The organism is Pantoea sp. SGAir0180 (genome assembly GCF_043546245.1).
Window position 1 is genome coordinate 2,586,972 of sequence record NZ_CP028071.1, and the last position, 108,129, is coordinate 2,695,100.

The window sequence follows — 108,129 nt, forward strand, 5'->3', positions numbered from 1 at the left end:
GCAGGAAAGCAGCCGTTCGTGAGGTTAAAGTGAGCAACACCGCAAGCAGGGTTCTCGCCGCAGCAAAAAACAGATTAACGCAGGCATAAAAAAACCCGCCAGAAGGCGGGTTTTTAGAATTCTGACTGTTAACTTACAGACTGATAACGTTAGCAGCAGATGGGCCTTTTGCGCCGTCAGTGATTTCAAACTCTACACGCTGACCTTCAGCCAGAGTTTTGAAGCCATTGCTCTGGATCGCAGAGAAGTGTACGAATACATCTTTGCTGCCATCTTCAGGAGTAATGAAACCGAATCCTTTAGATTCATTAAACCACTTAACGTTACCTTTAATCTTAGACATCTATATTACCTTTACATGAAAAATGGACACTAAACTGTGTCGTCATCTAGTACAGCAATTGCTGAAGGTTTTGTCCAGCCTGATTTGATGAAAAAGTGATAAATATCCATTTTATTTACCCTTCGGTGACTTATTCACTGGCGCGGACAGTTAAAACTGCCAGCGCACCCAGGCAAAATACACGTTCCCGTTGTTATAAGTCCCTGGAATGTAAGTCATTTGAAAGTTCACTGGGCCGTAACCTACTGATGCCAGAGGTAATATAGCCGGGATGGGATAATATCCCCAGTTATCCCTTGCCGTTACCCCAACCGTATAGCCCAGTCCATAATGAAATGCCTGATTAGTGAGCGGGCGCCAGGTCGCTTCCCAGCCATAGCCTGTAAAGGGTTCCCAATGATTAAAGGAGTCTTTGAACGCCATCGCATAAAGGCCATGCCAGTTCCCTTTCTCGTCGTAACGGGAAACGCCACCGCCCGCTCCCCAGGGACGTTCGTTGTAGCGATCAATATGCTCTCTGTCATAGGTCCAACGGTTGTGCCAGGTGATGGCAGGCACATAAAGATCGATGCTCTGCGGTTGTTCCCAGGTTTGCTGAACATTATCGCTAAAGGTGTTCCAGCCGGATTTGATTTGCTGGGTAAATGTGGCGGCCTGGAGGGAAAAAGAGACAAACAGGGCCAAAAAGGGGCCTGAAAAAAGAGATTTATTCACGTCAATGCTACCTGTATCGTTTCGATTAAATTCAGTATTCCACACTGAAACTCAGTAACGGAAAAACGCCTCAATCCCGGATACGTGTCCCTCTCCGGGTATTTTCAGCATGTAATTATCATTCATGTTATGGAAAAGTGGGGAAATTTTAACGTAAAAAATCTGAACACATCCCAAACGGCAAGGGCAAATAGCCGCTTACCTGCCCTTCAGCTAGCGAAACAGCAACTTACAGACAACCGGGCTTACTGAGAAACCCGCTAAAATATGGTCTGCCCCTGTTACACTCCTCTATGAAACCGGGCGCTGATCCTGCTTGTGCGGGCTACGAGGGCTTTGATGAGAAGAACAGCGATTGCGGCCACAACGTACCTGGGGATGGCACAGCCGGTCGGGATGACGCAGAGATGCAGGCTGAAATACGAAGGGGAGAGAAACAACACACAGGAAAATTTTAGGCATCGGGCACCCGTCTGGATGCCCGAAAAAACACGATCAGAAGATGAGCTTAAACACGCCTGTCAGCGTCAGCAGTCCGACGATAAAAATGATGGCGATGATCCACAAAATTATTTTCATTTCATATCCCTTACCTAATAAAACAATCCCCTGACAGTATAGGCGAGATTTTGCCGTTTGCTTTTTGCCAGCCGTGATCGCATACCGGAAGGCAATAATCGGTTTTAGCGGTTTCTTTCTGTGAGAAGTATCGCATCGCGTGGCTTTAGTGCGGCCTGCCGTTTCGTTTTGCAGATTATTCCTGGCTAAAATTTATGCCGACAGGAAAGCCCGAGAATGTTGACAGTTTAAATGCAGAGCAGGGAGAGACCTTATGAGCAGTATTAATACCAGTATGGGCCGCTACAGCCTTAAGGCAAAGTACAGCGGCGACAAAATCAAAGGTTTTTTCGCCATCAATGATGAAGGCGGCACGCAACTGACCCGACAAGAGTTTGCGGAGCATTACCTTGATGATGTGGTCAACAATGTGATTTATCCGGTTACAGGCGGTAACCGTGAGATTGCCCGCGCACTGCGAGAAGAGATGGTGAAAGCGGGTTTTGAAGATGCAGATTAACCTTTTGGGCCGCCCGTTCTGTGCGGCCCTTTTGTTTTCTACGCTCTGATTTCTATACCACGTAAGAGAGCAACAAACAGCCCACCAGCCCACACACCGAAATAATGGTTTCCAGCGCAGACCAGGAGCGAAGCGTCTCGCCTATCGTCAGGTTAAAATACTCTTTAAATAACCAGAACCCCGGATCGTTAACGTGTGAAAAAATCACACTGCCCGAGCCCACCGCAATGACCATCAGTTCAGGGCTGGCACCGCTGGTCACAATCAGTGGTGCTACAATGCCGCCTGCCGTAATGGCCGCAACGGTAGCGGATCCGAGTGCAATACGTAACACAGCAGCGATTGACCATGCCATGAAGAGAGGCGACAGATTAGTTGCATGCATCATACCGGCGATGTATTTATCCACGCCGCTGTCCACCAGGACCTGTTTAAAGGCACCGCCGCCGCCAATGATGAGCAGCATCATGGCGATAATCTTGATGGAGTCGCTCAGGGTATCCATGACCTGTTCCATACTGCGACCACGATTCAGACCGAAAGTGAAGATAGCAATCAGCACAGCAATCAGTGTCGCCATGATGGGATCGCCAAAGAACTCAGCATAAGGGAGCAAGGCATGCCCTTTAGGCAGAACCATTTCGGCCACCGCGCGCAGCGCCATCAGTATTACAGGCACAAGCGATGTCCAGACGCTGACCCCAAAGCCCGGCATTTCCGCTTCCGTGAAAGTTTTGGGGTTGTACAGGCCTTCCGGAATCGGTTTATCAATGCCTTTCAGGAAACGGGCATAAACCGGCCCCGCAAGAATCACCGTTGGAATGCCCAGTAAGGTGCCAAACAGCAGCGTTTTCCCCATATCTGCGTTGAACAGCGTCGCAATGGCGGTCGGGCCCGGATGGGGAGGCAGAAAACCGTGGGTTACGGACAGTGCCGCGGCCATCGGCACGCCCACAAACAGCAGCGGGACACGTGCTGATGCGGCGACGCTAAACACCAGCGGCAGCATTAAGACAAAACCGACCTCATAAAACAGCGCAAACCCCACGATGAAGCCGGTCAGCACGAGCGCCCACTGAATATGCCGCGTGCCAAACTTCGCAATCAACGTGGTGGCAATACGCTGCGCACCGCCGCAGTCGGCCAGCAGTTTACCGAGCATCGCGCCAAAACCCATAATCAGCGCCAGACCGCCCAGCGTGCCGCCCACGCCATTTTTAATTGAAATAATCACTTTGTTGACCGGCATGCCCTGCATCACGCCCACCGCCAGCGCAACCAGAATCAACGCGATAAAACCATTAAGTTTAAAGCGAATCATCAGCAGTAACAGTAATGCCACGCCAATCGCCACATAGAGTAATGGCATAATTTTTCTCCACCTGATGCCCTGAATGATGTCAGTGCCGCTTGGTTATCGTGGTCCCGGAGGACGCTTAAAATCAGGGAAATGTCGTGACATTTATGTTTTGACACACCCTGTTACCGATAACATGTTAAGGGTAACATCCCGACTCGCGCATCACCCCGCCAGGGATGAATTTACGTTTTGCGAAGGTGATCAACTTTTTAACCGACCGCTATCAGAAAGTTTCTTGAGGCCTGACGTTGGGTTTTCGTTACACTCAAAGCTTAGCGAAGAGACAAAAGGATGCGCGGGTGAGTGACAATCTGAGTGAGCTGTACAGCAATCAACATACCCTTTTTGGCCGGGGAAGCCTCAGCAAGCTGATTCCTCTGCTGGCTGCCCAACCCCAGGCCACTCTGCTCTTTTGCGGCCGGTCATTTTTGCAGGGGGAAGCTTATGCACGTATCAAAACCACCCTGAACGATCATATTGTGGGTTATGAAATTGTCAGCCATGAGGCTTCCCCGGCGGATATTGATGGCTGGGTCACCCGCTGGCGAGGGCATGTTGATCGGGTCGTCGCGATAGGCGGCGGAAGCGTACTGGATGCGGCTAAAGCCTTTAGCGCCATGATTCAGCATCCACTCTCCACGGCCCGTTATCTGGAAAAAGTCGGCGATACGGCGGTCAACCCGGTTACCCTTCCCCTCATCGCCGTTCCGACCACGGCGGGCACCGGCAGCGAAGTTACCCAAAACGCGGTGGTGACCGACCAGCAGGATATCCAGATCAAAGCGTCGCTGCGTCATCCGGTATTTGTGCCGCAGGTCGCCATCCTGGATCCCGACTTACTCAAAGGCGCCCCCGATACTGTGCTGGCGACCTGCGGGATCGATGCCTTCACACATCTGTTTGAAGCCTACCTGTCTGGCAAGGGCAACCACTTTACCCGTCAGATGGCCTTGAGTGGGCTGCGTCAGTTTATCCAGGCCTGGCCGGCCTTGAACCAGTTGGATGAAACAGGCGATCGGGCGCGTGAGGCGATGATGATGGCTTCCTGGCTGGGCGGTGTCAGCCTGAGCACTGCCGGTCTGGGCGTGATTCACGGTATTGCGGGCGAGTTGGGGGCGATAAAGCCTTTCCATCATGGCGAAGTCTGCGGCAGGCTGTTATTCACGTTTCTGGACCATCTGGCCGTGAGCCAGCATCCTGAACAACGTCAGTTGATGGCCGACATGCATCAGCAGCTGTTTGGCACGCACACGGACTCTCCGGCACGTGACCTGAAAGCCTGGCTGCAACGTACCGCGATTACCGCATTCTGGCTGGATGGCCCGACGCTGAGCGAAGCGGACGTGGCCTGGATTCTGGCCCGCGCGAACAGTAAAAACAGTCTGATCAGCTACAGTAAAGATGAGATGCACGACATGCTTGTTCGTGCCTGGACCGTCACCGCGTAGCCCACGGGCGGGCGTTTTGCCCGCCCGCATCAGGCCACTACCTCTGCTGCGCTGCCGCTGTATTGAACGGCGCTTCCCCTGCCAGCATCTGTTCAATCACCTGCAGGACACCTTCCTCATTGTTTCCGGGAGCCAAAAAACGCGCCGTTTGCTTTACCCGTTGCGGCGCATTGCGCATGGCGAAGCTGTACCCGGACTGCTGCAGCATTTCCAGATCGTTACCGCCATCACCAAAGGCCAGCACCTGATCGTGGGAAATGTCCCAGCGCTGTGCCAGCAGGTTCAGGCCATTGGCTTTATGCTGACCGGGCACGATTAAATCTACCGAGCCGTGACCGCTGGATGTGGCTGCTGCCGATCCTGCGTGCAGGCGACCAATATCCGCCATTAAAGGCTCAACGTAATCGTCTGACAGATTCAGCGCAAATTTCAGTATCCGATCGTCAGCCACCTCATCAAGCGTACGTATTGGCTTAAGCCGGTGACAGTAGTGACGCATCTTCACCAGCCACGTTTCATCCATTCCCTCAAAATAATAGGCGCTGTTTCGTCCACAAAGCAGATAACGCAGGTCGGGATAGTGTCCGTTTTTCAACGTATCGAGCACGGCATCAATGTCGCTGCGTGAGAACGCGCCACAGAACCGCTCTTCATCCCTGTCGATAATCAATGCGCCATTTTCAGCGACGAAGGCGATCTCGCTGGCAATCTCAGGAAAAAACGACCGCAGTTGGTGGTATTGATTGCCACTGGCGACCACAAACCTGATGTTTCGCTGGCTGAGCTGGTGGTAACAGGCAAGAAAACGGGCGCGGTTGTACTGCTTTTTGTCATCCAGAAAGGTGCCGTCCATATCAACGGCAACCATTTTTACCGTGGTCATCAGAACTCCTTAGCAGGGAAACGTTCAGGATTCACTGTCAGAATAGCCTGATAATGCAGCGCATGTGGCATAAAAAAGGGATGGCATCTGCCATCCCTGTATGGTGATCAATGAAACGCGTTGTTGAGGATGAGTGAGGTGATAATGCCGGTGGCCGCTGCAATCAGCACATAGTTACCATCGATATCCGCCCAGTGCTGCCCTTCCGGTGGCTCTCTCAACCCGCGCTCACGCCAGTCATCGATCCGGTATCTGTCGCCGCAATATTCCCGTGGAACGGGTCGACCGCGCCGGAATTCATGCCCTTCCCACGCAAACCGATCGTGGTCGTAGTCACGACGCGCATCAGGCGGTGGCGGTCCACCCGGTCCCGGCGGTCCTTCGCGTCGCAGGCCCGGCGGGCCGAAACCATCAGGACCGCGTCCCGGATGATGCCATGGGCCACCAGGACCACCGGGGCCATCCGCCAGTCCCGGCAGGCTGTACAGGGTGCTGTATGCTAAAAGGACACTCACTAAAACTGATTTTATTTTTTTCATGGTACTGCCTCCAGTGTAACGGCGACGACGCGCCGTTATGACTACTATCGGCATGAGGCGTCACAATAAGTATCGCCAAAACTCTTAAAAGTCAGCAGATGAAAGCGCCGTGTCTCAGGACGCGCTGAACGACGCCGCAGGTGGAAGAACAACAGGGTGACAGCAGAGACTCACGCGTAATCAGGCGAGCAGGGTCAGCCCGACCATGATGTTAAACGGCACGAAAGCGCGTCAGCCAGAGGCGCGCGGTCATCGGCAACGTAACGGAATCCTTTCCGATAAGCGGATCAGCCTCAACCGCAGCGCGTTATGCAGGCTGACTCAACACATAATTCAGCCTGCACGCGGCGGTCAACAGGTTCGCGCCTCAGGGAAAGGTATCAGGGATAACTCAGCATGACGGGCGCATCCGGTAATTTAGTAAACTGGCGGATAATGTTGTGGTAATCCGCGGTAGGATCCAGGTCACTAAACTGCTTTGGATAAAGATCTTTTGCCAGAATTTCCATACCAATAATGTTGTAGGGATGGTTATAAAAGTGGTGATAAATCCCGTAGGTCTTTCCCTGTTTCACCGGCTCAATCTGCGCCAGCCCTGTGCGTTTTAGTAATGTGGTAAAAGTGGTGGCGACATCCTGTTTATTCGCCCCGTAGCCCAGCGGCAACACGTTGCTGTTGGACCGTTTCGAGCCGGTCATAATGTAAACGTCCGGCTTCATGGCGATGATCTTCTCCAGCGACACAAAACCGGCATTACCGGGCAGCAGTGACGAGCCAATATTTTTACCGCCGACCGCCTCAACCAGCCCGCCCCAGCCGCTGTGAGCGTGGGTAAAACAGCAGCTGTCGCTGTTACCGGCGATAGGTTCAATAAAGACGGTAGGCTTGTTTTTGACCTGATCGATTTTCGTTTGCAGCGCATGCCAGCGCTGTTGATAAAAATCTGTATAGGCTTTCGCCTCCGCTTCACGGTTCAGCACGCTGCCCAGCAACGTTATCCCTGGCACCGTGTTTTGCTTAGGATGCAGTTCGTCATCGACAAACACGACCGGGATATTCAGGCTTTTCAACGTGGTCAGTACGCCAGATTGCATCAGCGCCGGTTTGGCACGCAGTTGCGCAATCATCAGATCCGGCTTCTGCGCCAGCACGCTTTCAAGGTTTACCTGTCCCTGATCGTTGAATCCCATATCCACAATACTGGCAGCCTGCGGCCAGGTTTTCTCCAGCAGCGCCCACGTTTGCGTGTCCTGCTTTTTGGGCAGATTGTTCCAGGCCACGACGCGTTTGAACGGATTATCACGATCCAGCAACGCCAGCGCCATAATGTCGCGCCCGTCCTGCAAAATGATGTGCCGGGGCTCTTTCTGCAGCGTGATACGCTGGCCATCCATGTCGGTGACGGTGACAGGATACGTCGTTGCCGAACAGACGGTTGAGGCCAACAATGTTGCTGCAAAAATACCGAATTTCATGTTTAGTAACCCTGTTAAGGAATAAGAATTATTCTCGTTAACTTTAACATGCAAATTCGTAAAAAATTTAAAACTTTTTTTAGCGAATACGTCTGAAGCCGTGAACGGAGGATCGCTGTCCGGCAGAAACACAGGGCGGCGTTGCCAGCCGCCCGCCAGTCACGCCTGCAAAAGCGAATAGAAAATAGCGGAAATGGCAATCAGCCCACTGGCCACCACAAAGACATTACTGAGCTTGCCGCTGTATTGGCGCATGGCAGGAACACGATGAATAGCGTACATCGGCATTAAAAACAGAATGACCGCAATCACCGGGCCGCCCAGGGTTTCAATCATGCTCAGAATATTAGGATCGAGCGTCGCCACCAACCAGGTCGTCAGCAGCATAAAGCCTGCCGTCAGGCGATTCAGCCGCTGAGGCGCAATCGTCTTGCCCCGGCTGCGCAGGGCTTTGTTAACGATGCCGTTAAACCCTTCGCGTGCCCCTAAGTAGTGCCCGAGAAAGGATTTAGCGATTGCAACCATGGCGATTACCGGCCCCGTCCAGGCGATCAGCGGCGCATTAAAATGGTTCGCCAGATAGGACAATATCGTAATGTTCTGAGCTTTCGCTGACCGCAGGTCATCAGGGGACAAGCTCAGCACACAGCTGAACACAAAGAACATAACGGTCAGCACCATTAACAGGTGCGCGCAGGCCAGAATCCGTGAGCATTTTTGCTCAGCCTGGGCGCCGTATTCCTGACGTTTGGCCACCGCAAATGATGAGATAATCGGCGAGTGATTAAAAGAAAAGACCATCACCGGCAGGGCCAGCCACAACGTGCTCCACAGGTTGCCGCCGCCGCTGTGCAACGTTTGCAGTGCGGCGCTGTGCCAGTGAGGAATCAGGCAGACGGCCATCAACATCAGCACCGCGACGAAGGGATAAACCAGCACGCTCATCGCCTTGACAATCATGGTCTGGCCGAAGCGCACCACCGTCATCATGCCGACAATTAACAGCAGCGCCAGTAAGGCGCGCGGGGGCGCAGTCAACCCAAGTTGATTGACCATCAGGCTTTCGACCGTATTCGTCATCGCCACGCTGTACATCAGCAAAATGGGGTAGATAGCAAAGAAATAGAGCAGCGTGATCAACCTGCCTGCGCCAGCCCCAAAATGCTCCTCCACCACATCCGTGATGTCGCCCGCCGGATGACTGCCTGACAGCACGAAACGCGTTAAGGCGCGATGGGCAAAAAATGTCAGCGGAAAAGCCAGCAGCGCCATAATTATCAGCGGCAACAGACCGCCCATCCCCGCATTGATGGGCAGAAACAGGACGCCTGCGCCGATTGCGGTGCCGTACAGCCCCAGCATCCAGACGGTATCCGTTTTACGCCAGCCCGTTTCTTCTGTAATGCGGGCAGATTCCAGGGGGCGGGTGTGCGAGGTTTTCATTAGCTTTTCCAGAGTATGCATCAGCCGCAAAGGCGGCCAGTTGCGGATAAAAGTGTGGCCGTTCTCAGAGGGAACAGGTAAACGCGGGCGACAGGAATGCCTCAGGCTGCCGCTGCGTAATCGATTGCGCGTGCGTTTTTTTACACTATCTGACGACCTGAGTTCAAGTAATGCGTCATATCGTGCAGATTCCGGGCGGGTTATGCGCATCATCCCCTACAGGAAAGGCTTTACAGGCCGTGGTTGTTTCATGGTTTCACCCCACCGCTCTGCTTACCCGTTTTTCCCTCACTACACTTCAAGCACCCTTACAAATTTTGGCGACGACTGTTGTCGGGCGGGTATCGCCGACCGCGCCGTTGCTGTCCTTCACCGGTTTACAGGAGTCAACTACATGAAAGCCTTAACCTGGCATGGTCCGCATAAAGTCAGCGTTGATAATGTTGCCGATCCCGGTCTGGAAGCGGCCGATGATATTATTCTTCGCGTTACCGCCACGGCTATTTGTGGCTCAGATCTGCACCTGTACCGGGGAAAAATTCCGGGTACGGATCATGGCGACATTTTTGGCCACGAGTTCATGGGCGAAGTGGTGGAAGCAGGTCGCGCAGTGACCGCCGTGGCAAAAGGTGATCGGGTGGTGATTCCGTTTGTGATTGCCTGCGGCGACTGCTTTTTTTGTCATCTGCATCAGTACGCCGCGTGCGAAAACACCAACAGCGGAAGAGGCGCGATCTTAAACCGCAAAAAAATTACGCCACCTGCGGCCCTGTTTGGCTACAGCAAACTGTACGGCGGTATCCCCGGCGGTCAGGCGGAATATGTCCGAGTTCCCAAAGCGAATACCGGTCCGTTTAAAGTGCCTGCAACGCTCCCGGACGAGAAAGTGCTGTTTCTGTCTGATATCCTGCCGACCGCCTGGCAGGCGGTCAAAAATGCTGAAATCAAGCCGGGTTCAAGCGTCGCGATCTTTGGTGCTGGCCCCGTCGGCTTACTCAGCGCCGCCTGCGCCCGCCTGGAGGGCGCAGAACAGATCTATATGATCGATTATAATGACTACCGGCTGGACTTTACCCGGGAACGTTATGGTGTGATCCCGATTAATTTCGATAAAACTGACGATCCCGCCGCCTGGATCATTGAACACAGTGCGGGCCATCGCGGCGTGGATGCGGTCATTGACGCCGTTGGTTTTGAAGCCAAGGGCAGCCTGACAGAAACGGTATTAACTAACCTGAAACTGGAAGGCAGCAGCGGGAAAGCGTTACGTCAGTGTATTGCGGCCGTTCGCCGGGGCGGAATTGTCAGCGTGCCCGGTGTGTACGCCGGCTTTATTCACGGCTTCCTGTTCGGCGATGCGTTTGACAAGGGCCTGACCTTCAAAATGGGCCAGACGCATGTTCATGCTTATCTGCCCGACCTGCTCAGCCTCATCGAAAAAGGGCATTTAACCCCGGAAGAGATTGTGACGCACCATATGCCGCTGGAGGATGCGGCACGGGGCTATGCCATCTTTGAAAAACGGGAAGAAGCGTGCCGAAAAGTGATTCTGGTGCCGGGCATGACGCCAACCCAGGCGACGCTGTAGCAAACACGGGCGGGGTTTTCCGCCCGTTACAGGTTAACGGTGCCTCGCCTGGGCGTAGGCCGCATCTAAATCCAGCCGCTGCCAGAATGCCTGATCCGCGCCCGGCCCACCCAGTGGGTAACCGGCGGGTAACGCGCTTTTCACCATCAGCGCACGGCGCTGCTTCGCCGACAGTTGAGGCAAGGCAGTTTCCAGCAACACCTCTGCGCCGTCGGGAACCGTTAACCTGGCCTTATTGCCTGCCACCTTCGGCAGGTTATAGCTCATGGTGAAACGGTAAAACGGCTTCATGCTGCCAGTGCCATAGGGATCATCCTGTCCTGCGGGTTTTGCGCACACCGCTAATGTGGTACCACACTCTTTTTCCAGCGCACTGCGTAGTTGCTGGCGAGCCTCTGCGAATAATGTCCGGTAAGCAGCATCATTCAGATAATGTGCGACGTTATATTGGGCCACCATGCGCGATCCCATCACGTCCAGCGGATAATGTACGCCCAGAACCAGACGCGAATACCCGTAACGCGCGCCCCGTTGCAGCAACGCATCAAAACGTTCCGGGATCATCTCAGCCAGCAATAACGCATCGGTGTAGCCGGTATTGGTATGTCCGCTGGGAAAAGACCCCCCATCGGCCGTATAAGGCTGGTTATCTTTGATCACCGTGTCATCCGGCACCAGATGAATCGTATTGCCTTTGTGCAGGAAAGGACGTGGATAGTCGAAGTGTTTTTTTGCCGCGCTGGTGCTGACTTCACTGGCTTTTATCAGCGCGGCAGCTTTACTCAGCTCGCCTTTTTCATAGGCCGCAAGAAAAGCTTTACCTAAGCGCGGTCCCAGGGCATCGGCAAGGAAATACAGATAGCTAATCCCTTCGGCGTCCGCCAGCGCCTGACGGCGTTCGCCCTGCGTGGCATTAAGATTAATTGATGTCACTGTGGCCCGGTTAGCGTTCATCACGTTATCCGGCAGCGTACTGAATCCCGATAACAGCGCAATGCCCGCCTGTTGCAGGGGTTGGGTCTGGAAATTGTAGCCACTGGCTTTCAGCCAGCGATAGTCGGCGAGTTTGTCACTTTGTTTCGCCTGTTTTAGCTGGTCACGGCTGAGCGTAGGTGCACCGTTCTGGATGGCCGTGCGCTCTGCCGCCAGCGCCTGCAGTTCAAGCGCATTGAATACCGGACTGGATGAGCCCTGAGACGTTTTGTTCGCCAGCGCACTGGCTTCAGACAACGGGATTGCCTGCGCCTGTTGCGTCATGAACAGCGCCGCCGCAATCAGGGTAATGTGCATTTTCATTATTATTCCTTTTTTCTCTGACCTTGCCGGTTGTCACGCTAGCATTGCTGTATGACAGTTTTATTTCGCAAGCCTGGGCCGCGCGTCAGTCGTCAGTGGCAGGCTTATCTGAGAAATCTGTCGCGCTGCGCCAGCAAAACCGCCCGAACCCGCTACGCTAAGGTAGGCATCGTTCGCGGCCGCGGCCGGGGTCGCGACATGGCCTGTCTCTCGTCGGTTGTCTGCGACTGAAGAATGCGCTGGCGAATGCAGCGTGAGGAGAAAATAAAAACAGAATTGATCGTTGATTCCCGATGCCACATTCATACACTTTCGGGTGGCCAATGCCCGCATCGGCATACGTGCTTATCAAGGGATGTTTACATGAGGTTATCCTATGCGCTTTAAAGGACTTACTATCGGGTTTTTCCTGCTGATACTGGCCATCGCGACGGTGGCTTTTTTCGAGGTATTAGCGCCCTACTTCTCGCCGATTCTCTGGGCTGCCGTGCTGGCCGTGATCTTCCATCCGCTGAAAACGTATTTGCGAGGCAAGCTGGGCGATCGTAACGGGCTTGCCGCCCTGCTGACGCTGTTATGCATCTGTCTGATCGTCTTTACGCCTTTAGCGATTATTGCGTCATCGCTGGTGGTCGAAGTGAATACGGTTTACCACAAGCTGCAAACCAACTCGGCCCAGTTCCCGGTCGTTTTCGCCGATCTGCTGCAACATCTGCCAGGCTGGGCCAAACATTACCTTGCAGAAAACAACCTGGACAATGCTACGCAGATTCAGCAAAAGCTGTCGGCCTTTGCCCTCAAAGGCGGCCAGTACCTGGCCGGTAGCGCCTTTATCATCGGTAAGGGGACATTCAGCTTCACCGTCGGCTTCGGCATCATGCTCTATCTGCTGTTCTTCCTGTTGAAAGATGGATCGTACCTGGTCCATCTGATTCTGGAAGCGCTGCCGCTGTCTACCTATGTAAAACACCATCTGTTTAAGAAGTTTGCCGCCGTGTCGCGCGCGACGGTAAAAGGCACGGTCGTGGTCGGTGTGGTACAGGGGATTTTAGGTGGGCTCGCCTTCTGGATTACCGATATTGATGGCAGCCTGCTCTGGGGGGCCTTGATGGGTTTCCTGTCGCTTATTCCTGCCGTCGGCTCCGCTATTATCTGGGTGCCCGCTGCGATTTTCTTCTTCGCAACCGGGGCGTTGTGGAAAGGGCTGTTTCTTGTGGGCTTCTTTGTGGTCATCGTCGGGCTGGTGGATAACATCCTGCGCCCACTGCTGGTCGGCAAAGACACCAAAATGCCTGATTACCTGATCCTGATCGCCACCCTGGGCGGAATGGAAATCTATGGCATCAACGGTTTCGTCATCGGCCCGGTGATTGCTGCCCTGTTCATTGCCTGCTGGAATTTACTGTCCGGACGCGATAACCGCGAAAACATCGAAGAAATCGATGAAGAGTTTATCGAAGAGGGGAAAAAACAGTCTGATACGGCGCAGCAGGATGCCGCAGAAGCAGCAAAGGCCGAAGCCTTACAGGCTAAGACCGTTCCGGCCGACCCCGAACAGAAATAGTGAATAAAAAAACCCACCAGCGGTGGGTTTTTTCTACACAAAAGCGGCTTAGTTGGTCGCTTTGTTTTTCAGGTCTTCGGCACCCTGCTTGGTTTTATCCCAGCCTTTCTCGGTGCCTTCTTTAGTTTTGTGCCAGCCTTTCTGCGCACCTTCAGAGATTTTGCTTGAGGTGGCGTTGCTCTTACCTTCCGCTGCATGCTCAGACTTCAGCTTCAGCTCCTGGCCTTTGTGCTGCGTCTGATGCAGTTTTTCTTTAGCGGTATCTGCGCCTTTATGCGCTTCAGCGACAGTTTCATCCGTTGTGGTAGCAGCGAAAACTGGCGAGGCCAGTAAAACAGCAGACAGTGCAATAATTGCTTTCTTCATCGTAATTCCCTCTTGTGTGAAATTTGTCGTCTTGCGTAATTATTCTGGCACAGGAGACCAAAGAACGATTTAAGAATAGACCTGAAATGAAATATAGCGAACCTGACTGGTTAAAAGGACACCAGAGGTATAATCGTTGCCTATAACAAATCGAGTTGCTGAGGCGACGGGTCCGGTGCCGCAGGTTTGCGCACGCGACGTGGAGGAGGGGGTTGCTGCATAGCCTGGTGAATCCAGTCCATGATCACGGCTACCACATAAGCCTGCTGGTTATCAGTCAGCGTCTGATGTTGCGCAATACCGTGCCACTTTGCCAGGCATCCGCGACAGCAGGTCGCCGTCGCATGCTGAGCAATAAAGACCGGATGACCGCGCATCGGCGTTTGCTTGCCGTCATTCACCGGATGGGCGGCGGACAGACGCTGGTGGATAAACCCGGCGGCGTGCTGTTGCACCCCAGCCTGCCCTTTCGCAAGACAGTAATCGTATTCTTTACGACCCAGACGAAAACGCTGGCGAAAAGGCGAGCGCGACAGGCGCGCAAACAGGTCCTCAAACATTGTTCTTCTCTGTCTCAACGATCACGACAACTTTCTTCCTGCCAGATAACGTACGCCCTGCGCGCCAAACGTCTCGCGGTGCGGTTGCCCGGCCTGCAAATGAAAAATGTCGCCTACCTGGTAGGTACGGACACCGTCTTCGGTAAATAGGGTGATATCCCCTTCAAGAATCAGCGCCATCGCCTCAAAAGGATGATCGTGCTGGTCCAGTTCACTGTGGGCTTCACGTTCGACAATGACCGGTTCTGCAAAGCCTTTCTCAGCCAGCAGCGTTCTGAATTGATGTTCTGTCATCGGCATCCTCGTCTGTCATTGGGTTTACTGGCAGTGTAGTCACTCGCGTGCTTTTTTGCCGTTGCGTAAAGTAGCGCAAGCAAGGTTGTAACAGAGAATCCCGCATGTGTACTTTCTGCTAATCGTCTCGTTAACACGTCATCTCTTAAACGGATTAAGCATGCCGCACAGGGTAAAGACTGCGCTGTTATTGATCAATCAACGTTCACGCAAGGGCCGCATTGATGCCGCCCGCGCCACAGAACTGCTGCAGCAGGCGGGCATTAATCTAATCCTGCCCGCCCCGGGCGATCAACGTAGTTACCCCGATCTTATTTCTGCTTACGCCGGCCAAATCGATTGGGTGATTGTGGGCGGCGGCGACGGCACGCTCAATGCGGCAGCGCCGGGACTGATGCGCACCGGGCTGCCGCTGGGGATTCTTCCGCTGGGCACCGCCAATGATTTTGCGCGAACACTGGGGATTCCCACCCAGATGGAACAGGCGGTGAGTGTCATTTGCCAGGGCCATATGCGCTCTGTGGATCTCGGTGAGGTCAATGGCCACCTGTTTCTCAACGTCTCCAGTATTGGTTTCTCGGCTGAGCTGGCTCGTAATCTTACGGCACAGGCGAAAAAGCGCTGGGGCGTGCTGGGTTATGCCTTTGCCGCGTTGCGCATTCTGCGGCAAAGTCGACCTTTCCGCGCCACGCTGATTCATGGCGGCAAGGCAACCGCCATTAAAACCGTGCAGGTGTCGGTTGGCAATGGGCGCTTTTATGGTGGCGGAATGACCGTACAGCAAAGCGCCGCGCCTGACGATGGCTTGCTGGACGTCTACAGCCTCGAAATCAAACGCAGCTGGCAACTGCTGTTGCTGTTTCCTTCGCTGCGACGCGGCACTCATGGCCGCTGGCGCAATGTCCGCACGTTCAGCACGACCGCCCTGACACTGCAAACGCGTCGGCCACACTTTATTAATGCAGATGGTGAGATCATCGGGCAAACGCCAGCCCATTTCCGCCTGCTTAATGATGCGTTGAGGGTGCTGGCTCCCGCCCCCTCCGGCAGGGAAAATCCTTAAAAGCTTACAGGTAGTGCGGGGCGCTTGCGCATAGCGCTCAGCGCCAGGATGACCAGCCCCAGCCCAATCAGCACCAGGAAGTAGTAATTGAGTAAATGCCAGAGCCCGATGCCGGCGATCCCGCCCGCCAGGAAAGAGAGGATCGTGTAGGTATGCAGCCGCAGACGCTCAACATACAGCGGCGCGTCTTTTGGCGACGCCTTACGTCGAAGCACATCAAACAGCATCGCCAGCTCGATTCCAATGTCGGTGGAGGTCCCGGAGACATGTGTCGTTCTGACGCGCGCATTGGAGATGCGGGTCACCACCGCATTTTGCAGGCCCATCAAAAAACTCAGGCTCAGAATCAACAGCGCGCCGGACGACGCCAGCGTGTAATGGGCTTCGGTTATGCCCAGCGCCACCAGCGCCGCACCTTCCAGCAGAATATTCACAGCGTAGATTGTGCGAATCTGCCGTCGGCGTCCGGCATTAATAATCAGCGTCGATACCATCGCGCCAAAAATAAACATGCAGACAATCAGCAGGAAAAAGATGCCCTGATGCACATTGGCTTTGGCCAGATAATCCGACAGTGAGGATACGTTGCCTGTCATATTGGCCGAGAAGAAACCGACTATCTCAAAGGCAGCCGTGTTTAACGCGCCGGCGACAGCGGCAAGCGTGCAGGCAAGACGGCTGTCCGCAATATGCGTCCGTTCGGTTTCCGTGCTGATCAACATAATGTTCACTCAGGTACGATGCGATTGGCTCTATCATTCGCTGAGTTCGTTAAGGAAACAAGCGCTAATTCAGCGACGTAGACCTCCGTCTGCCTGACTGTTTTTAACGAGAGGGTAGAAGCTATTACTGTGTCATTCGGCGCGAAGCCGGATGGCCTTTTCGGCTGGCGTGGCCGGTCTCCCTCTGTTCTGCTACTTACCGCCATAGAGAGACTGTTTCGACAACAATGCCGCACCTTATCAGGCTGTGTTCGCGTCTGTTGTGTTGGCCTCTGCTGACCCGCTTCACCCTGTTCATAGCAACAGCATCAGGGCACATCGTCAGGAGGGTATATTTTATCTCGTCAGATCCGAACGCCGCGATAAAACCCCTCGCTAAAACAGTAAGCGCCTCACTTTTCAGCCTGTTGCACCCTACTCTGTGGCAGATCAAGGTACCACGTGGCGCAACGCTTCATGCTTTGCGCTCCCTCCACCGACTCATTTATTAAGAGTATGAACCCGATTTCTAAAGCAGTACTGACGTTAACAGCGACAGGATGGCTGGCTGGCAATGTGCTCGCTCAGCCGTTACGCGCACCGCTGCTGGGAAATTTTCAGGCCAGCGCACACCAGCGCTGTGGACAGGACATCACACTGCAACTGCTGAAAACGACCGATAACATCATGCTTATGGGCCTGAAAAACCGGGAAAGTGGCGAAACCGATCTGTTCATGTCCAGCAGCCCGTTTACTGCAGACAATAGCTATTCCCGCTTCGTGCCCGTGAAATTCGATTAGTTGTCGAAGCACTTTATCGAAACGCATAACGATGTGCTGGAGGTGATCTAGGGCGCAGCAAAAGACGATAAGAATGTGCTGCGCTATACACTGGCGTTAGGCAGTTACACCTATTCCTGCGGTGCCATTGAGTCCTGGCCGAATGATACGGCAAACCAGTTGTACGGTGAGCCGGATAGCAGCGATGCTGGCACTGCGGCAGAGAAAAAAGCGCTCAGGGAATAGCGCAACCCTCGACCTGTTTAACGGCACGCAGTCTGAGGCGCCCGCGTAAATTGACCATGAATAATGGCAAAGCGTTGTACTACCGTGGCCTGCTCAGCGATAGAGACATTTTTTATCGTCATCTCAAGCGGAAACGTCTCGCTGTACCCGTCCAGCGTAATTTTTCCGTTGCCTGTCCTGACGTTGTCGAAGGTGATATCCCGGTAATCGGGGATCATCGTGCCGCTGGCGTGCGGATCATAATGCGTATCAATGACCACGGGATTGTCCACATCCTGCATACAAATGTTTTGGTAGCGAACCGCCCGCACCTGCCCACCGCGCGAGCGGTCGCTTTTGATGCGCAGGCCATTGGTCGTGCCGGTTAACGTCAGCCCGTCCACCAGCACATCGCTGACGCCTCGGTTTATTTCACTGCCAATCGACATACCATGACCAGAGCCAAACTGGTTATTCACGATGGAAATATGCGAGGCCGGTGCGTTTCCGGCTTTAATCGCCACATTGTCATCACCGGTACTGATCCGACTGTTGATTAACGTAACATCGCTGGACCCCATGGGATCCACACCGTCGGTGTTTCGTGCCGTCGCGGGCGTGTCGATGGTGATGCCCCATAGCGTAATGCCCTCACTGTCACTGACAGCCACGTGAAAGTTTGGCGCATTCTTCAGGGTGATCTGATACAGCGTGATATCCCGGGCGTGATCAACCTGGATCAGCCGCGGCGCATTTTGCTTTGCGTCATCACTCTTGGCGCTGGTCGCCAGTTGCCACCAGGTTTGCGTCTTACCGGTGACAGAGGCTCCGCCCTGCCCGTCGATCATGCCCTGCCCGTATATCCCGCTACCACGGACATGACTGAGAGTAATAAACGCCCTGCAACCGTTGCCCTGCGAATCCAGCGTCCCACAGCTTCCGCGCCCGTTATCATACAATCGTGGATCCGGAAGTGCGCGCAACACCGCTCCCTTATCAATGCCCAGACTGACACCCGAAGGCAAAGACAGTGGCCCGCTATAAAATACCTTCGCACGGGTTGAGGGTACTAACAGCACCATTTTGCCGGACGGGCAGCTATCCAGCGCCTGTTGAATAGTCTGACTGACAGTGTATTGATCCATGGCCGGGATACGCTGGCAGACCGGCGGATAAACCGGTGGTGTTACCGTTCGTCGATCGCCCATTTGTGCCTGAGCGGTAAAACTGATCGCCAGGCCAACAATCATGGCTAACAGAACAAAGGGAGAGCGATACATCGTCACAATCAGGTCAGTCATAGTGAAAGGGGCGACAGAGGGACAGGCCTTCACAATACGCAAGTCCTTCCTGGCAGGTAAAGCAGAAAAATGAGCCCGTCGCCGGAAGTGGTCAAAATGTTAAATTGATGCGCAGGGGTCAGCGAAATAAAAGCGGGATGGCTTCGTTTTCCCCTTTGAAATGCCGCCGTCCACAGCCTGGATAAAGCGGATTTTGACCTTTATTCGCCCAAGGGATGGGTTTGACAGCACCAGGGCCAGTGCTACGCTTCTTGTCATATAACCGACTGATTTTTGGCAGCCTTCGCGAGGCCGGGCGGCCATTAAACGCTGAGGTATTGATGCATGATGCTCAGAAAACCCCGTATTAAGGAAAATATAAAAAACCTTAATTTTGAATATCAGTTTAGTCGTGCAGGGTTTATTTTACTGACAAGTGTTGTTGTGGCGGCAGTGCTGGGATTATTTTCCAACGGCCTGTTTAGCGAGCAGCACCTGCAGAATAAAACGCACACCTTACGTCTCAATTACGATCGGTTTGGCCGCCTGACCAGCGAAAACGAAATCAAAGTCTCCATCAAAGAGCTCAACGCACCGGACTATATTCTCAGCTTTGGAAAAACGTTTCTGGACGAATTTCAGATTGGCAGCATTAAACCTCAGCCTGACCGGATGTACAGCGAAAAGGGTTATGTCTACCTGGTCTATAACCACGCCGACAAACAGCCGACCTTCTCAGTCTGGCTGGCCCTTACCCCCAGGAAGCCGGGCGCTTTTAGTAATACCCTGCAGGTAAACAATGAACCCGAAATCCATTTCAGCCAGTTTATTTATCCGTAGGTAACCTTTATGGAAATGGTCCTCAGAGCCGCTGCGATATACCTGATCCTCCTCCTTGTGTTCAAAATTGCCGGGCGAAGAGCCCTGCTTCAGATGACCAGTTTTGATCTGATCCTGCTTCTCATCATCAGTGAGGCAACCCAACAGGCGCTGCTGGGAAGCGATTTCTCCGTCACCGGCGCAATGATCACCATTATCACACTGATAGTGATGGATATGCTGTTTGGTTACATCAAGCGGAAACATAAAGGGTTTGAACAACTGATTGATGGCAGCCCGGCCGTCCTGGTTGAAAACGGCCAGCCTTTTCCCGATAAGATGAAAAAAGTGAACGTCAGCGAGGATGATATTTTGCTGGTCGCGCGACAAAATCATGGGCTGTGCGAACTCGATGAAATTCGCTATGCCATTCTGGAAAGTAACGGGCAGATTTCGATTATTCCTGCTGAGAAATGAAACCCGTTTAATCCGCACCTGGCCATGGCGGCATTTCATCATGTGAGAAACGACACAACGACCGAAAAGTCAGATACGGATCACGCATAGCCTGTATAAAATGCGTCAGAAGAGGATTCAGTGACGGCAGGAGGAGATGGGCGGTCTTGGAAAGCTATGACGATATCTATCGGCGCCTCAAAAATGAGGGCTATGAAGCCTGGACAGGAAGCGGCTTTTCGCGAGCCCGTCAGCGGCTCAGCGAGGTGCTTTATGAGCTTGAAGAAGCAGCATGGCTTCCTGACAAAGGGACTGTTCTTGAACTCGGATGTGGCAATGCTGCCATGGCATCACATTATTTTGCCCGACAATCATTCGTCGTTTACGGGGTCGATATCTCAGACGTGGCGATTTGCTGGGCTCGGGAACGCTTCAGGGAAGCAGGTCTGGTCGGTCATTTTAACCAAGGCAACGTATGCGACCTTTCTCTCTATAACGATGCTCAGTTCGATGTCATCGTTGACGGCAGCTGCTTTCATTGTCTGGTGGGAACACAACGTACACATTGCCTTAAAGCCGTGCGCCGTGTACTGGCCTGTGACGGCGCGTTAATTATCAGCAGCATGTGTGGTTCGCCTAAACAAATAAGCGAATCTCTGCGTTATGACCCTGGACAGCACCTGTTACTGAAAGATGGCATTCCCTGGCGCACGCTGAAACCGCTGGACGACCTGACCGCAGAAATCACAGCAGCCGGTTTTAACATCCGTTATTTTTCAGTTAATCAGAATTCGTGGTGGGATCATGCAACGCTTGTGTGCCACAAGGCTTCCAGTTAGTGCAGCCCGTCATCGTATTGGTGCGGATTGCCCTTACCCGAATACTTACCGCTTTTTGCCCGACGCGGTTGGCAGTTCAATGCCAACAAAACGCCTGACCGTCGGCATCAAGATTCCTGTAAAGATGGCGTAAAAAAAGAGGCATACAAAGCATGCCTCATAGTGTAGTAACAGGTTAATCAGACCGTAAATAAGCCGGGCTGAGAAACAAACATGCTGAGATTAGTTGGCTGCGCGCTCTTTTTTAATCTTATCTGCGTACTCAATAACTTCTTCGCCGGTCTTACCGGCCAGTGCGCCTTTGATCTTTTTATCAATCAGCGCGCGTCCACCTTCATCACCGCTGCCCGCCTGCATCAGCTCTTTCATGCTGACCTGGCTGAAGGCGACAACCTGAATAGCATCGTTAAACGCGGCGCGTTTATCCTCTGCAAGTGACTCCCGAACTTTTTGAAGCGATGTCTGAAAAGCCTCTTCGGAAGAACCATCAATTTTAGGCTCTCCACATCCCGTGAGGGCGAATGCTAACAAAACGACTGCAATTGCTTTTTTCATATGGGTTTTATCCTAAAAAAATTCTTATCAATCGTAAGTTTTTATGCGTTTTTTTAAAAGAACTTTCCACTGCTTCTCACCGGGTTGAACATAAAAAAAACAAATTACCTGTCCTTAGACAGTTGCCAGCCATCAGGAGCCGGCATGCATGACGGAAATGGGACGGTAAAAATTATGTAACCTGATTAAAGCAAAAGCCTTCTGAGTATTAAAAGCCGCTCAAAACAGGCCATCGCCAATTTTTCAGATGTTTAATGTGTCTTAGTGTGGGGAAGAATGTTATTCCCCTATTTTTACTGCGTGACCACAATGTTTTGCTCACGTTAAAACAAATAAAATTTATCCGCGCGCGCATGGATATCTTTTTGTCAGGTCATAAGAAATCCTGACCATATTGAGCCAGGGTAAGTATACCCTTCCTTTCACCCTCTTCTTTTTCAACACCTTCAACAAGAACTGCTGAGATATTTCAGATGTGTGTAAAATAAGCAAACAAAATTACTTAGGTTGCTTTGTTTCATTACGGTCACGTTTTATGCCACTCACACTCAACGCTATTTTATTCATTTCTGGCATGAGTACTGACGTAACATCATCTAACCACACATGCCAGCCGATTTACCTGAGTATTAAAATATTTTTTCAAAAAAAATTTTCCAGGAGCACAGTAAAGTGGTTCACCCTGGTCCTGAATTTCCAGAACGATACGACGCTGATGACTAATCTTTAAAAGTCCCCTTACTTTTATAACGTTACTTAACACTTTAACAGGCAAGTTAAGCCAGTAGCATCCTGCACTGATTAACAGGTATTCGACTTGCCAAATAAATAAAGAAAAAGATTTTTAGCCGATGATCTGCAAAACCATTTCATTGTGGTATTGCATTTGATATTTGATAAAACCTTATGCACCACAGAATAATACGTGGTTGCAACCTGATACGCTTAATAGCACTAAACATGATTATTCCTGTGCCGCCCCTGCGTGAACTTTAACAGTAATACTTTACCCGCATAAATTTTCTGGTGATGTGAAACGACGCATTTATGCGTGCCGTAATGCCGAATCATAGCATTTTTTTGAAGAGCAGAGACTTTATCGCTCATTAAAAGTACAGTGTTCAAAATGCGAAAAACCCAGCAGCAGTAATCTGCGCTGAGCTTTCGCTATCTGTTACCGATGGATATCAGGGTAAAAAGCGCTAGCGCCCCAAATCCCGTAGCTTCTCACCCGCCATCAAATTCTTCTCAATCCGTTCCAGCGTGACATTCTTGGTTTCCGGCACCAGATAAACCGTCACCACAATAAATACCAGATTAAACCCGGTATACAGCCAGAACGTGCCCGCCGCGCCAATACTGCCCAGCAGTGAGAGAAAGGTGGCACCGATAATCATGTTTGCCACCCAGTTAGTGGTCGTCGAACAGGTGATACCAAAGTCGCGGCATTTAAGCGGCTGAATCTCAGAGCACAGGATCCAGACGACAGGCGCTGCGCTCATCGCATATCCACCGATACACAACATGGTCATGCCCACAGAAACCCAGGATAACCCATGGCTGATCTCTCCCTGTCCCGCTTTCATCAGGCAATAGCCCAGCACCAGCGTAGCAAACGCCATGACTGAGAAACCAATTTTCAGAATCGGTTTTCTGCCCGCTTTATCTACGGTAAAAACAGCAATAAAAGTGGCAAACATAAAGGTCAGGCCAACAATGACCGTGGCGATCATCTGCTCCTGTGTGCTTTTAAAACCCGCCATTTTAAAAATCTGCGGCGCGTAATACATAATGATGTTCATCCCGGTAAACTGCTGCATGCCCTGTAATAACATGCCCAGAAAGACCGCACGCCTGACGTTCCTGTTACTTTTAAACAGCGAAAAACCCCCCTGCTTCATGCGCAGACTTTCCCGAATCTCGTTCAGTTCCTGACGGGCTTTTTCAGACGTATCGCGCAGCATCCGCAAGACATCTTCTGCTTCAACATGCATGCCTTTTGCTGCCAGCCAGCGCGGGCTGTTCGGCAAGAAAATAACCATGACAAACAGTACGACGGCGGGGATAGCCAGGACGCCCAGCATGGCTCGCCAGTTACCGCTGTAGCTAAAAGCCGTATCCGATACAAAAGCCAGTACAATGCCCAATGTAATCATCAGTTGATACAGACTGATCATTTTGCCACGGACGTTTTCGGTTGCCATTTCAGACAGATAAAGCGGTGCGGTATAGGAGGCTACGCCCACAGCAAGGCCCAGCAGGAGGCGAAAGATCAAGAGCATTTCAACGCTGGTTGCACCGGCTGAACCCAGCGATCCAATAGCAAACAGCACTGCGCCCGCCATTAGACTGTATTTGCGGCCAAGACGATGTGATACCCAGCCATTACATACTGCCCCTATTGCGGCACCCAGCATCATGATGCTCACCACCCATTCCTGCTCATGGCTGCTCAGATTAAAGTGATGGGTGAGAAACGGCAGTGCCCCTGAAATCACGCCAATATCCAGTCCAAACAGCAGTCCTGCTAACGCAGCGGAAACAGAGATAAACAGGTTCATACGGCGAACTTTTTGCTTATGTTCGCTTTGAAGATTGAAAGTATTTACATGAGACATCATTAAGCTCCGCTCACACAACATGTAGTGTCCATGCAGCATATAAAGCAGAGACAGCGGGCGATGAGGGCAAATAAGGTCTGGATATGGACGATTTTACTGATCTCACTCTAAGTGTGATGGAGATCTCATCGACAGAGTGAGCGTCTGTTTTTCGTTTTATGACGTAATATTGCTACACGTCTTTTCTGGCGATAATGTGTAAAACAATCCTTTGATGGGCCGCTTAATGCGGCGGATTGTTCAGGTCCGGCAGACACTCTGCAATACTTCACCACTGACGCAGTATATGAATTAAAGCGCTGTCAACATCGCTAAAAATCTGTCCTGGCCGCAACCGGCCTGACGATATGATGTATCGCCCAGACACCCTTCATAACAGAATCCCCCTTTATAATGAAAGCCAGCCACGACTCGCCCGCTTGAATCTCGTTCCAGGCTTATTTCGTTGTCGAGGGTTTATTCGCCGCACTACGGCAATACAATACTGCTCAGCAAAATGCATAACGTTTATCAGGATATGACAGGACGAAGGAAATGGTGTGCGCCGTTTTGGTTCAACCTGTTTTAATGACTGTCCTGTTTGAGCTCTGAGCATAACCTGATCTACTGAATGATCGTTTAAACCGTTTCCAGAACAGGCTGCCGTGAATACGTGCTTCAGTTGCGGAGAAAAGTGAACACAGGAAATTAGTCATGACCGGCATCATTTTATTATTACTGCTCATTCTCATCTTGCTTCTGATTCAGGAAGTGCTTGATGAGCGTTATTCACCTCATTATGAAAGTGAGAATTACGATTAAACCTTCGTATTTCTGTCATGGCTTTCAACCTGAACGCTTATAATCGTTCATGACCACCCGACCTGTTTACATCGTTATCGTTTCTGGATTAGCCCAGTTATAAACCGCAAAGACCAGCCGGATATCGCCAGCTACGCTCCCATACCTACGGTGCATATTGTCAATAAAATACGATTTAAGCGAGTCGGGCAAGCTGGCAGCGCGATAGCGAAGCAACGTCGTATGCCAGAATTCAGGCGGGGTCGTTTTTCCACCGTGCCTTTCGAGCAGTAAATCCCGCCACGTCGCTGATGACATCAACGCATTCCAGAACGCAGCTCTTTGCGCGACTGCGCTGCCGTCAGGAAAACCTGCCAGCAACAGCTGATCGGGAAGCGCGAGCAAACGCAATCCCTCCACCCTGAGTGATGAATCCGTTACGCACTGGCGGAAGGTGCCAGTCACTTCGCTTATCATCGGGATTTGCTGGCGCTCGTGATAACGGGCTGGCGTAAGCGGCAGGAAGGTGACATGAAAGTTTTTTGCCTGCATAACCTCTGCAAGTGGGTCATCGCGGGTTAAACGGCGGATGTCGTCAAGAAGAGCAAGGATGTCGGGATTCAGATCAGGCAAAATTCCACAGCTCAGCGCTTTAAGCCCGTCAGGGTAAAAGAATTTTTCAGCATGGTGATGCGCTTGCCTGTTTTCCTGTTGCCACAGCCGCAGGGTTTCACTGTTTCGGTCTGCATAGAGAGTGTCAAAATAAGCCGCCTTTTTCACCTTCTCTCCTGAATGTCCCTGAACGAGGTGTCCACAGCATAGCCAGACGAGCGGGGAAATACAGCACTTTCTACAGCGGATATATTCCGGCCCACTTCACGCAGGTGGGCCGGCAGACTTAATCTGGCTGTTTATCGCCGGATTCAGGCGCGTGGGTTACATCATCTTCCGCGCCGTCGGTGCCGCCTTGTGACGGACTTTTTTTCCCCGGTTGATAATCCGGATGATCACCCTCTACTGGTCTTTCTGTCATACAGGCCTCTCTGGTTAGCAAACCGAACACTAAGTCTGGCTCACAAAAAGCGGGTAAGCACAGCGGCTTCCCCTCGTGGGATGGCGCTGCACGTATCCGCTTTCACAAAAGCATTGATATCACGCACTTTTTTTTCGCTACATTGACTTAGCGAAAATACCGACCAGACTTATCAGGCGAGCTGTTTTTTAAGTGTGTTAATCACGAGGGAAAGAGATGAAAAGCATTTTGAGCGGTCTGTTAATTGTTTCCAGTCTTTTAATGATGTCGGGTTGTCAGCAGGACAGCAGCGCCGTCGGCAACGATGGTCGCCCGCATGCGCCAAGCGGTCAGTCAGTGCCTGGCGGTCCACTGGGCAAAGGGCCGGTTGGTCAGCCGCAGGCATAAAAAATCCGGCCATGTGCCGGTTTTTTTTATGTCTGCGCAGAAGCCCACCTGTGGCTTGAACTTTATGCACGTAACCATCATCCGCGACATTACTCCTGCGTAGTATTTAACGGCAATGGTCATATTGCTGCGTGCTGTAACAATTGCACAATGTGGGTTCACACCGCGTTTAAAGGTATCGTCACACCGGATACGGGATATAATCCCCGTCATATCTGTGGCACACGATAACGAAAGCATTTTCAGGCAATATAAGACCTGGCGCGAACACGGTATCTCAATACATGATTATTTCAGTAACGCGCAACGGACTGACAACCCCCATGGCAGTCCGCTTTAACGTCAACCTCTCCTGCCCTACTGAATGGACGACGACAGCCGGAAAACCGGTCTGTATTCCGTCATATCCTCAAACACGCAAAACGCCGGTGCATTCAGTTCAATGATCGGAGAAACCCGCATAAGCTTTTCCAGATAAACCGCTCTTAACCTCTGAAGGAGGCGGCACTCCTCGGCGACCGGCGGGTTAATCAGATATGACACACTGATATGAAACTCGTAAACATCATGATTATGTCGTCTGCAGCGCAGGACATGACTGAGACGATCTCTCAGCCCGCGAATTTTTGTTTCTTCCGCCTGATTCATTGGTGCCAACGAGATCGAGACGCCGCGCTTTAATACAACAGCCCCAATCCGCATTTTTACGGGAAATTCAGTTACGCTAAAGTCGGTCAGCTTTTGGGCAAATAACCGATCGCACGCCGACATGGGCGCATCGAGGCTCAGGTCTGCGGGCCAGGCCGGCAAATAACGCGCCCTGTCATTCGCACCATTAAAGACGGTCATGTGGTAGCTCGCCGACGGCAGAAAGGTATAACACCGTGCCAGTCCTTCCGCCTTCATGGCCTCCACCATCTCAGAGATCACGCTAACGATTTCGCTTCCCTGATCCAACTGGCAAATGAGCGTGTTACCTCTGAAAGGCAAATATGCACCATCAGCCGCAAATTTTTCACCGATAGCATTCTCTTTCCAGCCGTCGTACTCAAGCACTTCTGACATAGCTTCTGCCCTAATCAATGGATAAATGCCTGCGTTTGAGGCGCGCGTGCTTCGCACAACAAAAGACAGCGCCGCACAACATGATCGTCCACGCCTGAAAAGTGTGGCCTCACGGGCTTATGACAATAATGCCGAAACATGACCGTTTTTATTGCGCTGCCCGAAGCAGGCAACGAACGCCGTCGTGCAAGGTGGCTGCATATCAGCAGCGGAAAGGGGCGCGCAAAGACTGTTAAAATTTTATGTCTCTTTACCCTGCTGCGCCGGACAGACGTTGTATTCCTGTGCTGGCTACCCACGTCGCACGCGCGTGCGATGAAGTTTCATTCTGCAACAAATTTCACGCCATTTACCGCTTATGCCCGGAAGGCTTTTGCCGAAAACATCATGGGCCATATAAAATCTTAACTGGGGTGAAAAATGAAAGTATCGACGCGATTATCTGCTGGATTTGCTTTTTTAATGTTGTTTTTCGTCATTAGCTCTGGGGTTGCACTGAATCATCTGCTTGAAGCCCGAAAAAATATCAACGAAATCGTCAACACTAATCTGAAAAAAGTCACGCTGGCGAATGATGCGGGAACGGCCCTGCGAAATATGCTGGTCGAAGTCAGGAATATGGCCCTGTTTTCTGATCCCAAAGCCATCGAGAATGAATGGGGCCGTTTCGAGGGCCAGAAGGCCGTTTATACACAAAAGCGCGCTGAACTGGCCTCGCTGATTGAAATCAACAAAAACCCCGAAGAGCTCGGCCTGCTTAAAAAAGTGCAGGAAAATGAAAACGCCGCGCTTACCACCCTGGCGACAGCGGCCACAATGGGCAGACAGCGGCAACTGACCGGACTGGCGGACTATCTGACCAATGTTGTCCGCCCGCCCCAGCAAATCCTTATTGGCAGCCTTAATGAACTGACCGAGATGCAGCGGGCCTTTGCAGAGCAAACGGCAGAGAAGAGCAATGACTCTGTCAGCCGCATCATTAAGATCTTTATTTTTCTGGTTCTGGCGTCCCTGATTTCTGGCGCCGTGATCTGTGTGTTAATGAGCAGGAAACTGATGGCGCAGTTGGGTGGAGAGCCGGCTCAGGCCCAGCAGCTGGCCGCCGCGATTGCGGCGGGTGATCTGACTACGTCCGTTACGTTACGCCGCCACGACAGGAGCAGTCTGCTCGCTTCTCTGGATACCATGCAGGCAAATCTGCGCGGCCTGGTGTCGCAGATTAAACATGCCTCCACTACTGTTGCTCAGGCCGCCGATGAAATTTCCCAGGGCAATACCGAACTGTCCTCACGCACCGAGCAGCAGGCCGCCGCGCTGCAGGAAACTGCCGCCAGCATGGAGCAACTCACAGCCACGGTGAAAAGCAACAGCGCTGGTGCGCAGCAGACGGCTGAATCCGCGCGCGAAACCGCCCGACTTGCCCGTTCCGGCGAAACGGATATGAATCGCATGTCGGATACCATGAACGCGATTGCCATCAGCGCGACCAAAGTGCGGGACATCACCGCGGTAATCGAAAGCATCGCTTTTCAGACCAATATTCTGGCGCTCAACGCGGCAGTGGAAGCGGCACGCGCCGGAGAAGGCGGACGCGGTTTTGCCGTGGTGGCGGGCGAAGTCCGAACGCTGGCGCAGCGCAGCGCTACCGCAGCCCGCGATATCAAAACGTTAATTGAACAGGCCGTAAGCCAGGTTGAAAGCGGTGTTGCAGTGGCGTCAGGCACGGGCGAAAGCATCATGAAGATTGTCGGCATGGTCGGAGAGCTTGCCAGCGCAATGGACAACCTGTCGCTGGCCTCTTCAGAACAAATGCAGGGTATTTCTCAGGTCAGCGTGGCGGTCAGCCAGATGGACAGCGTGACGCAGAATAACGCAGCACTGGTAGAAGAGTCTTCTTCCGCGTCACAGTCCCTGTCAGTTCAGGCCCATGCGCTTCGGGGCATGGTGGAAACCTTCCGGGTCTGATTATCATGACGCGGCGAGACGGTTACTCAACGTTTTTCGCCTGAGGGCAGCAATCCGCCCTCTTTATCGTATCACCACCAGCCCGGATGCCGGGCTTTTTTCATTTGTATAAAAATCGCACTGACCAACAGTGAATATCGGACATGCTGTTATGGTTTTCAGTATGTGCGGGACCGGGCTGCCACCTTCGCTATCTTCATGTCGCTTACATTCGCCGGGGTCGATGAGCGACCCCGGACATTTTCGTCGTGCTGAGAACATCAGACACAAAGACTACGTTACTTAACCAGATACAGGTCTTTGGTATAGTAGAAACGCAGATGCGACGGCGCGTAGCCGCCTACTTTTGGACTGACCATCTGATTCAGAGCGCCGTAAAAGACCGGAATGACTGGCGTATCATTAGCAATAATATCGCTGGCTTTTTGATAATCCCGGGTCACGGCATCCAGGCTGGTATCCATGCCTGCGGCTTTTACAGCGGCATCAAAGGCCGGGCTGGCATAACCCGCCGTATTTTGACTGTCGCCGGTACGATAGGTGTTAAGGAAGGTGGACGGTTCGCTGTAATCGGCGACCCAGGTATAGCGCACCAGATCAAACTGCCCCTGATGCATATTATCCACCATGGTTTTCCACTCCTGGTTTTGCAGGGTGACCCGGGCGCCCAGCACTTTCCCCCACATCGACGCGGCAGCGATCGCGATACGTTGATTATCCTGATTGGTGTTGTAGAGCAGAGTAAAAGTTAAAGGATGGCTGGCGGAATAACCGGCTTCACTGAGCAGCGATTGGGCTTTTTTCACCCGTTGTTCCTGCGTCCAGCCCGCCCATGCTGGTGCCTTGAGCGTCACCTCCCCCATAGATAAGGGCAGCATAGCCCAGGCCGGTTGCTGGCCCATACCGATGACTTTATCAGCGATAATGGTTTTATCCAGCGCCAGGTTGAGCGCCTGCCGCACACGCACATCCGTAAAGGGCGGCTTGCGGTTATTAATTTGAAAATAGAACACGCTGTATATCGGTGTGCTGCGCACCTCTTTTGGCCGCTCTTTTTTCATACGAGGAAAGTCAACGGCAGGGATGTTATCCGTGATGGTAATGCCGCCCGCAAGATAGCGATTAAGCTCTGCGGATACATCGTTGATCGGTAAAAAAGTGACCTTGTTAATTACCGTATGTGCGTTATCCCAATAGCGATCGTTACGGACGAGCGTAATTTTTTCATTTACCACCCACTGGTCCAGCTTAAACGCTCCGCTGCTGACCATATTGCCGGGCCGTGTCCAGGTTTCTCCAAACTTTTTGACATTATTTTCGCTAATCGGGAACAGGGAAGGATGAGCGACAAACTGCAAAAAATACGATACCGGCTGATCGAGCGTGACCTGAACAGTATGGTCGTCCAGTGCCTTAACCCCCAAACTGTCAGTCGGGCTTTTTCCGCCCGTTACCGCATCCGCATTGAGGATGTGGGCATAGCTGGCAAAAGAGGCATAAGGCGAAGCCGTTTTGGGATCGGTGAGACGACGCCAGCTAAATACAACGTCCTGTGCGGTCAGCGGCGATCCATCGGACCAGGTCAGATCCGGGCGAAGGTGAAAGGTCCAGACTTTGTTATCCGCCGTTTCCCATGAGGCTGCCAGCCCGGGCACCACCTTACCGTCGGGCGTGGTCTGCACCAGCCCCTCAAACAGATCGTTAAGAATTGAAAAAGCATCATTCGTTTCCGCTTTTTCGACGTCCAGTGTGGCAGGTTCAGCACCATTACCGCGCACAATTTCCTGTAAGGGAGCCAGCGTTACTCCCGTTGGCACATTTGCCCCTATGGCGGGAAAGGAGGATAGCAGCCCTGAAAAAATTACCGACCCACACAAATGGGCAACATATGAACGGCTTACTGGCATTCGTCTGACTCCTGTTGGATAAATTATTATGCGACTTTGCGCCAGCACTGCTGCAATTTATGGGCCAGAGGCGAGACGCTGTACTGCGCCAGTCTGCCAAAGGTCAGGTGGTAAAAAGCGTTATCACTGCACAGTTTTGATGCAAAACGACAAACGGGCTGTGCCGTTTGCCCCGTTGCGATTAACAGAACTTTTACACTATGCCAGCAACCCTTTTTCACCCGCTTCACACCTCGACACAGCCAAATTGATAGAGTAATGGGATATCAATCTGGAGCCTGTATGAAAAAAGTCATCCTTTTAGTGATTGCGTTAGCCAGCGTCTCGGCGCTGTCGGGCTGTGTCTGGCCGTTCTGGGGACCGGGCGGTGGCGGCCCAGGGCATATGGGACCGGGCGGCGGACCCGGTGGTGGTCCGGGCGGTGGCCCGCACGGCTAAAGAACCCAGGACGGTCTCTTCATGAAGCCGTCCTGCTTCCCTAATCAAAATCATTCTGGCATTCACACCTGTGTTGCCAGATGCGCGCGACAACTGCGAAATACTGCACTGGAACTTAAATTGACAACTCAGCGTATGACACGATCCGCTGGCAGACGAGGTGCGCCGGCCGATAACACGCTGGGCTTACTGATCATCCTGACCGATCGCCTTGGCCGTACGCGGCGCGGACATTTTAATACGCGCGCTAATCTGCTATGACGGGATCCGCCCGGCAACCTCATTCACCTTACCCTGCCAGGAGAACAGCAGCTCACGTGGCTGCATCACAGCTCCCGCCACGTCAACACCATTCGCTTTAATCAGTAACTGATCAGTGAATTTACCCGTTATCGCCTGCCTCGGGAAATCTGCCACAGTCAGGAAGTGCGTGAGAATGTACGGCATGACGACCGCCCGGGCAGACGCACCTTACATCACGGTGAGCCTGAATTGGGTTGTTTTTTTGCTACTCAGAGAAATCCATCTGTATTTCTGTGAAGAGTAATAAAGCATGATAATATTGATTTTTTATTTCAAAGAAAATCTCCTGAAAATTGAAATTATATATTCTACAGATGAAAGGTGTGATTAAAAAACAAAGCCAGCCACCAGGCTGGGTTTGCTATTTTTAAAAGTATAAATAAAATGCCTGACTTTTTTAGCAGGTAAGCTGAAGCCTGCAGAGTAATCGTTTACTTCATCATACAATCCGTTACTGATATCCATTTCAATTAAAGTTATCAATTAAAAAAAGATAAAAACAGCACTAATTAAAATAAACCCCCTCACTAATAAAACAACCGCATTACAAAATAAAAGTTAATATCACACCCGGGTCAAAAAACACGTGCTGAAATCAGTAAAATAGATGATTAACAATAAATCATTAAGCTGTTAAGAATGAAATCAACTCCCTCTCAATGCCATTTTCTATGTCTTTTTTTACAGTATATACTTATTTTCCCACCAGACTTATGATTGTAAGGTGCCATGTGGACACGGTGGAGGTCGATATGAGAAATTTCGGTTTCGTCGTAATAGGTCTGGTTGGTTTTGCTGCATTCAGCGTTGCTTTTTGTGCCCTTTGCCTGACGACATCCGGTGTCATCCATTAGCTGCGCGGGAAATCCACGATATGGCCATTCGTGGCCATTTTGGTCAATATCATAACGCCCTCTACCGGCTCTGCCTTATCTCTTCGTTGCAGAGTCACATCGCTAAGCGGTATCTGAACGTGCAATGACCTGAAAATTTTAACGGAAGGCCTGCGATGTTCAGGTCAGCGATCTTTGCCCTGCGTCTGACTTCTGCTAACTTTGTTATGAAAACGTTAACTTCAGACAAGGCAAGCTATGAATCAGTATGACAACCTCTGGAATGCTATCGAAACGCGCGTTAAGCAGAACAATGATGCCTCAACGCTGGATATGAGCCATTCCGATAATCTGATGGTTAACCAGGTGAAACAACGCACCGCGCAGATATTTATTCTTGAAATCATTTTGGATAAACATCGTAAACAATTTGGCACGCGTTATTTCCCGTTATCCGGCGAAGAAGCGCTTTATCATTTGATCTTTACGCGCACGAACTGGTTACCGGCACAAATCAGAACCCTTTCACTTTCTGATGCACTTTTTGTTATCGCAGAACTGTTTCGCGATGGCAATCTACAGGAGGGCGTCAGAAACTTTCTGGGCACGCAGGGACTGCGAAATGTCTCTTATCCCCTTGATGAGTTTTCAGACAGAGACTGGGCACCTAAGGAAAACGAGGTACATCTGTCCCTTCCCTGAGACAAACGTAACAGGATGCCGTAGGTGATATCACTGTGCCTGTGAGACTATCCCAGGCACCGTTGGCGCTAAAGAAAAAATGTCCTGGCCATCAAGCCGATAAAGTTGGTAACTTTCTTCTTTATCTGCTGGTCTTTCCCCCTGCCAGACAAGCGTGCCATCCACAAATTCCTGCGGATGCTTTTTATCGTGCTGTACCAGAAGCCAGTGACAGCGAAAGGCACCTCTGTGCTTTCCTTCCCTTAGCGTGACTAAGCCGTCGTAATACTCCAGTAACGCACGCTGTGGCTCGCCAAGGTGCCGACTGGCTACGCACTCATCTTTAGGCAGCCAGGCTCGCATCGGGATAAAGACGTCTGAATAACGCTTCGTATAATCCAGATAAGGCATGCCGAGTGTCATGGCCAACACCCAGCACAGGGTTATACAACTGGTGAAAATATATAAGGGGCTTTGTCGCGCTGCCCGATGGAAAAACACGATGCCACTCATCATCAGGGTAACCAGCAGTGCCACGCTAAACATAAGCGGATGGAACTCAGGCATAAATCCAGGTGCGCCTGGCGCCACCCACTTATTCCATAACGGGACAGGCCAACCGGTTATCAGTATGATCCCCGCGCCCCACATCACTGCAGGAAGCAGACAAAACAGGCCCAGAGACCAGGGCCGCAATTTTTCAGCCCACTCCGCTTTTCGTTGACACGCCCCCGCCGCTAATATTGCCAGTGGCAGCAACAACGGCATGGCATAGAGTTCGCGTGCATCTGCGGCGGCAGACAATGTAGCAAACCCCGCCACAAAAAACGTCAACAGGACTTTGACTGCCGGACTAATGCCGTTTGCCCCGCAGCGCCATAACCACCATACCGCCATAGGAAGCGCTGGAAATGCATACCACGGAAGCAATTTAAGATAAAAGAACGGCTTCGCTTTCGGACCCAGTCTGGCGGTACCGTCAAATCGGCCAAAGTTATTCACCATAAGCCAGGTTGAAAACAGTTTTTCTGAACGCATCCAGAGCGCGTAAAGCCAGGGCGCGACCAGCGGGCAAAAAACCAAAAAAGCAATGGCACAAAAGATGACGTAGCGCCTGTTGCGAAATTCAGTATTGAGCAACGGTAACCCCATTGCCGTTACTCCCAGAATCCCGGGACCCAGTAGCCCCTTTGAGAGAAACATAACGGCAGCACCCACGCCCAGTACAATGCCGCCAGCAACATGGCGTCGAATCCCCAACACGAAACCATAAATGCCGATGGCGCCTCCCGCCAGTAAGGCCGTATCGGTAATCATCTGGTGCGCCCGAATGGGAAAGCCGACGCAGGCAAAGAGAATAAGAACAGCCCAGCGTCCGGCGCCTTTACCCAGTAACTCTCTGGCAGATAGTGCAATAGCGTAACAGGCGATCAGGATGAAGAAGCCTGTAGTCAGACGCGCTGCATCCGGCTCGCCTAATAACGGACTGAACAGCCGAAGGAAAAACGACGCCGCCACAAAATAGAGCGGCGGCTTTTCCATAAAAGGCTCACCTGCCAGCGTAGGCACTACCCAGTCACCGGTCTGCGCGATGTGGCGAATTAACCCAAAGGTATAAGCTTCGTCAGGCTTCCACGGTTCATGTCCTACCAATCCTGGTAATAACCAGCAGCTAAAAACAATAAAGCATAAAAATAAGGGAATTTGCTGCGAGACAGGAAAGATGGTCAGAATACGCTGCGTGCGAGTCTCGCTGCTGTTTGTGGATGTCAGAGGTATAAATGCATCCGGGGCAGCGGCCCGTGTTGCAGGAAAAATAACCTGAAAATGTTTTGTGTTCACGCGTTACTCGCTTGTCTTACCGACTTTTAGAGTAAAAATACGGTGTATAAGCTCTATGTCTGTTCGCAAAAATCTTTACAGAAACGACCCAATAAAGATGCAAAATGTGCTTCTTAAGCAAAATGCTGAATCCCTTTATCCGCTCAGCACTTTTTGAAGTTTATAAGCGCTTATTAGTGCGAGGATTTGAACATCCGGAGCTCCGGGCTTACAAAAAATTCACTGTTAATAAGATAAAGAAGCGGAAGTAAACGAGAAATAAACATTCTGCGCTTTGAGTTTAAACGCTTAGCCCAGACTGACATTGAGGATAAGAACTGATGAGGAGCCACCACCAAATCTAAAAAGATGAATGTAAAGAACGGAATAATGACTTATGGGTCCGGTTCAATTACGGGATCTGATCATGATTGACGTGTTAAACGCATCACTAAAGCAGAAGCATCTGGCATAGTGTTCCCGTTTAAATGAAAGCTCGAAGTGCAAGAAATGTTCCTGTCAATAAGTCAGCTGAGGCACCATTAAATCACCTATTATTCGGACCTAAAGACGAACGTCTCTAAGTGCCCTGTGCAGCAATACGATCACAGGATCTAACGCCTTTCTGAAAAGGTGCAGATATGAGCCAGAGCGAGGCAAGTCGCCCATTGACTAAGAAGCATTATGAGATGCTTAAACGAAAAAAGCCCTGTAACGAGCAGGGCTGATAACCATTCAAAAAAATTTATCTATTTCTTATAAAAAGTGTATGATGAGCGCGGAGTATTCCCTGGTGTTGGCTGTGTTAGCCACCCTCACATCAACCCTTGAGGTTTCCGAGGCCACTAGTGGTGTGGGGGTTTCTTTTTTAAATCATAAATTATGTTGAACCTTAACCCCCTTCATAACAACTAGACTTTAGATCAAAAAAAACTATACTAAAGGATAGCAAAGGGAGCATTATCACTTTGTAATCAGATACATAAGCGAGAACCCTCTCAAGCTAACTTCGGATTGCGCTTGAGTTTTTTGTTCATCACCTTTAATTAACCACACAAACACCTGAGCAGCATTATGCTCTGCAAGCACGTCGTTTCCAAACGCCTTCAGACTGATTCCCTGCCCCCGGAAAGAATAAAACCATCAGAAAAATTGATACTAACCAAGTATGCTGCGCTGCAAGCTGAGCCGATCTGCCTTTCCACGTACAGCACCTGGTGCCAGTTCACCCCTTCTCCTGGTTTCACTGAATTCTCTTCCGCCGGACCCACGTATGTTTTACATCGTCGTATAATTGTCATCATCCTGTGATAGGTTCTCTGAGGGGTTATACACGCTCTTCTTAAACACACTGGAGTTGTTACATGAAAACGACAAAAGCCCACTCTTTAGAACAGGCTAATGAATTACTGTCCAAAGGACTGGCTAAGAATGTTGAGTTGTGTTTTGAATTGACCACGGATGAGTTTTTCAGATTCACCGATCACTGGTGTGATAAAGGGGCAAAAATTCTAAAAAAAGAACACTTTGTCGTTAAACTGAAGCCTTCCGCTTCGGTCTCCGACCCAGAGTAATTCTGTTCTTTGCCTGCTGACTGCGGTCTTAACGATCGAGACGCTAACCGCGTTTTTATACACGCAACGACAGTCAGTAGGTGTTTTTTCACGTCTTGCTTTTTGAATAACGCTGGAAATCCCTCCAGTAAAACCGGGTATAGTGCTGCCTGACCCGTCAAAATCCTTATACATCTCAGTTCAGCGTGCCGGTACAGCCCGTAAGCAGTAGCAGAACGACACAAAGCACCACGTTTATCACTCGCGGAGACATTCTGATTGAAGCGAGTAAATTACGGTCTTTTGATACATGCTTATTGTGACCCGTTTTAGCGAAACGCTGAGACAGCATTAAAATGTCGAATGGCAGTAACAGCATTGCGGGGGTCAGCTTTGGCCGGTTCTCACTCTTTAATGGCTGCATTATGTTTTTCTCCGTCATCGACTTTAACTGCGAGGTGGCTTACTGACATCTGTCACAACCCCGATAACCCTATATCCGCTAGCGAGTTCTGAATGGGTATACCTTGTAGCAATAAGAAAAAAATCGTGGACCAGCGCAATAGTGTTTCCAGTGCTAAATACGGCAACAAGCTTAATCAATTTCACTATGAACGTTACGTGATTAATTCCAAGGGTACTGCATGTCAGCTTATAAAGCATAATTAATGCATGTCTTTTTCTTAGCGCAGCGCTTAAAAAGCTGAAAAAAGACTAACATTATCGTTAAGTATGGTGTGGTAAGTGTAAAACGCTTATTAGACAGCACCATTTTGCTTTGCATCAGGCGCTAAAAATGCTCTTCCAGGGTGCTGTGGATAGCAATCAGCTGTCATTCCTTGCCAACGAAGCCATTTTTCAGCAGTATTGGTAGTTCAACACCGCACTAGTGAGTATGAACTTAAAAATATGACAAAATGATGGCGAAGACAGTATGTCTGTAGCAAATCGCATCAAATGCAACAGCCAGCCTTTTTCAATGCGCAACCTTCAAACCGTCATTAATTATTAAAAATAACATTCAAATCAATTATTTATCGATAGATAAATTAACATACAAAAATCAGATGTGAAGTTAAACCTTCGTAAATAAAAAGCCTGCGCTTTTAAAATTCTCTCTGGGTATAGACTCCCATTATATAGTGAAGGAAGATTTAAAAGTCACTGCGATGAGCATCCATTATCTGATAGAAAAGACGAACAGCCCAGTAAAGCGTATTGTCATGGACAGGAACTAATTCTCTGTCGGGCAAATTCACGAAGTACACTGCATAACTTTATCATGTACCGTTTATCGATAACCCATTTCCGTTACTTCTGGAGTCAGGGGCTCTCGGCCTTAGCTTCTTGCTGTACATTATTAAACGAAGAATCAAGACCGTCCTTCTTTATCCAGGCATTAAAAGTATGCGTGACGATATAGAGACATGCTGCTACCATGGAAACAGAATGAGTGCAATCAACGACCTGTTTTTCCGCTTAAATTTCAAACATTTTAGGATAACACTTACCATTCATGGACATATATCTTAACTCAAATTAAATAATACTAAGATGTCTGTAAAAACCTATGGCGATTCAATAAATTCTCAGTTATATCTTGAGAAAAAAAAATCCATTCCAGCCTCTTTCTGTAATTTTCTTTGAATATTTACACTTACGAGGCTATCAGACATATCTTCGATACGATTTTTACATTAACGTGAGTTGAAAAAAACAGCGCCCTATATAAGTTATAGAAAAAAAAGAGCGCTTGATTTTAATAAAAATTTACCGAAAAATTAATTCTGCCACTTTTCAATAATCACATTAACAGAGCCAGAATCACCCGCACGTTGCCAGTCTTCTAAATACAAGTCAAACCCGCCGCCCTGGGGAAAAGCATGGATAAGAGATGAAGATTGAAGCCCATCATTGTTTAAACCATAATAGCTTACAGAGGCGGTTTTATCTGCAGTTGTTGTACGATCGTAAGTTCTTAATGCGGCAGATTTTGAGTTTGTATTTCCTGCTTGTCCAGTGGCATAATCAATCCCTACCGAAGCCGAATCAATACGGAAACGATAGACTCCAGAAGCCACATTAGTTTCGTAATAAAGATTCCCACCGGGAACCGTATTATTATATCCATCTAAAGAAACAGTTTTATAGGGTTGCCAATCTGCCATAGCTGAAAAAGATGCTATTACAGAAGCAGTTAAGATAGAGGCTTTCAACGTTTTCATCATAGTTTAATTTCCTTAAGTGAGTCAACCAGCCTCTTATATATATCGGTATCTGACTCAGTTTTTAAGGGTATAAACTTTACTGATGAAATACACAACAAAACACCATTTGGGGCCTAAAATTTTAGCCTGAAGCTTTTATGCGTCATCAAACCGTCAACTCAGAATAATAAAATTCAATTATTTTACGAAATATGATGTAGACTCATTAAAATTTTATATCAGCAACTTTAAAGTGAGAATAAATTGGCTATATAACCAATTTTCGATGCTGAAAATATGCTCCAGCATCTGACATTGATCTTTTTTATATAAACCAGAATGCTGAATAAATAATTTGCAAGGAGTAATAGGTGTCCTAAATCACTTGATACAAAGGGCAAAATGAGAGCCATTACCACTCAATTTTTATCACCTCGATTCCAGACGTTCCTTACCCGCTATCTGTTTCGATAGGCCTTTTTTCTTGATAGACTCAGGTTACTTTAAGACCTGTTAACCATGGTTAAAGAAAGGTATTGTTATGAACAATTACGGGAACAGGAAAAGAAAATCAAATTACTTTTCTACGTATGGCAAGCCTTTAGACCAATCATTTAGTTAATTTTGCTCCATGCATGTCAAAGTTATATACCAAAGATGCGCTTGTCCGTCTGAATTTTCAGTAAGAAGTTCGGACCATAACCGCTTGCAGTCTCCAGCTTTTGGCTCCGTTTAGAGATATATCAAGATATATACCTCCACCATCGGAAAGTTTGTATGACTTTTCCCTGGGCTTCGCAGAGTCGATTTGGCGGGCTGTTAGCTTCATTTGGGGGCATCATTTCCATTGAACCTGTCGATGCCCCCTATCGTGCCCCCATATTGGATAAGAACGCAATAGGTGACCCTGGACCGAAATGGACCAGTTAAAAGATTTATGTTCTGATTTTTAAGGGAAAAGTAGACTTTAAGGGATGTAAACAGAAGAGAAAGTGGCGCGCCCTACAGGATTCGAACCTGTGACCTACGGCTTAGAAGTTCCTAGAATCCCTATTTAACACAGTTACTTACCGCATTATGCCGCGCTCACACGTCCCATGATGCGAAAAGACAGCAAAGGTTTAAAAAGGCCTTAAACCCTTGCTTGTCTCAAATCTGTCCCACTCAAACCGGCATCCAGTCAGCCTCATACACCGACAGGATTTCATGCGTCACCACGCCGAGCATAACCACACCTTCAAGTGACTCACCGTCAATCGTCTCTCCCTCTTCGGTGACAATTCCCGTTCTGAAGTACTTCCCAATCATCGGATAGCCATCAACCTGCCAGGCGACTTTGTTACCCGGAACCGGAGTGATGGAACTGTCTACCAGCGCGAACCCTCTCGGCGTTTCAATGCGGATGGTCGACGATGGCCGGTGAATCATCAGCCTGTTCAAATCTATGCGGCTCTCAACGAAGTCTGCCGCCGGTGAAGGAAAACCCATATCAGTACTCCCCGTAGTGGTAGAAACGCTGCCAGAGCTTGTTCTCGCCCTCTTCCGGCGACTGATCGCGAAACGTCATCACGTTCTGCGCTATCCACTCGTTGGCCTGCTTATGGCTCATCTCCCAGTTTCGCTTTGCAAGCTCCGCAACGAAGTCAGACGTGGATACCGTTACGCCGGACTTAGCGCTGCGCCGCATAGCCTCATGAAAAGAAACCTTGATGTCGCCGTTACGTGGCATAGCGATAGCTCCGATAAATACTGTATGCATAAACAGTATTATCGATCGGTGATATCGATCAAGTGAATTTACAGAAATCATCTCACCATATATTGATAACTTCGGGGATAGTTAAGCAGTGGAAATATTACCTATATTTTTATGATCAATTTATCTTAATTACGCACTATGCCTTTGCTATAGTGAATCCATTAGTAGCACCTGATTACACTGGAGATTTACATGGAAAAAGAGCTCAGGACAGCCGTTCTGCTCTACGGTTTTTTACGCACCGCAGATATAACCCATAAATCACTGATTGATAACGTTGTGAAACCAAATAATGCAGATGTTTTTTATTTTGGTCCGGACTCAACAGACAGCCCTACGAGCATTCACAAAGGCATATTGGATGGAACCGGCTTTCTGAAAATTAACCCTAAAAATGACGCACTCGAAACATCGGGCGGGATTGAGGAAAAGTTAAAATCCTATTACGGTAATTTACTGAAGCGTTATCAGCTTCATACAAAAACGTTTAACGACTTCAATGCCGAATCTTCATTTATTGACCGTAATCAGTGGCTTTTCAGCCTTAATCCAGCCCGTTTTTTCAGTATGTTCTATAACATGCAGAAGGTCGTAGAGCTGATGCAGGGTTACGAAAATGAAATGGGCTTCAGGTATGACCGCGTCGTGATAACCAGGCCAGATCTGACATTTTACGCCGCTATGGACTTGAGGAAAATCAGGGATGGGATGGTTTACATACCATCAGGAGAAGGATTCTGCCCTCATACCGGCAACAGAAATTATGGACTTTCTCAGGCACAAGCTTACCGGAACGTACAAAAAGGCACGATGGTGCCTACTGGCGTGGGCTTTAACGATCAGGTACTGGTGTTCGCGCGGGAAAGTGCGAGCCACATGGCTGATATTTATACCAGCCTTAAAGGGTATGTTACTGACAAGGTACCATTAACGCCAGAGACTTTGCTTTACTACCACCTGTGCAGGATTAATAGCCTGAAGGTTAAATACATCGATGACTGGCCCTATGAAATAGTCAGAACCGGAGATGCACCGATTGTGAACGTGATTGATTTGATGATTCTTGACGTCATTGATCGCTATCACCCTTTCGTGAAAGAAAGAGTAAAAAAGCATCCTGTTAAATATTTCTTCAAATTTGGCAGAATGAAATACCGGGCGATCAAGAGAAGGTATTTTAATTAACCGCCTTCCATGGCGATATTTTTAATTGCCTACTGGCGTTTCAAAACCACAGTCAGAGCAGTACCATACCTGAAAGGGTATTCCATCTACTGTCTCTGTCTTTTGTTCCATTACTGCCCCACAGATGGGGCAGTATTTTGGGAGAGGTGAAGATGACTGCCGCGATGAATCATTATTATCAACCATATCAAACCCCATACTTCGTTTTAAGCGCAGCCACAGCGGCGACGAAAGCAGACTTAAGACTTGTGTACTGAGTCTGTAGAGCTGCCTGTTTCGACGCCTGAGTGGCACCATCTGTCAGTGCGGCAGTGTTGTAAGCAGTGGCTAGTGACGCCACTCCATCCTGATAACTGACACTCAATGCAGAGAGTTCATTCTGATATAACTGAGAGTTGGTTTGCGTTCCTGATATCAACCTGAAGGAAGAATCCTGATAAAACTTACCGTCGCCCTGATTATAGTAATCGCCTAGGCTGTATTTAACATCATCTCCAATATTTAGCTCAACATAACCGCTTATTGAACTTCCATTGGGCTGCGTGAAACCGAAAACCGTAACAAGCCTGCCTTGTTCAGACAGTATAACGCCTATCACCCGCATTTTTATTCCTTATTATTATCAGAATGAATAACCTGTTGTGTATATGGAAGACCCTGAAATAGTTGAAGAAGATGTGATTGAGTAATATATCCTTTGAGTTTCTGCGATAATCAAATTACTGAATGAAATAAGGAGACCTGAGTTGTTTGCACCTGCTCCGTGGCTTCCGATTGAAACAGAGCGACTGGACACACTGAAGCTGTTATTTGACGCCACAGTTGTACCATTGATTATTCCATACCCTTCCATTTTCTTGGCGTTTTTGGGGATAAATCCTGAAATATCCAGCGCTGTAAGGGTCGGGACCTGAGTGGTAGACGAAAAAAACTGCAGGTCTGCTGTAGCAATGTCCCGCCCCATCTGATCGCCAACAGCCAGAACGCCAGAATATGTTCGCCACACACTGACAAGTGCGCTGGCGGTATATCCTGCAGGCATGTTTGCGCCACTATAGACATTTGTCGCTGCTGCTGACGTAGCATTAACTGCCAGCAACGCTGTAGCTTGCGTCGTGGGATTGTAAATCAAATATATTCCCACAAACCCAGGTGTAGGCACTGTGCCCGTGTCCATTCCACCGGCACCCGTAGTGCCAACGTTAATTGTGGCACTTACCCCGGAAACTCGGTACTGCTGACCGCCCTGAGATGTAGCCACAATGACTTCATCTGCAGTAAGAGTTGCAGTGGCAGATGCAGTGGTTATTGCCATGCGCAGATTGCGGGCGTCACCGGTTATGCCGGTGACAGCAGAATGAACAAAGCCGGTTGAGGCGGCCTGCGTGTTGCTAATGTTAGCTGCCGCTGTAGGCACGGTTGGGACGCCACCAGTAGACTCCATCAGCATCCATGATGACGCACTTGATGACCACATAACACGGCAAAGGCTGCCCGCCCCGATCTCTCCGGATGTCAGCGTCGCGCCAAACTGGTTCAGCACAGGAAATGCACCGAGACCGCTTAGATTGATTGTCGCCGCACCGGTATTTGCGTTTGTGGCGCGGAAGATTAATTCCATTCCATACGTTAACGTTGAAATACCGGGGTTCACACTGAGAACGTATGTGTTTGCTGTGCCACTGTCGGTTGCGATACGAAGGGTGTTTTTCTGAATGCCATCAACGATACCGGTCGAAGGTATAAATGGAGCATTAGCGTAAATCGAAATATTGGAGGCTGTTACAGTGGTTGCGCCCTGCGCTACAGTGACCACATACAGACCTGTAAATCCTGTATCTGGCGTTGGTGTGACCTGCGTTCCTGTGGTGGCAGCCACGCCCGCTTTTAAAGACAGTATACATACACCTGATCGCACGGTGTTCTGCGCTGTGCCGGAGTTATTTGGCCCACTCCACGCTACGGACGGGTTGCTGGCGTTGTAGTAAGGAAGAACTGTCGCCCCACTGTCAGTATCGTTATACGTTGCCTGGATAAGGTAGTTGATGCTGTAACCTGATGTGCCGGGAGCTGTGAGCGTAAACGCCGTCGAGTCCATCACAATACCCTGCTTCAGGACAGAGTGAGTCGTATCGGCAGCAAGAGACGAGTATGCGGTACCATCAACGTTCTGCAGGCTGTAAATCTCACCTGCGGATACATTGACTATCATGGATGCGGGGCTGGAGGGCGTGCAGGACAGCCCTCTGACGTATGTGGACGACCCCATGATAGCTGACGCCAGCTTTGCCAGGCCTATCATGGTGTATTTGTTTGTATTGAGCAGGTCTGTTTCAAGCGGGATTGCACCCGCATACACAATTTGGCGATCCATGGATGTTCTCGATAAAAACCCTGCATTCAGGGTTTGTTGATGAAAGGGGTTATTACTGCGCTGTATATGGAAGAATTCTCACCCAGATGACGGTGCCTTCCATTTTTACTGAAGCTATGGCCGCGTATATCTGGTCGTCTGTCAGGCTTGCCAGATTGGCTGCTGGAACGTACTCACCTCTGGATGCAATGCTGTAACCCGACGGGGTGCTTCTGTATCCAGCCACGTATGGAACACCCACCCCGACAGGCCTGTAGGCTGTAACAAATGCCTGATAGGGCATAAGCATTGATCCATATCCGCCCGCTACGCCATATCCTATAGTCGGCCCACCATATGCCCCGGTGTCCTGTGGCCTGGTTGGCTCAAATATGACCGGAGTGGCACCCGTCAGATCTTCAAGAACCTGAATGATGGCCTTCCTTGTCCCCCTCTCCCTGAAAAGATTTACCTTAATCAGATTAAGAAAATCACTGTCAGACTGCCCCGCCCCGCGCTTAATTCTGTCACCAAAAAAATCGTAGGCAACAAGGTCCAACCACCCGCCGGTTGCTGTTAATATCCGGCTTTGCAAGGCTGCATAGAGATAGAGTGAGTAAACCCAGGAAAGGCCTTGCGCCATTCCACTTACTAATGCGTCGAGAACTGGGTTTGAGTCGTTGAACCACCTAGCAGGCAAAAGCGTCTTTAATCGCCTGATAAAATCAGGCTGATCACCTGTAGCCATGATTCCCCCTTAACTAACAACCACTGTGCCAGCGCGAATAACCTGTTTTACGGTTGCAGCAAGGTCAGAGGATGATCCGTTGATGGTTATGTTTGTCACGTTAGTGACATATGTGCTTGCGTCATAGGCGACAGCAGAAAGTTTTGTCAGAGGCAAAGACTGCCCCAGCGTCAGCGTAGCTATGTAATTAGTAATCGCTGTATTCACCAAGGCAACAATATCGCTGTGCGTAACCGATGGGTCGGTTGTGATTGTCATTGCGATATTCGCAGTGACAACCGTGGGGCCAAAAACGTTAAAGGTAATCGTTGCACCACGCACAGCATCAATCGCCGTGTAGACTGAAGACAAAAATGCGCTGGGTGGTGCACCACTACCATCATCAACAACCGCGTAAAAATATCCGTACTGCGTTGTGCCGGCATAGTTCTGGTTTTCCACTACCTTGTATGAAACGCCCTGCTGAACACTAGCGATCGCGTATTCAATTGCCGACAACGTGGCTTTGGAAAGTGAGGCAATCCACAGACGGAAACGGGCGCGGGCTGCGTCGTCAGACTCAGCATCTGCACCGTTGGCGAAAGCGTTGGCATTGTTTACCGTATCGATTCCGGGGATGGATCCGACTACAGTGGTCACAGTACCCGCCGACGCGTTACCTGCCGCACCAGCCGTAACGGCCTGTACCGGAACAATCACCGACGCCACTCCAGCAGACACAACATAACCACCCTGGGTGGCGCTATAATTCGCGTTTCCGGTATCAAGAATGACGTTATATGTCTGCGTTCCGTCATTTGTTGCGACTTGAGAGCCAATAGAAATCAAGGCGGCATTGGTGGCCGTAAATCTTGCAAAGGTGACGGGCCCCATTGCATAGGTTGCCGGTTCTCGGGTAAAGCCAAAATCCGCAAACCATGTGTCCAGATCGCTGCCTGAACACGTAGCCGCCCGCGTGATAACCAGAAGATTCACTATAAGCTGCTGCAGCCAGAGAATGACGCCGCTGTTTGACTCCACAATCGCCCTTAGCAGGCTGCCAATCGTCAGGTCAACCAGAAGTGCAGATTTAGCCTGGATAGCCGTCACCTGGTCAGTGACCAGAGTTGTAAATGACTTGATATTGAGATTCACGGCTACCTCGTAATGTCGAAATTGAGAAACTCTGCCGTTCCGCTGACGGCGTCCGTGTATTTGACGTAGACATCCACGCCGTTATCAATCAGGTTCAGGGCTACTGTTGGTTCTGGTGATCGGGCTACGCAGTCCTCAAGCTTCATCTGCCCCAGGATAAGCGCCTTCCACTCGTTGATGTTGACGTTTTCGCCTACTTTTTTACCCAGGCCAGCACCGTACTCGGGGTGAAAGACCAGTTCGCCTGGGTTGGTTATCAGGCGGCGTAAAATCTTTTGCTTGCGGCGCTCTGTGCCTGTCACAGACAAAAGGTCACCGCTCGGCGATACGGAAAGGTCCGTGCCGACATAGTGAAAAAGGTCGTACATGCTATCGCCTTATGGGAGTTGCTGATTTGGCAGGTTAGTGTTGCTGCCCTGACCGTTTTCGTGGTGGGTGTGACCGTTGTATGTGGTTCGGATAGCCTGAACGTTACCGTGCGCACCATTCAGATCGCTGATATTTCCGATCACGATCAGGTTTTGGTCAATCAGGACGTCGCCGTCAGTAAAATGATGCTGTGGTGCGGTGTAAGTCAGTTTTAGGCTTGATGAGACAAGAACTTCCCCGGTGTTGAGAAATTTGAGCAACGAGCCGGACTGGTGAACTATCCAGAATTCACCCGATGGTGGGCCCGGGCAGCGGTCAACATTGTTGTAAAACTGATTACCGGCCATCTGAACGCCAATCTGACCTGAGTCGAAGTCAATCTGTACTTCGGCATCAATCATCGGCCCAGCCGCCAGCCCCCATCCATTGCCAGCCCACGGAGTTCCGAGCGGTATCCATCCGGTTTCTTCACCGGTTGGCTGCAGCGCTACCTTAATTGCATATTCGACCGGGTCGTAAGCGGTGATTACGCCCTGCCGGGTGCCAGAGAAGCCACCTGCAGCCATCTGGGAGCGCATGGCTATCTGATTCAACATGTGCATCATTGCGTGCTGATCTCCAGTGCAGGTGAATGGTTTTTGCCTGATATACGCATGCTGTAGCCTTCATCCCAGCTTATGCGCCGGGTGATGGAGTCACACCAGTAAAGCTGATCGAACATCGACTGAGTGCCTTCAATGCGAACAAGCGTGCGCGGCACCAGAACGTTGTCACCAAATGTCGAACAACTGAACTTGAGCTCATGCAGGACGATATCGCGGTAAACCTTTTCTGCCATGGCCTGAGCCTGTTCCGGTGACAAGCCATTGCGGATGATGCGGTAAACCTGCGTTTTCGGCGTGGACGCGCCGGGATTGGTACGCTTGGCCGTCTTAGGGTAGTAAGCGATGAACTGCTTATTCTTCCTTTTGGCGCTCCAGCTCATCACCTCAACCGTGACGCCTTTGGAAATGGTCAGGGCGCGGGAGAATCGCAGGTCTTCTGACACATTGGCCTGCGGATAACGCGTGACCGTGCCAGGCGGCATATAGCGGATGACGTAATTATCTGCTTTGCCCTGGTCGGCTTCAGGGTGAAAATAAAGCGTGTCAGCCTCAATCCACACATTGAACCCTTCCAAAGCGGCCAGTGTCGTCAGCAGGTCCCATTCCGTCTGTTCGCCGGTCAGGTGGGCGGAGTCAATCTGGTAAAACTCACCAAATCGCTGAGTGGTTGCTGTCACTTCTGCTTTCAGCCCCTGCCGCTGGGCGAGAATGGTTGCGATCTGGCTTGAGGTATAGTTTTTGAAGCTTTCGCCGGCTGTTTTGGCATCAATAAACAGGGCAGTAAAGTCCCTGCCGTTGCAGGTAATGATGAAGCGCGCCGGGTCAAAGTCCCATGTGTCGATATTACCGCGGATGAGCATCTTCGAATCCACGCCGGCCGCCGTGGTGATGTCAGCCCACAGTTCAACGGTAATCGTGGTCTGCGTGCCCCACCATGCCAGTTGCATTGACTGAGGGAGCGCCGAAACTGCCAGTTCCAGGTCAAAGGTGCTGGCCCCGCGAAACCCGTTACTGGTGACCTCGAAGGATTTGAAGTCGACCAGCGTTTTATTCAGGTAGCAGCGTCCAGAGACGTACCTTGAGCCCGGCGTTAAAATCGGGTTGTTTACGTCCATACTAACTCACTGAGGTGGAGGGCGTTGTCGGTACCACAATGGTGTTAATGCCGGTCAGTTGCGGGTCCGTCAGGTTGTTGACGGTTGCCAGGCTCTCCCAGTACCGCGCATCGCCGTAATTGTCAGCAGCCACCTGATAAAGATTTCCGCCTGACAAAGTGACACTTTTGACGCCATTTGCCGTCTGACCCGTGCGTACGTTTTTGTTAACGCGCTCAAGTACGGAGCCGAGGTTATAGAGTGCTGGCAACCTTGTCATGCCATCAGCCTGGGTAAGAAGGTTGTTTACCGTCGTCGATATCGGGTTGCCGGGTATAATGCCGCCCAGCGTGGTGATTTCGCCCAGCGAGTTTTCGAGGGATGAAATCGACGTCTGAACAATCTGCTGCGCCGCGATGATGGGCCTGACGACCGCCTGCACCTGGTCTACCGTTGCCGTGGCGTAGTCCTTAACCGTACTGACTGCAGTCTGTACCGTGCTGACCGCTGACGTCACAGCATCAACTTCGATGACGCTGGAAAGGTTGAGTGCCTGCCCGATATCGCTGTCGATAAGCGCGTTCAATGCACCGGTTAGCGAATCGGTCTGTAACGGACTGTCGTTACGCTGCACCACCGCCAGCGTGATGCTGTATGGCCTGCGATACTCAAACTCATATACCGGGTTAAACTCGGTGACCACCACGTCAAACGAATAGCCTGACAGCGTCATGGTCAGCGTTTCACCTGCGTCCCTCATCTGCTCCAGCATGGAAACGCGGGATGATGTGGTGTCACCTGTGAAAATGCCTGACCAGGTGATCGGGTCGTACTCAACGCCCAGGACGTCAACCAGACGGCGACCGCCAATCATCTGGTGCGTGACCGTCTTTTGCCGACCGGGGATGATTATTCGTTCAGGAAGCTCGAAATCCAGAAACTCAAAATCGCCGAGGATCAGCCGCGTGGCAGACAGGTTAAATCCTGACGCCACATTTCTGACCGTGGAAGAGAGCGATGTGAGTGAATCAAATAACGCCATAACTCTCTCCGTTAACGAAATGCACCGCTCGCCATGCCTGGGTGTAGCAGGCCCATCGTCGCATCAATACCGGTCGGGCTGGTTGGTGCCCGGCTGGCCTGCTTGGTCTGGTGATTGGTGACGGTTTCGGCGATCTGCTTGCCGTCGAGGTAGGTTTTTGAGGTGACCATTACCGGTCTTTGCTGACTTGGGATTTCCGGATAGACACCGGTTTTCCTGTAAGTTGCATCGGCGGCGTGGTTACGGTCAAAGTCCGCCTGGGTTGGTGTCCACGGCTTCATTTCGACGCCGGTGTTGTCTTTGGAGTTTTGCGCTCCAAGCCTTGCCCGCTCGGCGTCTTCCTGCGACTGGCTTACAGTGCTTGTTGGATACAATGCTGCGAAGGTAGTTGCGGCAATGATACCCGGCAACCCTGCTAATGCAGAACCAAGAAGCCTGATGCTGCCCGCCTGACTCCCTGTCAAAATGGTGACCGGTGATATCAAAGCACTGAATGCATGCTTCAACAGCCACGCCCCGCCTTTCATTGCCGCCAGCGCCGTTACAACTTCGAGCAACGACATAGCGGAACTGGTGAATTTAGGGTGTGCATTGCTGAATTCAGTCAGCTTTTGCAGGAAAGTGGTCAGGCTCGACAAACCCTTGGTGAAGGTGTCAAGCAGGCCGCCATCCTGAGCAAGCGCAAGCTGGAAATCCTTCCATTTAGCGTCGAAGTCAACGCGCTTGCCTTTATACGTCCCAGCGGTCTGCCTGCTGGCATCGTCTATGCCCATCTGCTTTTCAAAAGCCTTGGCAGCCAGCTCAATAACATGCATTTGCTTCTCAATCAGGTTGAACATCTTGCCGCCCTGACGACCGAAAATGACGTTATTTTGTAGCTGAATCTGCTCTTCAGACATTCCCTTGGCAGCGTATTTAGGCCTGATCACCTTCTCATAGAACTCAACCGGGTCACTTGCGAGAAGCTTGAGGTCTGTCAACTGGGAGCCTGGCCCGCCAACAATGGACTTAATGCCGCCCATGCTGTTGTGGATGATCTTGGACCTGTCCCAAACACCCATATCCTCAAGCTGCTTAACAACCTGATTAGGCAGCTTGATAGTGCCAGTCAGCCGGTTGTACGCCGTCATTAAGGCGTCACCCGCAGCGCCCCCTTTCATCTCACCAATGATAGGCTCAAGCTTGGCATAGAGAGCGGAGTCGTTGAGGTTATAGGCTGACGTACCAGCGCGCGCCATAAACTGACGCAACTGGCTGAAATCGATGTTACCACCGGATGACTGCACCGCCTTATAGGCATTGTTCATGATGGAGTTGAATTTGGCCGGACTGTTGAGGCCGCCAGCCTGCTCCACGAAGCGAAGCATGTCCATTTCTTTGGCATGCGTCATATGGTTTGCTGCAGGGTCCATAGACGCCATCGCAAACTGCATTTTTGCCATCATTGGCGCTGCAAGACGCGCACCTTTTAGCTGATCTTCGGTAGTAAGTTCGCCCGACTCACGGAACACGCCCTGAGCCTCAACAAAGAAGCGCAGCATGTCGTTTTTCGAAGCGCCCATTACTTTGGTAGCCTGAGCAAACTTATCAGCCTCTTTTACCGCGGCGTCACCCATGCCATAGGCTGAGAATCGCGCAAGTAATGTCTGATATTCGGCCCCAGCTTCAACTGCACTCTGCATGAAGTGGAAGCCGCCGTAAGCGATGGCAAGATTCTCCATGCCGTGCTCACGGGCCCCACTGCCAGCGGGGCCTCCACTTCCGGGACCTCCGCCACCAACCCCGCCAGGACCCCAGCCGCCGGGTGGCACGCCATTTTTCCAGCCTTTCCAGCTACCAGCGCTTCCACCGGGCCCAGTAAGCAATAATGCTCCACCTGGAGGAGGAAGCATTCTGCCACCACCGCTCGCTGCGGGAAGTAAGTTTGTTGCACTGGTTCTGGATGCAATACTTGATGTGGCGGCTATGCCTACAAGTCCGCCAATCATTGCGTTTGAGGCAGGTGCAGTACTGGCGATTTGTTGGGCTGCCTTGGCGGCACGCTCCATTGAATCTGCGTATGTTTTAGCGCCAAGCGCCTGAGATGTTGCCGGGCTGTTCAGGCTGCGATTGAGCTTATCAAGAGCCCTTGAAGCTGCTTCGGAGCTTTTGGTGATTGCCTGGATGCTTTTGTTGATGGCATCAAACTTGCCGCCTAGCTCTTTTGCATCCTTACCAACCTTCGCAAGGTTCTTGCTCAGTTGATCGTTGAGGGTCAGCAGGACGGCAACGCGGTAAGCCTGAGAGTCCATATACGTATCCTGTGGGAAATAAAAAACCCGGCGCAGTGGCCGGGTCTTGTTTGATTCGCATTATTTAGCTATTTACCGAGGAATCCGGTGAATATATGCCATACCTCGCCAGAACGTGGCTCAATGACGGAGGCAAAAACTTTCCCCTTTTCCGGATAGCCCGGAATGAGGTAGTCGTCGTATTTAACAAAGGTCAGAGGCCGGATTGAGTAACTCAGGCAGGAAAAATGCCTTGTGGCATCAATCATATCCACATTTCCGCCCTGCTCGTTGGTGATTGCGACGTCGCGGGTTGCTATAGCCCCATCAAGTGATCGACAAAGCATTCCGCCATCTTTGAGGGTAAGCTTCTCACCTTTGTGAAATGCTGCACTGCAAGTGAAAGAGAGCGCCATCATGGCGACGGCAATAAATGAACATCCTGTCTTTTTCATCTCAAGCACCAGTTGGGTTACGTTAGCTGAATATTACCACTCGCCCGGCGCATTTAGTAGAAAAAACAGGCAGCAAAAACTATTTCATCCTCGCAGAAATGACCTTGACGATCAGCTCTGGTGCACTGTCCATCACCTCACCTGCAGCAGGCCCAAGAAATGGCCTTGGGGGGATATGTTCAGTGCCATTCTCCTGATAAAGCGCTATATCCAACGGGCTGCCGATTATTGCCCCGTTACCATCTGATCGCATGGTGATTGAATCGCGCAGTTCGCCACTTCTCAGTAGCGGATTGTTGGCCGGGAAGCCTTTGGACACGCGCTGGTCCATAGTTGATTGCGCAAGGGGAGCCCAGGCATCGAAACCGTGACTGGATGGCTGATATTCACCAATCTTTTCCTTTGCCCGATCACGTATAGCCTCACCAAGCGCATGCGCGATACCGTTCTGTCCATTGCCGATTGATGTGGCGAGCGAGGAAAAGGCCGATGCCAGGTTATCAAGTGATACGTCTTTCATTTCCTCTCCTCATACTCGCCGGTGATCCAGTTGTACTTCTGCCCGCTGTCCAGTTCGCTGAGAGTGACCTGCATTGCAAGCTTTTCATGCTGCATCAGGTCATCAAAGCCTTTGAACAGAACCGAAAAGGGAACGCCGTTTTTCATCAGATAACATCTGTTGCGAAAATCAGCGTTCCCTGTCAGTTTTTTGCAGCCTGCTCCACGTCACTGTCAGTTTCGCCAAAACCGGCATCCTGTACCGCTTTGATCATGTACTCGCGGATTGCAGCCATCCCCTCTTTCCCGAGGTGCTTCAGACGACCATCAATCTGCGCCTGATTGGTTGGCACCGAATAATCCACATCATCAATCGACTCAACCATGGCAGCCGGGAAAGCATAGCCGCTCATGTAAGTGTGGTTTGCGGCATTGGCAGCGCCTACAGCAATGAAAATGCGTGATTCTTCCAGCGGGTCCAGTTCGCGCAAAACAATGCGACGGCCTTTGGAGTCTTTCAGGATAGTTGCTGCTTCTTCCTGTGCCGCAACATTCGCTGCGGCACCCTCTTTTACTGTGACATTAGCCATGTATTAAGCTACCTGTAGGCGGCGTTTAGCCGTGAATGCGAAGGACTGGCGAACGGTCTGATCACCCTGTTTCTTTCCGGGGTCAGTGAAGTTGAACTGTACGCCGGTATAGCGCCAGACAGTGACGGCACCGCTGCTTTCGGTGATGGTTTCAGTGATGGTGCCGGCGGCACGGTTGATGCCAGCGAAATAGTCCGATTCCCACTGAGCCCACCACGAATCAAGCGTTGCATCCTGCCGCTCGGCCTCAATGGTGCCATCCCAGTTCTTGGGGATCATGAGCGTGTCGGTTTCGCCGGTAATTTTGGTCACATCGACCTGGTTTACTTTCGGCTTTGCATCAAAAGAGATGACCACCGGAATGGTTACGACGCCATAAGCCGTGTTGATATCAACCTGCACGTCGCGACCGACTGTGTACCCGTTAAGAGGCATAGTTCTTGCTCCAATAAAAAGCCCTCACATGGAGGGCTGTTGAACTGTTAAATGGTCGCGCTGCTGGAGACGGACACGTTGACGCTTGCGCCGCCTTCCAGGTTGATCAGGAAGTAGCGAACGGTTGCCAGATACTTAACCTGCACGTCTGCAACCATATAGCCCAGCGCTACGCGTGAGCTTGGGTTATTTGTCGCATCGAGCTTAACGCTGAATGCCGGACCGCCATTCGGATCACCAATCATGCCCTCGTCTGCGAGGTTCTGCAGGAAGGACTCGATGGTAGCCTTGGTGCTCCGGCGCAGGTCGGTAGTCTGACCCTCTCCCACAACGTAACCAAACGATGCCGCCAGCGTCGCAGACAGGTAGTTTGTCATGCGGGTATAGGTGTCGTCGTTCTGCGTGGTTGATGACGCAGCATTGCGACCAGAACGCAGGCCGAAGTAATTTCCGCCGGGGCATGGGTTGGTGATGACGTCCAGGCGAGCGGTGCTGAGCGCGCCGATTTCGCTGATGCTGTAAGGCTGATTTGCCAGTTGACGTTGAGTGGCAACGATATTCGTGATCGCTTTATTCAGGGCGTTCACATTTGGCGACTGAGAAGCATATTTAGCCGCCACAAACGTTGCAGGGGCGCACATGCGGGCACTCAGGCCATTCAGTGTGTCGTTCCAGTAAGGCCAGTCGCCGACCAGAACTTTGACCTGCCAGCTGTCGACACCTGATGTGTTAAGCGTGGTAGCCAGTGTCGCGTAAGTTACGCCAGCGGCAGCCTGCACAACGCCAAACGTGCCTTCTGACATGCAGAATGTGTTGATTGTCGGCCACTGAGTGCTGTCGGTTAAATCAACCAGGTTCAGCATCTGGATGCCAGCGCCGCGCAGTGCATACATGCCGGTACGGGTAGTGCTGGTGCCGTCCGCTCCAACCAGAACAGAGTCTGTGATGGTTGTTGCGCCATCGGTACCGCCGGTCAGTTGCCACACGGTTGTGGTATCAGGAACTGCGGTTGAAGTACCAACGGTCGCCACAACAAACTGACTCGCACCACGCACGGCGGTAATGCCGTTGTTGACCGCGCTGACCAGGCTGGCCCACAGAGCCGCACCTGAACCGGTGATGTTGTCGAACACTTCCGGCGTCTGGCCGGGGAAGTAAACGGTCAACTTGTAACTGTTTACCGCCGTGCCGATCGAAATCTTCGCGGTGATGCCGTTACCTTTGGTGCCGGAATACTTAGCTGTCAGCGTCATGCCGGTTACTGGTGTCCCGGCGGTGTCTTTCAGGGCAATTGCTGCCGCAAGGTCGGTTCCGTCGGTAACGCGGACGCATTTCAGGTTGGTTGCGCCAATCTGCAGCGAGATAGCGATGGCAGTGCACAGGTCATATTTGCGAACCTGCTGAGAGCCGAAGTAAAGCGCCTGATCGGTATCAGAGCCAATGGGCACCGGGGAGTTGACCGGGCCCCATGAAGCAATACCAACCAGGCCCAGGCCATCACTTGCCACGCCGTTGATGTAGCGTGTTTTTGGTGCCTGAATGCCTACATACAAATCGGCAGCAGACAGCGCGGTAGTGTTAAGGCTACCGGTTTGATAAACGGGCATATCATTTCCCCAAATAAAAACCCGCCTCAGTGAGCGGGTCATTTGTTGACAGAGAGTGTTATCAGTCTGCTTTTGCTGCCTTGAAGACATAGCAGGCCATTTCGCCAGCTAAAATCTCCTTGATTTTGGCTGAGTCATTAATCCGATCACCAATCTGGTAATCCATGAAAGCGTGACGCACGACGAGGTCGTAACCCAGCTTATCGGGTGCGGGTGAAATCTCAGCGGGTGCGCCTGATTTCTCGTTATCTGCCATGTTGTTACTCCGGGAAAGTTTGAGTTGTATGCGTGTCGCTCACGTTCATCGTAGGAGCAACAACCTGAATTGCCTGCGCGGTCTGAAGCGAGCTGAAATCGACGCAGAAAATCATGTCGTGACGGTAAACAAGGTAAGACTGAGCGCTGTCACTGATGAGAGAGCGTTTGTACCTCAGTACCGTAGGCGAGCCGTCGGGCATGCTGAGTGATGTCAGCGCCGAAAGGCCGTTATCGACAGCAAGAGCGGCTGCAGCGCGCACATCAGGCGAGCCGGCCCACACCGTAATCTGGAAATCCTTTTCCTGGCGGCGAAGTATCCGCCCGACGGTGTCATTCGCACCAATCCTTACCTCAAACGCAGCGGTAGATGGCATTGTGATAACCGGCCCAGCATTCGACGCACCCGCAATCAGCACCGTCAAGGCAGTGGTGATCGTCGTCAGCGTGTCAGTTGGCTGCACCGCATAGGTGTAATGCTGGTCATTGCTGTGAATGTTGATATTGGTCGGAGTGGTTACTGTGCCGCCGAAGGTGATTTGCTGGCCCGATACAGTAGCGGTGATGCCAGAAGCACCTTTCGAGATGGTGCGCCATGGCCTTCCCAGCGATTCGGTGAGCTTCCTCTCAGTTGACAACGGATAAACGCTTATGTGACAGCCGCCAGCGCTTAAATCATCTTCCAGGCGCTTTGGCTGAGGCCATCCGGCGTAAATGTACGTCGTCACACCAGATACTGAAGGCTGCAATGTGCCGTTGGGGTAAATCACACCCGCGATAAGCGATACCAGCGTGTTCTGAATGCCGTAAACGTCTGCCATATCACGGCCTCACCTGTTGTGCAGTTAATCGCCAGCCTAAGTCCGTCAGTTCGGCTGAGGTCAGCTTATACCGGCCACCGAGGTCATCGGTGATGATATCTGCCGTGCGCAACGTCACCCCATTTACGTAAGGTAGCAGGACGTTAAACCACGGGTTTTTAGCATCAGCAGGCAATCCGACTTCGTTTTTCTCGCCCTTACTGCCCTGAAGCATTGAGCAAGGCCAGTTGGTCATGATCGGCACCTCACTCGCTGCAGTATCGCCACCGTAGCCGATAGCGCCGGGTCCTGTCCCCATGGATGGGCGAAGTATTGATATGGTTCGATTACAGCTCACCAGGAGAATTGGTAATGTTGTCTGCATCGCGGCAACAAAGAATGTGCCATCCTCTGGCGAAACCAGATAATCTCCTGGCAGAAATGCCCGACCGTCAAAAACGCCAAGCCATGTGGCCTGCCCGTATTTATTGGGCGCGCTGTAGGAGAAATTCGTGGTGAAAGAGGCTGGCAGAGTTTGCAGCGCTGCTGTTGCCAGAGGGTTAAAGGCACTCGTTGCACGAAATTGCTGGGCGTTGTAACCAATGCGTTTCGCCGCTTTTCCGTAGCCGATGTAAACCTTTTCTCTGAGTTTTGAAGCATCCATTTCAGCACCTGACGATTTGCGTTATGCCGTTGCCAATGCCTGGTCCGGGTGCGGCCCCAAGAAATGCACACAAACGGCGACGCCATGAATCGAACAGTTTTTCCCTGTCACGGACTTCATTGGCATTTCTTACCCAGACTGCCGCCTGCGCGGTATCCAGATTGTCAGCAGCGCCGTAAATGCCCGATTCAAGACTGGCAAGAGGCGTAAGGTAGGTATTAATCAGCACTGCCTCCTCACTGGCGCTCAGCGTTGTCAGGCGCTGGTAGAGTGACATGGTAACCATCCCGAATTGCACATACACCAGGTCCTGATTAACGTTCGCAGCCATCGTGGTGCCAAGGTTTTGATATCCCATGTACCGCCGCGTATCGGTCATCTGGGCGTCAGTGAGTGCCATATCAGCCCCTTACTTTTCCGCTTCGTCAGCTTTTTTTGTTTTCTTGGGCGCATCTTCACCAAACAGAGTATGTTCCTCGGTGAGATCGCTTTTGTTGATCACGACATAACCATGGGGGTTATCATCAGTAACTGCTGAGACAACTTTTACAGTTTCAACTATCATGTGAATTCCTCGTTTGAGGGAGGGGGTTGGTTCCCCCTCCCGGCACTGATTAACCCAGCAGCATGGCGATGTGGTTTGACTTGATGGCCTGACAGCCCCACGCCAGGCGGACGTGATAGACCAACTGCATGTACTGGCGGTAGACCGCAATATCAAACACGATGCCTGACACTGGATCTGTCACCTGCATGACGTCTTCAGCCATATCCATCGCTTTACCATCAGGGCCGATAGGCATCTGAGGCGAGCGGGTGATTAGCTGCACAGCGCTTGAACTGAACGACAGGTTTGGTGTTGCTGTTGCGCCAACAGTCACGGCGGTAGCCGATGCTGCGATAGCGTTTCGCAAACCCGGCGCAGCGATGGTCACGACACCCGGAGCAGTAATACCACCGGTCACCACATATTTGTTGGCATCGCCAGCAAACGTGATGGTGTTGCCAGGCAAAATAGTGCCTGTACCGGCAGTGAGGTTGATTTGAGTCGCCCCAGCCGCATAACCGGCAGTATCGGTGGTATAGCCAGAGCCGGTACCCTGGGCGACTGACTGGACAGCGTTTGAGTTGCGGATCATCTGCCCCTCAAGCTGACCAATAATGCCGTGACGCAGCAAATCAGACGTACCCGCCTCGTTTACTTTAAACAGAACATTCTGCTTACCGCGCAGGTTGGCAATCGCTCCCGAGCCCAGCACCAGATTCAGATCGGTCTGGGGTGCGCCGTTGTCATCGAGGATTTTACGAACCTGAGCAATGTCCGACAGGTCGCCTGCCACGCCAAACGGCGCAGTTCCCGGAGTACCATAAGCGCGTGAAGCGTTCTGATAAACCGTGCTGAACAGGTCCGCTTCAATCTGATTTGACAGGGTGCGAAATGCCTGAGTGAACTGATTAAGCAGTAACGCGCCATACATACCGGCATTATTCAGCCCACGCTGCTCCTCACCGTTCCAGCGAATCGGATAGTGCTTCGATTTGCTGATGGTCATCGTCACATTGCCGATGTTCTGATCACCTGTGTTAGGCGCAGTAACAGCCGGGGTGTTATCGCCCAGTGTCGCCTGCGGCGCAATCGGGATCATGATGGTTTCGTTCAGCGCAGCGCGTGCCGCACTTGAGTTGCGCGTTACAGCCGGAATGAAGCCGATTTGCTCACGTGAAACAACGTCAAGCGCTTCATAAATGGTCGGGATTAACCCGGTTAAGGTGTTTGCCATGAGGCACGATCTCCAGAAAAGTGAAATGAGTGAATGCTGTGCGTAGAGCCATCCAGCTCATTCGCGGTGCCCCATCCGGGGTATTTCCATAGAAGCCCACCGAAGTGGGCGATGTCTTTTACTGCGGGGGATCAGTCAACAATGCTGACTTCACCTTTTCCTGCTGCCTGAGCCAGTGACTGTTGTTCGGGCTGCGGCAATGCGTCGAACTGGGCGCGGGTAACTGTTCGTTTCCCACCAACACTCTGGCTGCCATGCGCTCCGCTGCCGGATGCACCGGAGCCTTTAAGGATGTGTTCTTTGTGCGAATAACCGTCCACGATGATTTCCAGCGCCTCATCAAAACCAGCAAGCTCACCCGGAGATGAACGGCTGTAAATTTTGTTGCCTGACTGGTCTTTGGCAACAATGCGACCATCTTCAAGAGAGAAGGCGCTGCCAAATTTGGCCTGGACCAGATCGGCAGGAATCGCAAACTTGTCGCCAATAAGCTTTGAACGGCTGAATGCCCCGCCAATTTTTTCGTTGTGCAGTTCAAGCTCAAGCCGTTCGGCTTTTTCTACGTATGGCTGGTAACGCTGCTCCAGCGCTTTTGTCGCCTCAGCCTTAACGCGCTCAATCTCACCGGCATCAACCAGTTTTTTGTCATCCAGGTTCTTGACGAGAGAAAGCGCCCTGACAGCTTCTTTGGCGTCGGTAATCCCTTCAAACTGCTTCAGCGACGCTTCGGCTGTTTCATAGCGCTCACGATTGCCTTTGGCTTCTGCATTCAGGCGACCGATAGTTGCCACGGTTCCTGCGGCGTCAAACGGCACTTCTTTGCCATCGTCGTGCACGTAAACCGGCTTGCCATCGGATACAACTACGTGACCATGTTCGTCGAGTTTGAGTTTCATGTTTGATTTCTGCCTTACTTGTGAGCCATCCGGCCCGTTACGCCGCTCTGCATCCGCAGGTTACGGCCATAAAAAAGGCCCATGCGGGTGCATGAGCCTGTGTTTTCCAGCGTGACTGTTAGCCGGTGAGTTTTGTCTGCGTTTCGCCCGGACGTGGAGGTTGTGCCGCGATGCGGGCCTGTTCGTCTGCCCAGTTCAATTCGACATCAATCAGTCCACGGCGCTGCATCTCGTTAAACAGCGTTTCGTTCGACAGAGCATTACTGACGTTCATACTGAGCAGCAGATCAGCAGAAGCCTCGGCAAGATTCGATGCGCCAAAATCACGGAAGATAGTGATTGACCCGCCGTCTGTTTCCTTGATCCACTCAGCGGCATACTGCAGCGCAAGGTTTGTGGCGTCCGTCAGGTCACCCACAATGCGCTGCAACGCGCAGGTTCCGGCTTCACTGTCGGCGACCGTCTGCGCCACCGTCTGGCGTCCAGGCTTGATAACCAGCAATTCAGCGCCAATCTGACGCATCAGGTCTTCAAGGTCGCGCAGGTCAGTACGTCCGGCTTCGATGGCTTTGCCTGTGTGCTCAACGTATTTCAGATCAGCATTATCTTCGTCGGATGTGATAGCTGAGGCTGCCCCCACGGTAATGGGGCCGTCACCCAGTTTGCGCCCGAACAGGATTGGCACTCGGGCAACGTGCAGAATCGTCTGCTGATCGCTTTTCGACTGCCAGTGCTCAACATTGAGAAATGCGAGCTGTGCCAGCGGCGGCCGCGCCTGCATAAAACCCGTTTTATCACCGTAAACCGGAACAAACGTGATTTTATTGAGGCTCGTTGTGCCTTCATCATACAGTTGCCATTCTTCCGCTACGTTGCTGCCAGACTGTTTGCGGTAGGTACGCCAGCGACCTGGGTTAAGTACCCTGACCTGCTCTATCTGCTTTTCCACAAATTCATTAGCCGGATCACGCTCGCTGACCACCTCAACAAAGCGAAGCATGGTAAATGTTTCACGACCATCGACTCTTTCAGAGTCCCAGTCGAGCAGGCTGTTGGCCGCTATCTTCACAAAATAAGGACGCAGACCGCGCTGCCGTTCCTCAGCCTGTGTTAACTGACCTTCAGTAGGTGGATGCTCCACCAGCATGCCGCAGATACCGTAAGAAAGCGTCTCTTCGCAGATGTCAGCTAAGAATGAATGCAGGTTGGTTCCCTGCAAATCGATATCAGGAAACATAGCCTGAATACGTTGCGGTACCTTTTTCTCGTCCCATGACACCGGACGGGAGAATGGTTTACCGCTTAACACCTCAACCGTGCGGGAGAATGCAGGCACCAGCGTGGCCGTAGCCAGGCGATTGCTATAAAACTTTTCATCTTCATTCGGCCACTGAGGCAGGTAGGTTTTACCTGCATTTCGCATGGCTGACGTACCGCCCAGCAGCGCGGTAATCATCGACCATTCAGCAGTAATGGCCTCGACTTTAGCGGACCGTTTGCGAACGTCATTACTCATTTTGGTTTCCGGTTAGGCTGAGAAAGGTCTGACAGTTACGCCCTTCGGCTGGAACAGTTCAGTAATGGCCCAGACCAGAGCATCAAGGCGGTCAGGCGATTTTTTGGCAGTGGCCGGCACGTACTCCATCAACTGGTTTTCCAGCGTGTAGAGGTTTCCGCGATGTGCCACGCGGCCCTGCTCATAGAGCGCTGAAATCGGTTCGGCACGGGCATATTTCCCTTTGCTGGCATGCACGCGGATAATGCGGCCGGTAAAGCCAGCATTGCGCAGGGTATCTTCCGCCATGTCGCCACCCTGGTTTGTTTCGATGACGATCGCCTCGGCCCGGTGTTCTGTGTAGGCCCATATGGCTTTTTTGGCCCAACCGTTTGGCGAGAATTTCGCCGAATAATCGGCATCCACAGAAAACAGCCGGTCATTACCCCTGCCGTAGGAACTAGCAACGACAATGCCCGTTTCGTCGCTGTCCTCGTTATTAACCGCCTGGGGGTCCACTGCAACAACAGTGCGAGTAGCTTCAATCGCAATTTGCAGCGCATGTGCGCTGGCGATCATCGCCTCATTCCACAGCGCGCCTTCGGCGTTAAACCGGCGCGGCTTCTGCATGTATTGTGCTTCAGCCGTGCGTCTATGTGAAAACAGCGCAACGCGATGCGATTCGTTATGCTTGAAGGGCCAGAGCCAGCCATCAGACAGGCCATGTTCAATCGGTATGGCATGCGTGTTTTCGGGATAAAGCGCGCTGTAGGCCTGGCTGTTATCGATAATTACGGGCAGATTCAGGTGGTGCCACATTTCACCGCTGCCGCCCCGCAGCAGATATCCGCTTAAGTCCTGATAATGGATGCGCTGCATAATCACGATCATCGGCGTTGTTTCAATCGCCAGTCGTGACTTAATGGTTTCGTTAAAACGGTTGTTAACGCCGTCACGGACAGTTTCGCTGTAGGCGTCGTCAGGTTTGACCGGGTCATCAATAATCAGCGCGCCCTGCCAGCCTGGCTCCATATGCCCGGCACGGAAGCCAGTGACCTGACCAGCAGCAGATGAAGCGTAGACACCCCCGCCGTACTCGTTCCACCACATTGCCTTACTGTCTGCATCGTCACGCAACTCCATCGGCCACATGCTCTGATAAGCCTTCGACTTAATCATGCCGCGCGCAGTAGAGGAGTTGAGAAGCGCAAGGTTGTGCGAGTAGGAAAGATGCATGAAGCGGGCACGGCTATTCAGTGCCAGCCCACGCCCCATCATGTTTATGGTAGCCAGTTCTGTTTTGGTATAGCCAGGAGGAACATTGATAATCAGCCGGTTAATGTCGCCAGCAATAACGCGATCAAGCGTTCTCTGAATAGCTTTATGATGGGGCGCGACAATCATCTTGCCGCCAGTGCGTTGCTTGAAGAAATAACGGGCGTAATACAGACCATCTTCTTCACACTCTAACCGGCGCGCATAATTCTTCTGCTCAGCAGTCGTCATCCTCCAGCATCTCCCGCCGCGCAGCTTTATATTCGTCTTTGGTCAGCGTAGCCGACTCAATTGGTCCGCCATCTTTACCTGTGTGCTCAACTTTTTGCTTATTAGTGTAAGCATCACCGCACTCCTTGGCAGCCTGCTCAATAAGAGTGGCCGCAAGAGCCATATTCTTTATGCTCTCCGCCTTAGTCATCATCCGGTCAAGTGTGCGCAGCCGGTATGCCTTGTTTGCGATTGGAATATCGGAAATCTCTGTCTGGAATCGCGCGCGGGTGCTATCAAACAAGTTGATCCACTTCTGGCTCAACTTTGCAGCCATGGCATTACCGGGGCTGTACTGAGAAACCTGTTGGCGTGAAACCTGGACGTTAAACTCAGCCTTTACAAGCTCAATGACTTTTGAGGGAGGTTCAAAGCAGGCCAAAGACTGAACGATGAAGGCTTTAACCTCTGTCGATAATGCTGCCACAGGCTACCTCCATGACAATCTGAATAAATGCTTATGCCAGTTTAATCATGCATGTTCCGCACGATCTGGCGATGTTAATCTTCGACACTTCAGCGGGCTTGCTGGCAGCATCAACTAATTCCTGTACCTCAACGCTCGGGCCATAGCGACGAACCACCCCGGTAAACTCTTCCACGTCGTGTCCACGCATGCACAGCTTGGGCAATCCCGAATCACGGTAGAATTTAGGTGCTCCAAACTCATCTGTCGCCTGGGCGATGTGATAAAGCTCATGCTCAACCAGCGCGCAGAACTCCAGATCGCTACAATTCATGCAGAAATCAGCAGCCAGGGTAATGATGAAATCAGGCTTGCGGCCAAACCATTCATACAGTTGTTGTTCCATGCGGGCTTTTTGCCAGCCGCCCGCACGCATCATCACTTCTTCGGCCTGCCCAAGCACGGTGCGCCCTTTTTTAGTAAAGGCAGTAGCGGCCCACAAAAATGCTATATCAGCCTCAGCAAGATGTGCATGATCGGAATTATGCAACCGGCCATCACTGCTGATGATTTGCTCCTGCACCCAATACAAGATCTCATCAGCAGGAATGAGAGAGATGTAAGGCTTAAATTCCTCTACCAGTTCCTGTGGTGGCATAGGTCGGTCGCTCATATCAGTTCCTGACAAAAGTCACTTTGGTAGTAATAAGGCGGCGAATCAGCCTGGCAGCTTCGCGCACAAACAGACCATCGTTCTGGACTGGCAGGCATACGGGCATAATTTTTTTTAATCTAAACCATTACTTACCCACCATTTATTTTCTTAAAGAAATTAGCCTTAAGTTTGATTAAAGCTAATTCCTGCGTCTGATACCAAGATTAAAAAAGCACCCTATATAATCCACTGAAGATATAGAGTGCTTACTTTCAAAAATATTCTATTTGAAAATTAATTCTGCCATTTTTCAATTATGACGTTCACAGAGCCAGAATCATCCGCACGCTGCCAGTCTTCTAAGAACAAGTCAAACCCGCCTCCTTGTGGAAAAGCATGAATTTGAGATGAAGCCTGAAGTCCGTCATTATTCAAACCATAATAACTCACAGCAGCGGTTTTATCTGTAGTGGTTGTACGATCATAGGTCATTAATGCAGCGGATTTAGATTTCGTATTTCCCGCCTGGCCAGTGGCAAAGTCAACTCCAGCTGAGGCCGGGTCAACACGGAAGCGATAAACGCCTGAAGCCACACTGGTTTCACTGTAAACACTACCTCCGGGAACTGTATTATTATAACCATCCAATACAACGGTTTTATAAGGCTGCCAGTCAGCCATAGCTGAAAAAGATGCGATCACAGAAACAGCTAAGATTGAGGCTTTAACAATTTTCATCATGATTTATTTTCCTTAAGAGAGTTAACCAGCACATTATTTATATCTTTATCCATCCTAGTCGTTAAGTTTATTAATTTTACTGATTGAAGGCACAACAAAGTCACCTTAGAAAAATTTTGAAATTTGAATATTAAAATTTTTACCGCGTTCTTAGCCGAGTGATATCACCATCAGGCGCACTCGGAAATGCGCCTTGTGATGCTCACAGATACTTTTTAGCCAGTGCGATCAGCTCATCTTTTGCCGCGTCGCCCAGCTTTTCAACACCATCGACAACGAAGTTCATTGCGGCTTCGAAATCCTGAACACCAGATTTTACTTCTGTTGCAGGGGTGATCACTTCAGCAGTGGCCGGTGCTGCTGAAACTGACTGTACGACAGTTGCGTCATTCAATGGCTCAGACATTTGGTTGTTCTCTTCTTTAGGATGGATAAACAGGCTTATTAGCCATGTGATGAATTTGCTCATTTCTGCCGCTCCAGTTCGATTTTACGGATGGCGGCCTTATCTCGATTGCAGTTGGCAAGAGAGTTGAGGAGTCGCTCGTTCAATTCCAGACTGTCGCCCCATGTAAATGGGTCAGGGATAAGTGGTATTTCGCAGTCAGCCAGGAGGCTTACCGGGATCTGTACTGGCGGCACCTGAACGTACTTTGTTTCTGTTTGCGCGCAACTGGTCAGTTGCATTAACAGGAACAGGCTGAGCGGCACACGGATCACCTTTAATCGCCTGGCGGATGATAACCACCCTTTCCTCGCTGTCTGAGTTACTGGATTGATTGTCATCATGGGTTGCCTGGGCGATATCATTGAACAGTGCTGTGGCTTTCAGGACGTTGGTAGTGATTGCCTCGGCTGATGTCTTTTCCTGCTTAAGTTGCTCATTTTGCTGTGTGAGTAGCGCTTTAGACGATGACTGCAGCCTGACTGTAAAGCCGAGGGCTATAACCAGCAGAAACAGCACAGCTATCGCTACAGCATCCCACTTGATTCTGCTGAGCATCATTTCTCACTCCAGTTGCAGATTTCGCGCTCCACTTCACGGCGATTGGCCAGCCCCTGAATCCTTACGCGGTCCACGTAAACCCAGCTTCGAAGTCCATCACAGGCTTGCTGATATCGACCGGCATTAAGGTTACGCAGTACCGATGAGTGCTCGAATGCATTAACACCGACGTTATAGCTAAAACTGATAAGTGCGGCTTTCTGATATGCATTCAATTGGACCTTTACAGAGCGCTCCACAGACCGGGCGTATGGCTGGAGATGCTTTTGAAGAAGAGCGTCGCACTCTTTCTGTGTGTAAGTTTTACCCTGAATTACATCCGGGCCTGTGATGCCGTTGCATACGGTCCACACGCCACCTACGTCACGGTATGGGGTGTAGGAATTGCCTTCAAGATTTGGGATCAAAACAGCAGCGATGGCTAATGCCCCGCCACTCGCCGCAGTGACAAGGCTTTTACGTAAAGCGGGTGAAATCGCCATGTTTAGTCCTTAGCAGCATCAAGCACCTTGTTGATTCCCTGAATAACCTCTGGCGATTTCTGAACAGCAGGGGTGTCTTTTGAACCCTTCAGGTAATCGATAACAGCCTGGGCACGAATACGATCCAGCTCAAGCCGCTCTCGTTCGCTTTGCATGCTCTCTTCGATCTCTTTACGTTTAAGCTTTTCAGTGCGGCGCTTATCCAGATAACCAAAAAAAGCGATGACCAGACCCGCTATCGCCGTAATCATGTAAACCCGGTCAAGGGTAATGGTGCCAGCGAGAGCCGATAGCACAGTCATCCAGCTACCTCCGCTGATTGCAGTGTCTGCGTGTTGGTTCATGCGTATCATATCCACCCCCGAAGCGGGGACTTGTCCAATTAGGAATTGTCTACTTTCTGTACTGGACACGTCCGGTTAGTCTTTTACTGTCGAGATAAAAGATCCGCTATGCCATTGGGTAGCCAATGTGAGAATCCGCCACTGTGCGGATTTTTTTATGCCTGAAAAAGAACGCCCGATACCACAAAGGGAAATCCATAGTTTGCAGTGATTGGTATGGGCGAAAACGAAAAAGGCACCGCCTAAGCAGTTACCTATAAGTTTTTCTGAAGTTTTGCCGATAAAGACGTTTCTACAACAAGGAGGATTTATGGCTAGCAATCATCATGTATATCGAGTTCAGAACTCAAAAGTTGCATCATTCAAAGTAGAGGCAGTACGTAAGCATCCGAAATTATCTATCCATGAGATTTCTACCGGATCTTGGGATGATATAAACACTTATATCAATAAATCAGTACACGTGTTTATTGCTGTTTCCGATCAAGCCACATTGGATCACTTCAATGCTGATATAAAATTGAACATATCGCTGAATTCCAATTACATAGAACTTAGCGAAAGAGAGTTTTACATTTAGCAACCCAACAAAAACGCCCTCGCAGTTGGTGAGACCGCAGGGCGTTTTGACTATCACAAATTTGGAACTGATTTCTGCCTGGAAACAACCAGACGGAACTTCAACTGTTAGAAAGCATATCCCCAGTTTCGGGAAAAGTAAATAGCCCACGATAAAATAATGAGCCATTTATGATTGCACAACATAAACCCGCAAAAGTGCGTTAGGATTTCTTGCGCGATTCTGTGACAAAGGTGACGATCTGTGAAGATAAACTCTCACGAACTCTGGAAGTTGTCTGGTCTCTAATTTTTGAAATAGCTTCTTTTTGTTGTGCACTTAAACCAGACCATTGCGCTTTATCAGGGCCTATAGAGTCATGGTATTCAGAGAGTTCTGCGCTACATTTATCAAAAGATTCATTAGAGATGTTACCAGCCGATTTGGTGGTTTTAATTTGACTGCCTGCATATTGGGTTACGCAGTCGCTTAGATTTTTTGCAGCACTCTGTGTATCAGAATGCGCCGCGGAGCACACCAGCAATCCCATCACAGCTAAAGCTAATCTCATTTCCATATCCCCATTGGTATCAATGGTCAAATCGTAGCATGGGCTAGGTGAAAGGTGGTGCAAAGAAAAAGCCACCCGAAGGTGGCTTCATTTCACTTCGTCTCATAAACCTTTGTAGTTTTCCAAGTACTAATCTCAAAAAGTAGCGCACCATCTCCATCATCATTCCATACAGCAGATTTTAGGCCCCAAAATCTCTGATGATAGGTTACCCCATTTGTTTGCTTGTCGCTTCTATCCGTTCCTGTACCAGTATGCAAGACTAAAAGATCTCCCTTTTTTAAGTCGGCTGGATGGAACCAATGTGTATGTCTTACTTTATTAGATATGCCACCAGATTGCATGAAAGTGGTGTCAGCAATCATATAATATTTAGCATTGCAATCACTTAAAACATCAATAATTACATACTCTTCTTCCGCTTTTCCATGTCCGTGGATACTTCTTATTTTCAGGTTCATAACATGTCTCCCAGAGAAAGCCTCGGAATCAAACTACCGTGATTTTAAATTGTTGGGAAGATGTCAAAGAAGAAAATACATAAGCACTGATCATCTATCAGGATAGGCGAGCAGGAAAAGCCAGGTTAGGATGATTCCTAAAGAGCTTGTTATTCATGCGCTTCATCATCTCATCCAATGCCATTGAGATAACATGTAATATGGCATGGAGCGGCCACAACGCTAATTTATGGACCCACAATGAAATTAAGCTTTAACGCCATCTACGCACTAGATAAAAACTCAGGGAAGAAAACCCCGCTAGATTTCTTAAGGCTTTTATCTGAGCAAGTCATCGATGCCAAAAATCATTCTCAGCAGATAGAAGACTATTACGTTTTTGCTCACCACATTTTTGCAGAGTCCTTCCTCATTACAAAGACATTCGACTCAGATCTCGTAAAAAGGATAAATCGGAAAACCTTTTCTGTAGATGAGATTCGAAGCTCATTGAGCTCAGATGAATCGCTCGGGTTTCCTTCATTTCTTTATATCAGCGGAAATGTTATTGGGTTCGCAAAGACGCTTTATGGACCGAGCGTCAGAGAGCTAACAGCATATATAAACGCCCGCTGTAAAATTCCGGATGGGCATAAGTTATCTATTGAGCCACTCATGCGCGACATCACAAAAGATGATGCGATGAACATGCAGTTCATCGGTAGAACTACTATTAGAGTCGAGTCAGCTTCAAGGTTACTTGGTCCCGTGCTTCGGACACTTGGTGCGCAATCTATTGACGAAGAGCTTCTTGAAGGCATTGAAATCACTATCAAGCCTAAAAGAATGCGTAACATAAAAGGCTTTGCCAAGGAAATCATTGATAATATTGACGAACAACATGAAAGCATTTTGCTTAAAGGTAAGGAAGAGGCCGCCGACTTGCTAACGGAATTTTACTTGTCTAACAAAGGTCAGATAAGCGCTAACCTTTATCGTTCCACTAACGAAGATTTAGCGTTAGAAATGGCAACTTGCTACATCAGGATGAAGCCGATTATTGTAGAATGTTTTGCAAACATGTTCGGAGACGAATTAACAATCTAAACGCTTAAGGAGAGGGGCTAGAATGCGTATAAAAATCACCCCTGCGATCATACTTTTTTCCATACCTTATGCGTTCGTAGTGGCGGCTTACTATATCATTCGCCAGCTTGCCGAAGGCCTCTCCTTTTCTGAGCATAGGGACGCCTTGGGGGCAGCTATGGCATCGTACTCAGGTACTACGATAGCCATACTTATAGCAGCTCTAACTTTCATGATGGGCCTTGGCGGGCGCAACATGTACAAACTGAAAGCATATGGCTATATGTCTTCGGTTGTAATTTTGTACGCATTGACATTTGTTGAGTTAGGTATGGTTTTCTTTGTTGGCATTTTCTTGATGGCCACAAGTAAAACTCCTATACCGTTGCTACCCAGTATCTGTATTGGCATGTCTGCCGCATCTCTCATGCACATTAGCTTGCTATTAATACAAATATTCAACTTTTCAAAGGCTAAGTAATTTCGCTCTGGTCTGGGTTTATTTAATCTTCGGCCAGTTTCCTAGCCTTACTCGCCAAGTAGCCATACACTGTCGGACTCTTCCCTGGTGAAGCCCTTTTGCTCCGAAAACTTAGCCGCCAGCAGACACTGGCGGTTTCTCTTTAAGTGCTTAGTGATAATCCACTGGCGCTTTCAGCCAGGTTAGTGGCAATTTTAAATTCTTTTCGTAAACATCTTCCCCGCCATGCTTCTCAATGTGTTGTGTATGCCTGATGAGGATTTCACGCGCATCTGTGAAAACACCATTAAACTCATGACCAAAGTCATGCGCCTTTCCAGCGTATTGAGATTTAATCTGACGAAGAGGATCTCGGAGTTCGCGTGAGAAGGTTCGCATACGCTCTCCTACAAACCACATCCAGGTTAACTTACATAATTCTTCGTCGGTGAACTGCTTAACGATGGGAGAGTGCTGAATTTCGCGATCCAGAATGTCGAGCACCCAGCGACGGAACTCTTTAGCCACAGTAGTGCGAGCAAACATCGCTATAAGATGTGCTCCACGCAAGCTGAACACGCGAACTTTCTTGCGGTAATTTCCTGAGGTCACTGATTCAATGACCTGAGTCATGCCGCTGGTAAACTCATCTGAGTTTTGGTTGAAAAGGTTCGTGATCGACTTTGAGCTTTTGTACTGCAGCGCGTTGGCAATGTCTGTCGAGGTCAGCCAGATTCCGCTCAAGTTAGCCACAGGAACGATAGCGTTGCCCTGGAAGTTGAATTCTGATTTAGCTACAATGGTCATGTTGGTTTCCCGCTAGGTTGCTGACATCAGAGGCCCGGTTAGTGTTAGCGCACTTCCGGGCTTCCTCTTTTATTTCAAATCTTGATCTCACCTTTCCTCTCCATCTCGTCTAGTAACTGCAAGCGATATAGCACCTCGCTATGCAGGGTTCTGAAAGCCCTACTAGCATTTTGAGCGATTCTTTCTTTCATATCCTGAGGGATTCTCAACTGCATTGGGTTAACAGCTGTAACTTCTTTCTTGTTCATGACATACTCCATACCATAGCGTTGAACATCATAATACTTCATTGAAATGAGCTTTCAAGAAGTTTGTGAGTAAATTTGAGTGTTATTATGAAGTCATATGAAATTAAAGGTGATTTTTGGAAAAGAATTTCATCTGCCAGGGCTATAAATTCATTAACCCAGAGAGAGCTTGCAGAGTTGGCTGGCGTATCTCAGCGTCAAATAGCAGCATATGAAAGCGGAGGAACATGGCCTCGCGAGGCAGTTCTATTGCGGTTAGCTGCTGCCTTAGGTACGTCACCTGAGTGGCTGGCAAGTGGTGAAGGTGACGGAAGAATAAAAGCTAGAGTTTCACCTGCTGATGTAACAAGAAAGATACCAATACTACGGAAAGATGAAATTTTCGAATGGTTAACTTCTGTTGGAAATGAAAAGTTCGCGCCGCGCACTTACCCCATTAGTTTCGAAGTTAGTAATTTAGCATTTGCGTTGGTCAATGACGATGAAGGCATGGCGTCATCAGATGATTTCGGTTACGGATTCCCCAAAGGGTGCATAGTAGTATTTGAACCTATGATCGAAGTAGAAGATCAGGACTTCGTTCTAGCTATGATGGACACCGGGGCTGTTAGTTTCAGGCAGTTTTTTTCAGGCTTTCGAACATCAAAACTTCATCCGCTAGATAATAGGTATCTTGATGAAGAAATAAGCAACAAAGAAATTGAAAGCAAGGAAATTACGCTGATACCTGCAGTGTCTATGGAAAATAGACTGCCAGCAATGAGTCGGATTGAGGTCGCTAATGTAAACCTTCAAGTCTTGCAGAAAGCTGATTACCCATCACCCAACTCGATGCTTGAGGGGAAAGATAAAAAAAATTGAGCATATGATACCTTTTTGTATCATGAACCAATAAAAAGCCCACATTAGTGGGCCCTGCAAGTTAAGCAGTAACCTTATTCAATGCAGCATTAGCCCATGACTCTTCAATTTCAAGCTTGACGATCAGGCTGTCATAAAACGGTTTAACGCTTTTCTTCCACGTATCAAGGCTGACAGATTCGGTAAAATCACAGATTGCATTATGGGCGTCTATAGAAGGTATTCTCTCGAACCCTCGCCCACTGCACCGTTTGCAGTCACCAATAACCGGCACGCCTTGGCGTTTGCTTTCGGCTTCCATCATGGCCTTACCCCTCCCTTTACAATCCCGGCAGGCTGATGACACCACGCATTTCCCTTTGCACTCAGGACAGAGAACGCGCTCAACATCACGTACCTGATAAGCCGTATTTTCAGGCAGAGACTCAGTAAGGCGCTTAATCTCCGTTACCGCGCCCGGCCTTTGCGTGCCAAAGCGTGATTTCATGGTGAATACTTCTGCATCGATGAAGCCTGTGGCATTGCAGCATTTGCACGGCTTCTTGCTTGAAGCGCTCTGGCAGTAATCGAGAAATGCAAAAGTTGCGAGCGTTTGCATTACCTGCCGCTTAATATCCTTGTCGAGCTTGCGTAAGGCGGCCACCTTATCGCAGTTTTGAAGAGCGTAATCAGTTAACAGGGACACGGCGCGTGCGGCGTCGTTCTCACTTATCCCAACCTTTCCCATAAAAGCGCTGTAACCCATCTGAGCCCGTGACATAGCCATACCCATGCTGGCGATATAGTCAGTGCCGGTAAGTGTGTCTGGTGATGTCTGAGGTGCCATTCCGCTGAAGTTCTGCGTTTTCGCGTAATGATATTTCACGGTTGATTCAAGGCTCATCGCTTTTTCCTTCTCGGTTGTGCATCCCAACTCTGGATGTGTGCTGGCTGGATGACTGGGTAAGTTGGCCGGAAATGGGAAAGTAGCCGTCGCCATTTGGCTTTTAGGTATTCGGTCATGCTGCTTCTCTCTGCTTAACCAATGCACGTGTCAAAGCCCTGTATCGCGCTCTAATCGCGTCCAGTTCATCACGGGTGTATCGGTGAGGGTTGTTATCTGATTCAAGCACCTCAACGCGCTGAATGCCGATTTTTGCTATGAGGTTGATTCGGTAGGGTCCGATGTTGCCGGAGTGGTGGGTGTTACAGGATGCGCACTGTGAGTGAACATTGTCCTCACTGAAGCGTAACTGCGAAGCCGCTGCAGTCGTCCGAAAATGCCCTGCGTGGTAGCTGACCGCCGTTGTGCTCCCGCAACTGATACAGACATCACCATCTCTCGCCCGGATGTAATCGTTAAACGCCCGCTGGGTCATTGCTATCCAGTGGCTTAACGGCTTCACATCGGCTTTGCGTTTATTCCATGCGGCGCGCTCAGCTTTCTCGCGCTGTAACTTACGGCGTTCTGATTGCTGTGTGGCTAACTGGATGGCGCATTTAGGTGAGCAGGTGGTATGAAGACTGTTGCAGGGGATAAACTTTTCAGGACAGATTTTGCATTTTCTCGGCTTCGGCTTTTTTAAGCCTTTAGCCATATGTCAGCTCCTTTTGTTGCTCGTCTTGATGACTGAAATCGCATCCGTCAATTGGCATTAGCCTCCTGCTAAATGAACCGCACAATTTGTAAGTACCTCCGTCAGAATAGATTCCGCTTTCACAATATATCTCCCATGCCGGACCTGATTCTTCTGTAAAGTCACTATTCCTTTCACCAAGAAAGCGAATAAGCCTTACTACCTTCCCAACATTCTTTCCCCAGGGACAAGATATGATAATCGCCAGTCCGCCCGCTTTTAACTCAGCCATTGTCTTCTCCTGATAAAAGGTAATTGGGGTCAAGCATCAGCGTTACCTCGCAGGCGGTGCAGCAATAAACCTGTGAGTCTGCCAGGGCAGTGCCGCAGAACGCGCAGGCAGTAGCAGATTGCTCGCCAGCGCCAGTAGGCTGACTTGATTGGGTTGTGTCGCTCATGGTTCTCCCATTCGATATCGCACTCGCAGGATTCGCAGTTAGCGCCGTAGTGATACTTATCCTCTGAGGTGAGGATGGTGTGGCATCGGCAGCAGCGGTCATTCATAGTTAATCGTCCATTTCTCGGCTTTTGAGTGCTTGATTAACCCCTTCTTACGCAGGGCTTGTAAGCGGCGGTCGATAATGCGGAAGGCCTCACTTTTTATTTCCTGCTCAAGTAATTTGGATTGGTTATGAACATCTCCTGAGTCGATTTTTGCGAAAGTATTGTTTCCCGAGGCGACACTTTCCTGAATAAGCATGTCCAGATAGGTGTAATCAGCCTTTGATGTCATAACCTGCTCCACATTGGGTTTTTATACTGCCTGGTTGGTATTGGCCTTTCCCGATAGGTTGGCAACAACGCAGTGACAATCCACAGGCGCGGGTCGAATGCGAGCGTCTTGGTTGCCTGGATGTTTCGGAGTTTGTATCGGGAGAGGAGTTCGTCAGCGGTGTCCGCGTCGCATGCGTCATGCACGAAGGGTGTGATTTTCAATGTCTCCACCTTTGCTTCTTATGCCGCGATTACCCTGTGCCACCATCAGGACGCCGTTGATGACTATGTGCTTTTTGGCTTCGAAGTCTCTGGCATATTCGCGGACGGTATGCCTGCTTATGCCAAGTATTTCGCCAACCTTTGTCTGATTGCCCCTGGTGGTAACCAGTAGCTCAGGAATGGTTTTTATATGTGCGTTCATGCTGAGCGCTCCTGATACAAAAACAGCCAGCGCTTGAGTTCATGCAAAGCATCAGCCGCTATTTGACCACCGTTATGCTGGGTCAGGCTTACTGCCATAATCCCAATTCCGGTAAAGTGAGTGCCGCGGTCTTTTCGCAGGGTGAAATGGATAACACCACGGTCAAAGGATGGCTCTCTACCCTCTATGCTCAACAAATTCGGTTTACCCTCGTCGTATTCACTGCAAATCTTGAAAAATTGTGTCTGAGTAATCTCTCTACCCTTTAGTGGTGTCATACTGCACTCCCGTAATCAGTGGTTACTATCCCCGGCGCGCCAGTGGTGTACATTGGATTGCGATCGGGATGCTCTGGCCTGACCTCCATAAGCCCGTCGAAACGCTGGTAAACGCAATGCGCCTTTCGGTAGATATGGGAAAGCCATACAGCTTCTTCGATTGCTGCTGATATGTCGGTGAATGGTGTCATTTGCTCTTTCCAAACCTCTGAGCCCATTCGATTTCCAGCCGGGCCTCGTCGCTGAACTTCACGTTTTGCTCAGTGCCAAACCAGTAAATCGCCTCAATAACTTCCACCATCTCGCTTACCCGCATCTTGCTTGTGCGTGAGCCGAACATGACGACGCCGCCGCCGATACCGGGTGCAGTGCGCTGATGTTCGTTTTTTGATTTCGCTACGAGGGCTGTGATGAGGTCTTTCCAGTCTTCCGGTGTGTATTTTTGCCCGTACCAGGTAACCTGCGCGGAGAGGTCATGCAAAAGCGGCCACATACGGCGATTCTGATCTGAGCTTCGCTTGCGTTCCTGGATGACGATTTCGATTGGCTTATCGGGATTGGCTGGTAGTTGCTGAATGGCGCTGATGCAGTTCTGTCGGATGTCGTTGTTACGAAGCAGGTAGCGTTGTGTCTCCATTGCTGTATCTCTCTTCGATAGCTTTCTGGAGCCACGACAAAGCCTCATCAGCGATGCGCTCTTGGCCCGGTGAAAGTTTGGTGTCTTTGAGTGTGTCGATTACTTCGAAGGCCTTGCGGAGTGGGTCGCGGCGGAGCGGGATGACGTTGTTCATAATTACCTCACCACATCAAATCATCGTGAGCCGGCCCCGCATCTTCGAGGCTTAGCAATACGTAGCCGGGCAGGTAAGTGGAAACGTCTGCCACATGTGAAATCACCCTTATGGCGAATCGACCAGTGAAGTTATTTCCGTCCCATTCGCAGAGATTTAAAGTATCTCCTTGCTTATAGTCACGGTCATTTTTGCGGAGTTCAGCCCGTTTGATGCCAGATTCAACCGGTTCGTAATGCTCGGGTAAAATTTTAAGCCCATGCTCTGTCATACTTCCCCCTGCTTGCTTTTCAATGCTGCCTGCCAAATAGCCCATGTAATGTTTAACCTGTCACCATCCGTATATTCATAGCCTCCATAAGTGCGAAGGTTACAGAGAACGGTAGTTGGAGTTCCCATCAGATTTGAATAGCTAACTTCAAACCTCTGCCGCTCCATCTCATCGTTGCTTGCTTCACTGGCGGTTAGTTGGCGCATGAGTCCTCCAAAATAACTTTGGCGAAATTATCCAGCCATGCTTTTGCTGGATGCCTGAATAGCTCCCAATCATTTTTAGCGCTTACATATTCGCTGATTGCTGGGTGTTTGGTGCATAAAAGACCCGCCCCATAACCGTTGCAAAACTCTTTGTAAATGACGTCCAGGGCTTCTTCAGTGTCCAATGGCAATGCCACGAAAAGGTGGTCATCTCGCATGTAATGAGCTTTCATCCTAAAACCCTCCCCCTCTCTTTGGTTTAACCGGCTGCTGGCGTGAGTTCATCATACGGACGCCCCCCGTTGGTATTTACGTGGCGCAGGACTTTCCTGATGATGTTTAGGCCTGCAAATTTTCTCTGCTTCTTGCTGATCGGTTGGCTTGAAATGTCCGTTTCTGAACTCCTGGAATACCGTTCCCAGTTGTCCGAATCGGTTTTTAGTGACGATGATTTCTGCATACTTAGCCGCAGGTGATTCCTCATCGTAAACAGCTTCTCGGTAAAGCATGATGATGCTGTCTGCGTCCTGCTCAATACTTCCTGAATCGCGCAGGTCTGCGTTTGTCGGTCTGCGTTGTCCCTTAGGGCGCTTCTCAACGTCTCGGGAAAGCTGGCTGAGTGACATGACGGGGGTTTTTAAATCCTTTGCCATGCGCTTGAGACTTCCTGAGATGTGAGCAATGGCAAGGTCGTTGCGATCTGCCTTGGGCTTGTCAATCAGACCGAGATAATCAACCAGAATGAGAGACAGTGACGGGTAGGTGCGCTTATGGCGTTCTGCAATGGCGCGGATTTGTTCGACGGTCATTTTGCTGGCATCGACAATCCACACATCAAGCTCCATCAGCGTGCCGAGGCCCATAGTTACTTTGGCCCAGCACTCATCGTCCATTTTTGAAGGGTTTCGCAGTGCTGATACAGGCAGGTTTCCGGCACCGGCAATCTGACGCTCGACGATCTGATTGCTGTCCATTTCCATGCTGAAAATCATCACGCCACGCTTCTTATCGCTTCCAGGGCATGGTTGTTTTGCCACTCCCTCAGCCACGGTAAGCGCGAACTCCGTTTTTCCCATTCCGGGTCGGGCGGCCACAATAACCAGGTCGACGTTGTTAATTCCTCCGGTAATCTGGTCCAGTTCTGGAATTCCTGTCTTGAGCGTATCGGAGTCATCACCCTGCCTAAGTCGCTTCTCCAGAAGGTCGTTATAGCCATCCAGAACATCGCGAATGTGCATCGGCCTGACCTGATCGCTTGGTCGATCAATCTCACTAAGCGATGCCATGAATTCGCTGATGTGGTTCATGGCAATCTCATGATTACCCGAAGTGTTGATTGCGTCCTGACCCTTGGATAGCAGCTCGCTGAACCGGCGCACCATTGAGTATTCACTGACGACGCGAGCATACCCTTTCAGGTTTGCGGCGCTGGGCGTCTGGCGCATGGTCTGCATGATATGACCGAAATTGCCTTCACCCATTGCTTCGGCAACCATCAGACCGTCAATCAGTCCACGTTGCTTAGCTTGGCGCTTAATCTCGCGGAAGGTTTCACGGTAAAGGGTTGTGCTGAATGCTGATTCATCCAGGGTGGCGATCACATCCCCTGCATCCGGCGTATAACCGCCAATCAGAAGACCACCAATCACGCTGGCTTCAATGTCTGTGTTTGTCATAGCGTTCCCTCGCGAACTTTGGTGAGCGTTTTGCGTTGAAGCAAGAAGTCGAATGTCGCGACCCATTCACGGTCGTTATCACCGAAGTGGAACGGACGTGCCTGCTGCATGAAGGCGCTGACGTAAGCACGGAAGCCATCTTCGTTTGGCGTAGCCAGGGAGGTGACGATGGTTTTGAGTTTGCGCTTACGCTCTTCGCTGAGTTCGACTGCATGAGGAAGTCGTTCACCAGCAAGTTCGTTGTAGCTCTGCATGCAGGCTTCGTAGTTGATGTGAACTGGTTTTCGCTTTGCAGGTTTAACACGGTCGGCGCTTACACCCGTAGGGGGTAAGGGGGTGTTTTCTTTTTTCTTTTGAATAGTTTCTTTTGTGTGACTCTGTTTTGGTGACAACCCTGTCACCGTTTTGGTGACACTTTTTGTCACCAATGCAGTGACATTATCACCAGAGTAGTGACACCCTGTCACACACCACTCCGAGACTTCTTTGTTTGGGCCAATCTTGTTACCCTCTCGGATGATGACTTTCATCTCGATAAGCTCATTCTTGGCCTTGTTAACTTTCTGGCGGGGAAGTCTTGTCAGCTCTGCAAGCTGGCTGTCGGCAATGCGGTCCATCTTCTTGCCAAAGCCATATGTTTTACGGCAGATGGCATGTGCTACCTTGCTCTGATTCTTGGTTAAATCAGCACCGATAAGCTCGTCATACAGCGCATTGGCAAGACGGGTAAAACCATCTTCCAGTTGAGCCACGCGACGCTCCATACCCTCAGTAGAAGGGCGATAATCTGATAGGTTACGTACAACATTCATTTGCCCTTCTCCTTCTCCTTGTGCTCTTCCAGTATCTCTCTCAGCTTCTCAGCCAGAATCGGGTTACATGAGCGCAAATATCGGGATCGGGTAATGTTTTTGTGTAAATCCGCCTGGTACACAACGTGTTTCTTTGGCATAATTACTCCTGTGAATTGATCCAGTCATTTCGCATCAGGCCTCGAAGAATTCGCCGTTCTTGGGGCCTTTTTCTTTGGTCAGTATCATCGCCACCTGCCGGGCTAAATGAGCCATCTCGTCATCAACGATTCCCCATTCAAGCACTGCAAGTAACATTGCGAACTTCGGCAGCCAGTCGCGTTTCCAGCGGCTTATCTGTGCCTTATCCACACCAACTGCGGCGGCTGTTTTCTCGGTGCCGAGCAAGGCGATCTTGTTAAGCAACGCGCTTTGAATTTTCAGCGCCTCGTTGCGTTTCTTTGCGTTTTCCATTTCGTAATATTCCTTGGTATTAAGTAGTTACGTGAAATTGCGGTGAGCAAGTCACTTGGGTTTTGCCCCACTGTCAGGCGGGAGCGGTTTCAGAGTTTTAAAGAGCGGTGTTGCTTAAGCTGCTGTGGGTGGGAATAAGTCATCAATTCCCACTGACGCACCGTGTTTGTTGAATACGGCCAACAGTTCACGACACTGAGTTACGTTTAGGCTGCGACGGCCATTTTCATAATGACCAATTGCACCTTTGGTTAAACCAAGCTCGAGAGCTAACTCTCCCTGCGTCAGGCCCAGCTGCTTACGGATGTTGCGTAAGTTATTCATAGGGTCCTCCTTTAAAATCGAAGTATACATTTTGTATCTGAAAGGCGCAAGAAAATATACGTATTGTGTCTCGATAAAAAGACTACGAATTGTATGATCAGGGAATGAATATGAAATGGTACGACCTTGCCAAATCCCGAATGAAGGATTTGGGCATTAACCAGGAAAAGCTAGCGGAACACCTTGGCATAACTAAAGGTGCAGTTAGCCATTGGCTCAATGCAAGAAGAGAGCCGGGAATCGAGGACATCGCAAAGATACTTAGATATCTTGGTATGAAGGAGTTTCTGGTTAACGAAGATGGAACGATTTCTCCTTCACACGGTTCAATGCCTAATGTGAGTTTCAAGGAGCACTACACACCAGGGAGGAAGTATCCGGTGATAAGTAAGGTTCAGGCGGGAGCCTGGGCAGAGGCAACGGAGCCTTATGCATTGAAGGATGTCGATCTTTGGCTGGAGTCTGACGCGCATACTCAGGGTGCATCATTCTGGTTAGAAGTTGAAGGTGATTCAATGACATCTCCAATGGGCTTGAGCATACCAGAAGGCACCTATGTTCTCTTCGACACTGGACGCGAAGCAGCTAATGGAAACTTGGTTATTGCTAAGCTAGTAGATGACAATGAAGCCACGTTTAAGAAGCTGATCATTGATGGTTCTCAGAAGTACCTTAAGGGTCTGAATCCACAATGGCCACTCATCCCTATTGATGGCAACTGTAGAATAATTGGTGTGGCTATTGAGACAAAGTTACGGTTGCTTTAAGGCTCAGTGGACGGAAGAGGCGTTTGGGTAAAGAGTAAACCTTCCAAGATCCAAATTTGTCACCAATTTGGTGACTATGTCCGATAATACATTTAGGATGGACAGTATGTTGGACTTGGGGTTATTATAACCACTGTTCATTTATACAGGTCACTCTTATTGCTTTTGCTTTCGGAGATGACGCTTTACGTCCAAATTTTACATCATAAGGAGGCTCAGATGGCATATCCAACCGTTGCTGTTGCTAACGCCTTCATTAGCAGGGCACAGAACGGAATGATTCCTGACCTGTCCCCAATGAAGTTACAAAAACTGATGTTCTATGCTCAATCATGGCATCTTAAAATTTATGATGAACCGCTCTTCGACGACTTCTTTGCCAAGTGGCAATATGGTCCGGTCATCCCCTCTCTTTATCATGAGATGAAAAGCTATGGGGCTAACTCCATCAACCACCTTATAAGTACTATTGATGGTAATGGATGGAACCCAGAAAATTTAAACATACAGTTCGTGACACCCATGGTTCCTGCAACGGATTTTAGGACTAACCAGCTCATTGATAAGATAATAAGCGTGTATGGTAGCCTGAGAGCTACACAGCTCTCTGCCTTGACTCACATGGATGGAACCGCATGGTCGCAAACTAGCGACACAAGCGCTGTCATTGATAATGATACCCTTAAGCGTTGCATTAAATAATGTCGCAATCCATTGATGACATATCTTTAAACGTTTCTGAAGGTGCTATACCTGAGGACAAGTCTGATGTGGATGCCGCCAGGGCAGGAACTCAAAGCAGACACCCATCCTTAATCAAGGAAGACGTTGAGGACCGGAAAGCTGACCGTGCATTGCGGGACAAGTATGGTGATAAAGCCTACAAGGTAGCGAGAAAGTCACTTTACGGATGGTGCTGGCTGTTGGGTATTTACGCCTGTGTGAAGTTTAGGTTTGACAAAGAACTGTTTTCTGAGAATGTTTTAATAGCTATAACTTCAGCTGTAACTCTTAATGTTTTTGCTGCCTTTCTCGGCGTTATAAGAGGTCTTTTCCCCTCGAATAAACCCTCGAAAGAGAAGGATTAACCCGGCCGCCGCGCCGGGTTTTTTATGCATGTCACTTTCCCGTCCTCACTAACATAGCAGCATCCCGGTAAACACCCTTCCCTATCGTGTTAGTCTCCAGATTCCTGTAGTGCTCCAGCCTTTCGATAATCTCAGCATCACTCACTGATTTACCTTCCGCTCTGATTTCTATCACCACACGGCCTATGGCGTAGACGACCATGTGTAGGCGTTCTTCGTCGATGTTCATTTTCTTATCCGGAAATAACCCCAACCAACACCAATCTATCACTTCAAAACCAACCTCATAAAAAATAAATCACATTATTTTTCATGACATTACGTATACTCACTGAAATTAGTATACATATTGTATTGCACATGGTGAATACGTTTTGTATATTTAACCCATCAGCACGAAGCACAGCAACAAACGACAGGATGTCGGCGCTCTTTAACATTGATGGGAATGTTCCTCTCTTACAGGAGGAAACCAAAGTGCAGTTGGCTTTGGGGTGTGTAGCTCAGCAGGTAGAGCGGATTCGTAGGCCCAGCCATGGAATCGCGTCGCCGGTTCAATCCCGGCCACACCACCCAAGCCAATTACCGGAGGTACTTATGACAGTAGTCATCACTTATCTGGCAAAGGATAACGCCAAGGCGCGCTACAGAGCACGCAGAGCAGCTAAGCGTGAGCAAATGGAATCAGACGCACGCCTGGCACGCAAAATCGCCGTAGCGAGCACCGGATGCAGCCTGACAGTATCCCGCGCAATCAACTCCCCTTCTATGCGTAGTAAGCATGAGAGTGGGTCAGCTTGTTTGCCAGAGGTTGCGAAATACGCAGCAGGGTATCGGAAATCTAAAGACATTGTGACAGCGAGGTGAGAGATGGCATCAGGATATATGCCAGCATGTTTGCGAAACCTGCCTAAGCAGCGCAAGAAGCCACGCAACCAAGCCATCAAAGAAGGCAAGGTTGAAATCATTAATGAGGCCATATTGATGGTGCGTGACGAGCTTCGCAAAACAAAGTTGGGAGGTTTACCCATTCAGTGGGAACGCGGTTACCTTGCTGCGCTGTCTAAGCTCGAATATTTACGAGACGAGATTAAGTGAACTATCCGGAATTTCCGGATAGTTGGACAGGCTGCCTAACCCGCAGCTTTTTTTACTGGAGCACTCCCATGATATCCACTGAGAACTTTTGGCTAGGCTGGGCAGTCTTTGCGGTTATGGGAGTGTGTGTTTATGCGTTTGTTTAGGGGGTTGTATGAGTGAGTTTAAAGGCACGCCGGGACCGTGGTATCGCGGCGGCGTAGAAAACGGAAAAGTTAGCATAAATGCTGGCAATTATTTTGTGGCTCTTGTTGATGAGTCATTGGCACAGTTAGCAAACGCACGCCTAATCGCCGCAGCACCTGAGCTTCTTGAGGCGCTTCAGGCAGTCCTGTTCGATGTCATGGCAAATCGCGCCGCTATTAACGATGACCGCATTGAAGAGATTCGCGCTGCCATTGCTAAAGCATTGGGCCAGTAACCACTACAGGAGAGAGAGGATGCCTGAATTATCAGTTCAGCAGTGCGCGGCGATTCTGGAATGCATCAGGGAAGACCTGATGATATTCGATGAGTGCTGTGAGGAGTGCTCAGTAGATTTCGAGGAAACACTGGCAACCCTTAAAGCGCTTGCTGGCGAAGAGTGACACCGTAAAGCTGTCTGCTTAGACGGCTTTGAGGTGCTACGCACCAACGCCTTTAGAGGGGCTCAGACAGTAAGAAAGAAGTACCAACCAGGGGCCGCAATGGCCCCTTTCTTTTTCCCTGTTAAATCATCAATTCAACGGAGTTACCCATATGCAATACGCATTAGTGGGAGCCTTCCCTGTGGGTGGCTCCTGTAATAACACATCTCAACTTTCACGCTTAACCGAACAGCTTCGCCGCATTGGACGCTGGTTCGTTGACACCTTAAATCAACCAGGCAGGCCATAACCATGAAAACCAACTTCTTCAGACGCGCTCAGGAGCTTTCCAGGGAGGCTCAGCTATACGGCGACAAGGTTAAGTGGGCTATGGCAATGCAGCTGTTGCGGAGGGCTTTCAAATGAGATTCAACATCAAAGCAAAGCGTGAGATTCAGGAGATTGCAGACAACCTTCCTGATGATGAGCTGGAGCGCATCGGTAAGGAAGTCGATGACAACATGGAACGTCACAAGATTAACCCACTGATTGCTCCCGCCTGCCAGTTCATGACGCGATTTTACGACTACCCCGCCATTGAGATGTTTGATGACGACGACGATCAGCACATTGAGGCTGAGGCGTTCCTGCGCGACATGATGGTGAAGGTGGCCCGGCGTGAGCGGGCTATTGCAATCTGGACCAGTAAACACAGTTTTGATGAGGTGGCGTAATGCAGCCCGGCGTTTATTACGACATCAGCAACGAGGAATATCACGCCGGACCGGGAATCAGCAAATCACAGCTGGATGATATCGCTGTCAGCCCGGCAATATTCCAGTGGCGCAAATCAGCACCTGTTGATGATGAGAAAACCGCGGCACTGGATTTAGGCACGGCCCTGCATTGCCTCCTGCTTGAACCTGATGAATTCAGCAAGCGATTCATGATTGGCCCCGAAGTTAACCGGCGCACCAACGCAGGGAAGCAAAAAGAGCAGGACTTTCTGGAAATGTGTGAACAGCAAGGCATCACACCCATCACGCACGACGACAACCGTAAATTGCGGTTAATGCGTGACAGCGCCTTTGCTCATCCTGTGGCCCGGTGGATGCTTGAAACTGAAGGAAAAGCAGAGGCAAGCATTTACTGGAATGACCGTGACACACAGGTTTTATCCCGCTGTCGTCCTGACAAATTGATCACCGAGTTTAACTGGTGCGTGGACGTAAAAAGCACAGCCGACATCGGCAAGTTTCAAAAGGACTTCTACTCATACCGCTATCACGTTCAGGACGCTTTTTATTCAGATGGATATGAAGCTCAGTTCTGCGAGGTTCCTACCTTCGCGTTTCTGGTAGTCAGCTCATCCATCGACTGCGGACGCTATCCAGTTCAGGTCTTTATTATGGATCAGCAGGCTAAAGATGCTGGCCGTGCCGAATACAAGCGCAACCTAACCACTTATGCAGAATGCCAGGCAAGGAATGAATGGCCGGGCATCGCAACTCTTTCACTCCCGTACTGGGCTAAGGAAATCCGAAATGTCTAACCAGCCACCAATCGCCAGCGCTGACCTGCAGAAGGCCAATACAGGCAAGCAGGTAGCCAATAAAACGCCAGAGCAGACGCTGGTTGGCTTCATGAATCAGCCTGCAATGAAAAGCCAGCTTGCCGCGGCGCTGCCCCGCCACATGACTGCAGATCGCATGATTCGCATTGTCACCACTGAGATTCGCAAAACACCGGCACTGGCAACATGTGACCAGAGCAGCTTTATCGGGGCGGTCGTACAGTGCTCTCAGCTTGGCCTGGAGCCTGGCAGCGCGCTTGGTCATGCGTATCTTCTGCCGTTCGGCAATGGACGTTCAAAATCAGGTCAGTCTAACGTTCAACTGATTATTGGCTATCGCGGCATGATTGACCTCGCCCGCCGGTCCGGTCAAATCGTCAGCCTATCCGCCCGCGTAGTTCGCGCTGATGATGAGTTTAGCTTTGAGTACGGACTTGATGAAAACCTGATTCACCGCCCGGGCGAAAATGAAGACGCCCCTATTACCCATGTTTATGCCGTGGCACGACTCAAAGACGGCGGAACTCAGTTTGAGGTCATGACCGTTAAGCAGGTTGAAAAGGTCAAGGCACAAAGCAAAGCGTCATCAAACGGACCCTGGGTTACGCACTGGGAAGAGATGGCGAAGAAAACCGTCATCCGCCGAATGTTCAAATACCTGCCAGTGAGCATCGAAATGCAGAAGGCCGTCATCCTTGATGAGAAGGCTGAGAGCGACGTCGATCAGGACAACGCCTCAGTGCTCAGTGCTGAATACAGCGTACTGGATGGCTCCAGTGAGGAGTGATGATGCAGAACCCTTACAGTCCAATGAAAGTCGGGAGCGTTACGCTCCCTTTTTTCTGGCAGCGCAAAGCATGGTTGCTACCTGATAACACGCTGACAACCAATCCCATTAAGGCTCAATTAGCAGCCGAGCGGCAGGATAGAAAGCTAAAGCTCCTGGTGGCGGCGCTTAGCTTAACAGTCGCCTAACCGGACACACTCCCATGCAAACACTTCACCGCAGGCAATGCCGCATACCGGCATATCGCCTCAACAGCTTCATGTTCATCGTATTAGCCGATGAGCAGTTAGCCATGGTTACCAACGTCAGGCACCTTGCCAATAAGGTGCTTTGTTACATCAACGATAAGCCAGAGTCATTCGATAACGATGAGCTGGTCGTGGTGTCTGTAGCGGATTCAGGAGAACAAAAATGTCAGTAGCAAAACTTAAAGAGCAGGATGATCTGGTAGCTGATGTTAAGGCAATCCTGACCCTTCTTAAAGAAAGAGAATGGGCTGAGCATTGCACTAAAAGTAGGCCCGGGCGCGAACTTGAATCCCTAATTACAGACATGCACAACGAGATAGCCGAGTTGCAGCAGAAGCTGGATGCGATTTCTGCAAAAGCAATTGAGCTATGCAGTGAAGCGGCTCATGTCTATCAGAAATATAACATCACTCAGATGCCTGACAGAGATTTAGTCGACCATCAGACAATTCAGGAGCTTTCGGATTTAATCCGCTCCGGCACCCAAGGCACTGCGGATAAGGCGGGTTGATATGCGAAAAATGGCAATGTGGTCTGCGATGAGCATATTGGCAGCCGCGAAATTACAGAACCAGTTGGTTTTCGGTATCGCCGGTAATTCATATCCGGTTAATAACAAGCGCGGTTATGCCGCTCAGCAAAAACGTGCAGCGCAGAAGCGGAGGCGCAAATGAGCAATAAACAAGTTCGTGTTGAGGTATGCCATAACATTAACGGCAGCCTGTCGCTGTGCATTTGTGACAATAGCGGCGGATACAGAATATCAGGCGCAAAAATAGGCGGGTGCGAAACGCTGAAGGTTTTCACTGTTGATGCAGATGAATTGATTGAGGCGATACAAAATCACTCTTTCGAGGTCACCAACCATGACAACTAATTCCCCCAATCCAGTTGATGGTGATGTGCAGGCGCTTATTGAGTGGCTAAAGCCGCAGATTTCCGAATTGGAAAATATCTGCGATGAGCTTCCTTTTGGCCTAGATGAAGATGACGAAATGCAGCTTAAGGTTATGCGCTTTGCTCTTGAGCGCCTTAACGCCACCGCACAGCCTGTAAGCGATTGGCAGAAAGAAGCTGAGCGAATGGCGGAACTGCACGGAATGAGCTTTGTTGTATTCCGCAATGGTGACGAACCAAAATGCGCTGATCCGACAAAAGTGCGCATTGAGTTCACTGATAAAGGTTTGGGCTACCCAGCAGCGCCGGGAGGTCAGGATGATTAGTGATGAGGATTTGCGGCTCATTGCTGAAGATGATCATGTTTACTGTGGCGATGCATCAGCAATGGCAAAAGAGCTCTTGGCTTATCGGCAGGCGTTTAGTGAGCCACATGCGTATGAGGTGAAAGGTATACTTTGCCACACGCTTGAAGAGGCAGAAATATACGTCGGCGACCCCGAACCCCTCTTCGCAAAACCAACCATTCCCTCCTGACTCATCCGCGATATACTCCATTCAGGAGGGCATCGCATGTCACACAACATAGCAGCAAGAAGCAAAGAAGAACGCGATAAGGTTAACGTGGATTTAGCCGCGTCTGGCGTTGCGTACAAGGAGCGTATGAATATGCCGGTTATTCCCATGGAAGTGGAGATGCAGCAGCCGGAGGAATACAGGGAATACTTCAGGGAGCGTCTGCAGCATTACAGGAACGCGGCGCTACAGTTTCCGCGTGGTACTGACCCGGTTTATCAGAAGGAGGAAAAGTGATGGCCGAATTTGTTGTATTCAGGAATGACGGAAGCACTGAAGTTTGGCAGGGAGAGGGATATGCGACTACCCATATTCTGCTGACAAATACTGATTCAGGTAAGCAAGAATCTTACACGGCGGGTGAGTTTTTATCGCCCGCTTCCAGTTCCGGGGAAAGGTTCGTGTACCTAATTGCATACTACACCAGACCTGACGATGAGGTAATTCATAAAGCTATCATCAAGCATGAGACCAAACCCGTCGAAATGCGCAAATAGAAACCAAAATAAAGATACCTCGCCACGGCGGGGTTTTTTATTGCCTAAATTCAGGAGTAGCCACTATGTGTTCTGACCCAATTGATGAAGCAGCAGAGCTTGAAGCATTCAACCTGCAACTTGCATTAGCCAACCGATGTAAGCCACACATGCAATTCACAGGCACCTGCCATTACTGCGAAGAGAAGGTATCGACCGGATTCTTCTGCTGCAGCGAATGTAGGGAAGATTACGAGCGCATTGAGCGCGCCAATAAACAAAGGAGAGTGGCATGAAGCTGATTGATCTATTAGTGAAGGAATTGCCGAACCTCGGCGGCTGGCCGGGTGGTTACACTGTAGCCTCTAATGGTATTAATGGCACTGTAATTTTCCATTCTAAAGGCCGAGCGCCATTTATTATGGGTGGATTAAATTTCAGCGGTATAGGATGCGTTTCATACGAGGAATACGAAGCCGCCCTTGCCGCATCAAAGCAGCCTGAATGGGATGTCCAATGGTTGCCGCCGGTTGGGTGTGAGTGTGAGCGAGAGGTTCCACGCGGGTGGTCACGATGCAAGATAAACTATGCTTCAGGCTCGATTATCGTTTATCAGATGCTGGATAGCGGTAAAGAATACGCATCAACTCCAAGCGCTTTCAGGTTCCGTCCAATACGCAAGGAAGCGGAGCGCAAGCGTGAGGAGGCTATTGCTGCAATGAGGAATTTCGCCACGAACTACAATAACACTGCTGTGATTCACGCGATTGAGCAAGTGTACGACTCTATAGCCGCTGGAAAAATCCCCCACGTCACTCTGAAGTAACCCCCACACCATTAACCTTTATCTCGCTCTGCGTGAGGAGTTGTTATGTCTGAAGTAAGCATATTGGATATGTGCTGCGGATCGCGCATGTTCTGGATGGATAAGCAGGATGAGCGCGCTGTTTTTACAGACCGTCGCGCCGAGCAGCATGTTTTGTGTGATGGTCGCACTCTACAGATTAGCCCTGACATCATCGCCGACTTTCGGGCGCTTCCATTTCCTGACAACACTTTCGCCCAGGTTGTGTTTGACCCACCTCATCTTGAAAAGGTTGGCGATAACGCATGGATGAAAAAGAAGTATGGCGCGCTGGATAAATCAACGTGGCCACAAGACATTGCCGCTGGATTCCGAGAGGCGTTTCGAGTCCTTCGCCCGCACGGCACGCTGATTTTCAAATGGAATGAAACTCAGATACCAGTAAGCAAGGTGATAGCTCTCACTGACCAGAAGCCCACTATCTGGCAGCGCACTGGCAAGGGCGATAAAACCCACTGGGTTATCTTTCTCAAGTCAGGAGAGCGACATGGGTAAATACCGGCTTATTTACGCCGATCCGCCATGGTCATACCGCGACAAGGCCAATGATGGCAACCGCGGTGCCTGCCACAAATACCCGGTTATGACGCTGCAGGATATCTGCCGGTTACCCGTGTGGTCACTTGCCGATCCTGACTCATGCCTGCTTGCCATGTGGTGGGTGCCGACTCAGCCGCTGGAGGCGTTAAAGGTTGTCGAGGCGTGGGGTTTCCGGCTCATGACAATGAAGGGATTCACCTGGCACAAGACGAACAAGCTCAAAGGGAACAGTGCAATCGGAATGGGCCACATGACGCGGGCAAACAGCGAGGATTGTCTGTTTGCGGTGAAGGGACGACTGCCGAAACGCATGGATGCATCCATATGCCAGCACATCAGCGCACCACGCATGGAGCACAGCGCTAAGCCTCAGATTATCCGTGACAGCCTGGTGAAGCTCATCGGTGAAGTGCCGCGCATTGAGTTGTTCGCACGCACCGCCGATCAGGGTTGGGATTCGTGGGGCAATGAGCTGGATACCAGCGTCAGATTAGTGGGCGGTGAGTTTTATCCAATAAACAAACGATCAGCAGCGTGAGGCGATCATGACAAAAGATGATGCAATCAAGAAGCTTATTGAGTGCCAGGGGGATTGGGATACTGAAAATGCACACGGCGAGGCTGATGATACGCTGTGTGAATTTCTCATCGCGCTTGGCTATCCAGAAGTAGTGGAGGAGTGGAAGAAAGTATCTAAATGGTATGCGTGAATGAACATCACCATAACCGCCGAACCGGGCGACATTCTCACTCTCGCCCTTCTCATCGCTCTCATTTACGCATTCAAACGCAGCAAGCCACCTGAGGAGTAGATATGGAAAGTTACGCCCTTTCTATGGATGAGGCGTGCGCGTTCCTCGGCATATCCCGGCCTACGTGCCAGCAGTGGATACGCACCGGCCGCCTGATGGCAACGCGCAAGGACCCAAGCAAACCTAAGTCACCCTATCTCTTAACCCGCCAGGCATGTATTGCCGCTCTCAATAATCCAATGCACACTGTCACCGTGAGCGCGGCAGATGCATATGAGGAGAAAACATCATGTCGATCTTCCGCAGAGGTTCCGTCTGGTACGGGAGTTACACGACGCCAGGCGGGAAGCGCATTAAAGAATCTCTTGGCACAGAGGACCGAAAGCAGGCACAGGAGTTGCACGATCGGAGAAAGGCTGAACTCTGGCGAATAGAACGACTCGGGGATTTCCCGGACGTAACGTTTGAAGAGGCATGCCTGCGCTGGCTGGAAGAAAAGGCGCACAAGAAATCTCTTGATGCTGACAAGGGCCGGATTGGATTCTGGCTCATGCATTTTGAAGGGGTTTTGCTGAAGGATATCACTGAGGCAAAGATTTACGCCGCAGTCAGCAGGATGACCAACAGGAAGGCTAAGGAACGGTTTGATCAGCGCGCCATATCCATGGCTAAGAAAGGAATCGATGCCGGCACATATAAGCCTGAAGCCGTATCAACATCGACGAAGGCTAAGCACCTGGCATTAATGAAAGCGCTTATGCGGGCCGCTGAGCGTGAATGGAAATGGATCGAGAAGTCACCGGTCATTAAGGTGCCTCAGGAAAGAAACAAGCGGGTGCGGTGGCTCGAACCCGCTGAAGCACAGCGTCTGATAAACGAATGCCCGGAACCACTCAAGTCTACCGTAGAGTTTGCTTTGGCAACAGGATTGCGACGTTCCAATATCGTTGACCTGAAATGGCAACAGATTGACCTGCAGCGCAAAGTGGCGTGGATTTACCCGGAGGACAGCAAATCAGGCAGGGCTATTGGCGTAGCGCTGAATGATATGGCTGAGTCGGTACTGAGAAGGCAAATCGGCCGGCACAACGTATGGGTGTTTGTTCACACCGAATCGGTGAAGCGAAATGACGGGACCTCTACGGCAAGTGTCAGGAAGATGCGTGTCGACTCAAATACCGCGTGGCGCGCCGCACTGAAAAGGGCAGGCATTGAGGATTTCCGCTTTCATGACCTGAGGCACACCTGGGCGAGTTGGTTAATTCAGGCCGGAGTGCCGCTGTCGGCATTGCAGGAAATGGGCGGCTGGGAAAGCATCGAAATGGTACAGCGTTATGCTCACCTGGCACCTAACCACTTAACGGAACATGCGAGGCAAATTGACGCGATTTTTGGCAGTCGTGTCCCAAATCTGTCCCACATTGAAAAACTGGCTTGATGAGAAAGGAGGTAACTCATTGAAAGATAGTGGCGCGCCCTACAGGATTCGAACCTGTGACCTACGGCTTAGAAGGCCGGTGCTCTATCCAGCTGAGCTAAGGGCGCGGAGAGGTTGGGTCGAATTATACGGTTGAACGCTGTTACGTCAACGTTTTTGCCGCGCCGACGCGGTGAGTGCCCAGGTAATGACCAATTTTCGCTAATGTTTGTCTCGCCAGGCGCTCAGCGACACCAGGTTACTCACCTCGGCAGTTTCACCTTCCAGCTCAACGCCTTGCTGAGTCACGCGCGTATTATATTGCTCGCGTAGCGCATTGAGCTCATGACTATCCGGTTCCAGCTGGCGCAAAAAGCCCAACGCCAGCAACAACTGCTGGCGGGAAATCGTCGCGGTAAAGCCTGCCCGGCTGAGTGCGCCGTGCCAGCGCCAGAGATTTTCATCGCTGCCATCGACAATCATCACCTGCCAGATTACCAGCACTGCCGCACCATTATTCAGATGTGCTTCATTATCACCGCTGATGTAGTCGGTAAACTCTTTTGCCGCCTCCTTTCCCATCAGGGAAAGCATGGATTCGATATGAACCGGCGGGAGTTGTAGACGCTTACTGAGCGCCTGCGCGGCATGGCGTGAACCGGCGGTCAGCAGCTGGAAGCCTATAACAAACACGACAACTAAAGTGGCGATTATTAACCAAATCATTACGTCTTCCCTTCATTTCTCTGTCTGGCATCATAAGCGTTAACCCATACTTTCGTCACGGCGAAATGTCGGTAACCACACTGTGGTCAGAATCTCTACCTGACAGCCGGACGTGCTTCTGACAAAATAGGCGCCATTCCCGATTCAAACTCAACACAGTGGATTTACGCTCTGATGGCAGCAAAAATTATTGACGGTAAAACGATTGCGCAGCAGGTACGGCTTGAGGTTGCAGAAAAAGTGAAACAACGCCTGGCCGCCGGTAAACGTGCACCGGGTCTGGCCGTAGTTTTGGTAGGTGAGAACCCTGCCTCACAGATTTATGTCGGCAGCAAACGCCGCGCCTGTGAAGAAGTCGGCTTTATCTCCCGCTCTTACGATCTGCCCGACACCACCAGTGAAGCGGAATTGCTGCAGCTGATTGATACTCTGAACAGCGACAACACGATCGATGGCATTCTGGTGCAACTGCCTTTGCCAGCCGGCATTGATAACGTCAAAGTGCTTGAGCGCATCACGCCCGATAAAGATGTTGATGGTTTCCATCCCTATAACGTTGGTCGCCTGTGCCAGCGTGCGCCAAAACTGCGCCCGTGCACCCCGCGCGGCATTGTGACACTGCTGGAGCGCTACAACATTGATGCTTACGGGCTCAATGCGGTGGTTGTCGGTGCATCAAACATTGTGGGCCGTCCCATGAGCATGGAACTGCTGTTAGCCGGCTGCACAACCACCGTCACGCACCGTTTTACCCGCGATCTGCGCCACCATGTTGAACACGCCGATCTGCTGATTGTCGCGGTCGGTAAACCCCATTTTATTCCGGGCGACTGGATTAAACCGGGCGCAATCGTCATCGATGTCGGTATTAACCGTCTTGAAAGCGGCAAAGTGGTCGGGGATGTGGATTATGAGGCTGCCTTTGAACGTGCTTCTTATATCACCCCGGTTCCGGGTGGCGTAGGGCCAATGACCGTGGCGACACTTATTCAAAATACCTTGCAGGCATGCGAAGCGTTTCATGATGGGGAGCAGGCATAATGGCTACGTTTTCTTTGGGCAAATTTCCCCACGTTGATCTCTGCGATCTGCTGAAACTTGAAGGCTGGGTAGAAAGCGGTGCACAGGCTAAAGTGGCGATCGGTGACGGCGAGGTGCGGGTCGACGGCGAAGTCGAAACCCGTAAGCGCTGCAAAATCTTTCAGGGGCAAACGGTCGAGTTTGCCGGGCAGCGCGTTACCGTTGTTGCCTGATCCGCTGGTGCCCCAGGTGGGGCACCTTAAATCCGCGCCTCTCCCACTATCCGCGTCTCACCGTTAACCTGCTCCAGCGCAATGTGACTGACCTCTGCATGTTGTGCAATCAGCGTCGCCAGCCGGGGCGAATGGCTGGTGATCCATAACTGACTGAACTGACTGGCCTCGGCAATCAGGGCGGCAAGGGCAGGCAGTTAATCCTCATGCAGGCTGTTTTCAGGCTCGTTCAGCGCCATAAAGGCAGGCGGGCGCGGGCTGAGCAGCGCCACGACCAGGCACAGGAAGCGCAGCGTACCATCGGAAAATTCGGCGCTTTCCAGCGGGCGCAAAATGCCCTGGCGCTGCATCAGCATCTGAAAACGTCCGTTCTGCACATCCACCTGAAACTCAGTGTCCGGGAAGGCTGTTTTCATCACTTTATACAACAGTTCATGATGCCCACGTTCCACTATCGTTGCCCATGCTGCGGCGAGATTACTGCCATCATGGGCCAGAACGGGTGCGCGCACGCCAATCTGCGGCGAACGAATCGGTGAACCTGGCCAGACGGCAAACTCATGATAAAAGCGCCATGCTTTCAGGCGTTCACGCATCCGGGAAAGTTCGGGATAGCGGTGCGGCTCCCCCAGTTGTCCAAACAGGGATTCTTCAGGATGCAGTACGCCAGCATAACTGACGCGCTCTCCGTCGATGTTATGCAGAAAGGCGGTCTGATTAGTGCGCTGCATAATGCAGGAAGACGGTCGGCGCTGCTGGCCACTCAGCCAGATGCGTTCTTCTTTAACCAGCGGATCCAGGTTAAACAGGCTGGTTGATAGCGGTTCAGGAAAACCGGTTTCCAGCTGGTAATCCATATCATCCATCGTCACGGCCAGGATGAGCCGCTTAGGATCATGTCGGCGGTCGCCACGGCGCAATCCGCCCGCCCACATCACTTTTTGCCCCCCGCCCTCTTCGGCCAGCGCCAGCGCAAGCCGTCCGTTAGCCGCCTCGTGCAGCAGCCGCACCGCTTTATAAAGATTGGATTTACCACAGCCGTTGGGACCGCTCACCACGTTGAGCGGGTGCAGCGGAAGCGTGAGATCGCGTACCGAACGGAAACCGCGAATGTGAATCTGCTTTATCGTCATCGACAAAAAAGGGCGATTGCTCGCCCTCTCCTGTGTTGCGTGTTATTTACGTCGCCAGGTGGAACCCTGCGGGCCGTCTTCCACAATCACGCCCAGCGCATTGAGCTTATCGCGTGCCACATCCGCCTGCGCCCAGTCTTTCGCCGCACGCGCATCGGCGCGGGCTTTGACCCAGTGTTCAATTTCAGCCACTTCATCGTCATTGCCTTGGGCACTGCTTTGCAAAAACACTTCCGGCTCCTGTTGCAGAATCCCCAATACATTGGCGATTTCACGCAGTTTTGCTGCCAGCGCACTGGCGGCCGTCATGTCTTCACCTTTCAGACGATTCACTTCACGCGCCATATCAAACAGCACCGAATAGGCTTCTGGCGTGTTGAAATCGTCGTTCATTGCTTCGCGGAAACGGGCTTCGAACGCCTCGCCACCGCTGGCCGCTACGGTGCGGTCAGTATGACGCAGCGCGGTGTAAAGGCGTTCCAGCGCGGCGCGTGCCTGGTTCAGGTTATCTTCACCATAATTTAGCTGGCTGCGATAGTGGCCCGACATCAGAAAGTAACGCACGGTTTCGGCATCATAATGCTGTAGCACATCGCGCACGGTGAAAAAGTTGTTCAGTGACTTCGACATCTTTTCACGGTCAATCATCACCATGCCGGAATGCATCCAGTAATTCACATACGGACCATCGTGGGCACAGGTCGACTGGGCGATTTCGTTTTCATGATGGGGAAACATCAGATCAGAACCGCCACCGTGAATATCAAAGTGCGCACCCAGCTGTTTGCAGTTCATCGCCGAACATTCAATGTGCCAGCCCGGACGACCGTTGCCCCACGGCGATGGCCATGAAGGTTCGTCCGCTTTGGACATTTTCCACAGCACGAAATCCATCGGGTTACGTTTCACGTCGGCAACCTCTACACGCGCACCTGCCTGTAGCTGCTCCAGATCCTGACGCGACAGTGCGCCATAATCAACATCGCTCAGGACATCAAACATGACATCGCCGTTATCCGCGACATAGGCGTGACCGCGGGCAATCAGCGTTTCCACCAGCGCAATGATGTCAGGAATATGGCGCGTGGCACGCGGCTCCACATCCGGCGGTAAAATCCCCAGCGCATCGAAGTCGCTGTGCATTTCGCCGATCATACGGTTGGTCAGCGTTTCGATGCTCTCGCCGTTCTCATTGGCTCGTTTGATGATTTTGTCATCAATGTCGGTAATGTTGCGCACATAATTGACGTCATAACCGACGTAGCGCAGATAGCGCGAAACCACGTCGAAGGCCACAAACGTGCGCCCGTGCCCAATGTGACAGAGGTCATACACCGTGATGCCGCAGACATACATGCCGATTTTGCCAGCATGAATAGGGGTGAATTCCTCTTTTTGTCGACTCAGGGTGTTGTAAATCTTCAGCATTGGGGGTTTCCGTAGTGAGGCGTGCGTAACGCACCGTTTTGAGTATCCTGTCATTGTGCCGTATTTTTATCTGTCACGCGACGCAAAGCAAGCCAACTGCGCTGCCTGGCTGACGTATTATCGGAAATTATGATATAAGAACGTTCGAGAAAAAGGCGTGTGCGCTTAAAAGCACACCCTATGCTACTGACGACAACCTTTACAGGACGAAAAAAATGGTAACTTTCCAGACTAACCATGGCGATATCGTGATCAAGACCTTCGATGACAAAGCGCCCGCAACCGTAAAGAACTTCCTGGATTACTGCCGTGAAGGTTTCTACGACAACACCATTTTCCACCGTGTGATTAACGGCTTTATGATTCAGGGCGGCGGTTTTGAGCCTGGCATGAAGCAGAAAGCCACCAAAGAAGAGATCCGTAACGAAGCCAACAACGGTCTGAAAAACACCAAAGGCACGCTGGCCATGGCCCGTACCTCTGCGCCGCACTCTGCGACCGCACAGTTCTTCATCAACGTGGCGGACAACGACTTCCTGAACTTCCGTGACGAAAGCCTGCAGGGCTGGGGTTACTGTGTATTTGCTGAAGTGGTTGAAGGGATGGACGTGGTAGAGAAAATCAAAGCGGTTTCAACTGGTCGCAGCGGTATGCATCAGGACGTACCGAAAGATGACGTCATCATTCAGAAAGTGACCGTTAGCGAGTAATGTCGCGCACGCTGTTTATCGCAGATCTCCATCTGTGTCAGGAAGAACCGGCGATTACCGCCGGTTTTCTGCATTTTTTGCAGCGCGAAGCGCCCCACTGCGACGCGCTTTATATTCTGGGCGATCTGTTCGAAGCCTGGATCGGTGATGACGATCCTAATCCGCTGCATCAACAGGTTGCCAGCGCCCTTCATGCCCTGCCCGTGCCGGTCTTTTTTATTCACGGCAACCGCGATTTTCTGATCGGCAAACGCTTTGCCCGCGCCAGCGGCATGACCTTATTGCCCGAGGAGCAGGTTCTGACGCTTTATGGTCACCGACTTCTGATTATGCATGGCGATACGTTGTGCACCGACGATGCGGGTTATCTGCAGTTCCGGGCGAAAGTGCATAATCTCTGGATTCAACGTCTGTTCCTGACGCTGCCGCTGTTTATTCGTAAACGGATTGCGGCACGGATGCGCGCCAACAGTAAACAGGCCAACCAGCATAAGTCGCTGGAGATTATGGATGTCAATCAACAGGCCGTGGTCGATGCGATGGTACGTCAGCAGGTGCCTTTACTGATTCATGGTCATACGCACCGCCCCGCTATCCATGATGTGTCGCTGAACGGAGCCCCCGCACAGCGCGCGGTATTGGGTGCCTGGCACAGCCGGGGATCAATGATCCAACTGGATGCAAACGGCATCCAGCTCATCGACTTCGATTTTTAGTCGTCCGGTGACATCGCGTTGCACACCTGCGCTGAGGCCCGTCGAGCGGCGCAAGGTACCCGGGGACTGTGCGAACGGGCGGCAGGCCAGCATAGTGAAACGCGTTCACGCCCTGCCGCCTGCCTTCCCCGCCCTGCGGTGAGCCGAGTTGTCTCACTCAGGCCGTATGCATTCCTGATGCGATAAGCTTATCGTCTGACGCTAACCCGCCCGACGCAACCGTTTTCCTTGCGCCTTTCTCATGGTATTCTCTGTGCCCTTCAAAACCTGTCCGCCTGGTCAGGTGTGTTTTTATTCACAGGAGTTGACCGCATGTCGTCGAATGCCGCCCCGGCCCGCATCGCAGTTGTTATGGGTTCCAAAAGTGACTGGTCCACCATGCAGTTCGCTGCGGAAATCCTTACCAGCCTGGACGTACCCTTCCATGTGGAAGTGGTGTCAGCGCACCGTACCCCGGATAAACTGTTTAGCTTTGCGGAAACCGCAGCGGACAACGGTTTTCAGGTGATTATTGCCGGTGCCGGTGGCGCGGCGCATTTGCCAGGGATGCTGGCTGCCAAGACCCTGCTGCCGGTACTCGGTGTGCCGGTACAGAGCGCCGCGCTGAGCGGCGTCGACAGCCTCTACTCGATTGTGCAAATGCCACGCGGCATTCCGGTCGGCACGCTGGCCATTGGCAAAGCGGGCGCCGCTAACGCAGCCCTGCTGGCGGCGCAGATTCTGGCGATTCATGACAGCGCGCTGGCGTCACGTCTGGCCGCCTGGCGTCAGTCACAGACCGATGAGGTACTGGACAATCCGGACCCGCGGGAGGAAGCATGAAGCCGGTTTGCGTACTGGGTAACGGACAGCTTGGCCGTATGTTACGTCAGGCGGGCGAGCCTATGGGCATTGCCGTGCATCCGGTTGGCCTGGATGCCGACCCCGCTACCCTGCCTATCGCCGGGAGCGTGATTACGGCTGAGATCGAACGCTGGCCCGAGACGGCACTGACGCGCGAACTCGCGAGCCACCCGGCCTTTGTGAATCGCGATATTTTCCCGCGGCTGGCCGACCGTCTGACGCAAAAACAGCTGCTGGATCAGCTCAGTCTGGCGACTGCCCCCTGGCAACTGCTGGCGGATAAAGGTGAATGGCCGCACGTTTTCAAAACGTTGGGCGAACTGGCTATTGTTAAGCGCCGCACGGGCGGTTATGACGGTCGTGGTCAATGGCGGTTACGTGCCGGTGAAACCGATACGTTACCCGACGACTGTTACGGTGAATGCATTGTCGAACAAGGCATTAACTTCTCGGGGGAAGTGTCGCTGGTCGGCGCGCGCGGCCATGATGGCAGCACCGTATTTTATCCGCTGACACATAATCTGCATGAAGAAGGCATTCTGCGTACCAGCGTTGCGTTCCCGCAGGCAGATGCCGCGCAGCAACAGCAGGCTGAGGCGATGTTAAGCGCCATCCTGCACGAGCTGAACTACGTCGGCGTCATGGCCATGGAATGCTTTGTCACGCCGCAGGGATTGCTGATTAACGAACTGGCGCCTCGCGTTCACAACAGCGGGCACTGGACTCAGAACGGGGCCTCAATCAGTCAGTTTGAACTTCACCTGCGCGCTGTTCTGGGTCTGGCTCTGCCACAGCCCGTGGTCATTGCGCCCTCAGTGATGGTTAACCTGATTGGCACAGCGTTAAATACTGACTGGCTCCAGCAGCCGCTGGTGCATTTGCACTGGTACGACAAAGCGGTGCGTGAAGGACGCAAAGTCGGTCACCTCAACCTGACCGACAGCGACCAGAGCCGTCTCGCTGCCGCCTTGCAGGCCTTGTTGCCGCTGTTACCTGCCGGGTATGCCAGCGGTATTCGCTGGGCAGCAGCCAAGCTGTAAATCTGTTCACGACCGGGCGCAGTATCATCGCGCCCGGTCGGTTTTACGTCGCGTCAAACGTCCTGAACAACGCATTGCCTTTCAACAAACGCACGCCCAGCCAGCCACCACAGAGCGACAGTAAGAGCGCGCCGCCCAGCGGTAAGGCCAGCCACAATGTCCAGTCGGGTTGCCACGGAAAATCAAAGATTTTACGCTGCAATGCCCAGAGTGCGGCCTCAGCACCGAGCGCCGCCGCAATGCCCGAGACGACGCCAATCAGCGCAAATTCACACCACAACGTAGTGCGCAGCAGACGTTTGCCCGCGCCCAGCGTGCGATAGACGACCAGTTCCTGTCGGCGCTGGCGCATCCCCACCTGAATCTGCGCCATGAGCAGCAATACACCGCAGGCCGTGACCAGCACTACCATGATTTCCAGTGCCTGGCTGACCTGGGTCAGAACCTGTCCAATCTGACGCAGGATACTGCCGATATCCAGCAGACTCAGCGTGGGGAATGTGCGGTTAAGCTGCGCCAGTAATGCGGCACGGTTGTCCAGACGGAAACTGGTCAGCCAGGTCAGCGGCTGGCTGTCCAGCGCGCCGGGGGGAAAAATAAAGAAGAAATTGGGGCGCAGGCTTTCCCAGTCCACTTTTCGCAGACTGGTGATTTTGGCGCTGAACCGCTGCGTATCGCCCTCAAAGGTCAAACTGTCGCCCGGTTTTACCCCCAGGCGATCGGCCAGCGCCACCTCCATGGACACTTCTCCGGCTTTCGGCGGCCAGCTCCCCGCGACAAGCGGATTATGATCGGGAAGCGTTGCCAGCGCAGTCAGATTCAGTTCGCGGTTCAGCGCGTTGTCCCGTGCGGGATCGGCAGGCTGACCGTTAATCTCACTCAGGCGCATGCGCGCAATCGGGTAAAAGGTTTCAGGTTTAACCTGATGCGACTGCAGAAACTCACGCACCTGCGGAATCTGCTCCGCCGTGATGTTCAGCAGGAAAAAGTTCGGGCTGTCTGCGGGCAACTGCTGCTGCCAGCGATCCAGCAGATCACCCCGCATCACCAGCAGCAACGCCAGTAACATAAACGACAGGGAAAAGGCGGCAAGCTGACTCAGCGTCATAGCAGGCTGACGCAGTAAACGATTAATGGCAAGCCGCAGCGCCAGATTACGTACGGACAAACGACGCAGAAGCAGTAATGTGCCCCAGCCGAGCAGGGCCAGCAGCCCTGCCAGCACCATTACGCCCGCCAGCAGTGCCCAGAGCATTTTGCTGCCGCCGACCAGTACCTCCAGCAGCGCCACCACCAGTAAGCCCATCGCGGGCAGATAGATTTTCAGCGGCCAGACGGCGGCAACGGCATCGCGTCGCAACACGCGTAACGGCTGCGTCGCCAGCAGCAAGCGGTAAGGACGTAATCCCACCAGCAGGGAAATCATAAACAGCGAACCGATCGCCCACACCCACGGCCACAGGCTGGCCGCTGGCAGAGACGCCGGCAGCACCGGTTTCAACATCGCCATCAGGATGGCTTCAACCACCTGACCGACTGCGCCACCGGCCAGGGCGGCCAGCAGCAACACCGCCAGCCACTGACCGATGATCAATCGTTGTAACGCGCCGCGCGTGGCACCCAGCGTTTTCAGCACGGCCACCAGATCGTAGCGGCTGCGGCAGTAGTGACTCATGGCGACCGCCACCGCGGCAATGGCGAGCATCAGCGTTAACAGAGCAGATAACAGCAAAAACTGCTGGGCACGCTGCATGGAGCGGCCCAGCGCGTCTTCCGAATTTTCAATACTGATCCAGCGCTGCCCGGTTTTAATCTGTGGCGTTATCCAGCGGTCATACGTGTCCAGTTGCTGAGGCTTGCCTGCGAATTTATAGCGCCAGGTGAGGCGACTGCCGGGCTGGATGGCACCGGTTTTATCCGCGTCAGCCAGGTTAATCAGTAAACGCGGGGCCATCTCAAACGGATTAAAACCGCCATCTGGCTCCTGGATAATCTCACCCGTAATACGTAGCGTGGTATCGCCCACATCCAGTTCATCGCCGACGTGCAGATTAAACAGTGCCATTAAACGCGGCGCGGCCAGCGCGGTACCGGGCTGGGGCTTCAGGCCTGGCGGCTGCGTTTTCAGCTCACCAAACATCGGATAAGTGTTTTCTACGGCTTTCACCGCAGCCAACTGCGGTGTCTGACCGGCAAAAGTCATGGTCATAAAGCTTAACTGTCGGCTGACTAATAACCCCGTTTCGCGGGCTTTATCCAGCCATGCCGCCGGCGCCGCCGTGCTGCTGCGCAACGTGCGATCGCCTGCCATAAAATCCCGGCTCTGCTGGCTCAGCCCCTTTTCCATGCGATCGCTAATCGATCCCAGCGCCAGCACACAGGCGACAGCCAGCATTAACGCCAGCCAGACGATCAATAATGAGGGCGAGCGCCACTCACGCCAGAACCACCGCCAGATCATTTTTCCTCCCATAATTTTCCCTCGCGCAGACGCAAACGGCGGTCACAACGCGCCGCCAGCTGCGCATCGTGGGTAACCAGAATTAACGTCGTGGCAAAATCGCGATTGAGGGAAAATAACAGGTCGGCAATGCGATCGCCGGTGTGGCGATCCAGATTGCCTGTGGGTTCATCGGCAAACAGCAGCCCCGGACGGCCGCTGAACGCCCGCGCCAGCGCAACGCGTTGTTGTTCGCCGCCGGATAACTGCGCAGGCAGATGCTGTAAACGCCCGGCCAGGCCTAACTGCGTCAGGAGATCGCGCGCCTGATCGCGGCTCTGCCGATCGCTCTCACCGCGCAGCAGTGCAGGTAACTGGACGTTTTCCAGCGCGTTGAGCGTGGGCACCAGCATAAATGACTGGAACACGAACCCGACCTGCTTCGCGCGCAACGCGGCACGCTGTTCTTCGTTCATGTGATGTAACGGCTGCCCCAACAGATGCACTTCACCTTCGCTGCCGTCATCCAGCCCGGCCAGAATGCCCAGCAAGGTAGATTTACCGGATCCTGACTCGCCAATCAGGGCTATCGTTTCTGCTGGTTTGACAACTAACTCAACTCCGGTAAGGATGGTTAACTGATGCTCTCCCTGACCCACGGACTTAGTAAGATGATGAACTTCAAGAATGTTTTCCGCTGGCATTATCCTTTCCTGTTATTGTGCTGTCTGTTGGTGTCCCGTCTTGCTGCGGCCGATACGTTGCTGGTGCTGGGTGACAGCTTGAGCGCAGGCTATCAAATGTCAGCCAGTCAGGCCTGGCCCAGCCTGCTGAATAAACAGTGGCAGCAGCAGCCCAGCGTCGTGAATGCCAGTATCAGTGGCGATACCGCCGCACAAGGGCTGGCACGCTTACCTGCCCTATTAAAACAACATCAGCCGCAGTGGGTGTTAATCGAACTGGGCGGTAATGACGGTCTGCGCGGCTTTCCTCCCAAAGACGTGGCGCAAACGCTGGGCACCATCATCGATCAGGTGAAAGCCGCAAAGGCAAAACCGATTCTGATGCAGATACGTTTACCCGCGAACTATGGCCGCCGTTATACTGATGCCTTCCGCGATATTTATCCGCAACTGGCAAAACAGTACGACATTGCTTTAGTGCCCTTTTTTATGGAGCAGGTTTATTTGAAACCGGAATGGATGCAGCAGGATGGGATTCACCCCAATCCTGATGCCCAACCGTTTATCGCCGACCTGATGGCAAAAGAGCTGGCTCCCTTAGTTAAGCAGTAGTTGTGCAAAAAAGGTAACGCATGCAAAAAACCATTTTGATAACGGGCTGCTCCAGCGGGATTGGTCTGGTCGCCGCCAAAGATCTGCTGGCACGCGGCTATCACGTCATCGCAGCCTGTCGTAAAGCCGACGATGTCGCACGGATGGACAGCCTGGGATTCACAGGGCTGCAGCTGGATCTGGACGATCCTGACAGCGTTGATCGCGCTGCCGACAGGGTACTGGCGCTGACGCATGGCCGACTGTTTGCGCTGTTTAACAATGCGGGATTTGGCACCTATGGTCCCTTAAATACCCTGACGCGCCAGCAACTGGAAAAGCAGTTTTCCAGCAATGTGTTCGGCACTCATCAGCTCACCCTGCGCCTGCTCCCGGCCTTAAAGGCCTGGGGCAATGCCCGAATCATTAATACCAGCTCGGTGCTGGGCATTATTTCGACGCCGGGCCGCGGCGCTTATGCGGCCAGTAAATACGCGCTGGAAGCCTGGAGCGACGCGTTACGTATGGAACTGCATACCAGTGGCGTGCGTGTCAGTTTAATCGAACCGGGTCCCATTCATACCCGCTTCACGGATAATGTTACTCAGGGCGAGCAGGATAATCCGGTGCAAAATCCGGGCCTTGCGGCACGTTTTACATTACCACCTGAGGCCATTTTACCCAAACTGCGCCACGCACTGGAGAGCAACCATCCTCGCCTGCGTTATCCGGTGACGCTGGTCGCGCATATCATGAGCCTGTTGAAACGTCTGCTGCCTGGCTGGATACTGGATCGCATAATTCGCAGTCAGTGAGGCGAATCCGCGAATACAACTTGAAGCCGGGTCGGTCGGCCCCATATTCTTTAAACATTTTCTGCAAAGAGACTTAGTCATGTCACCACACGCTTCGATTATCGACATTAACGAATCCAACCTGCATCAGACCCTTGAGCAGTCAATGCAGATTCCGGTGCTGTTCTACTTTTGGTCGGATCGCAGCCAACACTGTCAGGAACTGACGCCACTGCTGGAACGCCTGGCGCAGGAATATGCAAGCCAGTTTATTCTTGCCAGACTGGATTGTGACAAGGAACAACGGGTTGCCTCGCAGTTTGGGTTACGCTCCATTCCCACGGTTTACCTGTTCCAGAATGGCCAGCCCGTCGATGGCTTCCAGGGGCCGCAGCCAGAAGAGGCCGTGCGCGCCCTGCTGGAAAAAGTGCTGCCGCGCGAAGAAGAGCTAAAAGCCCAACAGGCGATGGCGCTGATGCAGGAAGGCAAACCGCTGGATGCGCTGCCGCTGCTGAAAGACGCCTGGCAGCTCAGTAATAAAGACAGCGAAATCGGCTTTCTGCTGGCAGAAGTGCTGATTACGTTAAATCGTAGCGACGAAGCTGAAACCGTCTTAAAGGCCGTTCCCCTGCAGGATCAGGACACCCGTTATCAAAGCCTGGTCGCGCAGATCGACCTGCTGAAACAGGCCGCTGACACGCCAGAAATTCAGCAGTTGCAGTCGCAGCTGGAAAGCGATCCGGACAACGCCGAACTGGCAACCAAACTGTCGCTTCAGCTGCATCAGGTCGGACGCAATGAAGAAGCGCTGGAACTGTTATTTAGTTTTATCAAACGCGATCTGAATGCTGCAGATGGCCAGGCGCGTAAAATGTTGCAGGAGATTCTGGCTGCATTAGGCACCGGCGACGCCCTCGCTGCACGCTACCGCCGCCAGCTTTACTCCCTGCTTTACTGAGGTAAGCAGAAAACGGGCCGAACGACTTGGCCCGTCACGCTGACAACCCGGAGGTTATATGTTCACGGTTATTCCCGTTCTTATCCTGGTCGCACTGGTCATTGTCTGGTCCGGCGTGAAAATTGTGCCGCAAGGTTACCAGTGGACAGTTGAACGCTTTGGTCGTTATACCCGTACACTGCAGCCCGGCCTGAGTCTGGTCGTGCCTTTCATGGATCGTATCGGGCATAAGATCAACATGATGGAACGGGTGCTGGATATTCCCTCCCAGGAGATCATCTCCAAAGATAATGCGAACGTGACCATCGACGCCGTCTGTTTTGTTCAGGCTATCGATCCGGCACGGGCTGCCTATGAAGTCAGTAATCTTGAACTGGCTATCCTCAATCTCACTATGACCAATATGCGCACCGTGCTGGGCAGCATGGAACTTGACGAGATGCTGTCCCAGCGTGACAGCATTAATACGCGCCTGCTGCATATTCTGGACGAAGCCACCAATCCCTGGGGCGTAAAAATCACCCGTATCGAAATCCGCGATGTCCGGCCGCCGCAGGAGCTGATCGGTGCTATGAATGCGCAAATGAAGGCCGAACGCACCAAACGTGCCGATATTTTAACGGCGGAGGGCGTGCGTCAGGCAGAGATTTTGCGCGCGGAGGGAGAGAAACAGGCCCAGATTTTGAAAGCGGAAGGGGAAAGAACGTCAGCTTTCCTTCAGGCAGAAGCGCGTGAGCGCCAGGCCGAAGCGGAAGCCCGTGCGACAAAAATGGTGTCGGACGCCATTGCCTCAGGCAATATCCAGGCCGTGAACTACTTTGTGGCGCAGAAATATACCGACGCGCTGCAAAAAATTGGCGAATCCAGCAACAGTAAAGTGGTGATGATGCCGCTGGATGCCAGCAGCCTGATGGGCGCCGTTGGCGGTATCAGTGAGTTGTTAAAAGAAACCCGTAGCGAGTCAACGCGCTGATGCTCAGCGAAATTGTGGCGCATCCGCACGGATTCTGGCTGACGCTGGGCGGCTTACTGCTGGCGGCTGAGATGCTGGGTACCAGTGGTTATCTGCTCTGGAGCGGGCTGGCCGCGATGCTGGTTGGCCTTGTAGTCTGGTTTCTCCCCATGAACTGGGCCGCACAAGGGATGCTGTTTGCCCTGTTCACACTGGTCAGCGTATTTTTATGGTCTCGCTGGCTGCGCTACCGCGAACGTCAGCAGCAGCCCAGTTCACTGAATCAGCGCGGCAGTCAGATGATTGGTTTACACCTGACGCTGGAACAGACGCTGCAAAACGGTATCGGACATGTGCGCATCGGTGACAGCAGCTGGCGCGTTCAGGCCGAACACAATTTGCCTGCCGGAACCGAAGTGGTCATCGTGGCCGTTGAAGGCATCACGCTACGTATTCAGCCACGTTTGCCGTCAGCCTGACGGCAGCAACCTGCCAGATCATTAATGATGGGGCAGTCTGCACTGTCGTTGCCCGGACAGGCTGCCGCCAGCGCCAGCAAACGTGCGCGCATGGCGTGCAACTCTTCAATATGCGCAGTAATCTCATCGGCTTTTTGCAGCGTACGCGCCTTCACATCGGCGCTGTGACGCTCAGGATCGTTAAACAGCGCAACCAGTTCGCGGCATTCATCCAGCGTAAAGCCAACCTGGCGCGCCTGGCGCAGCAGATTCAGCTCATCAAGATGATGCGTATTGTAATGCCGGTAACCATTATCCCCGCGCAACGGGGGCGTCACGACGCCCTTCTCCTCATAAAAACGAATAGCCTTGCTGGTCAGTCCGGTCTTTTTCGCTACGGCACTAATATTCATAATGGATTCCCTGCCCTTCCCCTTAACAGTTAGCGGGATGATGAAAACAACGTTTGCACGCTGCTGGCTTAATACTCAGTTTACCTGTTTAGCCTCTGCCTTATCACCCTGGTTTCACTTCACTATGTTGACCCGCTTTCCTGAGAAACTATAGCGCACATCACCCCGTTTCTGAGGTCTGAGCCTGCTCATCGTCAGGCTTCAGAGACCGCGCGTTGATTCCTGTTTCCCTTATGTTGCTTACGTTGGCAGCTCTTCCTCTGCCCCAGGCTGCTCGTGCACAAGCACGGCACTTAAATCAAAGCCATAAAAAACAGACATATAAATATTGTCAATGCGTAAAAATCTTATAAAATGCCGCCCATTTGTAACTGTTAATCACATAAATTAAGGAGTGATTATGGCTTTAGTCAGCTGCCCGGAGTGTCATAAGGAAGTAAGTGATTCAGCATTACGTTGTCCGTCATGTGCCAAACAGCTCAGAAAACCACGCCGTTCGTTCTTTGGCAAAGTCATCAAATGGGCTTTCATCCTGTTCAACATTCTCATGATCTACTGCCTTGTTGCCGGATTAAGTGGAAGCGGCGAGGTGGTCAACAACGCGGCTTCTGATGCGGAAAGAGCGGGTGCTGCGATCGGTGCCGGTTTAGGTGTCATGGCTATTGGCGGCATTTGGGTGATTGGCGACATTATTCTGGGCATACTGGTCCTCTTCACAAGACCGAAGGGATGATGGACGTCACAGCGGTGTTGTACAGTATTTTTTGCGTTAAATGCGCCAGTGCGTCACCCCGCGATAACGCGTAAAAAACCCTGTATCGTGACCATCATTAACGATTAAGTCTGACAGTGAAGCGGACAGGCCCTGAAGGCGCCCTGCTGCGCAACCCCGGCAAAGGCTCGCCGCTCAGATAATCCGATTCGGGTTAGTTGGCACACAGCTCGTCTGACGCCGAAACGATGCATAAAAGCCCCGCGGATAACCCGGGGCTTTTTGCTTTTCCACCCCCACCCGCGACACGGGCTGCACATTTTTTACCCACCCATTCTGGCATTCTGTCCCTTTTAACAGCCTGTATTTGACCTTCCCCTTGATGGAAGGTTTATCCTTAGTCACAGTCACTTCTGACTACTCACTCCGCCACACCAACCAAGGAGTCAACGATGTCAAATACGGTTATCCTGGCACTGGACGGATTATCCTGCGGCCATTGCGTTAAACGCGTAAAAGAGGCGCTTGAGCAGCGCGACGATGTTGAACAGGCCGAGGTCACCCAACAGGAAGCCAGCATTTCTGGCAGCGCCGAGGTCACTTCGCTCATCGCCACTGTCGAACAGGCGGGCTATCATGCAACGCTGAAACCTGAAGGCGCGTGCCCAAAGCCTGAGCCGTTGACAGCATCAGAGCCGCCGCCGGAGGCGCTGACAACGGAGTCCTCTTCCCTGCCGGCAACCGAAGCATTGCCTGCTTACGTCCTGCTTATTGACGGCATGAGCTGTGCCAGTTGCGTCAGCCGGGTTGAAAAAGCCCTTGAACAGGTTGCCGGTGTACAGCAGGCACGCGTTAATCTTGCCGAGCGAAGCGCGCTGGTCATGGGCCATGTTGAGCCACAGCAGCTGGTCGCTGCCGTGGATGCGGCCGGTTACGGTGCGGAAGTGGTTGACGACGAGCAGCAGCGGCGTGAAAAGCAGCAAACCAGCGCCCGTCGCGCCCTGCGTCGCTTTAGCTGGCAGGCAGGCGTCGCGCTGCTGCTGGGCGTGCCGCTGATGGTATGGGGCATGATGGGCGACAATATGATGCTCACTGCCGCGAACAGAACCACCTGGCTGGTCCTCGGGATGCTCACCCTGCTGGTAATGATCGGGGCGGGTGGCCACTTCTACCGCAGCGCCTGGCGCAGTCTCCTTAACCGCAGCGCCACCATGGATACGCTGGTGGCGCTGGGAACGGCGGCCGCCTGGAGTTACTCCTTCAGCGTGGTCGTCTGGCCTGACTTTTTCCCGCCGCAGGCGCGCCATCTCTATTTTGAAGCCAGCGTGATGATTCTGGGCCTGATCAATCTGGGCCATGCGCTTGAACAACGCGCGCGCCAGCGTGCCTCACGCGCCCTGGAACGGCTGCTGGATCTTACGCCCGCACAGGCCAATGTCATCACGGAACAAGGTGAGACGCTTATGCCCGTCAGCGCGGTAGAGCCCGGTATGATCCTGCGACTGGTCGCAGGCGATCGTATCCCCGTAGACGGCGAGGTACAGTCAGGCGAAGC

General features: G+C 51.2%; 136 protein-coding genes, 1 tRNA gene and 4 pseudogenes (1 of these 141 cut by a window edge). 58 read left to right on the forward strand and 83 right to left on the reverse strand.

Annotated elements, in window-relative coordinates:
* Positions 1-133 precede the first annotated feature (133 nt).
* Together cspE and pagP are read right to left on the reverse strand one after the other, a co-directional pair.
* Positions 134-343, reverse strand: coding sequence for a transcription antiterminator/RNA stability regulator CspE (cspE, locus tag C1N58_RS12125; protein WP_006118399.1), 210 nt, complete (start codon positions 341-343; stop codon positions 134-136).
* Between the two features lie 150 nt (positions 344-493).
* Positions 494-1,027 carry a lipid IV(A) palmitoyltransferase PagP gene (gene pagP / locus C1N58_RS12130; RefSeq protein WP_110267826.1) on the reverse strand — a complete coding sequence of 178 codons (534 nt, stop codon included), beginning with the start codon at positions 1,025-1,027 and terminating at the stop codon, positions 494-496.
* A gap of 862 nt (positions 1,028-1,889) precedes the next feature.
* On the opposite strand from pagP, the gene C1N58_RS12135 reads away from it, so the two are divergent.
* Positions 1,890-2,135: a hypothetical protein gene (locus tag C1N58_RS12135; RefSeq protein ID WP_006118397.1), complete on the forward strand. Its 246-nt coding sequence runs from the start codon at positions 1,890-1,892 to the stop codon at positions 2,133-2,135.
* Between the two features lie 52 nt (positions 2,136-2,187).
* Here C1N58_RS12135 and gntT read toward each other — a convergent pair whose 3' ends face one another.
* Positions 2,188-3,504 carry a gluconate transporter gene (gntT, locus tag C1N58_RS12140; RefSeq protein WP_394564210.1) on the reverse strand — a complete coding sequence of 439 codons (1,317 nt, stop codon included), beginning with the start codon at positions 3,502-3,504 and terminating at the stop codon, positions 2,188-2,190.
* Positions 3,505-3,794: 290 nt separating this feature from the next.
* Here gntT and C1N58_RS12145 point away from each other — a divergent pair, with 290 nt between their 5' ends.
* Entirely contained in the window at positions 3,795-4,943 is a 1,149-nt protein-coding gene (locus C1N58_RS12145) for an iron-containing alcohol dehydrogenase (protein ID WP_039342907.1), read from the forward strand.
* Positions 4,944-4,980: 37 nt separating this feature from the next.
* On the opposite strand, the gene C1N58_RS12150 is transcribed toward C1N58_RS12145, so the two are convergent.
* From C1N58_RS12150 to C1N58_RS12165, 4 genes are all read right to left on the reverse strand, one after another.
* Positions 4,981-5,826, reverse strand: a complete 846-nt coding sequence (locus C1N58_RS12150) for a Cof-type HAD-IIB family hydrolase (protein WP_054634331.1) — start codon at positions 5,824-5,826, stop codon at positions 4,981-4,983.
* A 107-nt stretch (positions 5,827-5,933) separates the two neighbouring features.
* Positions 5,934-6,365 (reverse strand): RcnB family protein, encoded by a 432-nt coding sequence (locus tag C1N58_RS12155; protein ID WP_033737446.1) that lies wholly within the window; start codon positions 6,363-6,365, stop codon positions 5,934-5,936.
* Between the two features lie 380 nt (positions 6,366-6,745).
* Positions 6,746-7,840, reverse strand: a complete 1,095-nt coding sequence (locus C1N58_RS12160) for an ABC transporter substrate-binding protein (protein ID WP_039342958.1) — start codon at positions 7,838-7,840, stop codon at positions 6,746-6,748.
* 159 nt (positions 7,841-7,999) lie between these two features.
* Positions 8,000-9,283, reverse strand: coding sequence for an HAAAP family serine/threonine permease (locus C1N58_RS12165; protein WP_283787551.1), 1,284 nt, complete (start codon positions 9,281-9,283; stop codon positions 8,000-8,002).
* Positions 9,284-9,677: 394 nt separating this feature from the next.
* On the opposite strand from C1N58_RS12165, the gene C1N58_RS12170 reads away from it, so the two are divergent.
* Complete coding sequence (locus C1N58_RS12170; protein ID WP_394564211.1) at positions 9,678-10,871, forward strand: zinc-dependent alcohol dehydrogenase; 1,194 nt, start codon at positions 9,678-9,680, stop codon at positions 10,869-10,871.
* 33 nt (positions 10,872-10,904) lie between these two features.
* Here the strand turns inward: C1N58_RS12170 and C1N58_RS12175 are convergent, their stop codons facing one another.
* A complete protein-coding gene (locus tag C1N58_RS12175; protein ID WP_394549815.1) occupies positions 10,905-12,167 on the reverse strand; it encodes an acid phosphatase in 1,263 nt (420 codons plus the stop codon).
* A gap of 376 nt (positions 12,168-12,543) precedes the next feature.
* Between C1N58_RS12175 and C1N58_RS12180 the strand changes: the two genes are divergently transcribed.
* Positions 12,544-13,731: an AI-2E family transporter gene (locus C1N58_RS12180; RefSeq protein WP_394549816.1), complete on the forward strand. Its 1,188-nt coding sequence runs from the start codon at positions 12,544-12,546 to the stop codon at positions 13,729-13,731.
* Between the two features lie 48 nt (positions 13,732-13,779).
* Here C1N58_RS12180 and C1N58_RS12185 read toward each other — a convergent pair whose 3' ends face one another.
* The 3 genes from C1N58_RS12185 to C1N58_RS12195 all read right to left on the reverse strand — a co-directional run bounded on the left by C1N58_RS12185 (position 13,780) and on the right by C1N58_RS12195 (position 14,951).
* Positions 13,780-14,097, reverse strand: coding sequence for a hypothetical protein (locus tag C1N58_RS12185; RefSeq protein WP_033737439.1), 318 nt, complete (start codon positions 14,095-14,097; stop codon positions 13,780-13,782).
* 140 nt (positions 14,098-14,237) lie between these two features.
* Positions 14,238-14,657: a DUF4186 domain-containing protein gene (locus C1N58_RS12190; protein WP_039342914.1), complete on the reverse strand. Its 420-nt coding sequence runs from the start codon at positions 14,655-14,657 to the stop codon at positions 14,238-14,240.
* 21 nt (positions 14,658-14,678) lie between these two features.
* The gene (locus C1N58_RS12195; protein WP_033737438.1) at positions 14,679-14,951 is read right to left on the reverse strand and encodes a cupin domain-containing protein; all 273 of its coding nucleotides are present in this window, start codon (positions 14,949-14,951) and stop codon (positions 14,679-14,681) included.
* 160 nt (positions 14,952-15,111) lie between these two features.
* On the opposite strand from C1N58_RS12195, the gene C1N58_RS12200 reads away from it, so the two are divergent.
* Positions 15,112-16,014, forward strand: a complete 903-nt coding sequence (locus tag C1N58_RS12200; protein WP_394564212.1) for a lipid kinase — start codon at positions 15,112-15,114, stop codon at positions 16,012-16,014.
* Here C1N58_RS12200 and C1N58_RS12205 read toward each other — a convergent pair.
* Positions 16,011-16,736 carry a YoaK family protein gene (locus C1N58_RS12205; RefSeq protein WP_283787561.1) on the reverse strand — a complete coding sequence of 242 codons (726 nt, stop codon included), beginning with the start codon at positions 16,734-16,736 and terminating at the stop codon, positions 16,011-16,013. The genes C1N58_RS12200 and C1N58_RS12205 overlap by 4 nt on opposite strands.
* A 495-nt stretch (positions 16,737-17,231) precedes the next feature.
* Here C1N58_RS12205 and C1N58_RS12210 point away from each other — a divergent pair, with 495 nt between their 5' ends.
* Both C1N58_RS12210 and C1N58_RS12215 read left to right on the forward strand, forming a co-directional pair.
* Positions 17,232-17,516, forward strand: coding sequence for a hypothetical protein (locus tag C1N58_RS12210; protein ID WP_394564213.1), 285 nt, complete (start codon positions 17,232-17,234; stop codon positions 17,514-17,516).
* Positions 17,517-17,591: 75 nt separating this feature from the next.
* Positions 17,592-17,741 (forward strand): hypothetical protein, encoded by a 150-nt coding sequence (locus tag C1N58_RS12215; RefSeq protein WP_394564214.1) that lies wholly within the window; start codon positions 17,592-17,594, stop codon positions 17,739-17,741.
* Between the two features lie 17 nt (positions 17,742-17,758).
* On the opposite strand, the gene C1N58_RS12220 is transcribed toward C1N58_RS12215, so the two are convergent.
* Positions 17,759-19,054 carry a glycoside hydrolase family 28 protein gene (locus C1N58_RS12220; RefSeq protein WP_394550870.1) on the reverse strand — a complete coding sequence of 432 codons (1,296 nt, stop codon included), beginning with the start codon at positions 19,052-19,054 and terminating at the stop codon, positions 17,759-17,761.
* Between the two features lie 291 nt (positions 19,055-19,345).
* Here C1N58_RS12220 and C1N58_RS12225 point away from each other — a divergent pair, with 291 nt between their 5' ends.
* The 3 genes from C1N58_RS12225 (at position 19,346) to C1N58_RS12235 (ending at position 21,114) form a co-directional block, all read left to right on the forward strand.
* Positions 19,346-19,840 (forward strand): hypothetical protein, encoded by a 495-nt coding sequence (locus C1N58_RS12225; protein WP_205951373.1) that lies wholly within the window; start codon positions 19,346-19,348, stop codon positions 19,838-19,840.
* Between the two features lie 9 nt (positions 19,841-19,849).
* A complete protein-coding gene (locus C1N58_RS12230) occupies positions 19,850-20,296 on the forward strand; it encodes a DUF421 domain-containing protein (RefSeq protein WP_394549819.1) in 447 nt (148 codons plus the stop codon).
* Positions 20,297-20,442: 146 nt separating this feature from the next.
* The gene (locus C1N58_RS12235; RefSeq protein WP_394564215.1) at positions 20,443-21,114 is read left to right on the forward strand and encodes a class I SAM-dependent methyltransferase; all 672 of its coding nucleotides are present in this window, start codon (positions 20,443-20,445) and stop codon (positions 21,112-21,114) included.
* A 222-nt stretch (positions 21,115-21,336) separates the two neighbouring features.
* Here the strand turns inward: C1N58_RS12235 and C1N58_RS12240 are convergent, their stop codons facing one another.
* The 4 genes from C1N58_RS12240 to C1N58_RS12255 all read right to left on the reverse strand — a co-directional run bounded on the left by C1N58_RS12240 (position 21,337) and on the right by C1N58_RS12255 (position 26,103).
* Positions 21,337-21,669, reverse strand: coding sequence for a DUF6694 family lipoprotein (locus tag C1N58_RS12240; protein WP_367143234.1), 333 nt, complete (start codon positions 21,667-21,669; stop codon positions 21,337-21,339).
* A 1,202-nt stretch (positions 21,670-22,871) separates the two neighbouring features.
* Entirely contained in the window at positions 22,872-24,290 is a 1,419-nt protein-coding gene (locus C1N58_RS12245; protein WP_072193612.1) for a sugar porter family MFS transporter, read from the reverse strand.
* Between the two features lie 867 nt (positions 24,291-25,157).
* On the reverse strand, positions 25,158-25,850 hold the full coding sequence (locus C1N58_RS12250) for a hypothetical protein (protein ID WP_233255754.1): 693 nt from the start codon (positions 25,848-25,850) through the stop codon (positions 25,158-25,160).
* A gap of 118 nt (positions 25,851-25,968) precedes the next feature.
* Positions 25,969-26,103 (reverse strand): hypothetical protein, encoded by a 135-nt coding sequence (locus C1N58_RS12255; protein ID WP_255421286.1) that lies wholly within the window; start codon positions 26,101-26,103, stop codon positions 25,969-25,971.
* A gap of 216 nt (positions 26,104-26,319) precedes the next feature.
* Here C1N58_RS12255 and C1N58_RS12260 point away from each other — a divergent pair, with 216 nt between their 5' ends.
* Positions 26,320-26,490, forward strand: coding sequence for a hypothetical protein (locus tag C1N58_RS12260; protein WP_033738761.1), 171 nt, complete (start codon positions 26,320-26,322; stop codon positions 26,488-26,490).
* A gap of 357 nt (positions 26,491-26,847) precedes the next feature.
* On the opposite strand, the gene C1N58_RS12265 is transcribed toward C1N58_RS12260, so the two are convergent.
* On the reverse strand, positions 26,848-27,555 hold the full coding sequence (locus tag C1N58_RS12265; protein WP_033738758.1) for a DUF1868 domain-containing protein: 708 nt from the start codon (positions 27,553-27,555) through the stop codon (positions 26,848-26,850).
* Positions 27,556-27,693: 138 nt separating this feature from the next.
* On the opposite strand from C1N58_RS12265, the gene C1N58_RS12270 reads away from it, so the two are divergent.
* Positions 27,694-27,963, forward strand: a complete 270-nt coding sequence (locus C1N58_RS12270; protein ID WP_039342942.1) for a hypothetical protein — start codon at positions 27,694-27,696, stop codon at positions 27,961-27,963.
* A gap of 12 nt (positions 27,964-27,975) precedes the next feature.
* Entirely contained in the window at positions 27,976-29,520 is a 1,545-nt protein-coding gene (locus C1N58_RS12275; RefSeq protein ID WP_033738753.1) for a methyl-accepting chemotaxis protein, read from the forward strand.
* 278 nt (positions 29,521-29,798) lie between these two features.
* On the opposite strand, the gene C1N58_RS12280 is transcribed toward C1N58_RS12275, so the two are convergent.
* Positions 29,799-31,427 carry an ABC transporter substrate-binding protein gene (locus C1N58_RS12280; protein WP_367143238.1) on the reverse strand — a complete coding sequence of 543 codons (1,629 nt, stop codon included), beginning with the start codon at positions 31,425-31,427 and terminating at the stop codon, positions 29,799-29,801.
* A 282-nt stretch (positions 31,428-31,709) separates the two neighbouring features.
* On the opposite strand from C1N58_RS12280, the gene C1N58_RS12285 reads away from it, so the two are divergent.
* Positions 31,710-31,865, forward strand: coding sequence for a hypothetical protein (locus tag C1N58_RS12285; RefSeq protein ID WP_164483040.1), 156 nt, complete (start codon positions 31,710-31,712; stop codon positions 31,863-31,865).
* A gap of 255 nt (positions 31,866-32,120) precedes the next feature.
* On the opposite strand, the gene C1N58_RS12290 is transcribed toward C1N58_RS12285, so the two are convergent.
* Complete coding sequence (locus C1N58_RS12290) at positions 32,121-32,312, reverse strand: hypothetical protein (RefSeq protein WP_110267797.1); 192 nt, start codon at positions 32,310-32,312, stop codon at positions 32,121-32,123.
* Positions 32,313-33,259: 947 nt separating this feature from the next.
* Here C1N58_RS12290 and C1N58_RS12295 point away from each other — a divergent pair.
* Positions 33,260-33,703, forward strand: coding sequence for an ECs1072 family phage-associated protein (locus C1N58_RS12295; RefSeq protein ID WP_039342951.1), 444 nt, complete (start codon positions 33,260-33,262; stop codon positions 33,701-33,703).
* 30 nt (positions 33,704-33,733) lie between these two features.
* Here C1N58_RS12295 and C1N58_RS12300 read toward each other — a convergent pair whose 3' ends face one another.
* Entirely contained in the window at positions 33,734-35,335 is a 1,602-nt protein-coding gene (locus tag C1N58_RS12300; protein ID WP_394549825.1) for an ArnT family glycosyltransferase, read from the reverse strand.
* 1,532 nt (positions 35,336-36,867) lie between these two features.
* Here C1N58_RS12300 and C1N58_RS12305 point away from each other — a divergent pair.
* Positions 36,868-37,077, forward strand: a complete 210-nt coding sequence (locus C1N58_RS12305; RefSeq protein ID WP_033738740.1) for a hypothetical protein — start codon at positions 36,868-36,870, stop codon at positions 37,075-37,077.
* Positions 37,078-38,837: 1,760 nt separating this feature from the next.
* On the opposite strand, the gene C1N58_RS12310 is transcribed toward C1N58_RS12305, so the two are convergent.
* From C1N58_RS12310 to C1N58_RS12325, 4 genes and pseudogenes are all read right to left on the reverse strand, one after another.
* Positions 38,838-39,284 (reverse strand): hypothetical protein, encoded by a 447-nt coding sequence (locus C1N58_RS12310; RefSeq protein WP_394549826.1) that lies wholly within the window; start codon positions 39,282-39,284, stop codon positions 38,838-38,840.
* 685 nt (positions 39,285-39,969) lie between these two features.
* Positions 39,970-40,092 (reverse strand): annotated as a pseudogene (locus C1N58_RS12315) (Arm DNA-binding domain-containing protein); the annotation flags it as partial.
* A 335-nt stretch (positions 40,093-40,427) separates the two neighbouring features.
* On the reverse strand, positions 40,428-40,751 hold the full coding sequence (locus C1N58_RS12320) for a S24/S26 family peptidase (protein ID WP_394551505.1): 324 nt from the start codon (positions 40,749-40,751) through the stop codon (positions 40,428-40,430).
* Position 40,752: 1 nt separating this feature from the next.
* Positions 40,753-40,992, reverse strand: a complete 240-nt coding sequence (locus C1N58_RS12325; protein WP_394551503.1) for a DNA polymerase V — start codon at positions 40,990-40,992, stop codon at positions 40,753-40,755.
* 222 nt (positions 40,993-41,214) lie between these two features.
* Here C1N58_RS12325 and C1N58_RS12330 point away from each other — a divergent pair, with 222 nt between their 5' ends.
* Entirely contained in the window at positions 41,215-42,207 is a 993-nt protein-coding gene (locus C1N58_RS12330) for a hypothetical protein (protein ID WP_394551501.1), read from the forward strand.
* Between the two features lie 187 nt (positions 42,208-42,394).
* On the opposite strand, the gene C1N58_RS12335 is transcribed toward C1N58_RS12330, so the two are convergent.
* The 33 genes from C1N58_RS12335 to C1N58_RS12495 form a co-directional block, all read right to left on the reverse strand.
* Positions 42,395-42,811 carry a hypothetical protein gene (locus C1N58_RS12335; protein WP_394551499.1) on the reverse strand — a complete coding sequence of 139 codons (417 nt, stop codon included), beginning with the start codon at positions 42,809-42,811 and terminating at the stop codon, positions 42,395-42,397.
* A gap of 18 nt (positions 42,812-42,829) precedes the next feature.
* Positions 42,830-44,581, reverse strand: coding sequence for a phage tail protein (locus C1N58_RS12340; protein WP_394551497.1), 1,752 nt, complete (start codon positions 44,579-44,581; stop codon positions 42,830-42,832).
* Positions 44,582-44,633: 52 nt separating this feature from the next.
* On the reverse strand, positions 44,634-45,308 hold the full coding sequence (locus tag C1N58_RS12345) for a hypothetical protein (RefSeq protein ID WP_394551495.1): 675 nt from the start codon (positions 45,306-45,308) through the stop codon (positions 44,634-44,636).
* A 9-nt stretch (positions 45,309-45,317) separates the two neighbouring features.
* Positions 45,318-46,442, reverse strand: coding sequence for a baseplate J/gp47 family protein (locus tag C1N58_RS12350; protein ID WP_394551493.1), 1,125 nt, complete (start codon positions 46,440-46,442; stop codon positions 45,318-45,320).
* Between the two features lie 2 nt (positions 46,443-46,444).
* Positions 46,445-46,810, reverse strand: a complete 366-nt coding sequence (locus C1N58_RS12355; protein WP_394551491.1) for a phage tail protein — start codon at positions 46,808-46,810, stop codon at positions 46,445-46,447.
* 9 nt (positions 46,811-46,819) lie between these two features.
* Positions 46,820-47,416 carry a phage baseplate assembly protein V gene (locus tag C1N58_RS12360; RefSeq protein WP_394551489.1) on the reverse strand — a complete coding sequence of 199 codons (597 nt, stop codon included), beginning with the start codon at positions 47,414-47,416 and terminating at the stop codon, positions 46,820-46,822.
* Positions 47,413-48,531, reverse strand: coding sequence for a phage late control D family protein (locus C1N58_RS12365; RefSeq protein WP_394551487.1), 1,119 nt, complete (start codon positions 48,529-48,531; stop codon positions 47,413-47,415). The genes C1N58_RS12360 and C1N58_RS12365 overlap by 4 nt, the downstream gene beginning before the upstream one ends.
* Before the next feature lies 1 nt (position 48,532).
* Positions 48,533-49,552: a hypothetical protein gene (locus C1N58_RS12370; protein ID WP_394551484.1), complete on the reverse strand. Its 1,020-nt coding sequence runs from the start codon at positions 49,550-49,552 to the stop codon at positions 48,533-48,535.
* A gap of 11 nt (positions 49,553-49,563) precedes the next feature.
* Complete coding sequence (locus C1N58_RS12375) at positions 49,564-51,843, reverse strand: hypothetical protein (protein WP_394551482.1); 2,280 nt, start codon at positions 51,841-51,843, stop codon at positions 49,564-49,566.
* Positions 51,844-51,911: 68 nt separating this feature from the next.
* Positions 51,912-52,277 (reverse strand): hypothetical protein, encoded by a 366-nt coding sequence (locus C1N58_RS12380; protein ID WP_394551480.1) that lies wholly within the window; start codon positions 52,275-52,277, stop codon positions 51,912-51,914.
* 79 nt (positions 52,278-52,356) lie between these two features.
* Positions 52,357-52,797: an HK97-gp10 family putative phage morphogenesis protein gene (locus C1N58_RS12385; protein WP_394564216.1), complete on the reverse strand. Its 441-nt coding sequence runs from the start codon at positions 52,795-52,797 to the stop codon at positions 52,357-52,359.
* A complete protein-coding gene (locus tag C1N58_RS12390; RefSeq protein WP_394551476.1) occupies positions 52,794-52,943 on the reverse strand; it encodes a hypothetical protein in 150 nt (49 codons plus the stop codon). Before C1N58_RS12390 ends, C1N58_RS12385 begins: the two co-directional genes overlap by 4 nt.
* Before the next feature lie 35 nt (positions 52,944-52,978).
* Positions 52,979-53,365, reverse strand: coding sequence for a hypothetical protein (locus tag C1N58_RS12395; RefSeq protein WP_394551474.1), 387 nt, complete (start codon positions 53,363-53,365; stop codon positions 52,979-52,981).
* A gap of 3 nt (positions 53,366-53,368) precedes the next feature.
* Positions 53,369-53,800, reverse strand: a complete 432-nt coding sequence (locus C1N58_RS12400) for a hypothetical protein (protein ID WP_394551472.1) — start codon at positions 53,798-53,800, stop codon at positions 53,369-53,371.
* A 47-nt stretch (positions 53,801-53,847) separates the two neighbouring features.
* Positions 53,848-55,407 carry a phage tail protein gene (locus C1N58_RS12405; RefSeq protein ID WP_394551470.1) on the reverse strand — a complete coding sequence of 520 codons (1,560 nt, stop codon included), beginning with the start codon at positions 55,405-55,407 and terminating at the stop codon, positions 53,848-53,850.
* A 61-nt stretch (positions 55,408-55,468) separates the two neighbouring features.
* Positions 55,469-55,663, reverse strand: coding sequence for a hypothetical protein (locus C1N58_RS12410; RefSeq protein ID WP_394551468.1), 195 nt, complete (start codon positions 55,661-55,663; stop codon positions 55,469-55,471).
* A gap of 4 nt (positions 55,664-55,667) precedes the next feature.
* A complete protein-coding gene (locus tag C1N58_RS12415; RefSeq protein ID WP_394551466.1) occupies positions 55,668-56,483 on the reverse strand; it encodes a hypothetical protein in 816 nt (271 codons plus the stop codon).
* Position 56,484: 1 nt separating this feature from the next.
* A complete protein-coding gene (locus C1N58_RS12420; protein ID WP_394551464.1) occupies positions 56,485-57,126 on the reverse strand; it encodes a hypothetical protein in 642 nt (213 codons plus the stop codon).
* A gap of 1 nt (position 57,127) precedes the next feature.
* Positions 57,128-57,526, reverse strand: a complete 399-nt coding sequence (locus tag C1N58_RS12425; protein WP_394551462.1) for a hypothetical protein — start codon at positions 57,524-57,526, stop codon at positions 57,128-57,130.
* A gap of 9 nt (positions 57,527-57,535) precedes the next feature.
* A complete protein-coding gene (locus tag C1N58_RS12430) occupies positions 57,536-57,691 on the reverse strand; it encodes a hypothetical protein (protein WP_394551459.1) in 156 nt (51 codons plus the stop codon).
* Between the two features lie 49 nt (positions 57,692-57,740).
* Positions 57,741-58,907: a P22 phage major capsid protein family protein gene (locus C1N58_RS12435; RefSeq protein WP_394551457.1), complete on the reverse strand. Its 1,167-nt coding sequence runs from the start codon at positions 58,905-58,907 to the stop codon at positions 57,741-57,743.
* 131 nt (positions 58,908-59,038) lie between these two features.
* Positions 59,039-59,803 (reverse strand): DUF6651 domain-containing protein, encoded by a 765-nt coding sequence (locus tag C1N58_RS12440; protein WP_394564217.1) that lies wholly within the window; start codon positions 59,801-59,803, stop codon positions 59,039-59,041.
* Positions 59,804-59,921: 118 nt separating this feature from the next.
* Positions 59,922-61,319, reverse strand: coding sequence for a DUF4055 domain-containing protein (locus tag C1N58_RS12445; RefSeq protein ID WP_394551455.1), 1,398 nt, complete (start codon positions 61,317-61,319; stop codon positions 59,922-59,924).
* A gap of 12 nt (positions 61,320-61,331) precedes the next feature.
* On the reverse strand, positions 61,332-62,804 hold the full coding sequence (locus tag C1N58_RS12450; protein WP_394551453.1) for a phage terminase large subunit family protein: 1,473 nt from the start codon (positions 62,802-62,804) through the stop codon (positions 61,332-61,334).
* Entirely contained in the window at positions 62,791-63,270 is a 480-nt protein-coding gene (locus C1N58_RS12455; protein ID WP_394551451.1) for a DUF2280 domain-containing protein, read from the reverse strand. Before C1N58_RS12455 ends, C1N58_RS12450 begins: the two co-directional genes overlap by 14 nt.
* Positions 63,271-63,301: 31 nt before the next feature.
* The gene (locus C1N58_RS12460) at positions 63,302-63,922 is read right to left on the reverse strand and encodes a putative metallopeptidase (protein ID WP_394551449.1); all 621 of its coding nucleotides are present in this window, start codon (positions 63,920-63,922) and stop codon (positions 63,302-63,304) included.
* A 276-nt stretch (positions 63,923-64,198) separates the two neighbouring features.
* Positions 64,199-64,645, reverse strand: coding sequence for a hypothetical protein (locus C1N58_RS12465; RefSeq protein ID WP_394551447.1), 447 nt, complete (start codon positions 64,643-64,645; stop codon positions 64,199-64,201).
* Between the two features lie 202 nt (positions 64,646-64,847).
* Positions 64,848-65,114, reverse strand: coding sequence for a hypothetical protein (locus tag C1N58_RS12470; protein WP_394551445.1), 267 nt, complete (start codon positions 65,112-65,114; stop codon positions 64,848-64,850).
* 135 nt (positions 65,115-65,249) lie between these two features.
* The gene (locus C1N58_RS12475; RefSeq protein WP_394551443.1) at positions 65,250-65,651 is read right to left on the reverse strand and encodes a hypothetical protein; all 402 of its coding nucleotides are present in this window, start codon (positions 65,649-65,651) and stop codon (positions 65,250-65,252) included.
* On the reverse strand, positions 65,648-66,133 hold the full coding sequence (locus C1N58_RS12480; RefSeq protein WP_394551441.1) for a lysozyme: 486 nt from the start codon (positions 66,131-66,133) through the stop codon (positions 65,648-65,650). Before C1N58_RS12480 ends, C1N58_RS12475 begins: the two co-directional genes overlap by 4 nt.
* Positions 66,134-66,135: 2 nt before the next feature.
* On the reverse strand, positions 66,136-66,435 hold the full coding sequence (locus C1N58_RS12485) for a hypothetical protein (RefSeq protein ID WP_394551439.1): 300 nt from the start codon (positions 66,433-66,435) through the stop codon (positions 66,136-66,138).
* Between the two features lie 824 nt (positions 66,436-67,259).
* Entirely contained in the window at positions 67,260-67,607 is a 348-nt protein-coding gene (locus C1N58_RS12490) for a hypothetical protein (protein ID WP_394551436.1), read from the reverse strand.
* Between the two features lie 92 nt (positions 67,608-67,699).
* Entirely contained in the window at positions 67,700-68,068 is a 369-nt protein-coding gene (locus C1N58_RS12495; RefSeq protein WP_394551434.1) for a hypothetical protein, read from the reverse strand.
* Positions 68,069-68,308: 240 nt separating this feature from the next.
* Between C1N58_RS12495 and C1N58_RS12500 the strand changes: the two genes are divergently transcribed.
* Positions 68,309-69,154 (forward strand): protein rexA, encoded by an 846-nt coding sequence (locus C1N58_RS12500; protein WP_394551432.1) that lies wholly within the window; start codon positions 68,309-68,311, stop codon positions 69,152-69,154.
* Positions 69,155-69,176: 22 nt separating this feature from the next.
* Positions 69,177-69,614 carry a biopolymer transporter ExbB gene (locus tag C1N58_RS12505; protein ID WP_394551430.1) on the forward strand — a complete coding sequence of 146 codons (438 nt, stop codon included), beginning with the start codon at positions 69,177-69,179 and terminating at the stop codon, positions 69,612-69,614.
* Positions 69,615-69,764: 150 nt separating this feature from the next.
* Here C1N58_RS12505 and C1N58_RS12510 read toward each other — a convergent pair whose 3' ends face one another.
* Both C1N58_RS12510 and C1N58_RS12515 read right to left on the reverse strand, forming a co-directional pair.
* Positions 69,765-70,400 (reverse strand): P22AR C-terminal domain-containing protein, encoded by a 636-nt coding sequence (locus C1N58_RS12510; RefSeq protein WP_394551428.1) that lies wholly within the window; start codon positions 70,398-70,400, stop codon positions 69,765-69,767.
* A 74-nt stretch (positions 70,401-70,474) separates the two neighbouring features.
* Entirely contained in the window at positions 70,475-70,648 is a 174-nt protein-coding gene (locus C1N58_RS12515; protein WP_176138176.1) for an Arc family DNA-binding protein, read from the reverse strand.
* An 87-nt stretch (positions 70,649-70,735) separates the two neighbouring features.
* Between C1N58_RS12515 and C1N58_RS12520 the strand changes: the two genes are divergently transcribed.
* Positions 70,736-71,509 (forward strand): helix-turn-helix domain-containing protein, encoded by a 774-nt coding sequence (locus C1N58_RS12520; RefSeq protein ID WP_078829177.1) that lies wholly within the window; start codon positions 70,736-70,738, stop codon positions 71,507-71,509.
* 61 nt (positions 71,510-71,570) lie between these two features.
* Here C1N58_RS12520 and C1N58_RS12525 read toward each other — a convergent pair whose 3' ends face one another.
* From C1N58_RS12525 to C1N58_RS12595, 15 genes are all read right to left on the reverse strand, one after another.
* A complete protein-coding gene (locus C1N58_RS12525) occupies positions 71,571-72,392 on the reverse strand; it encodes an antitermination protein (protein WP_394551425.1) in 822 nt (273 codons plus the stop codon).
* A gap of 115 nt (positions 72,393-72,507) precedes the next feature.
* Positions 72,508-73,086 carry a recombination protein NinG gene (locus C1N58_RS12530; RefSeq protein ID WP_394564218.1) on the reverse strand — a complete coding sequence of 193 codons (579 nt, stop codon included), beginning with the start codon at positions 73,084-73,086 and terminating at the stop codon, positions 72,508-72,510.
* Positions 73,079-73,357, reverse strand: coding sequence for a hypothetical protein (locus C1N58_RS12535; protein WP_394551421.1), 279 nt, complete (start codon positions 73,355-73,357; stop codon positions 73,079-73,081). The genes C1N58_RS12530 and C1N58_RS12535 overlap by 8 nt, the downstream gene beginning before the upstream one ends.
* On the reverse strand, positions 73,350-73,625 hold the full coding sequence (locus tag C1N58_RS12540; protein ID WP_394564219.1) for a protein NinF: 276 nt from the start codon (positions 73,623-73,625) through the stop codon (positions 73,350-73,352). Before C1N58_RS12540 ends, C1N58_RS12535 begins: the two co-directional genes overlap by 8 nt.
* Entirely contained in the window at positions 73,622-73,858 is a 237-nt protein-coding gene (locus C1N58_RS12545; RefSeq protein WP_394551536.1) for a hypothetical protein, read from the reverse strand. Before C1N58_RS12545 ends, C1N58_RS12540 begins: the two co-directional genes overlap by 4 nt.
* 177 nt (positions 73,859-74,035) lie before the next feature.
* On the reverse strand, positions 74,036-74,263 hold the full coding sequence (locus C1N58_RS12550) for a protein ninH (RefSeq protein WP_394551534.1): 228 nt from the start codon (positions 74,261-74,263) through the stop codon (positions 74,036-74,038).
* Positions 74,260-74,541: a hypothetical protein gene (locus C1N58_RS12555; protein ID WP_394551532.1), complete on the reverse strand. Its 282-nt coding sequence runs from the start codon at positions 74,539-74,541 to the stop codon at positions 74,260-74,262. The genes C1N58_RS12550 and C1N58_RS12555 overlap by 4 nt, the downstream gene beginning before the upstream one ends.
* Before the next feature lie 187 nt (positions 74,542-74,728).
* Positions 74,729-75,178, reverse strand: coding sequence for a recombination protein NinB (locus C1N58_RS12560; RefSeq protein ID WP_394551530.1), 450 nt, complete (start codon positions 75,176-75,178; stop codon positions 74,729-74,731).
* A 161-nt stretch (positions 75,179-75,339) separates the two neighbouring features.
* Positions 75,340-75,648, reverse strand: a complete 309-nt coding sequence (locus tag C1N58_RS12565) for a DUF3850 domain-containing protein (protein ID WP_394551528.1) — start codon at positions 75,646-75,648, stop codon at positions 75,340-75,342.
* Positions 75,649-75,796: 148 nt separating this feature from the next.
* A complete protein-coding gene (locus C1N58_RS12570) occupies positions 75,797-76,042 on the reverse strand; it encodes a hypothetical protein (RefSeq protein ID WP_394551526.1) in 246 nt (81 codons plus the stop codon).
* Between the two features lie 51 nt (positions 76,043-76,093).
* The gene (locus tag C1N58_RS12575) at positions 76,094-77,485 is read right to left on the reverse strand and encodes a replicative DNA helicase (RefSeq protein WP_394551524.1); all 1,392 of its coding nucleotides are present in this window, start codon (positions 77,483-77,485) and stop codon (positions 76,094-76,096) included.
* Positions 77,482-78,297 (reverse strand): replication protein, encoded by an 816-nt coding sequence (locus tag C1N58_RS12580; protein ID WP_394551522.1) that lies wholly within the window; start codon positions 78,295-78,297, stop codon positions 77,482-77,484. The genes C1N58_RS12575 and C1N58_RS12580 overlap by 4 nt, the downstream gene beginning before the upstream one ends.
* Entirely contained in the window at positions 78,294-78,437 is a 144-nt protein-coding gene (locus C1N58_RS12585; RefSeq protein WP_394551520.1) for a hypothetical protein, read from the reverse strand. Before C1N58_RS12585 ends, C1N58_RS12580 begins: the two co-directional genes overlap by 4 nt.
* A 34-nt stretch (positions 78,438-78,471) precedes the next feature.
* On the reverse strand, positions 78,472-78,750 hold the full coding sequence (locus C1N58_RS12590; RefSeq protein WP_394551518.1) for a lambda phage CII family protein: 279 nt from the start codon (positions 78,748-78,750) through the stop codon (positions 78,472-78,474).
* A gap of 114 nt (positions 78,751-78,864) precedes the next feature.
* Complete coding sequence (locus tag C1N58_RS12595; protein ID WP_210453099.1) at positions 78,865-79,074, reverse strand: helix-turn-helix transcriptional regulator; 210 nt, start codon at positions 79,072-79,074, stop codon at positions 78,865-78,867.
* 104 nt (positions 79,075-79,178) lie between these two features.
* Between C1N58_RS12595 and C1N58_RS12600 the strand changes: the two genes are divergently transcribed.
* From C1N58_RS12600 to C1N58_RS12610, 3 genes are all read left to right on the forward strand, one after another.
* Positions 79,179-79,841, forward strand: a complete 663-nt coding sequence (locus C1N58_RS12600) for a LexA family protein (protein ID WP_284181439.1) — start codon at positions 79,179-79,181, stop codon at positions 79,839-79,841.
* 219 nt (positions 79,842-80,060) lie between these two features.
* Positions 80,061-80,543: a Panacea domain-containing protein gene (locus C1N58_RS12605; RefSeq protein WP_394551515.1), complete on the forward strand. Its 483-nt coding sequence runs from the start codon at positions 80,061-80,063 to the stop codon at positions 80,541-80,543.
* Complete coding sequence (locus tag C1N58_RS12610) at positions 80,543-80,929, forward strand: hypothetical protein (protein WP_394551513.1); 387 nt, start codon at positions 80,543-80,545, stop codon at positions 80,927-80,929. The genes C1N58_RS12605 and C1N58_RS12610 overlap by 1 nt, the downstream gene beginning before the upstream one ends.
* Positions 80,930-80,960: 31 nt before the next feature.
* Here the strand turns inward: C1N58_RS12610 and C1N58_RS12615 are convergent, their stop codons facing one another.
* Positions 80,961-81,158 (reverse strand): hypothetical protein, encoded by a 198-nt coding sequence (locus C1N58_RS12615; RefSeq protein ID WP_394551511.1) that lies wholly within the window; start codon positions 81,156-81,158, stop codon positions 80,961-80,963.
* A 641-nt stretch (positions 81,159-81,799) separates the two neighbouring features.
* Here C1N58_RS12615 and C1N58_RS12620 point away from each other — a divergent pair.
* From C1N58_RS12620 to C1N58_RS12725, 22 genes and pseudogenes are all read left to right on the forward strand, one after another.
* Positions 81,800-82,027 (forward strand): hypothetical protein, encoded by a 228-nt coding sequence (locus C1N58_RS12620; protein WP_394551509.1) that lies wholly within the window; start codon positions 81,800-81,802, stop codon positions 82,025-82,027.
* Positions 82,028-82,181: 154 nt separating this feature from the next.
* Positions 82,182-82,448, forward strand: coding sequence for a hypothetical protein (locus tag C1N58_RS12625; protein ID WP_394550970.1), 267 nt, complete (start codon positions 82,182-82,184; stop codon positions 82,446-82,448).
* Between the two features lie 19 nt (positions 82,449-82,467).
* The gene (locus tag C1N58_RS12630; protein ID WP_394550972.1) at positions 82,468-82,614 is read left to right on the forward strand and encodes a hypothetical protein; all 147 of its coding nucleotides are present in this window, start codon (positions 82,468-82,470) and stop codon (positions 82,612-82,614) included.
* A gap of 151 nt (positions 82,615-82,765) precedes the next feature.
* Positions 82,766-82,903 (forward strand): protease FtsH-inhibitory lysogeny factor CIII, encoded by a 138-nt coding sequence (locus C1N58_RS12635; RefSeq protein ID WP_151160884.1) that lies wholly within the window; start codon positions 82,766-82,768, stop codon positions 82,901-82,903.
* A 112-nt stretch (positions 82,904-83,015) separates the two neighbouring features.
* Complete coding sequence (locus tag C1N58_RS12640; RefSeq protein WP_394550974.1) at positions 83,016-83,327, forward strand: hypothetical protein; 312 nt, start codon at positions 83,016-83,018, stop codon at positions 83,325-83,327.
* A pseudogene (locus C1N58_RS12645) lies at positions 83,327-84,145 on the forward strand (PD-(D/E)XK nuclease-like domain-containing protein); the annotation flags it as partial. The gene C1N58_RS12640 and the pseudogene C1N58_RS12645, both read left to right, overlap by 1 nt.
* Positions 84,138-84,953 (forward strand): recombination protein RecT, encoded by an 816-nt coding sequence (gene recT, locus C1N58_RS12650; protein WP_394550976.1) that lies wholly within the window; start codon positions 84,138-84,140, stop codon positions 84,951-84,953. The pseudogene C1N58_RS12645 and the gene recT, both read left to right, overlap by 8 nt.
* 2 nt (positions 84,954-84,955) lie before the next feature.
* Positions 84,956-85,141 carry a DUF1317 family protein gene (locus tag C1N58_RS12655; RefSeq protein WP_394551005.1) on the forward strand — a complete coding sequence of 62 codons (186 nt, stop codon included), beginning with the start codon at positions 84,956-84,958 and terminating at the stop codon, positions 85,139-85,141.
* A 14-nt stretch (positions 85,142-85,155) separates the two neighbouring features.
* Positions 85,156-85,374: a hypothetical protein gene (locus C1N58_RS12660; RefSeq protein ID WP_394550978.1), complete on the forward strand. Its 219-nt coding sequence runs from the start codon at positions 85,156-85,158 to the stop codon at positions 85,372-85,374.
* Positions 85,365-85,712, forward strand: a complete 348-nt coding sequence (locus C1N58_RS12665) for a hypothetical protein (RefSeq protein ID WP_394550980.1) — start codon at positions 85,365-85,367, stop codon at positions 85,710-85,712. The genes C1N58_RS12660 and C1N58_RS12665 overlap by 10 nt, the downstream gene beginning before the upstream one ends.
* A 1-nt stretch (position 85,713) precedes the next feature.
* On the forward strand, positions 85,714-85,875 hold the full coding sequence (locus C1N58_RS12670) for a hypothetical protein (protein WP_394564220.1): 162 nt from the start codon (positions 85,714-85,716) through the stop codon (positions 85,873-85,875).
* On the forward strand, positions 85,872-86,078 hold the full coding sequence (locus C1N58_RS12675; protein WP_006117561.1) for a hypothetical protein: 207 nt from the start codon (positions 85,872-85,874) through the stop codon (positions 86,076-86,078). The genes C1N58_RS12670 and C1N58_RS12675 overlap by 4 nt, the downstream gene beginning before the upstream one ends.
* Positions 86,068-86,424 carry a hypothetical protein gene (locus C1N58_RS12680; protein WP_394550983.1) on the forward strand — a complete coding sequence of 119 codons (357 nt, stop codon included), beginning with the start codon at positions 86,068-86,070 and terminating at the stop codon, positions 86,422-86,424. Before C1N58_RS12675 ends, C1N58_RS12680 begins: the two co-directional genes overlap by 11 nt.
* Complete coding sequence (locus C1N58_RS12685) at positions 86,417-86,635, forward strand: hypothetical protein (RefSeq protein WP_394550985.1); 219 nt, start codon at positions 86,417-86,419, stop codon at positions 86,633-86,635. The genes C1N58_RS12680 and C1N58_RS12685 overlap by 8 nt, the downstream gene beginning before the upstream one ends.
* A 36-nt stretch (positions 86,636-86,671) precedes the next feature.
* On the forward strand, positions 86,672-86,911 hold the full coding sequence (locus C1N58_RS12690; protein ID WP_394550987.1) for a DNA polymerase III subunit theta: 240 nt from the start codon (positions 86,672-86,674) through the stop codon (positions 86,909-86,911).
* Entirely contained in the window at positions 86,911-87,171 is a 261-nt protein-coding gene (locus tag C1N58_RS12695) for a hypothetical protein (protein ID WP_394550989.1), read from the forward strand. Before C1N58_RS12690 ends, C1N58_RS12695 begins: the two co-directional genes overlap by 1 nt.
* A 271-nt stretch (positions 87,172-87,442) precedes the next feature.
* A complete protein-coding gene (locus C1N58_RS12700; protein ID WP_394550991.1) occupies positions 87,443-87,976 on the forward strand; it encodes a hypothetical protein in 534 nt (177 codons plus the stop codon).
* Between the two features lie 45 nt (positions 87,977-88,021).
* Complete coding sequence (locus C1N58_RS12705) at positions 88,022-88,510, forward strand: class I SAM-dependent methyltransferase (protein WP_394550993.1); 489 nt, start codon at positions 88,022-88,024, stop codon at positions 88,508-88,510.
* Positions 88,503-89,093: an MT-A70 family methyltransferase gene (locus C1N58_RS12710; RefSeq protein WP_394550995.1), complete on the forward strand. Its 591-nt coding sequence runs from the start codon at positions 88,503-88,505 to the stop codon at positions 89,091-89,093. The genes C1N58_RS12705 and C1N58_RS12710 overlap by 8 nt, the downstream gene beginning before the upstream one ends.
* 7 nt (positions 89,094-89,100) lie before the next feature.
* Positions 89,101-89,265 (forward strand): hypothetical protein, encoded by a 165-nt coding sequence (locus tag C1N58_RS12715; RefSeq protein WP_394550997.1) that lies wholly within the window; start codon positions 89,101-89,103, stop codon positions 89,263-89,265.
* A gap of 125 nt (positions 89,266-89,390) precedes the next feature.
* A pseudogene (locus tag C1N58_RS12720) lies at positions 89,391-89,462 on the forward strand (helix-turn-helix domain-containing protein); the annotation flags it as partial.
* Between the two features lie 134 nt (positions 89,463-89,596).
* The gene (locus tag C1N58_RS12725; RefSeq protein ID WP_394550999.1) at positions 89,597-90,745 is read left to right on the forward strand and encodes a tyrosine-type recombinase/integrase; all 1,149 of its coding nucleotides are present in this window, start codon (positions 89,597-89,599) and stop codon (positions 90,743-90,745) included.
* A 30-nt stretch (positions 90,746-90,775) separates the two neighbouring features.
* Here C1N58_RS12725 and C1N58_RS12730 read toward each other — a convergent pair.
* Positions 90,776-90,852 (reverse strand) — tRNA-Arg (locus C1N58_RS12730).
* A 94-nt stretch (positions 90,853-90,946) separates the two neighbouring features.
* Positions 90,947-91,450 carry a DUF1198 family protein gene (locus tag C1N58_RS12735; protein ID WP_054634384.1) on the reverse strand — a complete coding sequence of 168 codons (504 nt, stop codon included), beginning with the start codon at positions 91,448-91,450 and terminating at the stop codon, positions 90,947-90,949.
* Between the two features lie 174 nt (positions 91,451-91,624).
* Here C1N58_RS12735 and folD point away from each other — a divergent pair, with 174 nt between their 5' ends.
* Positions 91,625-92,491, forward strand: coding sequence for a bifunctional methylenetetrahydrofolate dehydrogenase/methenyltetrahydrofolate cyclohydrolase FolD (folD, locus tag C1N58_RS12740; protein ID WP_006117852.1), 867 nt, complete (start codon positions 91,625-91,627; stop codon positions 92,489-92,491).
* Positions 92,491-92,703: a ribosome-associated protein YbcJ gene (gene ybcJ / locus C1N58_RS12745; RefSeq protein WP_006117853.1), complete on the forward strand. Its 213-nt coding sequence runs from the start codon at positions 92,491-92,493 to the stop codon at positions 92,701-92,703. Before folD ends, ybcJ begins: the two co-directional genes overlap by 1 nt.
* A gap of 26 nt (positions 92,704-92,729) precedes the next feature.
* Here the strand turns inward: ybcJ and C1N58_RS12750 are convergent.
* Positions 92,730-93,836, reverse strand: a pseudogene (locus C1N58_RS12750) (AAA family ATPase).
* 42 nt (positions 93,837-93,878) lie between these two features.
* Entirely contained in the window at positions 93,879-95,264 is a 1,386-nt protein-coding gene (gene cysS / locus C1N58_RS12755; RefSeq protein WP_394549827.1) for a cysteine--tRNA ligase, read from the reverse strand.
* A 215-nt stretch (positions 95,265-95,479) separates the two neighbouring features.
* Here cysS and ppiB point away from each other — a divergent pair, with 215 nt between their 5' ends.
* From ppiB to purK, 4 genes are all read left to right on the forward strand, one after another.
* A complete protein-coding gene (gene ppiB / locus C1N58_RS12760) occupies positions 95,480-95,974 on the forward strand; it encodes a peptidylprolyl isomerase B (RefSeq protein ID WP_006117856.1) in 495 nt (164 codons plus the stop codon).
* Positions 95,974-96,690, forward strand: a complete 717-nt coding sequence (gene lpxH, locus C1N58_RS12765; protein WP_164483032.1) for a UDP-2,3-diacylglucosamine diphosphatase — start codon at positions 95,974-95,976, stop codon at positions 96,688-96,690. Before ppiB ends, lpxH begins: the two co-directional genes overlap by 1 nt.
* A 312-nt stretch (positions 96,691-97,002) precedes the next feature.
* The gene (gene purE / locus C1N58_RS12770; protein WP_006117858.1) at positions 97,003-97,512 is read left to right on the forward strand and encodes a 5-(carboxyamino)imidazole ribonucleotide mutase; all 510 of its coding nucleotides are present in this window, start codon (positions 97,003-97,005) and stop codon (positions 97,510-97,512) included.
* Positions 97,509-98,573: a 5-(carboxyamino)imidazole ribonucleotide synthase gene (gene purK / locus C1N58_RS12775; RefSeq protein ID WP_039338460.1), complete on the forward strand. Its 1,065-nt coding sequence runs from the start codon at positions 97,509-97,511 to the stop codon at positions 98,571-98,573. Before purE ends, purK begins: the two co-directional genes overlap by 4 nt.
* A 43-nt stretch (positions 98,574-98,616) precedes the next feature.
* On the opposite strand, the gene ybbP is transcribed toward purK, so the two are convergent.
* Both ybbP and ybbA read right to left on the reverse strand, forming a co-directional pair.
* Entirely contained in the window at positions 98,617-101,034 is a 2,418-nt protein-coding gene (ybbP, locus tag C1N58_RS12780) for a putative ABC transporter permease subunit YbbP (protein WP_394550873.1), read from the reverse strand.
* Entirely contained in the window at positions 101,031-101,717 is a 687-nt protein-coding gene (ybbA, locus tag C1N58_RS12785; protein ID WP_058701138.1) for a putative ABC transporter ATP-binding protein YbbA, read from the reverse strand. The genes ybbP and ybbA overlap by 4 nt, the downstream gene beginning before the upstream one ends.
* On the opposite strand from ybbA, the gene tesA reads away from it, so the two are divergent.
* From tesA to C1N58_RS12810, 5 genes are all read left to right on the forward strand, one after another.
* On the forward strand, positions 101,685-102,308 hold the full coding sequence (gene tesA, locus C1N58_RS12790; protein ID WP_174250603.1) for a multifunctional acyl-CoA thioesterase I/protease I/lysophospholipase L1: 624 nt from the start codon (positions 101,685-101,687) through the stop codon (positions 102,306-102,308). The two genes, ybbA and tesA, sit on opposite strands and share 33 nt — an antisense overlap.
* A 20-nt stretch (positions 102,309-102,328) precedes the next feature.
* Positions 102,329-103,102, forward strand: a complete 774-nt coding sequence (locus C1N58_RS12795; RefSeq protein WP_033738720.1) for an SDR family oxidoreductase — start codon at positions 102,329-102,331, stop codon at positions 103,100-103,102.
* Positions 103,103-103,181: 79 nt separating this feature from the next.
* Positions 103,182-104,039 carry a co-chaperone YbbN gene (locus C1N58_RS12800; protein WP_394564221.1) on the forward strand — a complete coding sequence of 286 codons (858 nt, stop codon included), beginning with the start codon at positions 103,182-103,184 and terminating at the stop codon, positions 104,037-104,039.
* Between the two features lie 58 nt (positions 104,040-104,097).
* Positions 104,098-105,012 carry an SPFH domain-containing protein gene (locus tag C1N58_RS12805; protein ID WP_006117865.1) on the forward strand — a complete coding sequence of 305 codons (915 nt, stop codon included), beginning with the start codon at positions 104,098-104,100 and terminating at the stop codon, positions 105,010-105,012.
* Entirely contained in the window at positions 105,012-105,470 is a 459-nt protein-coding gene (locus tag C1N58_RS12810) for an NfeD family protein (protein ID WP_033738715.1), read from the forward strand. Before C1N58_RS12805 ends, C1N58_RS12810 begins: the two co-directional genes overlap by 1 nt.
* Here the strand turns inward: C1N58_RS12810 and cueR are convergent.
* Positions 105,446-105,862 (reverse strand): Cu(I)-responsive transcriptional regulator, encoded by a 417-nt coding sequence (gene cueR / locus C1N58_RS12815; protein ID WP_394564222.1) that lies wholly within the window; start codon positions 105,860-105,862, stop codon positions 105,446-105,448. The two genes, C1N58_RS12810 and cueR, sit on opposite strands and share 25 nt — an antisense overlap.
* 400 nt (positions 105,863-106,262) lie before the next feature.
* Here cueR and C1N58_RS12820 point away from each other — a divergent pair, with 400 nt between their 5' ends.
* Both C1N58_RS12820 and copA read left to right on the forward strand, forming a co-directional pair.
* Complete coding sequence (locus C1N58_RS12820) at positions 106,263-106,595, forward strand: seryl-tRNA synthetase class IIa (RefSeq protein WP_033738713.1); 333 nt, start codon at positions 106,263-106,265, stop codon at positions 106,593-106,595.
* Between the two features lie 431 nt (positions 106,596-107,026).
* Positions 107,027-108,129 carry the start of a copper-exporting P-type ATPase CopA gene (gene copA, locus C1N58_RS12825; RefSeq protein WP_394564223.1) on the forward strand. The gene runs 1,414 nt beyond the window's last position, so 1,103 of the gene's 2,517 nt are visible here — the first part of the coding sequence; the start codon lies at positions 107,027-107,029; its stop codon lies off the right edge, out of view.

Excerpts from the sequence above, each read along its gene's own strand:
- cspE (WP_006118399.1), bottom strand. The coding sequence starts at position 343 with ATGTCTAAGATTAAAGGTAACGTTAAGTGGTTTAATGAATCTAAAGGA.
- C1N58_RS12135 (WP_006118397.1), top strand. The coding sequence starts at position 1,890 with ATGAGCAGTATTAATACCAGTATGGGCCGCTACAGCCTTAAGGCAAAG.
- gntT (WP_394564210.1), bottom strand. The coding sequence starts at position 3,504 with ATGCCATTACTCTATGTGGCGATTGGCGTGGCATTACTGTTACTGCTG.
- C1N58_RS12150 (WP_054634331.1), bottom strand. The coding sequence starts at position 5,826 with ATGACCACGGTAAAAATGGTTGCCGTTGATATGGACGGCACCTTTCTG.
- C1N58_RS12155 (WP_033737446.1), bottom strand. The coding sequence starts at position 6,365 with ATGAAAAAAATAAAATCAGTTTTAGTGAGTGTCCTTTTAGCATACAGC.
- C1N58_RS12160 (WP_039342958.1), bottom strand. The coding sequence starts at position 7,840 with ATGAAATTCGGTATTTTTGCAGCAACATTGTTGGCCTCAACCGTCTGT.
- C1N58_RS12165 (WP_283787551.1), bottom strand. The coding sequence starts at position 9,283 with ATGAAAACCTCGCACACCCGCCCCCTGGAATCTGCCCGCATTACAGAA.
- C1N58_RS12170 (WP_394564211.1), top strand. The coding sequence starts at position 9,678 with ATGAAAGCCTTAACCTGGCATGGTCCGCATAAAGTCAGCGTTGATAAT.
- C1N58_RS12175 (WP_394549815.1), bottom strand. The coding sequence starts at position 12,167 with ATGAAAATGCACATTACCCTGATTGCGGCGGCGCTGTTCATGACGCAA.
- C1N58_RS12180 (WP_394549816.1), top strand. The coding sequence starts at position 12,544 with ATGCGCTTTAAAGGACTTACTATCGGGTTTTTCCTGCTGATACTGGCC.
- C1N58_RS12185 (WP_033737439.1), bottom strand. The coding sequence starts at position 14,097 with ATGAAGAAAGCAATTATTGCACTGTCTGCTGTTTTACTGGCCTCGCCA.
- C1N58_RS12190 (WP_039342914.1), bottom strand. The coding sequence starts at position 14,657 with ATGTTTGAGGACCTGTTTGCGCGCCTGTCGCGCTCGCCTTTTCGCCAG.
- C1N58_RS12195 (WP_033737438.1), bottom strand. The coding sequence starts at position 14,951 with ATGACAGAACATCAATTCAGAACGCTGCTGGCTGAGAAAGGCTTTGCA.
- C1N58_RS12200 (WP_394564212.1), top strand. The coding sequence starts at position 15,112 with ATGCCGCACAGGGTAAAGACTGCGCTGTTATTGATCAATCAACGTTCA.
- C1N58_RS12205 (WP_283787561.1), bottom strand. The coding sequence starts at position 16,736 with ATGTTGATCAGCACGGAAACCGAACGGACGCATATTGCGGACAGCCGT.
- C1N58_RS12210 (WP_394564213.1), top strand. The coding sequence starts at position 17,232 with ATGAACCCGATTTCTAAAGCAGTACTGACGTTAACAGCGACAGGATGG.
- C1N58_RS12225 (WP_205951373.1), top strand. The coding sequence starts at position 19,346 with ATGATGCTCAGAAAACCCCGTATTAAGGAAAATATAAAAAACCTTAAT.
- C1N58_RS12230 (WP_394549819.1), top strand. The coding sequence starts at position 19,850 with ATGGAAATGGTCCTCAGAGCCGCTGCGATATACCTGATCCTCCTCCTT.
- C1N58_RS12240 (WP_367143234.1), bottom strand. The coding sequence starts at position 21,669 with ATGAAAAAAGCAATTGCAGTCGTTTTGTTAGCATTCGCCCTCACGGGA.
- C1N58_RS12245 (WP_072193612.1), bottom strand. The coding sequence starts at position 24,290 with ATGATGTCTCATGTAAATACTTTCAATCTTCAAAGCGAACATAAGCAA.
- C1N58_RS12255 (WP_255421286.1), bottom strand. The coding sequence starts at position 26,103 with ATGACAGAAAGACCAGTAGAGGGTGATCATCCGGATTATCAACCGGGG.
- C1N58_RS12260 (WP_033738761.1), top strand. The coding sequence starts at position 26,320 with ATGAAAAGCATTTTGAGCGGTCTGTTAATTGTTTCCAGTCTTTTAATG.
- C1N58_RS12265 (WP_033738758.1), bottom strand. The coding sequence starts at position 27,555 with ATGTCAGAAGTGCTTGAGTACGACGGCTGGAAAGAGAATGCTATCGGT.
- C1N58_RS12270 (WP_039342942.1), top strand. The coding sequence starts at position 27,694 with ATGACCGTTTTTATTGCGCTGCCCGAAGCAGGCAACGAACGCCGTCGT.
- C1N58_RS12275 (WP_033738753.1), top strand. The coding sequence starts at position 27,976 with ATGAAAGTATCGACGCGATTATCTGCTGGATTTGCTTTTTTAATGTTG.
- C1N58_RS12280 (WP_367143238.1), bottom strand. The coding sequence starts at position 31,427 with ATGCCAGTAAGCCGTTCATATGTTGCCCATTTGTGTGGGTCGGTAATT.
- C1N58_RS12285 (WP_164483040.1), top strand. The coding sequence starts at position 31,710 with ATGAAAAAAGTCATCCTTTTAGTGATTGCGTTAGCCAGCGTCTCGGCG.
- C1N58_RS12290 (WP_110267797.1), bottom strand. The coding sequence starts at position 32,312 with ATGCCGTACATTCTCACGCACTTCCTGACTGTGGCAGATTTCCCGAGG.
- C1N58_RS12295 (WP_039342951.1), top strand. The coding sequence starts at position 33,260 with ATGAATCAGTATGACAACCTCTGGAATGCTATCGAAACGCGCGTTAAG.
- C1N58_RS12305 (WP_033738740.1), top strand. The coding sequence starts at position 36,868 with ATGAAAACGACAAAAGCCCACTCTTTAGAACAGGCTAATGAATTACTG.
- C1N58_RS12310 (WP_394549826.1), bottom strand. The coding sequence starts at position 39,284 with ATGATGAAAACGTTGAAAGCCTCTATCTTAACTGCTTCTGTAATAGCA.
- C1N58_RS12320 (WP_394551505.1), bottom strand. The coding sequence starts at position 40,751 with ATGGGTTTTCCTTCACCGGCGGCAGACTTCGTTGAGAGCCGCATAGAT.
- C1N58_RS12325 (WP_394551503.1), bottom strand. The coding sequence starts at position 40,992 with ATGCCACGTAACGGCGACATCAAGGTTTCTTTTCATGAGGCTATGCGG.
- C1N58_RS12330 (WP_394551501.1), top strand. The coding sequence starts at position 41,215 with ATGGAAAAAGAGCTCAGGACAGCCGTTCTGCTCTACGGTTTTTTACGC.
- C1N58_RS12335 (WP_394551499.1), bottom strand. The coding sequence starts at position 42,811 with ATGCGGGTGATAGGCGTTATACTGTCTGAACAAGGCAGGCTTGTTACG.
- C1N58_RS12340 (WP_394551497.1), bottom strand. The coding sequence starts at position 44,581 with ATGGATCGCCAAATTGTGTATGCGGGTGCAATCCCGCTTGAAACAGAC.
- C1N58_RS12345 (WP_394551495.1), bottom strand. The coding sequence starts at position 45,308 with ATGGCTACAGGTGATCAGCCTGATTTTATCAGGCGATTAAAGACGCTT.
- C1N58_RS12355 (WP_394551491.1), bottom strand. The coding sequence starts at position 46,810 with ATGTACGACCTTTTTCACTATGTCGGCACGGACCTTTCCGTATCGCCG.
- C1N58_RS12360 (WP_394551489.1), bottom strand. The coding sequence starts at position 47,416 with ATGATGCACATGTTGAATCAGATAGCCATGCGCTCCCAGATGGCTGCA.
- C1N58_RS12365 (WP_394551487.1), bottom strand. The coding sequence starts at position 48,531 with ATGGACGTAAACAACCCGATTTTAACGCCGGGCTCAAGGTACGTCTCT.
- C1N58_RS12370 (WP_394551484.1), bottom strand. The coding sequence starts at position 49,552 with ATGGCGTTATTTGATTCACTCACATCGCTCTCTTCCACGGTCAGAAAT.
- C1N58_RS12375 (WP_394551482.1), bottom strand. The coding sequence starts at position 51,843 with ATGGACTCTCAGGCTTACCGCGTTGCCGTCCTGCTGACCCTCAACGAT.
- C1N58_RS12380 (WP_394551480.1), bottom strand. The coding sequence starts at position 52,277 with ATGAAAAAGACAGGATGTTCATTTATTGCCGTCGCCATGATGGCGCTC.
- C1N58_RS12385 (WP_394564216.1), bottom strand. The coding sequence starts at position 52,797 with ATGAAAGACGTATCACTTGATAACCTGGCATCGGCCTTTTCCTCGCTC.
- C1N58_RS12390 (WP_394551476.1), bottom strand. The coding sequence starts at position 52,943 with ATGAAAAACGGCGTTCCCTTTTCGGTTCTGTTCAAAGGCTTTGATGAC.
- C1N58_RS12395 (WP_394551474.1), bottom strand. The coding sequence starts at position 53,365 with ATGGCTAATGTCACAGTAAAAGAGGGTGCCGCAGCGAATGTTGCGGCA.
- C1N58_RS12400 (WP_394551472.1), bottom strand. The coding sequence starts at position 53,800 with ATGCCTCTTAACGGGTACACAGTCGGTCGCGACGTGCAGGTTGATATC.
- C1N58_RS12405 (WP_394551470.1), bottom strand. The coding sequence starts at position 55,407 with ATGCCCGTTTATCAAACCGGTAGCCTTAACACTACCGCGCTGTCTGCT.
- C1N58_RS12410 (WP_394551468.1), bottom strand. The coding sequence starts at position 55,663 with ATGGCAGATAACGAGAAATCAGGCGCACCCGCTGAGATTTCACCCGCA.
- C1N58_RS12415 (WP_394551466.1), bottom strand. The coding sequence starts at position 56,483 with ATGGCAGACGTTTACGGCATTCAGAACACGCTGGTATCGCTTATCGCG.
- C1N58_RS12420 (WP_394551464.1), bottom strand. The coding sequence starts at position 57,126 with ATGGATGCTTCAAAACTCAGAGAAAAGGTTTACATCGGCTACGGAAAA.
- C1N58_RS12425 (WP_394551462.1), bottom strand. The coding sequence starts at position 57,526 with ATGGCACTCACTGACGCCCAGATGACCGATACGCGGCGGTACATGGGA.
- C1N58_RS12430 (WP_394551459.1), bottom strand. The coding sequence starts at position 57,691 with ATGATAGTTGAAACTGTAAAAGTTGTCTCAGCAGTTACTGATGATAAC.
- C1N58_RS12435 (WP_394551457.1), bottom strand. The coding sequence starts at position 58,907 with ATGGCAAACACCTTAACCGGGTTAATCCCGACCATTTATGAAGCGCTT.
- C1N58_RS12440 (WP_394564217.1), bottom strand. The coding sequence starts at position 59,803 with ATGAAACTCAAACTCGACGAACATGGTCACGTAGTTGTATCCGATGGC.
- C1N58_RS12445 (WP_394551455.1), bottom strand. The coding sequence starts at position 61,319 with ATGAGTAATGACGTTCGCAAACGGTCCGCTAAAGTCGAGGCCATTACT.
- C1N58_RS12450 (WP_394551453.1), bottom strand. The coding sequence starts at position 62,804 with ATGACGACTGCTGAGCAGAAGAATTATGCGCGCCGGTTAGAGTGTGAA.
- C1N58_RS12460 (WP_394551449.1), bottom strand. The coding sequence starts at position 63,922 with ATGAGCGACCGACCTATGCCACCACAGGAACTGGTAGAGGAATTTAAG.
- C1N58_RS12465 (WP_394551447.1), bottom strand. The coding sequence starts at position 64,645 with ATGATGAAAATTGTTAAAGCCTCAATCTTAGCTGTTTCTGTGATCGCA.
- C1N58_RS12470 (WP_394551445.1), bottom strand. The coding sequence starts at position 65,114 with ATGAGCAAATTCATCACATGGCTAATAAGCCTGTTTATCCATCCTAAA.
- C1N58_RS12475 (WP_394551443.1), bottom strand. The coding sequence starts at position 65,651 with ATGATGCTCAGCAGAATCAAGTGGGATGCTGTAGCGATAGCTGTGCTG.
- C1N58_RS12480 (WP_394551441.1), bottom strand. The coding sequence starts at position 66,133 with ATGGCGATTTCACCCGCTTTACGTAAAAGCCTTGTCACTGCGGCGAGT.
- C1N58_RS12485 (WP_394551439.1), bottom strand. The coding sequence starts at position 66,435 with ATGACTGTGCTATCGGCTCTCGCTGGCACCATTACCCTTGACCGGGTT.
- C1N58_RS12490 (WP_394551436.1), bottom strand. The coding sequence starts at position 67,607 with ATGAGATTAGCTTTAGCTGTGATGGGATTGCTGGTGTGCTCCGCGGCG.
- C1N58_RS12495 (WP_394551434.1), bottom strand. The coding sequence starts at position 68,068 with ATGAACCTGAAAATAAGAAGTATCCACGGACATGGAAAAGCGGAAGAA.
- C1N58_RS12500 (WP_394551432.1), top strand. The coding sequence starts at position 68,309 with ATGAAATTAAGCTTTAACGCCATCTACGCACTAGATAAAAACTCAGGG.
- C1N58_RS12505 (WP_394551430.1), top strand. The coding sequence starts at position 69,177 with ATGCGTATAAAAATCACCCCTGCGATCATACTTTTTTCCATACCTTAT.
- C1N58_RS12510 (WP_394551428.1), bottom strand. The coding sequence starts at position 70,400 with ATGACCATTGTAGCTAAATCAGAATTCAACTTCCAGGGCAACGCTATC.
- C1N58_RS12515 (WP_176138176.1), bottom strand. The coding sequence starts at position 70,648 with ATGAACAAGAAAGAAGTTACAGCTGTTAACCCAATGCAGTTGAGAATC.
- C1N58_RS12520 (WP_078829177.1), top strand. The coding sequence starts at position 70,736 with ATGAAGTCATATGAAATTAAAGGTGATTTTTGGAAAAGAATTTCATCT.
- C1N58_RS12525 (WP_394551425.1), bottom strand. The coding sequence starts at position 72,392 with ATGAGCCTTGAATCAACCGTGAAATATCATTACGCGAAAACGCAGAAC.
- C1N58_RS12530 (WP_394564218.1), bottom strand. The coding sequence starts at position 73,086 with ATGGCTAAAGGCTTAAAAAAGCCGAAGCCGAGAAAATGCAAAATCTGT.
- C1N58_RS12535 (WP_394551421.1), bottom strand. The coding sequence starts at position 73,357 with ATGGCTGAGTTAAAAGCGGGCGGACTGGCGATTATCATATCTTGTCCC.
- C1N58_RS12540 (WP_394564219.1), bottom strand. The coding sequence starts at position 73,625 with ATGACCGCTGCTGCCGATGCCACACCATCCTCACCTCAGAGGATAAGT.
- C1N58_RS12545 (WP_394551536.1), bottom strand. The coding sequence starts at position 73,858 with ATGACATCAAAGGCTGATTACACCTATCTGGACATGCTTATTCAGGAA.
- C1N58_RS12550 (WP_394551534.1), bottom strand. The coding sequence starts at position 74,263 with ATGAACGCACATATAAAAACCATTCCTGAGCTACTGGTTACCACCAGG.
- C1N58_RS12555 (WP_394551532.1), bottom strand. The coding sequence starts at position 74,541 with ATGACACCACTAAAGGGTAGAGAGATTACTCAGACACAATTTTTCAAG.
- C1N58_RS12560 (WP_394551530.1), bottom strand. The coding sequence starts at position 75,178 with ATGGAGACACAACGCTACCTGCTTCGTAACAACGACATCCGACAGAAC.
- C1N58_RS12565 (WP_394551528.1), bottom strand. The coding sequence starts at position 75,648 with ATGGGCTATTTGGCAGGCAGCATTGAAAAGCAAGCAGGGGGAAGTATG.
- C1N58_RS12570 (WP_394551526.1), bottom strand. The coding sequence starts at position 76,042 with ATGAAAGCTCATTACATGCGAGATGACCACCTTTTCGTGGCATTGCCA.
- C1N58_RS12575 (WP_394551524.1), bottom strand. The coding sequence starts at position 77,485 with ATGACAAACACAGACATTGAAGCCAGCGTGATTGGTGGTCTTCTGATT.
- C1N58_RS12580 (WP_394551522.1), bottom strand. The coding sequence starts at position 78,297 with ATGAATGTTGTACGTAACCTATCAGATTATCGCCCTTCTACTGAGGGT.
- C1N58_RS12585 (WP_394551520.1), bottom strand. The coding sequence starts at position 78,437 with ATGCCAAAGAAACACGTTGTGTACCAGGCGGATTTACACAAAAACATT.
- C1N58_RS12590 (WP_394551518.1), bottom strand. The coding sequence starts at position 78,750 with ATGGAAAACGCAAAGAAACGCAACGAGGCGCTGAAAATTCAAAGCGCG.
- C1N58_RS12595 (WP_210453099.1), bottom strand. The coding sequence starts at position 79,074 with ATGAATAACTTACGCAACATCCGTAAGCAGCTGGGCCTGACGCAGGGA.
- C1N58_RS12600 (WP_284181439.1), top strand. The coding sequence starts at position 79,179 with ATGAATATGAAATGGTACGACCTTGCCAAATCCCGAATGAAGGATTTG.
- C1N58_RS12605 (WP_394551515.1), top strand. The coding sequence starts at position 80,061 with ATGGCATATCCAACCGTTGCTGTTGCTAACGCCTTCATTAGCAGGGCA.
- C1N58_RS12610 (WP_394551513.1), top strand. The coding sequence starts at position 80,543 with ATGTCGCAATCCATTGATGACATATCTTTAAACGTTTCTGAAGGTGCT.
- C1N58_RS12615 (WP_394551511.1), bottom strand. The coding sequence starts at position 81,158 with ATGAACATCGACGAAGAACGCCTACACATGGTCGTCTACGCCATAGGC.
- C1N58_RS12620 (WP_394551509.1), top strand. The coding sequence starts at position 81,800 with ATGGCATCAGGATATATGCCAGCATGTTTGCGAAACCTGCCTAAGCAG.
- C1N58_RS12625 (WP_394550970.1), top strand. The coding sequence starts at position 82,182 with ATGAGTGAGTTTAAAGGCACGCCGGGACCGTGGTATCGCGGCGGCGTA.
- C1N58_RS12630 (WP_394550972.1), top strand. The coding sequence starts at position 82,468 with ATGCCTGAATTATCAGTTCAGCAGTGCGCGGCGATTCTGGAATGCATC.
- C1N58_RS12635 (WP_151160884.1), top strand. The coding sequence starts at position 82,766 with ATGCAATACGCATTAGTGGGAGCCTTCCCTGTGGGTGGCTCCTGTAAT.
- C1N58_RS12640 (WP_394550974.1), top strand. The coding sequence starts at position 83,016 with ATGAGATTCAACATCAAAGCAAAGCGTGAGATTCAGGAGATTGCAGAC.
- recT (WP_394550976.1), top strand. The coding sequence starts at position 84,138 with ATGTCTAACCAGCCACCAATCGCCAGCGCTGACCTGCAGAAGGCCAAT.
- C1N58_RS12655 (WP_394551005.1), top strand. The coding sequence starts at position 84,956 with ATGCAGAACCCTTACAGTCCAATGAAAGTCGGGAGCGTTACGCTCCCT.
- C1N58_RS12660 (WP_394550978.1), top strand. The coding sequence starts at position 85,156 with ATGCAAACACTTCACCGCAGGCAATGCCGCATACCGGCATATCGCCTC.
- C1N58_RS12665 (WP_394550980.1), top strand. The coding sequence starts at position 85,365 with ATGTCAGTAGCAAAACTTAAAGAGCAGGATGATCTGGTAGCTGATGTT.
- C1N58_RS12670 (WP_394564220.1), top strand. The coding sequence starts at position 85,714 with ATGCGAAAAATGGCAATGTGGTCTGCGATGAGCATATTGGCAGCCGCG.
- C1N58_RS12675 (WP_006117561.1), top strand. The coding sequence starts at position 85,872 with ATGAGCAATAAACAAGTTCGTGTTGAGGTATGCCATAACATTAACGGC.
- C1N58_RS12680 (WP_394550983.1), top strand. The coding sequence starts at position 86,068 with ATGACAACTAATTCCCCCAATCCAGTTGATGGTGATGTGCAGGCGCTT.
- C1N58_RS12685 (WP_394550985.1), top strand. The coding sequence starts at position 86,417 with ATGATTAGTGATGAGGATTTGCGGCTCATTGCTGAAGATGATCATGTT.
- C1N58_RS12690 (WP_394550987.1), top strand. The coding sequence starts at position 86,672 with ATGTCACACAACATAGCAGCAAGAAGCAAAGAAGAACGCGATAAGGTT.
- C1N58_RS12695 (WP_394550989.1), top strand. The coding sequence starts at position 86,911 with ATGGCCGAATTTGTTGTATTCAGGAATGACGGAAGCACTGAAGTTTGG.
- C1N58_RS12700 (WP_394550991.1), top strand. The coding sequence starts at position 87,443 with ATGAAGCTGATTGATCTATTAGTGAAGGAATTGCCGAACCTCGGCGGC.
- C1N58_RS12705 (WP_394550993.1), top strand. The coding sequence starts at position 88,022 with ATGTCTGAAGTAAGCATATTGGATATGTGCTGCGGATCGCGCATGTTC.
- C1N58_RS12710 (WP_394550995.1), top strand. The coding sequence starts at position 88,503 with ATGGGTAAATACCGGCTTATTTACGCCGATCCGCCATGGTCATACCGC.
- C1N58_RS12715 (WP_394550997.1), top strand. The coding sequence starts at position 89,101 with ATGACAAAAGATGATGCAATCAAGAAGCTTATTGAGTGCCAGGGGGAT.
- C1N58_RS12725 (WP_394550999.1), top strand. The coding sequence starts at position 89,597 with ATGTCGATCTTCCGCAGAGGTTCCGTCTGGTACGGGAGTTACACGACG.
- C1N58_RS12735 (WP_054634384.1), bottom strand. The coding sequence starts at position 91,450 with ATGATTTGGTTAATAATCGCCACTTTAGTTGTCGTGTTTGTTATAGGC.
- folD (WP_006117852.1), top strand. The coding sequence starts at position 91,625 with ATGGCAGCAAAAATTATTGACGGTAAAACGATTGCGCAGCAGGTACGG.
- ybcJ (WP_006117853.1), top strand. The coding sequence starts at position 92,491 with ATGGCTACGTTTTCTTTGGGCAAATTTCCCCACGTTGATCTCTGCGAT.
- cysS (WP_394549827.1), bottom strand. The coding sequence starts at position 95,264 with ATGCTGAAGATTTACAACACCCTGAGTCGACAAAAAGAGGAATTCACC.
- ppiB (WP_006117856.1), top strand. The coding sequence starts at position 95,480 with ATGGTAACTTTCCAGACTAACCATGGCGATATCGTGATCAAGACCTTC.
- lpxH (WP_164483032.1), top strand. The coding sequence starts at position 95,974 with ATGTCGCGCACGCTGTTTATCGCAGATCTCCATCTGTGTCAGGAAGAA.
- purE (WP_006117858.1), top strand. The coding sequence starts at position 97,003 with ATGTCGTCGAATGCCGCCCCGGCCCGCATCGCAGTTGTTATGGGTTCC.
- purK (WP_039338460.1), top strand. The coding sequence starts at position 97,509 with ATGAAGCCGGTTTGCGTACTGGGTAACGGACAGCTTGGCCGTATGTTA.
- ybbP (WP_394550873.1), bottom strand. The coding sequence starts at position 101,034 with ATGATCTGGCGGTGGTTCTGGCGTGAGTGGCGCTCGCCCTCATTATTG.
- tesA (WP_174250603.1), top strand. The coding sequence starts at position 101,685 with ATGATGAACTTCAAGAATGTTTTCCGCTGGCATTATCCTTTCCTGTTA.
- ybbA (WP_058701138.1), bottom strand. The coding sequence starts at position 101,717 with ATGCCAGCGGAAAACATTCTTGAAGTTCATCATCTTACTAAGTCCGTG.
- C1N58_RS12795 (WP_033738720.1), top strand. The coding sequence starts at position 102,329 with ATGCAAAAAACCATTTTGATAACGGGCTGCTCCAGCGGGATTGGTCTG.
- C1N58_RS12800 (WP_394564221.1), top strand. The coding sequence starts at position 103,182 with ATGTCACCACACGCTTCGATTATCGACATTAACGAATCCAACCTGCAT.
- C1N58_RS12805 (WP_006117865.1), top strand. The coding sequence starts at position 104,098 with ATGTTCACGGTTATTCCCGTTCTTATCCTGGTCGCACTGGTCATTGTC.
- C1N58_RS12810 (WP_033738715.1), top strand. The coding sequence starts at position 105,012 with ATGCTCAGCGAAATTGTGGCGCATCCGCACGGATTCTGGCTGACGCTG.
- cueR (WP_394564222.1), bottom strand. The coding sequence starts at position 105,862 with ATGAATATTAGTGCCGTAGCGAAAAAGACCGGACTGACCAGCAAGGCT.
- C1N58_RS12820 (WP_033738713.1), top strand. The coding sequence starts at position 106,263 with ATGGCTTTAGTCAGCTGCCCGGAGTGTCATAAGGAAGTAAGTGATTCA.